This is a genomic window from Bradyrhizobium sp. CCBAU 11361 (genome assembly GCF_028128935.1).
GTDB lineage: Bacteria > Pseudomonadota > Alphaproteobacteria > Rhizobiales > Xanthobacteraceae > Bradyrhizobium > Bradyrhizobium niftali.
This window is the reverse complement of the sequence record NZ_LBJZ01000013.1, coordinates 1-81,576: the sequence shown is the minus strand read 5'-3', so window position 1 is coordinate 81,576 and position 81,576 is coordinate 1. Positions and strand designations below refer to the sequence as shown.

Annotated in this window: 67 protein-coding genes; 33 read left to right on the top strand and 34 right to left on the bottom strand. The window is 65.4% G+C overall.

Annotated features, from left to right (window positions below):
• Positions 1-1,671: methyl-accepting chemotaxis protein (locus tag XI08_RS05470; protein WP_271573669.1), on the bottom strand; the 1,671-nt coding region annotated here is incomplete at its 3' end.
• A 258-nt stretch (positions 1,672-1,929) separates the two neighbouring features.
• Here XI08_RS05470 and XI08_RS05465 point away from each other — a divergent pair.
• A complete protein-coding gene (locus tag XI08_RS05465; protein WP_271573668.1) occupies positions 1,930-3,096 on the top strand; it encodes an FIST N-terminal domain-containing protein in 1,167 nt (388 codons plus the stop codon).
• Between the two features lie 5 nt (positions 3,097-3,101).
• Positions 3,102-4,451, top strand: coding sequence for a hybrid sensor histidine kinase/response regulator (locus XI08_RS05460; protein WP_271573683.1), 1,350 nt, complete (start codon positions 3,102-3,104; stop codon positions 4,449-4,451).
• A 190-nt stretch (positions 4,452-4,641) separates the two neighbouring features.
• On the opposite strand, the gene XI08_RS05455 is transcribed toward XI08_RS05460, so the two are convergent.
• The 6 genes from XI08_RS05455 to XI08_RS05430 form a co-directional block, all read right to left on the bottom strand.
• Entirely contained in the window at positions 4,642-5,337 is a 696-nt protein-coding gene (locus tag XI08_RS05455) for a response regulator (protein WP_271573667.1), read from the bottom strand.
• On the bottom strand, positions 5,337-5,477 hold the full coding sequence (locus XI08_RS05450; RefSeq protein ID WP_271573666.1) for a hypothetical protein: 141 nt from the start codon (positions 5,475-5,477) through the stop codon (positions 5,337-5,339). The genes XI08_RS05455 and XI08_RS05450 overlap by 1 nt, the downstream gene beginning before the upstream one ends.
• Positions 5,474-6,160 (bottom strand): response regulator transcription factor, encoded by a 687-nt coding sequence (locus XI08_RS05445; protein WP_027546743.1) that lies wholly within the window; start codon positions 6,158-6,160, stop codon positions 5,474-5,476. The genes XI08_RS05450 and XI08_RS05445 overlap by 4 nt, the downstream gene beginning before the upstream one ends.
• A 138-nt stretch (positions 6,161-6,298) precedes the next feature.
• A complete protein-coding gene (locus tag XI08_RS05440) occupies positions 6,299-7,474 on the bottom strand; it encodes a c-type cytochrome (protein ID WP_271573665.1) in 1,176 nt (391 codons plus the stop codon).
• 137 nt (positions 7,475-7,611) lie between these two features.
• On the bottom strand, positions 7,612-9,327 hold the full coding sequence (locus XI08_RS05435; RefSeq protein ID WP_271573664.1) for a PQQ-dependent methanol/ethanol family dehydrogenase: 1,716 nt from the start codon (positions 9,325-9,327) through the stop codon (positions 7,612-7,614).
• Positions 9,328-9,767: 440 nt separating this feature from the next.
• Complete coding sequence (locus XI08_RS05430; protein WP_271573663.1) at positions 9,768-10,211, bottom strand: SRPBCC family protein; 444 nt, start codon at positions 10,209-10,211, stop codon at positions 9,768-9,770.
• A 517-nt stretch (positions 10,212-10,728) separates the two neighbouring features.
• On the opposite strand from XI08_RS05430, the gene XI08_RS05425 reads away from it, so the two are divergent.
• The 4 genes from XI08_RS05425 (at position 10,729) to XI08_RS05410 (ending at position 15,889) form a co-directional block, all read left to right on the top strand.
• Complete coding sequence (locus XI08_RS05425; protein WP_271573662.1) at positions 10,729-11,214, top strand: (2Fe-2S)-binding protein; 486 nt, start codon at positions 10,729-10,731, stop codon at positions 11,212-11,214.
• Positions 11,215-11,297: 83 nt separating this feature from the next.
• The gene (locus XI08_RS05420; RefSeq protein ID WP_271573661.1) at positions 11,298-13,640 is read left to right on the top strand and encodes a xanthine dehydrogenase family protein molybdopterin-binding subunit; all 2,343 of its coding nucleotides are present in this window, start codon (positions 11,298-11,300) and stop codon (positions 13,638-13,640) included.
• 134 nt (positions 13,641-13,774) lie between these two features.
• Positions 13,775-14,575 (top strand): FAD binding domain-containing protein, encoded by an 801-nt coding sequence (locus XI08_RS05415; protein WP_271573660.1) that lies wholly within the window; start codon positions 13,775-13,777, stop codon positions 14,573-14,575.
• Between the two features lie 207 nt (positions 14,576-14,782).
• Positions 14,783-15,889 (top strand): CaiB/BaiF CoA transferase family protein, encoded by a 1,107-nt coding sequence (locus XI08_RS05410; protein WP_271573659.1) that lies wholly within the window; start codon positions 14,783-14,785, stop codon positions 15,887-15,889.
• Between the two features lie 189 nt (positions 15,890-16,078).
• Here XI08_RS05410 and hppD read toward each other — a convergent pair whose 3' ends face one another.
• Positions 16,079-17,197 carry a 4-hydroxyphenylpyruvate dioxygenase gene (gene hppD, locus XI08_RS05405; protein WP_271573658.1) on the bottom strand — a complete coding sequence of 373 codons (1,119 nt, stop codon included), beginning with the start codon at positions 17,195-17,197 and terminating at the stop codon, positions 16,079-16,081.
• A 121-nt stretch (positions 17,198-17,318) separates the two neighbouring features.
• Here hppD and XI08_RS05400 point away from each other — a divergent pair, with 121 nt between their 5' ends.
• Together XI08_RS05400 and XI08_RS05395 are read left to right on the top strand one after the other, a co-directional pair.
• Entirely contained in the window at positions 17,319-17,798 is a 480-nt protein-coding gene (locus tag XI08_RS05400) for an Lrp/AsnC family transcriptional regulator (protein WP_025576029.1), read from the top strand.
• A gap of 71 nt (positions 17,799-17,869) precedes the next feature.
• Positions 17,870-18,181 carry a DUF1272 domain-containing protein gene (locus XI08_RS05395; protein ID WP_271573657.1) on the top strand — a complete coding sequence of 104 codons (312 nt, stop codon included), beginning with the start codon at positions 17,870-17,872 and terminating at the stop codon, positions 18,179-18,181.
• A gap of 121 nt (positions 18,182-18,302) precedes the next feature.
• On the opposite strand, the gene fahA is transcribed toward XI08_RS05395, so the two are convergent.
• From fahA to XI08_RS05370, 5 genes are all read right to left on the bottom strand, one after another.
• Complete coding sequence (fahA, locus tag XI08_RS05390) at positions 18,303-19,574, bottom strand: fumarylacetoacetase (RefSeq protein ID WP_271573656.1); 1,272 nt, start codon at positions 19,572-19,574, stop codon at positions 18,303-18,305.
• A gap of 109 nt (positions 19,575-19,683) precedes the next feature.
• Positions 19,684-21,030: a homogentisate 1,2-dioxygenase gene (hmgA, locus tag XI08_RS05385; RefSeq protein WP_271573655.1), complete on the bottom strand. Its 1,347-nt coding sequence runs from the start codon at positions 21,028-21,030 to the stop codon at positions 19,684-19,686.
• Positions 21,031-21,032: 2 nt separating this feature from the next.
• Entirely contained in the window at positions 21,033-21,989 is a 957-nt protein-coding gene (locus XI08_RS05380; RefSeq protein WP_271573654.1) for an MBL fold metallo-hydrolase, read from the bottom strand.
• Positions 21,990-22,013: 24 nt separating this feature from the next.
• Entirely contained in the window at positions 22,014-22,238 is a 225-nt protein-coding gene (locus tag XI08_RS05375; RefSeq protein WP_271573653.1) for a DUF2783 domain-containing protein, read from the bottom strand.
• 22 nt (positions 22,239-22,260) lie between these two features.
• The gene (locus tag XI08_RS05370) at positions 22,261-23,919 is read right to left on the bottom strand and encodes an FAD-dependent oxidoreductase (protein WP_271573652.1); all 1,659 of its coding nucleotides are present in this window, start codon (positions 23,917-23,919) and stop codon (positions 22,261-22,263) included.
• A 110-nt stretch (positions 23,920-24,029) separates the two neighbouring features.
• Here XI08_RS05370 and XI08_RS05365 point away from each other — a divergent pair, with 110 nt between their 5' ends.
• Entirely contained in the window at positions 24,030-24,572 is a 543-nt protein-coding gene (locus XI08_RS05365; RefSeq protein ID WP_271573651.1) for a MarR family winged helix-turn-helix transcriptional regulator, read from the top strand.
• A 109-nt stretch (positions 24,573-24,681) separates the two neighbouring features.
• Here XI08_RS05365 and XI08_RS05360 read toward each other — a convergent pair whose 3' ends face one another.
• On the bottom strand, positions 24,682-25,488 hold the full coding sequence (locus XI08_RS05360) for an N-acyl homoserine lactonase family protein (protein WP_271573650.1): 807 nt from the start codon (positions 25,486-25,488) through the stop codon (positions 24,682-24,684).
• Between the two features lie 422 nt (positions 25,489-25,910).
• On the opposite strand from XI08_RS05360, the gene XI08_RS05355 reads away from it, so the two are divergent.
• The 4 genes from XI08_RS05355 (at position 25,911) to XI08_RS05340 (ending at position 32,497) form a co-directional block, all read left to right on the top strand.
• Complete coding sequence (locus tag XI08_RS05355; RefSeq protein ID WP_271573649.1) at positions 25,911-27,446, top strand: caspase family protein; 1,536 nt, start codon at positions 25,911-25,913, stop codon at positions 27,444-27,446.
• 148 nt (positions 27,447-27,594) lie between these two features.
• Complete coding sequence (locus XI08_RS05350; RefSeq protein ID WP_167771563.1) at positions 27,595-28,266, top strand: OmpA family protein; 672 nt, start codon at positions 27,595-27,597, stop codon at positions 28,264-28,266.
• A 158-nt stretch (positions 28,267-28,424) separates the two neighbouring features.
• Complete coding sequence (locus tag XI08_RS05345) at positions 28,425-29,354, top strand: efflux RND transporter periplasmic adaptor subunit (protein WP_135178950.1); 930 nt, start codon at positions 28,425-28,427, stop codon at positions 29,352-29,354.
• A complete protein-coding gene (locus tag XI08_RS05340) occupies positions 29,354-32,497 on the top strand; it encodes an efflux RND transporter permease subunit (RefSeq protein ID WP_271573648.1) in 3,144 nt (1,047 codons plus the stop codon). Before XI08_RS05345 ends, XI08_RS05340 begins: the two co-directional genes overlap by 1 nt.
• 15 nt (positions 32,498-32,512) lie before the next feature.
• Here the strand turns inward: XI08_RS05340 and XI08_RS05335 are convergent, their stop codons facing one another.
• Positions 32,513-33,187, bottom strand: a complete 675-nt coding sequence (locus XI08_RS05335) for a Crp/Fnr family transcriptional regulator (protein WP_271573647.1) — start codon at positions 33,185-33,187, stop codon at positions 32,513-32,515.
• Between the two features lie 236 nt (positions 33,188-33,423).
• Here XI08_RS05335 and XI08_RS05330 point away from each other — a divergent pair, with 236 nt between their 5' ends.
• The 3 genes from XI08_RS05330 to XI08_RS05320 all read left to right on the top strand — a co-directional run bounded on the left by XI08_RS05330 (position 33,424) and on the right by XI08_RS05320 (position 39,422).
• Positions 33,424-35,511 (top strand): AsmA family protein, encoded by a 2,088-nt coding sequence (locus tag XI08_RS05330; RefSeq protein ID WP_271573646.1) that lies wholly within the window; start codon positions 33,424-33,426, stop codon positions 35,509-35,511.
• Positions 35,512-35,758: 247 nt separating this feature from the next.
• Entirely contained in the window at positions 35,759-38,206 is a 2,448-nt protein-coding gene (locus XI08_RS05325) for an adenylate/guanylate cyclase domain-containing protein (RefSeq protein ID WP_271573645.1), read from the top strand.
• Positions 38,207-38,555: 349 nt separating this feature from the next.
• The gene (locus XI08_RS05320; protein WP_271573644.1) at positions 38,556-39,422 is read left to right on the top strand and encodes a hypothetical protein; all 867 of its coding nucleotides are present in this window, start codon (positions 38,556-38,558) and stop codon (positions 39,420-39,422) included.
• Here XI08_RS05320 and XI08_RS05315 read toward each other — a convergent pair whose 3' ends face one another.
• Complete coding sequence (locus XI08_RS05315; protein ID WP_271573643.1) at positions 39,423-40,694, bottom strand: Spy/CpxP family protein refolding chaperone; 1,272 nt, start codon at positions 40,692-40,694, stop codon at positions 39,423-39,425.
• A gap of 242 nt (positions 40,695-40,936) precedes the next feature.
• Entirely contained in the window at positions 40,937-41,968 is a 1,032-nt protein-coding gene (locus tag XI08_RS05310; protein ID WP_271573642.1) for a LysM peptidoglycan-binding domain-containing protein, read from the bottom strand.
• 165 nt (positions 41,969-42,133) lie between these two features.
• On the opposite strand from XI08_RS05310, the gene XI08_RS05305 reads away from it, so the two are divergent.
• From XI08_RS05305 to XI08_RS05285, 5 genes are all read left to right on the top strand, one after another.
• Positions 42,134-42,829: a hypothetical protein gene (locus XI08_RS05305; RefSeq protein ID WP_271573641.1), complete on the top strand. Its 696-nt coding sequence runs from the start codon at positions 42,134-42,136 to the stop codon at positions 42,827-42,829.
• 158 nt (positions 42,830-42,987) lie between these two features.
• The gene (locus XI08_RS05300; protein ID WP_271573640.1) at positions 42,988-45,651 is read left to right on the top strand and encodes a bifunctional diguanylate cyclase/phosphodiesterase; all 2,664 of its coding nucleotides are present in this window, start codon (positions 42,988-42,990) and stop codon (positions 45,649-45,651) included.
• A 274-nt stretch (positions 45,652-45,925) separates the two neighbouring features.
• Positions 45,926-46,201 carry a 30S ribosomal protein S21 gene (gene rpsU, locus XI08_RS05295; protein WP_027546772.1) on the top strand — a complete coding sequence of 92 codons (276 nt, stop codon included), beginning with the start codon at positions 45,926-45,928 and terminating at the stop codon, positions 46,199-46,201.
• Between the two features lie 103 nt (positions 46,202-46,304).
• Complete coding sequence (locus tag XI08_RS05290) at positions 46,305-46,565, top strand: hypothetical protein (protein WP_049823721.1); 261 nt, start codon at positions 46,305-46,307, stop codon at positions 46,563-46,565.
• Positions 46,566-46,722: 157 nt separating this feature from the next.
• A complete protein-coding gene (locus XI08_RS05285; protein WP_271573639.1) occupies positions 46,723-48,417 on the top strand; it encodes a GMC family oxidoreductase in 1,695 nt (564 codons plus the stop codon).
• Between the two features lie 77 nt (positions 48,418-48,494).
• On the opposite strand, the gene XI08_RS05280 is transcribed toward XI08_RS05285, so the two are convergent.
• Positions 48,495-50,594, bottom strand: coding sequence for a methyl-accepting chemotaxis protein (locus tag XI08_RS05280; RefSeq protein WP_271573638.1), 2,100 nt, complete (start codon positions 50,592-50,594; stop codon positions 48,495-48,497).
• Positions 50,595-50,737: 143 nt separating this feature from the next.
• Complete coding sequence (locus XI08_RS05275; protein WP_256374887.1) at positions 50,738-50,860, bottom strand: hypothetical protein; 123 nt, start codon at positions 50,858-50,860, stop codon at positions 50,738-50,740.
• Positions 50,861-51,165: 305 nt separating this feature from the next.
• Here XI08_RS05275 and XI08_RS05270 point away from each other — a divergent pair, with 305 nt between their 5' ends.
• The 4 genes from XI08_RS05270 to XI08_RS05255 all read left to right on the top strand — a co-directional run bounded on the left by XI08_RS05270 (position 51,166) and on the right by XI08_RS05255 (position 53,917).
• Positions 51,166-51,303: a hypothetical protein gene (locus XI08_RS05270; protein WP_156149861.1), complete on the top strand. Its 138-nt coding sequence runs from the start codon at positions 51,166-51,168 to the stop codon at positions 51,301-51,303.
• Positions 51,304-51,436: 133 nt separating this feature from the next.
• Positions 51,437-52,561, top strand: coding sequence for a lactonase family protein (locus XI08_RS05265; RefSeq protein ID WP_271573637.1), 1,125 nt, complete (start codon positions 51,437-51,439; stop codon positions 52,559-52,561).
• Positions 52,562-52,630: 69 nt separating this feature from the next.
• The gene (locus XI08_RS05260) at positions 52,631-52,801 is read left to right on the top strand and encodes a hypothetical protein (protein WP_165448133.1); all 171 of its coding nucleotides are present in this window, start codon (positions 52,631-52,633) and stop codon (positions 52,799-52,801) included.
• 225 nt (positions 52,802-53,026) lie between these two features.
• Entirely contained in the window at positions 53,027-53,917 is an 891-nt protein-coding gene (locus tag XI08_RS05255) for an efflux RND transporter periplasmic adaptor subunit (protein ID WP_027546776.1), read from the top strand.
• 306 nt (positions 53,918-54,223) lie between these two features.
• Here XI08_RS05255 and XI08_RS05250 read toward each other — a convergent pair whose 3' ends face one another.
• Positions 54,224-55,072, bottom strand: coding sequence for a caspase family protein (locus tag XI08_RS05250; RefSeq protein WP_027546777.1), 849 nt, complete (start codon positions 55,070-55,072; stop codon positions 54,224-54,226).
• Positions 55,073-55,498: 426 nt separating this feature from the next.
• Between XI08_RS05250 and XI08_RS05245 the strand changes: the two genes are divergently transcribed.
• The 3 genes from XI08_RS05245 (at position 55,499) to XI08_RS05235 (ending at position 59,480) form a co-directional block, all read left to right on the top strand.
• A complete protein-coding gene (locus XI08_RS05245; protein ID WP_271573636.1) occupies positions 55,499-57,229 on the top strand; it encodes a hypothetical protein in 1,731 nt (576 codons plus the stop codon).
• 235 nt (positions 57,230-57,464) lie between these two features.
• A complete protein-coding gene (locus XI08_RS05240) occupies positions 57,465-58,190 on the top strand; it encodes a thermonuclease family protein (protein WP_271573635.1) in 726 nt (241 codons plus the stop codon).
• A 102-nt stretch (positions 58,191-58,292) separates the two neighbouring features.
• Positions 58,293-59,480 carry a pyridoxal-phosphate-dependent aminotransferase family protein gene (locus XI08_RS05235; protein ID WP_271573634.1) on the top strand — a complete coding sequence of 396 codons (1,188 nt, stop codon included), beginning with the start codon at positions 58,293-58,295 and terminating at the stop codon, positions 59,478-59,480.
• A gap of 175 nt (positions 59,481-59,655) precedes the next feature.
• Here XI08_RS05235 and XI08_RS05230 read toward each other — a convergent pair whose 3' ends face one another.
• Positions 59,656-60,765: a hypothetical protein gene (locus tag XI08_RS05230; RefSeq protein WP_271573633.1), complete on the bottom strand. Its 1,110-nt coding sequence runs from the start codon at positions 60,763-60,765 to the stop codon at positions 59,656-59,658.
• Positions 60,765-62,201 (bottom strand): MBOAT family O-acyltransferase, encoded by a 1,437-nt coding sequence (locus XI08_RS05225; RefSeq protein ID WP_271573632.1) that lies wholly within the window; start codon positions 62,199-62,201, stop codon positions 60,765-60,767. The genes XI08_RS05230 and XI08_RS05225 overlap by 1 nt, the downstream gene beginning before the upstream one ends.
• A 311-nt stretch (positions 62,202-62,512) precedes the next feature.
• On the opposite strand from XI08_RS05225, the gene XI08_RS05220 reads away from it, so the two are divergent.
• Positions 62,513-64,618 (top strand): S9 family peptidase, encoded by a 2,106-nt coding sequence (locus XI08_RS05220; RefSeq protein WP_271573631.1) that lies wholly within the window; start codon positions 62,513-62,515, stop codon positions 64,616-64,618.
• A gap of 207 nt (positions 64,619-64,825) precedes the next feature.
• Here the strand turns inward: XI08_RS05220 and XI08_RS05215 are convergent, their stop codons facing one another.
• The 5 genes from XI08_RS05215 to XI08_RS05195 all read right to left on the bottom strand — a co-directional run bounded on the left by XI08_RS05215 (position 64,826) and on the right by XI08_RS05195 (position 70,000).
• Positions 64,826-65,545, bottom strand: a complete 720-nt coding sequence (locus XI08_RS05215) for a ribonuclease activity regulator RraA (protein WP_271573630.1) — start codon at positions 65,543-65,545, stop codon at positions 64,826-64,828.
• A 97-nt stretch (positions 65,546-65,642) separates the two neighbouring features.
• Positions 65,643-67,379 (bottom strand): L-arabinonate dehydratase, encoded by a 1,737-nt coding sequence (gene araD, locus XI08_RS05210; protein WP_271573629.1) that lies wholly within the window; start codon positions 67,377-67,379, stop codon positions 65,643-65,645.
• Positions 67,376-68,239, bottom strand: coding sequence for an ABC transporter permease (locus XI08_RS05205; RefSeq protein WP_271573628.1), 864 nt, complete (start codon positions 68,237-68,239; stop codon positions 67,376-67,378). The genes araD and XI08_RS05205 overlap by 4 nt, the downstream gene beginning before the upstream one ends.
• 13 nt (positions 68,240-68,252) lie before the next feature.
• Positions 68,253-69,014, bottom strand: a complete 762-nt coding sequence (locus XI08_RS05200; RefSeq protein WP_271573627.1) for an ABC transporter ATP-binding protein — start codon at positions 69,012-69,014, stop codon at positions 68,253-68,255.
• Positions 69,014-70,000 carry an ABC transporter substrate-binding protein gene (locus XI08_RS05195; protein ID WP_271573682.1) on the bottom strand — a complete coding sequence of 329 codons (987 nt, stop codon included), beginning with the start codon at positions 69,998-70,000 and terminating at the stop codon, positions 69,014-69,016. Before XI08_RS05195 ends, XI08_RS05200 begins: the two co-directional genes overlap by 1 nt.
• A gap of 127 nt (positions 70,001-70,127) precedes the next feature.
• Between XI08_RS05195 and XI08_RS05190 the strand changes: the two genes are divergently transcribed.
• Complete coding sequence (locus XI08_RS05190) at positions 70,128-70,832, top strand: GntR family transcriptional regulator (RefSeq protein ID WP_271573626.1); 705 nt, start codon at positions 70,128-70,130, stop codon at positions 70,830-70,832.
• On the opposite strand, the gene XI08_RS05185 is transcribed toward XI08_RS05190, so the two are convergent.
• Positions 70,833-73,004, bottom strand: coding sequence for a HAMP domain-containing methyl-accepting chemotaxis protein (locus XI08_RS05185; protein WP_271573625.1), 2,172 nt, complete (start codon positions 73,002-73,004; stop codon positions 70,833-70,835).
• 354 nt (positions 73,005-73,358) lie between these two features.
• Here XI08_RS05185 and XI08_RS05180 point away from each other — a divergent pair, with 354 nt between their 5' ends.
• Both XI08_RS05180 and XI08_RS05175 read left to right on the top strand, forming a co-directional pair.
• Positions 73,359-73,778, top strand: coding sequence for a response regulator (locus tag XI08_RS05180; protein ID WP_027546791.1), 420 nt, complete (start codon positions 73,359-73,361; stop codon positions 73,776-73,778).
• On the top strand, positions 73,756-77,352 hold the full coding sequence (locus XI08_RS05175) for a PAS domain S-box protein (RefSeq protein WP_271573624.1): 3,597 nt from the start codon (positions 73,756-73,758) through the stop codon (positions 77,350-77,352). The genes XI08_RS05180 and XI08_RS05175 overlap by 23 nt, the downstream gene beginning before the upstream one ends.
• Before the next feature lie 142 nt (positions 77,353-77,494).
• Here XI08_RS05175 and XI08_RS05170 read toward each other — a convergent pair whose 3' ends face one another.
• Complete coding sequence (locus XI08_RS05170) at positions 77,495-78,130, bottom strand: response regulator transcription factor (RefSeq protein WP_027546793.1); 636 nt, start codon at positions 78,128-78,130, stop codon at positions 77,495-77,497.
• 166 nt (positions 78,131-78,296) lie between these two features.
• Here XI08_RS05170 and XI08_RS05165 point away from each other — a divergent pair, with 166 nt between their 5' ends.
• Positions 78,297-78,590, top strand: a complete 294-nt coding sequence (locus XI08_RS05165; protein ID WP_271573623.1) for a hypothetical protein — start codon at positions 78,297-78,299, stop codon at positions 78,588-78,590.
• Between the two features lie 52 nt (positions 78,591-78,642).
• Here the strand turns inward: XI08_RS05165 and XI08_RS05160 are convergent, their stop codons facing one another.
• From XI08_RS05160 to XI08_RS05140, 5 genes are all read right to left on the bottom strand, one after another.
• Positions 78,643-79,146, bottom strand: a complete 504-nt coding sequence (locus tag XI08_RS05160) for a response regulator (protein ID WP_271573622.1) — start codon at positions 79,144-79,146, stop codon at positions 78,643-78,645.
• Between the two features lie 141 nt (positions 79,147-79,287).
• Positions 79,288-79,605, bottom strand: a complete 318-nt coding sequence (locus XI08_RS05155) for a hypothetical protein (RefSeq protein ID WP_011083221.1) — start codon at positions 79,603-79,605, stop codon at positions 79,288-79,290.
• Positions 79,606-79,607: 2 nt separating this feature from the next.
• On the bottom strand, positions 79,608-80,486 hold the full coding sequence (locus XI08_RS05150) for a CheR family methyltransferase (protein ID WP_027546796.1): 879 nt from the start codon (positions 80,484-80,486) through the stop codon (positions 79,608-79,610).
• A gap of 61 nt (positions 80,487-80,547) precedes the next feature.
• Positions 80,548-80,934, bottom strand: a complete 387-nt coding sequence (locus XI08_RS05145) for a response regulator (protein ID WP_027546797.1) — start codon at positions 80,932-80,934, stop codon at positions 80,548-80,550.
• A gap of 31 nt (positions 80,935-80,965) precedes the next feature.
• Complete coding sequence (locus XI08_RS05140; RefSeq protein WP_027546798.1) at positions 80,966-81,439, bottom strand: chemotaxis protein CheW; 474 nt, start codon at positions 81,437-81,439, stop codon at positions 80,966-80,968.
• Between the last annotated feature and the right edge of the window lie 137 nt (positions 81,440-81,576).

Genomic DNA, 81,576 nt, shown 5'->3' with positions numbered 1-81,576 from the left:
CGCCAACGACTTCACTTCGCTGGCAACCACGGCAAAGCCGCGGCCGGCTTCACCAGCGCGGGCGGCCTCGATGGTGGCGTTGAGCGCCAGCAGGTTGGTCTGCTCGGCGATCGCGGTGATGAGCTTGACCACTTCGCCGATCTGCTGGGCGGCATGCGAGAGCTTGCCGATGCGGCTGTCGGTCTCCTTGGCCTGCACCACGGCGGCCTCGGCGATACGGCTGGAATCGCGCACCTGGCGTCCGATCTCCTCGACCGAGGCCGAGAGCTCTTCCGTCGCGGTTGCAACCGACTGCATGTTGCTGGAGGCCTGCTCGGAGACACCGGCGACCTGGCTCGACAGGCTCTGGGTGGTCTCGGCGGTGCGGGTCAGCGTGGACGCTGCCGATTCGAGCTGCACGGCCGAGGCGGAGACGTTGGAGACGATGGCGCCGACCGCGCTCTCGAAGTCGTCGGCAAAACGGATCAGCTCGGAGCGGCGGGCGGTCGCCAGTTCCTTGTTCTGGGCTTCGCTCGCGGCAGCATCGCGCTCGGCCTTGGCGACGGCCTGAACCTTGAACTCCTCGACTGCGCCGGCCATCTCGCCGATCTCGTCCTTGCGGCCGAGGCCCGGCAGCACCACGTCGAAATTGCCCGAGGCCAGCTCGCGCATCGCCTTGCACATCGCGATCATCGGGCGCGAGATGCCGGTGCCGAGCAGGAAGGCGAGAACCGCGCCGAGCAGCGTGCCGCCAACGGCGAGCATGAGGACCAGTTGCTCGGTCTGCCCGATGGTCGCTTCCGATTCGGAATCCAGCCGCTGCTGTTCGGCGACGAGGTCCGCCTTCATGGCGGTGGCTCCTTGCAGGATTGCGCCGGCCGAGCCGCTCATCTCGGTCACGAGATCATCGACCATCTTGGCGTTGGCGATCAGCTTCTCCAGCGCGTCGCGATAGGCCGCAAGCAGCGCCTTCGCATCCTTCAGGCCGGCGACGACCTTGTCGTCCATGGAATAGATCGCGCCCAGCGAGTTCTCGACGAACTTCAGTCGCGCCAGCGCGCTTGTCGCCACCGCCTGATCGGAGTTGAGGATGAAATTGCTCGCGGCGGCACTCGCGGTCTGGAACTGGGCGTTGACCTGCTTGGTGCCGAACTCGATCGCCTGGGCCTCCGCGTCGGAGGCGTTGTTGCCGATGTCGTCGAGCTTGTACTTCAGGAGGTTGGCATTGCGCTGAAGCTGGTTCTGGACCAGGAGCGCGCTGTCGCGCTTGGCTTGCAGGATCTTTGCAAACGTCGCCGAGAAGTTGGAGAACTCCTTGGCGAGCTTGTTGAGACTCTCCTGCCGCGCCGGCCGCTTGGCGCCCTTGATCGCCTGGTCGATCGCGTTCTTGAGGCCGGCCTCGGCATCCAGCGCCGCCTTGGCATCATCCTCTTTGCCTGTGACGACGAAGTACCGGGCGGACGAACGATAGGCGAGCAGCTCGCGGTCGATGTTGCGGGCGAGGTCGGCCTCGGAAACGCTGGTGCGGTAGGACCCGACCCCGGACGACACCCGCTCGAAGCCGAAATAGGCGAAAGCCATGCTGCCGGCGGAGATCACCAGCACAGCGGCAAAGCCCAGGATGATTTTGGCGCGGAACCTGAGGGTCGGAAATATGGTGCGCTTAGACGGCGACGCGATACGCCCGGACATTCCCACCCCCACCCTATGTTCTTGCAACGATCACGCGGCCCGGAAGCAGCCCTTTCCGAACGCGTGCGGAAAATTAAGGCAGAAACGTCAAGGGGTGGTAAATCCGTCCGGCCTGCACCCCGGGTGGAGAGAGTCTCCGCCCCCACGGGCGCGTCCAGCCTTGCCGGGCCGAGGGGCGCGTGTTGCGGCTAACCGGAAAACGCCTTATTCTCTGAAGACTTGGCGTAAGACCAGGCTGGTCCTCGAGGGAGAAACGGAGTGGGGCAAACCGATTTTCGGTTTGGCGGTGCGTCTGGCGTTGCCGTTGCCAAATCGAAGGCTGCGAGCGTCGATGAAGCCGTGGCCGAGCTCGCCGCCCAGCTCCCATCCGACGAGCTGGCGCTGATCCTGGTCTTCCTCTCGCCCAGCTACGACCCCCATCAGTTCATCGCCGAGATCACCCGGCAATTCGACGAGACTCAGGTCTGCGGTTGCACGACCGCGGGCGAGCTCGCGCCCGACGGCTGGGACGAGAACAGCGTCGTGGCGCTGGCGTTCAGCCGTGCCGACTTCTCGGCCGCGGTGCGGCCCATTCTCAACCTCGACGGCTTCCGCGTCGAGGACGGCCGCAGGATCGGCGGCGAGCTCCGGCACGAGCTGTTGCGGGTCACCCCGCAGGTCGATCGCGGCAATCCCTTTGGCCTGGTGTTGATCGACGGCCTGTGCCGCCGCGAAGAGGCGGTGATGTCGGCGATCTATGCCTCGCTCGACGACATTCCTGTCGTCGGCGGGTCCGCGGGCGACGGGATGCGCTTCGAGAAGACCTGGGTGTTCTGCGACGGCAAGGCGCACACCAATGCCGCCCTCCTGATCCTGTTGAACACCTCGCTGCCGTTCCGGGTATTCAAGTGCGACAATTTCGAGCCGAGTCCGCAGAAGATGGTGGTCACCGAAGCCGACATCGAAAATCGAACGGTCAGGGAGCTGAACGCGGAGCCTGCGGCCCAGGAATATTCGCGCATGGTCGGGATCCTGGACGCCAAGCTCGATCCGTTCTCCTTCGCGTCCCACCCCGTGCTGGTGCGCGTCGGCGGCGCCTATTACGCGCGGTCGATCCAGCGCGTCGAACCGGACGGCTCCTTACATTTCTTCTGCGCCATCGACGAGGGCATGGTGCTGACGGCGGCGACGTCGCGCAGCCTGGTCGGCTCGACCTGCGACACCTTCACCGAGATCCGCGACCAGATCGGAGAGGTCTCGCTCTATATCGGCTTCGAGTGCCTGCTTCGCCGGCTCGACGCCGAGCAGCATCAGCTCGCCCGCGACATGTCCGACCTGTACCGGCAGAACCGGGTCGTCGGCTTTCATACCTATGGCGAGCAGTTCGGCTCCATGCATGTGAACCAGACCTTCACCGGCGTTGCGATCGGAAGGCGCCCGTCGTGACGGACATGTGGCAGGGCCCCGATGCGGTCGACCAGCTGCGTCGCGAGGCGGCGAAGCTGAAGAAGATCAATGCCGCGCTGATGTCGCGCGTCGAACGCTCGATGGACCAGCAGCTCAACGCCTTTTCATTGTTCGAAACCGCCATTGCGCTCGACCACAAGGTTCGCGACCGGACTCACCAGTTGCGCGAGGCGCTGCATTCGGTCGAGCGCGCCAACGAGGGGCTCTACCGCGCCAAGCAGCAGGCCGAAGCCGCAAGCTCGCTGAAATCATCGGTGCTGATCTCGGTCACCCACGACCTGTTGCAGCCGCTGAACGCGGCGCGCCTGACGCTGTCGGCGCTGACCGAGATGATGGAATCGCAGGAGGCGGGCCTGCTCATCGACCAGGCCGACCGCTCGCTGCTGATGCTGGAGGACCTGCTGCGGTCGCTGCTGGAGATCGCAAAGCTCGACGCCGGCGCGCTCAAGCCCGACGTGCGCGCGATTGCGCTGGCGCCCCTGTTCCAACAGCTCCGCAACGAATTCGAGCCGGTCGCGGCGCGGCAGGGTCTTTCCCTGCGCATCCGCACCTCGCCGCGCGCGGTGAGGTCGGATGCGATGATGCTGCGGCGGATCCTCCAGAACCTGCTTGCCAATGCCATCCGCTATACCCGCAGCGGCGGCGTCGTCATGGGATGCCGGCTGAAGGGCGACCACATCTGCATCCAGGTCTCCGACACCGGGCCTGGAATTGCACAGGCGCAGCAGCAGGCAATCTTCCGCGAATTCCAGCGCGGCGAGGCAACCGCGACCGACCAGGCCGGCTTCGGGCTCGGCCTCTCCATCGTCCGCCGTTTCGCAACCGTGCTCGGGCACGAGGTGCGGCTGTCGTCGCAGGTCGGCAGGGGATCGACCTTCACCCTGGAGCTGGAGCCGGCCGACCTCGCGGAGGTCAGCTACGAGGTGCACGAGATCAAGCTCGCCGAGCGGCACTATAGCGGGCTCGAAGGCGCCAAGATCCTGCTGATCGAGAACGACCCGAACGGCTCGGAGGCGATGGCCGCGCTGCTGGAGGGATGGGGCTGCGACGTCGCGACCACGCGCTCGGCCGCGGATGCGCTGCTGCGCCTCAGCGAGCTCGGCGGCGCACCCGATGCCGTGATCGCCGATCTCCACCTCGATCACGGCGAGAGCGGCCTGTCGGCCATCGCCGACGTCCGCCGGCACCTGAAGCTCGACACGCCGGCCATGATCATCACGGCCGACTACTCCGAAAAGGCCGCGAAGGAAGCGAGCCTCCACGGCCTCGAAGTGCTGAAGAAGCCGATCAAGCCCGCCGAGATGCGGGCGCTGCTGTCGTTCCTGCTGAGCTGACCTGCGCGGATGGTCTTCGCTTCGCCCCGCTTGCGGCGGGGCGAGCGCGCATGGCTTCCAATCAAAATGGCGAAAACAACCCCATGCACAGTACCGGTAGCGTATTACATTTCATCAAGACCATGACTTACAAGCGAAATCAGAAAACGGAGTGTCCTCAATCCGAAGGACAAAGCAGGAGAAAATCGCCTCACTGCTGGTCCGGCCTGGCCCGCTCGCGCCTGGCCGCGGTGTCTCCGGCTGCCAGCGTCGCGAAATCGATTCTGGACATTTCGACGATCGCCTTGGTGCGGCTGAGCACGTTGAGCTTGCGCAGGATGTCGGAGACGTGGACCTTCACCGTGGTCTCCGAAATCTTCAGCTCATAGGCGATCTGCTTGTTTTGCAGGCCGCGCTTGAGCATTTCGAGCACGCGCAATTGCTGCGGCGTCAGCTCGTGCAGGCGCTTCAGGAGATCCTGCGCGGGGTCGGACGCACGCAGCGGGCGGACCAGTCCGCGATAGGCGGCGGGAACACAGACCGAGCCGCGCAGCACCTCGCCGATCGACTGTGCCAGATCCTGCTTGGACGACGATTTAAGGATGTAGCCGGACACGCCGAGCGACATTGCGCCGGACATGATCTGCCGATCCTGATACCCGGAGACGATGACGACGGGAATTTTGGGAAACGCCTTGCGGATGCGGATGATGCCCGAAAGACCCGTCGTGCCCGGCATCGACAGATCGAGCAGGATCAGGTCGAACTCGGCGGCCGCCGCGACCTGTTCCAGCGCGCCGTCGATCGACGTCGCCTGAACAATATCGGCCGCAGGCGCCACCATCCGGAGCGCGCTTTCGAGCGCCTCGCGAAACAGCGGATGATCTTCGACGATCAGAAATCGCATCAGGTACGAGCCATTCTGAAGACCTTGCTGAAGACCGTGCCCAGGATGCCGCCGGGGCCGGCGTCGAATTGCACGCGTTGAGAATGACTCAGCAGAGACACGCCGGCTTGATCCAGGTCAAGAATGACACCGCGCGTCATTGCGACCTGCCGCGATCGATCCGCGCATGAGGCCGGCTGCGCGGATCGGGCAGCTCCATCTTGCCGATCTCGATGATCGCCTTGTTGCGGCTGAACAGGCCGAGCTTGCGCAGGATCTCGGTGATATGCGCCTTCACCGTGGATTCGGCGAGCTGAAGCTCCTGGGCGATCTGCCGGTTCGGATAGCCGCGACGCAGGAGGTCGAGCACGCGCAGCTGCTGCGGCGTGAGGTCGCGCAGCTTGACCTCGAGCCCGTTGCCGGCATCGGCCCGCCGCCGCTTCGGCGTCGCCACGAAATCCTTTGGCACCGACACCGATCCGCTCAGCACGCCCTCGATCGATTGTGCCAGCTCGCGCTTCGACGTCGACTTGGGCAGATAGCCTGCGGCGCCCAGCGCCAGCGCCTCGCGGACGACATGCTGGTCCTCCTCGCTCGACACGATGGCGACGGGCAGGCGCGGATAGGCCTCGCGCAAGCGCAGAAAGCCGGAGAAGCCGGTCGCATCCGGCAGCGAGAGGTCGAGCAGCGCGAGGTCGATGCCCTGCCCGGCCGACAGGATATGCAGGGCATCCCCGATCGACATCGCTTCGAAGATCTGCGCCTCCGGCAAGGCCAGCCGCACCGCATTGCCGAGCGCCTCGCGAAACAGCGGATGATCGTCGATGATCAGGAAGCTGGTCATGGCGCCTTCCCAACACTGCAACGCACGCGCATCGACCACGACAGCGGAAGCGGCACATTCATGCGATAGCCGTCCGGCGCCGGGATGATGCCGGACGGACGCTACCACATCCTCCCGATCGCGTTCGGTCAAGATCGTTCAGTCGTTCGATTCGGACTGGACCGTCAGCAGGAAAGAGAAGATGTGGTCGAACTGGTCGTCGGTGAAGACCTCTTTCCAGGCCGGCATGCCCTTGGTCGGCCGTCCCTCATGCACGGTCGTCCAGTACTTCTCGCGCATCTCGTCGCCGTAGCGGTGACGCAGCAGCCGCAGGTCGATCTTCCGCTCGCTCTGGACCGCGTCGGGACCGTGGCAGTGCGCACAGGTTCCGTTGAAGATCTCCTTGCCGGAGCCGACGGCCTCGGTGCCCGGCGCGGCCGCGTCGCCCTTGGTCTCGGTCGCCACCACACTGGCGGTCTGCGTCGCACCGGGTCCGGTCCCGGTCGTCGTTCCCGCCGGCATCGCCCGGGTCGCCCCGAAGCGCGCCGGCTGGCCGGTCGGCAGGCCATATTTCACCGCGAGCGCGCCGATCGTGCTCTGAAGCTGCGGCAGGACGGCATCGACGCGGTCACGCAGCTCGGTGGACGTCTTCGCAAAGCCGATCGCCGCATCCCATGACAGGCCTTCGCCCTCGGTGAGCTGGATCTGATAGCGATCGCCGTAGCTGGTCTTGTTCAGCCAGCCGGCGACAGGGCCCCAGATGAAGGCGACGTCGGCCTTGCCCTGATCGAGCGCCTGCATGCCTTGCTCGGGCGACAGCACCGTCACCTTCTGGATGTCGTCGCGGCTGGCGAGCAGGTTTTGCGGCGTGCTCGCGAACTGCACCGCGACGCGCTTGCCCTTGAGGCCGTCGACGCCATCGAGCGCCTGCCCCTTGGCGGCCACGAGGGCATAGCCCTGCTTCGCGAACGCGTTGGAGAAGATCACCGCCGGTCCCATGAAATCCTCGGACCGCGGCAACCCGATCATGGCGTCGCATTGCTTGCCGAGCAGCGTGACGCGCACGGTGCGCTTGCCGAAATAGGATTTGTACCAGTCGTAGGCGACCGGCCGGCCGAGCGCCTGCGCCAGGGCCTGCCCGATCTCCACATAGAAGCCCGGCTGCGACGGACTATCGCTCGAGAACGGAAGATTGGTCGGATCGGCGCAGAGACGGAGCGGCTGGGCTTCGTCTGCGTGCAGCGAGGCCGGAATGATCAGCGCGGCGGCAGATGCGAGCAGGCCTGCGATGGCGCGATTTCGGCTCGCACCGATGCCAGAATGATTCGGACGCATCCTCGTCTCCCATAGCTTTGTTGGGCCAGAATTCTGTCGAGCCAGGCGCTGCGGCACCAGGCATCGGCCGATGCCGCAGCCAAGGTTTGGAAAAAGCGCGCGCGTATCCGTCACCTCGAGGATACGCGCGCGAGTGGTCACTGGACGGAGAACACGAAGAGCGAACCGCCCTCGGGAGCTGCGGCCGTCATCTTCTTCCCTACCTCGCCCAGGAACGCAGGCAGCGCAGCCGTGCGGCCGACGACGATGGCGACATATTGCTTGCCGTCGACCTGGTAGGTCACCGGACCTGCGCCGATGCCGGAGCCGAGATTCTTGCTCCACAACACCTTGCCGGACCTCGCATCGATGGCACGGAAATCGCCATGAATGTTGCCGGCAAACACGAGGCCACCGCCGGTGGTCAGCGTACCGCCGTTGAACGGCAGGTCTTCCTTGATCGACCAGACCTTCTTCTGCGCGACCGGATCCCAGGCCACGAGCTCGCCGAGGAAGCCGCCGGGGCCTTCCTTGGTCGGGAATTCGGCGCCGAGATAGAACACACCGCGCTTATAGGCGACATCGGAGACCGACCAGTCCATGCAGACATTGTTGGACGGGATGTAGACGAGGCCGGTCTGCGGGTTGAACGACATCGGCTGCCAGTTCTTGCCGCCGATCAGGTTCGGGCAGATGTCTTTGGCGGGATGGTTCGGCCCGGGACGCTTGTCGGGATCCTCGACCGCGCGCATCGTGGCGATGTCCCACTTCTTGGCCCAGTTGGAGAACACGTATTTCTCCGCCGAAAGCACCTTGCCGGTCTCGCGGTTGGCCACGAAGAAGTACCCGTTGCGATCCGCCTTCATCAGCGCCGGAACGGTGCTGCCGCCGATCTTCAGATCCGCGAGCACGGCTTCGTTGACGCCGTCATAGTCCCAGGCATCGGCCGGTGTGGTCTGGATGTGCCACTTGATCTTGCCGGTGTTGGGATCGAACGCCACCGTCGAGGCGGTGTAGAGGTTGGTCAGCTTGCCGAAATTGCCGTCGCCGGTCGAGCGCACCGCCGTGTTCCACGGGCCGGGATTGCTGGTGCCCCAATAGACCGTGTCGCTCTTCGGATCGTAGGAGCCGACCAGCCAGGCCGCGCCGCCGCCATGCTGGGCGGAGTCGCCCTTCCAGGTGTCGCCGCCGGGCTCGTCCGGCGAGGGAACGGTGTAGGTCTGCCACAGCTGCTTGCCGGTGTTGATGTCGAAGGCCTGGAGCGAACCGCGCACACCGTACTCGCCGCCGCCGAAACCGGTGATGACCTTGTCGCGCACGACGAGCGGCGGCGAGGTGATGACCGAACCCTGCTTGTAATCGACCACCTTCGTCGTCCACAGCGCCTTGCCGGTCGCGGCATCGAGCGCCGTCAGCTTGCCGTCGAGGCGGCCGACGAAGATCTTGCCGTCGGCATAGGAGACGCCGCGATTGTTCACGTCGCAGCAGGCGTATTGCAGCACGTCCTCGGGAATATCGGGCTCGTAGGTCCACTTGCGCACGCCGGTGGCGGCATCGAGCGCGTAGACGTATTTCGGGCCCCAGGAGCTCGAAACATAGAGCGTGTTGCCGACGACGATCGGCGAGGACTCGTTCGAACGGAGCGAGGCCAGCGAGAACGAATAGGCGAGCGTCAGCTTGCCGGCGTTCTCGGTGTTGATCTGCTTCAGCGGGCTGAAGCGCGTGTTGCCGTAGTCGTGGCCGGCAACGGCCCACTGGTTCGAATCGGATTGCGCCTTGAGCAGGGAGTCGTTGGCGCGAACGCCTGACATGGCGGTAGCCAGCATCGCAACCATCGAGATGCCAGCCAAGAAGCCCTTCGTTCCAAAGGTCATGTATTCCCTCCGTGATGTTGTTGTGCACGCCATGTTAGGCGCCTGAGCGCGCTGCGCTCGTGATGCGCAGTTCGTCTGCGAGCCATCGTTCGAAATTACAGCATCGCCTTTTCGCGCTTAGTATAGGCGGAAGGTAGTAGTGCAAATCATTGGCGGCTTTCGCCGCTCATCTCCTTGTCCGGGCTTGCGTCTTGCCCTTATTTTGCAGCTCGAAATGCGCCATCGGATTTGGGCAGCATCGCGCCGCAATCCGATTCGTCCGGTCCACTCAGCGCAGTAGGGTGGGCAAAGCGACTTGTCCGCCGCAGCTCGAAGAGCGAAGGCGGAAGCGTGCCCACCTCTTCTCTCGCAATCGTGGATTGGTAAGTGGTGGGCACGGCGCAACAGCGCCTTTGCCCACCCTACAAGTTCGCGTCAGGACGCCGAGGACGACGCGCTGGTCACGATGATGGCGCTACCACCGCCGCAAAGTTTTCGAAGAAGTTCGCGGCAAGTTTCCGCGACGTCGAGTCGATCAACCGCGCGCCGAGCTGTGCGAGCTTGCCGCCGATCTGCGCGTCGGCCTCGTAGTGCAGGACGGTGACGTCAGGCGATTCTTCCTCCAGCCTGACCTTCGCACCGCCCTTGGCAAAGCCTGCGACGCCGCCGGCGCCTTCGCCGACGATGCGGTAGCCGTTGGGCGCATCGATATCGGTCAGCGTCACCTTGCCGCTGAAGGTCGCCTTCACCGGGCCGACCTTCAGCACCACGGTCGCAATCATCTCCGCCGGCGATGCCATCTCGAGCGATTGGCAGCCGGGAATGCAGCGCCTGAGAACATCGGGATCGTTGAGCGCAGCCCACACCTTGGCTTTCGACGCCGGGATACGCTGACTGTCGTTCATCTGCATCGCTTCCACCCTTTTGACCGTTGCTTGTACGGCTCGACTAGGGCGGCGCCCGGCTGCGATCAATCGCCAGGAAGTACTAGGTCGTCCCGGCCGACGCGGCTTGCCGCCGGCACCGGGCCAGCCCAGCTTCGCTGCATTGCCGCGAACAAAATCAATGACTTAGCTTGCCTACGTCTACTACCAAGATCGCGATTACAACGGCGTGAGCGCGTGCTCCTATTCGTCGCAACGAACAAGACATCAAAGGGAGAAAACGACGCGCGGGGAGCGCCGACGTCCAGGGCCAGCGCTTCGCGCTGGCGGTCGAACCCAGGCCGCCATCGACGAAGCGGAGATCGCAAGGTCGCGCCACGCACTGGCGGCGGCTCGGAACATCGCGGCCGAATCGCGCACCTGCGACAAACGTCACGATGACCTTTCCATGACGCACGTCCCCCAAAATCCCAGTTGCAAAGTTCCGTTCGCGCTGTCTCTAATTAGAATAACTACAAACATTCGGGAGGACTTCACCGTGTCTACAGTCAAACTGACAGTGAACGGCAAGGCCGTTGCTGTCGACGTCGAGGATCGCACGCTGCTGGTCCATCTCCTGCGCGATCACCTCAACCTCACCGGCACCCATGTCGGCTGCGACACCAGCCAGTGCGGCGCTTGCGTCGTGCACATGGACGGCCGCGCAGTGAAATCCTGCACCATGCTGGCGGGACAAGCCGACGGCGCCAGCATCACCACCATCGAAGGCATCGCCAAGGGCGACGAGCTGCACCCGATGCAGGCCGCCTTCCGCGACAATCACGGCCTGCAGTGCGGCTATTGCACGCCGGGCATGATCATGTCGGCGATCGACATCGTGCAACGCCACGGTAGCCAGCTCGACGAGGCCACCGTCCGCCAGGAGCTCGAAGGCAATATCTGCCGCTGCACCGGCTACCACAACATCGTCAAGGCGGTGCTGGATGCGGCCGGACGCATGAAGGTTGCGCAGGCGGCCGAGTAAGGCCGCCCGCCTCGAACGAAGACCACCACTGCGGCTTTCGATGGAAAGCGCAGTCAAAATAATTCCGGTCGGGAGGACCAGACATGGGTGTTGAAGGTATCGGCGCGCGAGTCGTGCGCAAGGAAGACAAGCGTTTCATTACCGGCAAGGGCCGCTACGTCGACGACATCAAATTGGTGGGCATGACCCATGCCCATTTCATCAGAAGCCCGCACGCGCACGCCAAGGTGAAGAAGATCGACTCGTCCGCTGCGCTGAAGATGCCGGGCGTGGTCGCGGTGCTCACCGGACAGCAGCTGGTCGACGACAAGGTCGGCAACCTGATCTGCGGCTGGGCCATCACCTCCAAGGACGGCAGCCCGATGAAGATGGGCGCATGGCCGGCGATGGCGCCGGAGACGGTGCGCTTCGTCGGACAGGCCGTCGCGGTCGTGATCGCCGACAGCAAGAATCTGGCGCGCGACGCGGCGGAAGCTGTCGTCGTCGATTACGAGGAACTCCCCGCCGTCGCCGACGTCCACGCCGCGATCAAGGCCGGCGCGCCGCAGCTTCACCCTGAAGCGCCCGGCAACCAGGTCTATGACTGGGTGATCGGCGACGAGGGCGCCACGGATGCGGCTTTCGCCAAGGCCGCCAATGTCGTGAAGCTCGACGTCACCAACAACCGCCTCGCGCCGAACGCGATGGAGCCGCGCGCGGCGATCGCCGATTATGATGCCGCGGAAGAGCATTTCACGCTCTATACGACGTCGCAGAACCCGCACGTCGCCCGCCTCGTGCTGTCGGCGTTCTACAACATCGCCCCCGAGCACAAGCTGCGGGTGATCGCGCCCGACGTCGGCGGCGGCTTCGGCTCCAAGATCTTCATCTATCCCGAGGAGATGGTGGCGCTGTGGGCCTCGAAGAAGGTCGGCCGTCCCGTGAAATGGACCGGCGACCGCACCGAGGCCTTCCTCACCGATGCGCATGGCCGCGACCATGTCACCCATGCCGAAATGGCGTTCGACGCCAGCAACAAGATCACCGGCCTCAAGGTGAAGACCTACGCCAATTTCGGCGCCTACATGTCGCTGTTCTCCTCGTCGGTGCCGACCTATCTCTACGCGACGCTGTTGTCGGGCCAGTACAACATCCCGGCAATCCATGCCGAGGTGATCGGGGTCTACACCAACACCACGCCGGTCGACGCCTATCGCGGCGCGGGCCGCCCCGAGGCGAGCTATCTGATCGAGCGGCTGATGGAGACGGCCGCGCGGCAGCTGAAGGTCGATCCGGCCGCACTGCGCCGGACCAACTTCATCACCCAGTTCCCGCACCAGACGCCCGTGATCATGGCCTACGACACCGGCGACTTTAACGCCTCGCTCGACGCGGCGATGAAGGCGATCGACTATGCCGGCTTCGCTGCGCGCAAGGCCAAGGCCAAGGCGGACGGCAAGCTGCGCGGCATCGGCGTGTCCTGCTACATCGAGGCCTGCGGCATCGCGCCGTCGAAGGCCGTCGGCAGCCTGGGTGCCGGCGTCGGTCTTTGGGAATCCGCCGAGGTCCGCGTCAACCCGGTCGGCACGATCGAGATCCTCACGGGCTCGCACAGCCACGGCCAGGGTCACGAGACGACGTTCTGCCAACTCGTCGCGGAGCGCCTGGGGGTTCCGATCAGCCAGGTCTCGATCGTCCATGGCGACACCGACAAGGTGCAGTTCGGCATGGGCACTTACGGCTCGCGCTCGGCGGCCGTCGGCCTCACCGCGATCCTGAAGGCCATGGAGAAGATGGAGTCCAAGGCCAGGAAGATCGCCGCCCATGCGCTGGAAGCGTCGGAAGCCGACATCGTCATCGAGAACGGCGAGTTCAAGGTGACCGGCACCGACAAGGCGATCGCCTTCCCGATGGTCGCGCTCGCGGCCTACACCGCGCACAACCTGCCTGACGGGATGGAGCCGGGCCTGAAGGAAAGCGCCTTCTATGACCCGACCAACTTCACCTTCCCGGCCGGCACGTATATCTGCGAGCTCGAGGTCGATGCCGGCACCGGCAAGACGAGTTTCGTCAACTTCGTCGCCGCCGACGATTTCGGCCGGCTGATCAACCCGATGATCGTCGAGGGACAGGTCCATGGCGGCCTCGCCCAGGGCATCGGGCAGGCCCTGCTCGAGCACGCGATCTACGATGCCAATGGCCAGCCGGTCACGGCCTCGTTCATGGACTACGCCATGCCGCGCGCCGACGACCTGCCCTCGTTCAACCTCTCCCACACCACGACCCTGTGCCCGGGCAATCCGCTCGGCATCAAGGGCTGCGGTGAGGCCGGCGCGATCGGCGCCTCTGCGGCCGTGATCAATGCGATCACGGATGCGATCGGCAAGAACAACCTGGAAATGCCCGCAACCCCCGACCGGGTGTGGCGCACGATCCACGCGGCTTGACCACCATCGTCATTCCGGGGCGACGCGAAGCGTCGAACCCGGAATCTGGAGCTACGAATTCAACCTCGAGATTCCGGGTCTGCACCTTCGGCGCATCCCGGAATGACAGAGAAAAGATTTCAGGAGCATCAAAGATGTACCAGACAACCTATCATCGCGCTTCCTCGGTCGACGAAGCCGTCAGCCTGTTCGGCAAGAGCAGCGAGGCAAAATTCCTCGCCGGTGGCCAAACGCTGCTGCCGGTCATGAAGCAGCGCCTCGCCAGTCCCTCGGACGTGATCGACCTCGGCAAGATCAAGGACATGATCGGGGTCGAGGCCTCCGGCGACACGCTGACCATCAAGGCCGCCACGCCGCATTACGACGTCGCGACCAGCGACACCGTGAAGAAGGCGATTCCGGCGCTCGCCTATCTCGCGTCGCTGATCGGCGACCCCGCCGTGCGCTACCGCGGCACGATCGGCGGCTCGCTCGCCAACAACGACCCCGCCGCGGATTATCCGGCCGCGACGCTGGCGCTCGGCGCCACCGTGAAGACCAACAAGCGGTCGATCTCGGCGGAGGATTTCTTCAAGGGCCTGTTTACGACGGCGCTCGAGGACGGCGAGATCATCACCGCCGTGTCGTTCCCGGTTCCGGCGAAAGCGGGCTACGCGAAATTCCCGCATCCGGCCTCGCGCTTTGCGCTGACCGGCGTGTTCGTCGCGCAGACGAAGTCGGGCGAGATCCGCGTCGCCGCGACCGGTGCCTCGCAGAGCGGCGTGGTGCGGGTGCCCGCGATCGAGGCCGCGCTGAAGGCGAACTGGTCGCCGTCGGCGATCGACGGCGTGACGATTTCGGCGAGCGGACTTCTGTCCGATATCCACGGCACGTCAGAGTACCGCGCCAACCTCATCAAGGTGATGGCGCAGCGCGCGGTGGCGGCGTCCGGCTGACGATGCCGCTCTAGCGACTGAACACAAATTTTCCGCGGCGCGCAGAAATGCGCGCCGCTTTTATTATGCGCCCATGCATGAAAACCGCTTGCCTCGCTGGCGGGAAGGCGAGAAAAGTTAATCAGCCAATTAACTCGCCCCCAAGAGCAACGTCAGAGGCGTTTGCCGGATCATCGGCATTTGCCCGCGACCCGAGGAAACAACAACGTGCTCGACAAATCAGCCCCCACCTCGTCCGTCCGCTCCTCCGGTCCGCTCTCCGGCTTCCGCATCGTCGAATTCGCCGGCATCGGGCCCGGCCCGTTCGCCTGCATGATGCTGGCCGACATGGGTGCCGACGTCGTCACGCTCGACCGTGTCGGCGCCAGGAAGAGCATGAAGTCGGTGGCCGGGCGCGGCCGCAAGGTGATCGAGCTCGACCTCAAGGACAAGGCGGCGATCGCGGAGGTGCTCGACCTGCTTGCCAGCGCCGATGCGCTGGTCGAAGGTTTTCGTCCCGGCGTGATGGAGCGACTCGGGCTCGGCCCTGACATTGTGCTCGCGCGCAACCCAAAGCTCGTCTACGGCCGCATGACCGGCTGGGGCCAGGAAGGCCCGCTCGCCAACGCCGCCGGCCACGACATCAACTACATCTCCATCACCGGCGCGCTCGCCGCGATCGGCACCAAGGAAGCACCGGTGCCGCCGCTCAATCTGGTCGGCGATTTCGGCGGCGGCGCGCTCTATCTCGTCGTCGGCGTGCTCGCGGCGCTCCTCGAAGCCTCGAGGTCCGGCAAGGGCCAGGTGGTCGACGCGGCGATGTGCGACGGCGCGGCGTCGCTGATGTCGTTCTTCTTCGACATGACCACGATCGGCCGCTGGACCGAAGGGCGCAACCAGAACTTCCTCGACGGCGGCGCGCATTTCTACGGTGTCTACGAATGCGCCTGCGGCCATTTCGTCTCGATCGGTTCGATCGAGCCGCAATTCTACGCGCTGCTGCGCCAGCACGCGGGCCTCTCCGACGCCGATTTCGACGCGCAGATGGACCGCAAGGCCTGGCCGGCGCTGAAGGAAAAGCTGAAAGCCGTGTTCAAGAGCAAGACGCGCGAGGACTGGTGCAAGATCATGGAAGGCACCGACATCTGCTTCGCGCCGGTGCTGACCATGTCGGAGGCGACGCAGCATCCGCACATGGTCGCCCGGCAGGTGTTCGTCGAACGCCACGGCGTGAAACAGCCCGCGCCGGCGCCGCGATTCTCACGCACACCATCCGCGGTGCGCGAGCCGGAGGGCGCGGAGATTGGTGCGGTGACGAAGGCGTGGCAGAGGTAGAGTCTCCGCCGCCGCACCGCACTCCGCCGTCGTCCCGGCGAAGGCCGGGACCCATAACCACAGGATGTGGTTTTGCGAAGACTAGGAGTTACCAGCCGCGCGCCACAACTTCTCCCTGGGGTTATGGGTCCCGGCCTTCGCCGGGACGACACCTGTTGTGACGCTGCAGTCTGGCTAGAAGTGCGAGCCCTACGCCGCGTCATCCACCTTCAGCACGCCGCGCCGGATCTGGTCCTCCTCGATCGATTCGAACAGGGCCTTGAAGTTGCCCTCGCCAAAACCGTCGTCGCCCTTGCGCTGGATGAACTCGAAGAAGATCGGGCCGATCGCGTTGGCGGAGAAGATCTGGAGCAGCACCTTGGTCTGGCCGCCGTCGACGACGCCTTCGCCGTCGATCAGGATGCCGTTCTTCTGAAGCCGCGCGACGTCCTCACCATGCTTCGGCAGGCGCGCGTCGATCCGCTCGAAATAGGTGTTTGGCGGCGACGGCATGAAGGGCAGGCCGGCTTCGCGCAGGCCTTCGATGGTGGGGTGGATGTCGCGGCAGCCGCAGGCGATGTGCTGGATGCCCTCGCCGCGATAGATATTCAGATATTCCTCGATCTGGCCGGAATCGCCGGCGTCCTCGTTGATCGGAATCCGGATCTTCCCGTCGGGGCTGGTCAGCGCGCGCGAGAACAGGCCGGAGGCGCGGCCCTCGATATCGAAGAAGCGGATCTGGCGAAAGTTGAACAGCTTTTGGTAGAAGCCCGTCCACACATCCATGCGGCCGCGATGGACGTTGTGGGTGAGGTGGTCGAGATAGAACAGGCCGGCACCAGCCGGCTTGGGATCGCGCGCGCCAAGCCATTCGAACTCGGCGTCGTAGGCCGAGCCCTTGGCGCCGTAGCGGTCGACGAAATAGAGCAGGCTGCCGCCGATGCCCTTGATCGCGGGCACGTCGAGCGTCTTCTGCGCCGATGACACATCCGCGGGCTCGGCGCCGAGCGCGATCGCGCGGTCATAGGCCGCCTTCGCGTCGACGACGCGAAACGCCATCGACGGGGCACAGGGACCGTGCGCGGCGACGAAATCATAGCCGTGGGTGCCGGGCTCCTCGTTGACGAGATAGTTGATGTCGCCCTGGCGATAGACCGTGATTGCCTTGGTCTTGTGGCGCGCGACGGGCGCGTAGCCCATCAGCTTGAACAGCGCGTGCAGCTCGCCCGGATTGGGATGTGCATATTCGACGAACTCGAACCCGTCGGTGCCCATCGGATTGTCGGCGGTGATGGTGGCCGGCGGTGCATCGTGCGGAAACGGACCCATGCTGCTCTCCCAAATGGCTGCTGGGAGGAACTATCCTTCATGGGACGCGCAAGAGGCGTGCAAACGGGACGCCTTTTGGCTATCATATGCATGATCTGTGCATCAAATGGATAAAACGCGCATGATTTCGGTGGACGCTTTCGACCTCAAGATCCTCGGCGCGCTCCAGGACGACGGCCGCCTCACCAACCAGGAGCTCGCCGATCTCGCCGGTCTCTCGGCCTCGCAATGCTCGCGCCGGCGGATGCGGCTGGAGGAGGAGAAGGTGATATCGGGCTATCACGCCGATCTTTCCAGCGAGGCACTCGGCTTCGGGGTGATCGCCTTCATCCAGGTGGGGCTCGCGACCCACTCGCCGGACAATTCCAAGCGGTTCCGCGCGCTGGTCAACCGCATCGACGAGATCCAGGAGGCCTATTCGCTGACGGGCGATGCCGATTACGTGCTGAAAGCCGTGCTGCGCGATTTGAAAGGCCTCTCCAACCTCGTCAACGACGTGTTGATGCCGCACCAGAGCGTGGCGCATGTCCGCTCCTCGATCGTGCTCGACCGGCTGAAGGAGAGCACGCGGCTGCCGCTGAGGGAGCTGAAGCCTGGCTGAAATCGAGGGAACTACGGCATTCGCGCGTCACGCACCGTCTGCGATGATCCAGCCGATCCGGAGATTCGACCATGGCCCTCCAGCTTCGACCGAACTGCGAATATTGCGACCGCGACCTGCCGCCCGATGCAACGGATGCGCGGATCTGCTCCTATGAATGCACGTTCTGTGCGGACTGCGTCGAGACCAAGCTCTCCAACGTCTGCCCGAACTGCGGCGGCGGCTTTGCCCCGCGCCCGATCAGGCCGACGCAGGAATGGCGGCCAGGCGTATGCGTGACGAAGCACGCGCCGTCGGACAAGCGGGTGCATTTGAAGTACAGCGCGGAGGATGTCGCGGCGCATTGCGCGCGGATCCGCGACGTGCCGCCGGAGAGGCGGTGAGCTGCTTCCACATCGTCATTGCGAGCGCAGCGAAGCAATCCAGACTATCTCCGCGGAGACAGTCTGGATTGCTTCGTCGCTTCGCTCCTCGCAATGACGGAGTTTGTGGCGACGACGGAGTTCACTCCGCCGCCAGAATCGTCCCCTCGACCGCGCCAAAGCCGACGCGATAGCCGTTGCCCTGGCACCAGCCGCGCATGACGAGGCTGTCGCCGTCCTCCAGGAACGAGCGCTTGATGCCGCCGGGCAATTCGACCGGCTCGGTGCCGTTCCAGCTGATCTCGAGCAGGCTGCCGCGCTGGTTCTTCTCCGGGCCGGAGATGGTGCCGCTGCCGAGGAGATCGCCGACGTTCATGGCGCAGCCCGAGGAGGCGTGGTGCATGAGCTGCTGCACCGACGACCAGTACATGTACTTGAAATTGGTGCGGCTGATGCCCGTGGGCGCGTTCGCGCCGCCGGGCCGCAACGAAACATCGAGCTCGATGCTGTAATTCTGCGGCTTGGCCTGCTTGAGATAGTCGAGCGGCGCCGGCTCCTGCTCCGGCCCCTTCAGGCGGAACGGCTCCAGCGCCTCGCGCGTCACCACCCACGGGCTGATCGAGGTCGCAAACGCTTTTGCCAGGAACGGACCGAGCGGCACGTACTCCCATTGCTGGATGTCGCGCGCGCTCCAGTCGTTGAGCAGGACGAAACCGAAGATCATCTCTTCGGCCTGGCTCTCAGTAAGCATGCCGCCCATGGCTGAGGGCTGGCCGACCACGACACCCATCTCCAGCTCGAAATCGAGCCGCTTGCATGGCCCAAAGCTCGGCACGTCGACATTCGGCGGCTTCAACTGCCCGCGCGGGCGCTTCACGCTGGTGCCGGAGACCACGACGGTGGAGGCGCGGCCGTTATAGGCGATCGGCATATGCAGCCAGTTCGGCTGGAGCGCGTTGTCCTTGCCGCGGAACATAACGCCGACATTGGTGGCGTGCTCCCTGGAGGAATAGAAATCGGTATAGCCGGAGACCGCGAACGGCATGTGCAGCCTGGCATCGCGCATCGGCACCAGGGCCTGCTTGCGCAGCTCCTCATTGTCGCGCAGCTCCGGATGATCCGCGCGCAAGAGTTCGCTGATCCGCGCCCGCGTCTTCGCCCAGACCTTCGGCCCCAGCGCCATGAACGGATTGAGCGAGGGCCCGGAGAACACGCCGAGCGCGCCAACATCGAGACGCGAGTCCTGCTCGATCTCCCAGAGATCGAGCACGTAATTGCCGATCGCGACGCCGACCCGCGGCGTCGGGTTGGCCGCGGTCGAGAACACGCCATAGGGCAGGTTCTGGATCGGGAAGTCGGAGGCGGGATCGACGTCGATGAAGGAGCGGAGGCTGGGGTCGTTGGGGTGGGGCACAGGAGTCTCCAATCAGATAGTCGTCATGCCCGGGCTTGACCCGGGCATCCATCATTTCGAAGAGGGATGGATCGCCGGGTCAAGCCCGGCGATGACGAGCAACAAAACGTCACGGCTTGTTCGGATCGAACCGCTTCTCCAGGCCCTTCCAGCAATCCGCGTAATCGTCCTGAAGCGTCGACGAATTCGCAGCATGCGCGGTGACGCGCTGTGGGTAGCGGGTCTCGAACATGAAGGCCATCGTGCCGGTCAGCTTCACCGGCTTCAATTCGCCATTGCTGGCATGCTCGAACGCGTCGCGGTCGGGGCCGTGCGGCAGCATGCAATTGTGCAGGCTGATGCCGCCGGGGACGAAGCCTTGCGGCTTGGCGTCGTAGACGCCGTAGATCAGGCCCATGAACTCGCTCATGATGTTCATGTGGTACCAGGGCGGCCGGAAGGTGTTGTCGGCGACCATCCAGCGCTCCGGGAAGATCACGAAATCGATGTTCGCGGTGCCCGCGGTCTCCGACGGCGAGGTGAGCACCGTGAAGATCGAGGGATCGGGATGGTCGAAGCCGATCGCGCCGACGGGAGAGAAGGTGCGCAGATCGTATTTGTACGGCGCGTAATTGCCGTGCCAGGCGACGACGTCGATCGGCGAATGGGCGAGCTGCGTCTTGAACAGCGCGCCGCCCCATTTCACGTAGAGCTCGGTCGGCGTGTCCTTGTCCTCGTAATTCGCCACCGGGGTGAGGAAGTCGCGCGCATTGGCGAGGCAATTGGCGCCGATCGGGCCGCGCTCCGGCAGCGTGAAGGCGCCGCCGTAATTCTCGCAGAGATAACCGCGCGCCGGCCCGTTCGGAATCTCGACGCGGAACTTGACACCGCGCGGAATCACCACGATCTCGCCGGGCTCGGCGTCGATGCGGCCGAATTCGGTGACGAGCCGCAGATTGCCCTGCTGGAGCACGAACATCAGCTCGCCGTCGGCATTGTAGAAATGCTGGTCCACCATCGACCTGGTGATGAGGTAGACATGCGCGGCCATGCCGGCCTGCGTGTTGACGTCACCGGCGGTCGTCATGGTCTGCACGCCCTGGAGGAAGGTCATGTCCTCCTTCGGGATCGGCGCCGGGTCCCAGCGCAGCTGCGCGATCGGCAAATCATTCTCGTGGCAGGGCGCCGAGCGCCACAGGCCGGCGTCGGCCTTCTCGAAACGGCCGGAGTGCTTCACCGAGGGGCGGATGCGATAGAGCCAGGAGCGCTCATTGGTGCCGCGCGGCGCGGTGAAGGGCGAGCCCGAGAGCTGCTCGGCATAAAGCCCGTAAGCGCAGCGCTGCGGCGAGTTGCGCCCGATCGGCAGCGCGCCCGGCAGCGCCTCGGTCTCAAAACTGTTGCCGAAGCCGGACATGTAGCCCGGCGTGACCTGGGCCGAGCTGCGGATGATCTGATCGGGCGAGGTATTGATGTTCATGATTATCCTCCTCCTTGCAGGGCGGCCCACATCTCCTGGTCGCGCTTGTCGGTCCAGATCACGGGATCGTCGATCCCCGACGCTTCGTCATAGGCGCGCGACACGTTGAACGGCAGGCAGTGCTCGTAGATGGAGAAGCTGTGGAATTTCGGATCCATCACCTCGCGCGTCGCCGCCATCGATTCCTTCAGCGTGCGACCCTTCGCGACCGAGATTTCGGCTGCGCCATAGAGCGAGGTGACGAAGTCGCGCGTCATCGCGATGGCTTCGCGCACGGTGGCGGTCCCCTTCAGCGCGTCACCGCGGCCCGGCGCGATCGCCCTGGGATTGAAGTTGCGGATCTCGTTCAGCGTCAGCGGCCATTCGCGCAAATGCGCGTCGCCGCAATAGCAGGCCGAGTGATACTCGATGAGGTCGCCGGAGAACATCACTTCCGCATCCGGCACCCAGGCGACGATGTCGCCCGAGGTGTGGCCGGCCCCTAACTGCATCAGGCGAACCTCGCGCTTGCCGAGATAGATCGACATCTCGCCCTCGAAGGTGAGCGTTGGCCAGGTCAGGCCGGGAATGCTCTGCGCATCCTGGAACAGGCGCGGGAAGCGGCCGTATTCGGAATCCCAATCCTGCTTGCCGCGTTCCTCGATGAGGCGATAGGTCTCCTGCGAGGCAACGATGCCCTGCGCCTTGTAGGCAGAGGCCCCCAGCACGCGCACGGCGTGATAGTGCGACAGCACGACATATTTGATCGGCTTGTCGGTGACGGTGCGGACCCGCTCGATGACCTTGTTGGCCATCGCCGGCGTGGCCTGCGCGTCGAACACGAGGCAGCCGTCGTCGCCGACAATGATGGCGGTGTTGGGATCGCCCTCGGCGGTGAAGGCGTAGAGATCGGTGCCGATCTCCGAGAAGGTGATCTTCTTCTCGGCGAGATCGCCGGTGGATGCGAAGTTCTTCGCCATCAAATTCATCCTCAGGTCTTTGGGTTATTGTTGTTGCTGTTGTTGCTGCGCGCCGTCGATCATGCGGCGCTTCGCGAGCCCGATCGCCTCCCGCAGCACGTCGATGTCACCGATATGGTTGGCGAGGATCAGCACCAGCGCCGCGTCGAAATCGGCACTCTGCTCGTCAGTGAAGCCGCGATGCGCTTCGACGATGGCGCGAAAGGCATCGTCAGGCCGCGCGAAGTTGGAGCTGGTTGAAAGCGGCATGCGAATCCTCAATTCAAGCCTTTCAATTCAATCCTTGGGCCCGCGACAACGCGGCCGCGATCGCCGCGCGCGTCGGATGGCGGAAGCGCGCGGCAACGTAGCCATCGGGCCTGAGCAGATAGGCAGCACCCGCCTCGGCGTCGTAGCGCTTTGCGACGAGGCCCAAGGGATCGGCAAGCCCGCCCTCGCCGCCGATGCGGATATCCTTCACGCCCTCGGGCGCGCCGACCTGCGCGCCATTGCTGAACGACAGCAAGGTGAAGTCCGTTCCACCCTTGCGGAATGCATCCGTCAGATAGGCCTGCTCGCCCGCACTCGACGAGACGGGCGCATCGGGCATGGAGCAACCGGGCGACGGTCCGCCGTGCCACGCATCCGCATCGGGCGACGACAGCGACGTATCATAGCTGCACGGCACCGAGAGCCGGCCGCCGTTGACCATGCGCTTGCCGAACTCGGTCTCCTTGGCGAGCGACAGCACCGCCTTGCGCAGCCGCGCCTCCTGGTGCGAGTTCGGCGCCATGAAATCGGTCGAACGGGTCGATTCTCGGATGTTCTCGTCGGCCGCCAGGCTGCGCTCGACATGGTAGCTCTCCAGCAGGCTCGCGGGCGATTTGCCGCGCAGCACGCGATCGAGCTTCCAGGACAGGTTTTCCGCGTCCTCGAGTCCCGAATTGGCGCCGCGCGCACCGAAGGGCGAGACCTGATGCGCGGAGTCGCCGGCAAAGACCACACGGCCATGGATGAAGCGGTCCATCCGCCGGCACTGGAATTTGTAGAGCGAGATCCATTCGAATTCGAACTTGTCGTGGCCCAGCATGCGCGCAATCCGCGGCCGCACGTTTTCCGGCTTCTTCTCGACAACGGGATCGGCGTAGCGATTGAGCTGGAGGTCGATGCGCCAGACGTCGTCGGGCTGCCGGTGCAGCAGCGCCGAGCGGCCGGCATGAAACGGCGGATCGAACCAGAACCAGCGCTCGGTCGGGAATTCCGCCGTCATCTTGACGTCGGCGATCAGGAACTGGTCCTCGAAGACCTGGCCGGCGAACTCGGCGCCAACCATCTGCCGGAGCGACGACCGCGCGCCGTCGCAGGCGACGACATATTGCGCGTGCAGGCGGTAGGCGCCCTCCGGCGTCTCGATCGTCAGCGCGACGGAATCGTTGCGCTGCTCGAGCGCCGTCACCTTGTTGCGCCAGCGCAGGTCGACCTCAGGCAAATCGCTGATGCGATCGACCAGATAGGCCTCGGCATAATATTGCTGCAGATTGATGAAGGCCGGCCGCTTGTGACCGTCTTCCGGCAGCAGGTTGAACTGGTAGAGCTGGGATTCGCCGTGGAAAATGCGGCCGACGCTCCACACCACGCCCTTCTCGACCATGCGGTCGCCGACGCCGAGCCGGTCCCAATATTCCAGCGAGCGTTTCGAGAAGCAGATCGCGCGCGAGCCTTCGCCGATGCGGTCGGCATCATCCAGAAGGACGACGCTCTGGCCACGCTGCGCGAGATCGATCGCGAGCGACAGCCCGACCGGGCCCGCGCCGACAATCACGACCGGATGCTCGGCCGTGCCATGGCCGGGACGATCCTGATCGGGGTGGCGGCGATAGCCGAATTGGGTCTTCGCTTGAAAGGTCTTGGCTTGAACGGTCTTGGCCTGATGCGTATCGACCTGCGCCATGCGCTAACCTCGGCTCTGGTCAGGAGAGGGCTGATCTGCTAGATAGTCTCACGTGCAACTATTTTGGACCGGAGCCGGCCGGCCGTCAACTGGAATTCGGAGCACAAGCCTTGGCGAGAACATCCAGCGATGCGGTGCTGAAGAGACAAGAGACGGGCGAGGCGTCGCCGCGGCCAAAAACACGGCTCGACCTGTTCAAGTTCGTGCCGTTCCGCCTCAACCGGCTTGCGGCGGAGGTGAGTTCCGCGCTCGCGGTCGAGTATCAGGAGCGTCACGGCCTCGACATTCCCGCCTGGCGCGTGATCGCGACGCTCGGCTTCCGCAACGATGCCTGTAGTGCGCAATACATCTCGCAATGCACCCGCACGCACAAATCCACCATCAGCCGCGCGGTGACCATGCTGTTGCACGAGGCGCTGATCGAGCGGGTCGAGAACGAAGCCGACCGCCGCGAATTCCGTCTGCAACTGACGAAGAAAGGCCGCGCACTCTACGAAGAGCTGTTCCCGCAATTGCTGCGGCGGGAGGACGAGATCCTCGCCTGCCTTTCGGCGCAGGAGCGCAAGCAGCTCTCGGCGCTGCTCGGCAAGATCGAACAGAGCCTCGACCTGATCCAAACCAGCGAAGAGGCCGACGCCAAGCAGGCGTATTAGTCTCGCCTGTCATTCCGGGGCGCCGCGAAAGCGGCGAACCCGGAATCTCGCGCCGCAACTTCTGGATTCCGGGTTCGCGCTACGCGCGCCCCGGAATGACGCTACCGCGTCATTTCACAAACGACTTTGACGGCGGCAGATGCAGCGCCCAGGCATCGACCTTGTCGCTGGCACGCGGATAGATCTCCGTCACGATCGGATCGTGGCCGGGAATGAACCTGTCGGGATGGCCGGCGAGACGCTCGATCGTCTCCCAGCCAACCGCCATGTCACCGACATTGTAGACGATCGGGAACGGGCTGCGGCGCTGGAGATTGGCGTAGTAATGCGCGGCGTCGGAGGCCAGCACCACCGGCCCGCGCGCGGTCTCGACCTTGACCACCTGCAAGCCGTCGGAATGGCCGCCGACACGGTGCACGGTGACGCCGGGCGCGATCTCGCCATCACCGGAATAGAAGGTGACACGCTCGCCATAGACATGGCGCACCATCTGCGTGACGTGTTCGACCGAGAATGGATGTCGCAGCAGTCCGTTGCACATGCAGCGGCCGGTCGCGTAGGCCATCTCGCGCTCCTGGAGATGGAAGCGCGCGTTCGGGAAGCGGTCGAGATTGCCCGCGTGGTCGTAATGCAGATGCGTCACGATGATGTCGCGAATACTCGACGCCGCGACACCGAAGCGCTCCAGCGCATCGACCGGATTGAGCGTCAGCTTGCGCGCCCGCGCACTCGCCTCCTCGGCATTGAAGCCGGTGTCGACCAGGATGTCGCGCCCGCCGCCGCGGATCAGCCAGACGAAATAGTCGAGGTCCTGCGCCGCACTGTCATGCGGATCCGGCGCCAGGAAGTTCATGTTGGGGGTGCGCGGCGACATCGTCGCATAGCGCAGTGCGTAGATTTCGTAGGCGTTTCCCATGGTTCTGCTTTTGGTTTTCTTTTTTGTGAGTGGACCTTCGGGGAGGCACGAGCGCACCAAGCCATTGTCCGCCGGAAAGGTCAAACGCCACGCGTGATGCGTGGAGGCCCGCTCCAATGTGAGACCAATCACATTTTCGGCGCCAAGACTCCCGTAAACATGACTCCCCTAACATGGGTCCCCAATCATGGGTGCCCTGACATGGCCGCTGTAATGCCCAACCAGATCGCCTCGAGCCCAACCATGATGGCCGGTTCATTCCCCGCGTGGCGCACCCACGCGTTGCGGTCAATCGTCGCGATAATGCCGAATCTCCAAGCGGTTGACGCCCCCTCTCCGCGGTTTGATAATGCACATTGCGTAAGTTAAGGTCGCCACGGCGCAAGCTGGAACGGCGCCTTTTTGGCTGGACCGCGCTGATTATGAAAATTCGCTTCCTTTTCCTTCTTCCCTTGCTCGTTTCGCTCGTCCCGACCGCGCCGTCGCTTGCGGCCGGCGACCGACATGCGCTGGTCATCGGCAACGCCAAATATCCGGATGCAGACGCCCCGCTGAAGGAGCCGCTCAACGACGCCCGTGACATCGCCGACGAGCTCAAGCGCGACGGCTTTTCGGTCGAAATCGGCGAGAACCTGACCGGCGACGGCATGCGCCGCGCCTTCGACAAGCTCTACGGCAAGATCAAGCCTGGCTCGGTGGCGCTGATATTCTTCAGCGGTTTCGGCATCCAGTCGGCGCGCCAGAGCTACATGCTGCCGGTCGACGCGCAAATCTGGACCGAATCCGACGTGCGCCGCGACGGTTTCAGCCTGGAAGCCGTCCTCGGCGAGCTCAACACCCGCGGCGCCGGCGTCAAGATCGCGCTGGTCGATGCCTCCAGGCGCAACCCGTTCGAGCGCCGGTTCCGCAGCTTCTCGGCCGGCCTGACCCCGGTCATCGCGCCGAACGGCACGCTGGTGATGTATTCGGCGGCGCTGGCCTCGGTGGTCTCGGATGCCGGCGGCGAGCACAGCCTGTTCGTCCAGGAACTGCTGAAGGAAATCCGCGTCCCCGACCTGATGGCCGAGGAGACGCTGAACCGCACCAAGATGGGCGTCACCCGCGCCTCGCGCGGTGAGCAGGTGCCGTGGATATCCTCTTCATTGGCCGAAGATTTCTCGTTCATTCCGGGAGCCGGCGGATCGCGTCCGACAACGCCGCCGGCCGCGCCCCCCGCTCCGCCGCCCGTCGTCGCCAATAACCCGCCGCCGGCACCACCCGCGCCGCCATCACTGCCTCCGCCGCCGAAGCCGGCCGACACGGCAGCCGCACCGGCTCCCGCTCCCGCGCCCGCACCCGTACCGGCCCCATCGCCGAAGCCGCAGGTCGAGGCCGCCTTGCCCCCGCCGCCACCGCCGGTGAAACCGGCCGATCCCGCTCCTGCGCCGAATGCGGACGCCGGGCCTAGCGCGGCCGCGCTGGCGGAGGACCCCACCATCAAGGGCCTGACGGCCAAGATCGCGGCCAATCCTGATGACGTGAACGCGCTGTACCGGCGCGGCCAGGTCTATGCCAGCAAGGGCGCCTACAACCTCGCCATCAAGGATTTCGACGACACGCTCCGGATCAACTCGAAGGACGTCGAGGCGCTGAACAACCGCTGCTGGACCCGCACCGTGGTCGGCGATCTCCAGGCCGCGCTGAAGGATTGCAACGAAGCGCTGCGGCTGCGGCCGAACTTCGTCGATGCGCTGGACAGCCGGGGGCTGGTCAATCTGAAATCGGGGGCGGTGAAGAACGCCATCGCCGATTTCGATGCGGCCCTGAGGATCAATCCGCGCCTCACCTCCTCGCTGTACGGACGGGGCCTCGCCAAGCAGCGTAACGGCTCCGCCCAGGAAGGGGCGCTGGACATCGCCAATGCCAAGGCGATGGATCCGAACATCGTTCAGGAATTCGCAAGCTACGGAGTCCGCTAGTATTTTTTTGAGTTGAGGCGGCGGACGCCTCGAACCCTCGGCCGCCCAAAACAGACTAAAGGGACGGATGCCGCAGGCGGCCTTTCCCGGGGGGCCTATTGCAGGAAATTTGGAACCACGCAGGTCAGCTGCGCAGGAGGGACTGGCAATGAGATTGGCTGCAAAAGGACTTACCGCAATCCTGTCCATCATGGCCATTGGCGCCGCGCTGTCGCTGCCGGCCTCACCCGCATTCGCCGCCGACGACGGCAACAGCAAGAACGTCACCGAGGACGAGATCGTCCGCGCACTGGCGCCGCCGCAGAAGAAGCCGCTGACCCGCGGCCTCTCGATCGCGCCGCAGGCCGACCCCGCGCCGAGCGCGTCGGAGACCAAGCTGATCCAGTCCGTGCGCGGCCGCTCGACGCGCTCGCTGTCGTCGACCGAGCGCGAGGAAATCGCATCGGTCGCCAAGGACAAGCCGAACATCGATCTCGAGATCACCTTCGACTACAACTCCGCCAATATCAGCACCAAGTCGCTGGCTTCGGTGCAGGCGCTCGGTCGCGCGCTAACCAGCCCCGACCTCAAGGGATCGACCTTCGTGGTCGCCGGCCACACCGACGCCGCCGGTGGCGAGGCCTACAACCAGGACCTGTCGGAGCGCCGCGCAGATGCGATCAAGCGCTACCTCGTCGAGAAGTACAGCATATCCTCGACCGACCTCGTCACCGTCGGCTACGGCAAGAGCAAGCTGAAGGACCCGAGCCAGCCGATGGCCGAGGTCAACCGCCGCGTGCAGGTCGTCAACATGGAAAACAAGACCACCGCATCGAAGTAAGCACGACGCAATTCTTTGAAATGACCGTTCTTGATGTGGTGTAAAGTCTCGCTTCCAAAGCGCGTCCCGCAGCCTTGCGGGACGCCGCTTTGTTTCAGGGAAACGCTCTCAGCAGGCCTCGTGCGGATGGCCGTGAGCCAGGCCAGGACAATCCGGCGATGAACGTCTCCGACTATCTCAAGCCTGCCGGAACCGTGGCGTTCATCGTCGCGCTCGGCATCGGCTATTATCTGTTCGAGCATCGGCATCGCCCCGAGGCCAAGGAAACGCCGGGCGAGGCGCTCGTCATCGTGACGAAGTCGACCAATGCCTGCTTCTCCGACCTCGTTCGCGTGACCGGCTTCTTCGTGCCGCGCCGCGAGGCCGTGGTCGTCGCCGACCAGGAAGGTTCCAGGGTCACCGACCTCTTCGTCACCGAAGGGACCATGGTCACCGACAACCAGGAGCTGGCGCGCCTGACGGCACCGCCGCAGATCCCGGGCCAGCCGCAGCGACCCGGCCCGCAAGGCCCGATCTCGCTGAAGGCGCCGGCGCCGGGCCTCGTCACGGAAGTTCGCACCATCGTCGGCGCGCCCGCCTCGCCGCAGGCCGGCCCGATGTTCCGCATCGCCGTCAACAACGAGATCGAGCTCGACGCCCAGGTTCCGGCCGTGCACATGCCCAAGCTCAGCGCCGGCGCGACCGTGCGCATCAGCCGCGACGACGCGCCCGATTTGATCGGCCGGGTGCGGCTGGTTGCGCCCGAAATCGACCGCACCACCCAGCTCGGCCGCGTCCGCATCAGCGTCACCAACAATCCCTCGCTGAAGGTCGGCGTGTTCGCGCGCGCCTCGATCGACGCCAAGCGAAGCTGCGGCGTCGCGGTGCCCAAGACCGCGATCGACCATCTCACCGTGCAGGTCGTCAAGGGCAACACGATCGAGACGCGCAAGGTGCGGGTCGGGCTGTCGTCCGACACCGCGACGGAAATCCTGGAAGGGCTCGACGTCGGCGAAATCGTCGTGGCCGACGCCGGCTCTTCACTGCATGACGGCGACCAGATCAAGACCATGTTCGCCGATGAACTCGATCGCACGCGGGTACGCTGATGGCTCTCAATATCTCGGCATGGTCGATCCGGAATCCGCTGCCGTCGGTCGTCTTTTCGATCATCCTCCTGATCCTCGGCTGGACCTCCTTCGCCAAGCTCGCGGTGACGCGGCTGCCCTCGGCCGACATTCCCGTGATCTCGGTCGCGGTGTCGCAGTTCGGTGCGGCGCCCGCCGAGCTCGAATCCCAGGTCACCAAGACCATTGAAGACGCGGTCTCCGGCGTCGAGGGCGTCAGGCACATCACCTCCTCGATCACCGACGGCCTGTCGCTGACCACCATCCAGTTCGCACTGGAGACCAACACCGACCGCGCGCTCAACGACGTCAAGGACGCGGTGACGCGCGTTCGCTCCAACCTGCCGCAGAACGTCACCGAACCGCTGATCCAGCGCGTCGACGTGATCGGCCTGCCGATCGTCACCTATGCCGCGATCTCGCCCGGCAAGACGCCGGAGCAGCTCTCCTATTTCGTCGACGACGTGGTCAAGCGTGCGCTCCAGGGCGTGCGCGGCGTCGCCCAGGTCGAGCGCATCGGCGGTGTCGAGCGCGAGATCCTGGTCTCGCTCGATCCCGACCGCTTGCAGGCGATGGGCCTGACCGCCGTCAATGTCAACCAGAGCCTGCGCGGCACCAATGTCGACGTCGCCGGCGGCCGCGCCGAGATCGGCAAGAACGACCAGGCGATCCGCACCCTAGCCGGCGCCAAGACGCTGAGCGACCTCGCCGGCACCATGGTCCCGCTGTTCGGCGGCGGCGAGGTGCGGCTCGACGATCTCGGCACCGTCACCGACACCATCGCCGACCGCCGCACCTTCGCCCGCTTCAACGGCGAGCCGGTGGTCGCGCTCGGCATCAAGCGCTCCAAGGGCGCCAGCGACGTGAAGGTCGCCGACGCCGTGCAGAAGCGCATCGACGCGCTCAAGGCCGCCTATCCCGACGTCGACCTCAAGCTGATCGACACCTCGGTCGAATACACCAACGGCAATTACGAAGCGGCGATCTCGACCCTGTTCGAAGGCGCCATTCTCGCCGTCGTCATCGTGCTGCTGTTCCTGCGCGATCTGCGCGCCACCATCATCGCCGCGATCTCGCTGCCGCTGTCGATCTTCCCGGCATTCTGGGCGATGGACCTCCTCGGCTTCTCGCTCAACCTCGTCAGCTTCCTCGCCATCACGCTGTCGACAGGTATTCTCGTCGACGACGCCATCGTCGAGATCGAGAACATCGTGCGGCACATGAACATGGGCAAATCGCCCTATCGTGCCGCGCTGGAAGCCGCCGACGAGATCGGCCTCGCCGTGATCGCGATCTCGCTTACCATCATCGCGATCTTCGCCCCCGCGAGCTTCATGTCGGGCATCGCCGGACAGTTCTTCAAGCAGTTCGGCATCACCGTCTCGGTGCAGGTGTTCTTCTCGCTGCTCGCGGCGCGCTTCGTCACGCCGGTGCTGGCCGCCTACTTCCTCAAACACGGCCATCACGAGGAGCCGCCACCGGGCCGCGTGCTACGGTCCTATCACCGGATCGTGGCCTGGTCGGTGAAGCACTATTTCATCACGGTGCTGATCGGCTTCGGCATCTTCGCCGCCTCGATCTGGAGCATCACGCTGCTGCCGCAGGGCTTCCTGCCGGCGCAGGACAGCGCGCGCTCGCTGCTTGCCCTCGAGCTGCCGCCGGGCACCCAGCTCGCCTACACCGAAAAGGTCACCGAGGACATCGTCGCGCGGCTGCGCAAGCGGCCCGAGGTGAAGAGCATCTTCGTCGACGGCGGGCGCGTACCACCCGGCACCCAGGAAGTCCGGCGCGCCGCCCTGATCATCAACTACACGCCCAAGGGCGATCGCGACATCACCCAGCGCGAGCTGGAATTCTCGATCAGCCAGGAGCTGGAGAACATTCCCGACATCCGCTTCTGGTTCCTCGACGAAAACGGCCTGCGCGCGATCTCGCTGGTCGTAACCGGCGTCGACGCCAACATCGTCAACAACGTCGCCAGCGAGCTCGCGACGCAGATGAAGCGGATCCCGACCATCTCCAACGTGATCTCGGAAACCACGCTGGAGCGACCCGAGCTGCGCATCGAGCCGCGCGCCGATCTCGCCGCGCGCCTCGGTGTCTCCACAGAAAGCCTGTCGCAGACCATCCGCGTCGCCACCATCGGCGACGTCGGGCCTGCGCTCGCCAAGTTCGACGTCGGCGACCGCCTGGTGCCGATCCGGGTGCAGCTCGAGGACGCCGCGCGCGGCAACCTGAAGACGCTCGAGCAGTTGCGCGTGCCGCTCGGTGAGCGCGGCGAGAAGGGCGGCGTGCCGCTCTCGGTCATCGCCGACGTCAAGCTCGACCAGGGTCCGACCAGCATCAACCGCTACGACCGGGACCGCCAGGCCACCGTTGCCGCCGACCTCGTCGGCTCCGCGGCGCTCGGCGATGCCACCAAGAAGATCAACGAGCTGCCGGTGATGAAGAGCCTGCCGAAGGGCGTGAAGGTCTCACCCTCCGGCGACGCCGAAAGCCTGAACGAGCTGTCCGACGGCTTCGCCACCGCGATCACCGCGGGCCTGATGATGGTCTATGCCGTGCTGGTGCTGCTGTTCGGCACCTTCCTCCAGCCGATCACCATCCTGTTCTCGCTGCCGCTCTCGATCGGCGGCGCCATCGCGGCCCTGCTCGTCACCGGTAAGCAGCTCACCACGCCGGTGTGGATCGGCATCCTGATGCTGATGGGCATCGTCACCAAGAACGCGATCATGCTGGTGGAGTTCGCCATCGAGGCGATCCGCGACGGCAAGCCGCGCGAGGAAGCCATGATCGACGCCGGCATGAAGCGTGCCCGCCCGATCGTGATGACCACGATCGCAATGGCCGCCGGCATGATGCCGAGCGCGCTCGCGGTCGGCGCCGGCGGCGAATTCCGCTCGCCGATGGCGCTCGCGGTGATTGGCGGCCTGATCTTCTCGACCATCCTGTCGCTGGTGTTCGTGCCTGCGATGTTCATGGTGATGGACGATCTCGGCGCCCTGATCTGGCGCTTCGGCAAGCGGCTGATCGTGCACAGCGAGGACGCGGAGGTCCCCGGTCATCACGAAGTCTCGCCGGCGCAGCCGGCACCGAAGAACATCGTGCACCCGGCGGCGGAGTAGGGTTCGCGAGAGCCCCTACTCGTTCCGCGCGATCGCCGTCAGCTTGGTCATGTTCCTCAGCAGGATACGGCCGCGCTGAAGATCCAGGATCGCGTCCTTGCGCCAGGCCTGAAGCTGGCGGTTGACGCTTTCGCGGGCGGCGCCGACGAAGACGCCGAGCTGCTCCTGCGAGATATGCACCTCCGAGCCGAAATCGGCGGCGAGTGCGCAGAGCCGCCGCGCCAGCCGCACCGGCAGCGGCTGCAACATGGACTCTTCCATGCGCTCGCTCTGCCAGCGGATGCGCTGGCACAGCAGCGCGATGATCTTGATCGCGACCTTCGGCTCGCGCTCGAGGAAGGAAAGGAAGTCTTCCCGCCGCAGCACGAACAATTCGCTGGCTTCGCCCGCGGTCGCGTCCGCGGTGCGGTTCTGGCCGTCCAGCACCGCGACCTCGCCGAACAGGTCGCCCGGCCCCATGAAATTCAGCGTCAGCCGGCTGCCGTCGGAGGCGCCGGTCTCGATGCGGACCTGGCCGCGGCGCACACCGAACAGCGCGTCCCCGGCATCGCCCTTCTGGAACAGCACCTCGCCGTTCGCCAGATGCTGGGTGTGGCAGAGATTGGACAGCCGCTGGAGCTCGTCTGCGCCGAGATCGGCGAACATCGGGTTCATCTTCAGGATGACCGCAAATTCGGCCTGCTTGCTCATTTCAACTTCCTTGTGAATTTACCTGCCAATTTCGCCGGCAAATCGGCTGGAACCATCAACCTCCAGAATCGCGTAAAACCGCGCCGGAGAAGTGTGTCATAAGTCACATAACTTTGCAGCACCCCCTGACTATTTTTGACCGCTTGGAGCGGCTTCCCGTCCCGGGATAAACTCACGCGCATAGGACGGGTGAGCGGCCGGGTTCGGCACCGTGCGTCCGTCGTTGGAAAGTCGACATGAGAGCAGTGAAATTCGCCGGCGCCGCGGTCGCCGCTATCATCATCGTGATCGCGGTTCTCCTCGTGGTCGGGATCCCATCGGGCTTCCTGACCTCGACGATTGCGTCGCGGGTCGAGAGCGCGACAGGCTATCGCCTGTCGATCGATGGCACCACCAGGATCAGCCTGTGGCCGACGCTGAACGTCACCTTGAACGATCTCACGCTTCAGGATCCGAAGGACCGCAGCGGCATCACGCGCCTCACGGTCGACAGCGTGCAGGCCGACATGTCGCTCGCGAGCGTCTGGTCGGGCCGCCCGAAGATCAGCGAGCTCGTCGTCACCCGTCCCGTGCTCTACCAACCGCTGCTGCGTGAGCGCCTGCCCAACCCCGGTGCCTCGTCGAAGCCGCTCGCGCTCGACACGGATGGCGCGACCATCGACCGCGTCAAGATCACCGACGGCGAGGTCGCATTCGCGCGCGTGCGCGATCGCGTCGAGGGCCGCATCAGCGCCATCAACGCCGACGCGATCGTTGATCGCGACCGCAAGGTCAACATCACCGGCACCGCGCGCGTCGGCGAGCACCCGACCAGGTTCGACATCAAGGCGACGACGCCCGCGCCGCCAGCCGACCGGCCGACGATCCCGGTGGATTTCGCCATCGACATGCCTGATGTGCTGAAGTCCCGGCTCGCGGGTCACGCCGAGATGCGGCTGAGCGGCGATGTCGTGATGATCAACGGCGTGAACGGCACGCTCGGCGACGGCACGCTCGGCGACGGCACGTTCAACGGCTGGGCTTCGGTCGACATCGCGAGCAAGCCGCTGGTCAAGGTCGATCTCGACTTCCAGCGGCTCGCGATTCCGCTGGCGAAATCGCCGGACGGCGCATCCGGGCAGCCCTGGAGCAATGCGCCGATCGACGTGTCCGGCCTCAATTATGTCGATGCGCAAATCAGGATCTCCGCGAACGATGCCGTGATCGGCGATGCGCATCTTGCGCCGCTGGCGCTCGATGCAAAGCTCGCCGGCGGTGTGCTGAAGGCCGGCACCGCCAATCTCGGCGCCTATGGCGGCCAGGTCTCCGGCGAGGTGATCCTGGATGCGACCAGCGGCGCGCCGAGCTTTGCCATGCATTCCGACCTCGTCGGCGTGCGCGCGCTGCCGCTGCTCCAGGGCCTTGCCGAATTCGACCGCATCGACGGCAAGCTGCAAGCCAAGCTCGCATTGCGCAGCGCCGGCACCAGCCAGCGCGCCTTGATGGCGAACATGCAGGGCACGGCCTTCGTCAATTTCCAGGACGGCGCCATCCGCGGCATCAACGTCGCGCAGGTGATCCGCTCGCTGACATCGGGCACGCTGTCCGGCTGGCAAGAGAACCAGAACTCCAGCCAGGACCAGAGCACGGATTTGTCGCAGCTCTCCGCCTCCTTCCGGATCGACAAGGGACAGGCGGTAACGACCGATCTCAATCTGATCGGGCCGCTGGTGCGCGTGACCGGCGCGGGCACGATCGCGCTCGACACCAAGATGATGGGCTTTCGCGTCGAGCCGAAGCTGGTGATGACCACCGAAGGCCAGGGCCGCGCCTCCGAGCCGGTCGGCTTCGGCATCCCGGTGATGATCCAGGGCAGCTGGTCGCAGCCGCGGATCTACCCTGACATGGCCGGCGTGCTCGACAATCCGGACGCCGCCTATGCCAAGCTGCGCGAGATGGGCAAGGGCCTGTTCGGGCCTGATGGCGCCAGGCTCGGCAATATCCTGGGCAGCCTCGGTCTCGGCGGCACGACCGCGCCGGGTGGCGGCAACGCAGCCGGCAACGCCAATCCGCAAACCCAGCAGCCGGGGCAGAACAATCTGCTCGGCGGCCCGCTGGGCGAGGCGATCGGCAATCTGATCCAGCAGGGGCTTTCCAGTGGAGCTGCAACCGGCACTGGCGCTGGCACTGCTACCGGCACCGGCCGCAGCCGCGGCCTGCCCGCAACGCCGTCCACACCGGCACCGCAGGCCTCGCCCGCGCCGGCGTCCCCCGACGCGCCGCCGGTGGCGCAGCAGGACAGCCAGCCGATGAATGACGTGCTGCGGCAGCTCTTTAATCGATGATTGGCGGGCCAACGGACTGGACTTCACGCCGATCCCTTACCTCGGCTTCGCCATTGCCTGCTTCCTCCGAACGGAGGAGGCTGCGGCAATTCACCACCCTTTCGGCCCGCCCCGGCGTCCGCAGCGGGTAACCACGCTGGCCGGTCGACCGGTCCCCGCACGTCCCTTGGCCCAAATTGTGATAGAAGGGCGGCTGGGCCCGGACGGGCCGTAGCGCCGGCGTCGATGGCGGCGCGAGAGGATCCGGATGGCGGGAGCGAACGACAAGACACGGTTTCTGCGCGAGGGCCTGTTCGCCAAATACGTCGTCTCCCTCGTCGGCCTCGTCGTGTTCGTCCTCGCGGTCAACGGCGCGATGGAGACCTGGATCTCCTATCGCGCCACCAAGACGCAGCTGGCCGACGGGCTGGAGGACAAGGCCCAGGCCGTTGCCCGGCGCATGGAACAGTCGATCTCCGAGCTCGAGCGCCAGATCAGCTGGGTGACCCGCGCGAGCCAGGACACCCTCGAGAAGCGCCGCGCCGACTACGCCCAGCTCCTGCACCAGGTCGCGGTCGTCAACCAGCTGTTCCAGCTCAACGGCGACGGCCGCGAGGTGCTGCGCGTCTCGCGCCAGTCGACCACGACCGGCGGCAACGCCGATCTCTCCCGCGACATGCGCTTCACCGACACCGTCGCCCGCGGCGTCAGCTACGCGCCGGCCTGGTTCTCCGACCGGACCCCGTTCATGTCGATCTCAGTGGCGCATTCCGGCTTCAACGCCGGCGTCACGGTGGCCGAGATCGATCTCAGCTTCCTCTCCGAATTGCTGTCCGACGCCCAGGTCGGCAAGGCGGCCTTTGCCTATGTGGTCGATCCGCGCGGCCGCGTGCTGGCAACGTCCGCGAAAGGCCCCGACGTCGGCAAGGACCTGTCGAAGCTGCCGCAGGTGGCTGCCGCGATTTCGCCCGGCCGCGAGCCCGACACCTCCGGCACCGACTTCAACGGCCATTCGGTGCTGTCAGCCGCGAGCACCGTGCCGAAGCTCGGCTGGAGCGTGATGTTCGAGCAGCCGACCACGCAGGCCCTGACGCCGATCCGCGACCAGCTGGTGCGCATCGCGCTCTTGATCGGCATGGGCCTGATGGTCGCGATCCTCGCCGGCACGCTGCTCGCGCGCCGCATGATCATTCCGATCACGGCGCTGCGCGACGGTGCGCACAAGCTCGGCGAAGGCGATTTCAGCCATCGCATCGACGTGCACACCTCCGACGAGCTGGAAGACCTCGCCGGCCAGTTCAACCGCATGGCCGTTCAGATCCAGGAGACCTATTCGAACCTGGAGACCAAGGTCGAAGAGCGCACCCGCGATCTCGCGCAGTCGATCAACGAGCTCAAGGTGCTGGAAGAGGTCGGCCGCGCGGTCGCCTCATCGCTCGATCTCAACGCGGTGCTGCCGACGATCGCCGCGCACGCGATCGAGATCACCCATGCCGACGCGGTGCTGATCTACGGCTTCGATGCCGAGACGCGCCGCTTCAACCTAGTCGAATCCAACGGCATCGACAAATCGGCCGACGGCGCCCACGTCACGATCGACGAAGGCGAGAACATCCTGAGCGATGCCGCGGCGAGCTGTGAGCCGATCGCGCTTGCCGATCTCGACCACGCGGCCGAGCAGCCGCTGCGCGACGTCGCGATCGATGCCGGCTTCCGCTCGGTGCTGGTGGTGCCGCTGGTGGACCAGCAGGGCACGCTCGGCTCGCTGGTGGTGCTGCGCCGCGCCGGTGGCGAGTTCGCCGGCAGCATCATCGGCCTGATGCGCACCTTCGCCAACCAGGCGGTGCTGGCGATGCGCAATGCGCGCCTGTTCACCGAGGTCGATCACAAGAGCCACGCGCTGGAGGCGGCGCACGAGACCGTTCGCGCCCAGGCGGACAAGCTGCGCGTGCAGACCGAGCAGCTCAAGGACTGGAACAAGTCGCTGGAGGAGCGCGTCAAGACCCAGCTCGGCGAGATCGAGCGCATCCGCAAGCTCGAGCGGTTCCTGGCACCGCAGGTCGCGCAGTTGATCGCCTCCTCCGACAGCCCCGAGGGGCTGCTCACCAGCCAGCGCCGCGAGGTAACGGTCGTGTTCTGCGACCTGCGCGGCTTCACGGCGTTCACGGAAGCGACCGAACCGGAAGAGGCGATGAACGTGCTGCGCGAATATCACGCGGCGCTCGGCAAGCTGATCTTCAAATACGAGGGCACGCTCGACAAATATTCCGGCGACGGCGTGATGATCCTGTTCAACGCGCCGATCCAGTTCGACGACCACACGAAACGCGCGGTGAAGATGGCGGTGGAAATGCGCGAAACGATCGGCCCGCTGACCGAGCGCTGGCGCAACCGCGGCCACAGCCTCGGCTTCGGCATCGGCATCGCGCTCGGCTATGCCACGCTCGGCCAGGTCGGCTTCGAGCAGCGGCTGGAATATGCCGCGATCGGCAGCGTCACCAACCTCGCCTCCCGCCTCTGCGGCGAGGCCAAGGCTGGCCAGATCGTGGTCAGCCGCCGCGTCTACGGCATCGTCGAGCCCTGGGTCGAGGCGCGCGCGCTCGATGATCTCCAGCTCAAGGGCTTCAATCACCCCGTGCTGGCGATGGAGATTCTGAGCTGGCGCGAGGAAGTGGAGAACGTGGTGGACGCCGCGGCGGCGCGAAGGCGGGGGTAGCGTAGGCGTACGCCTATTTCTTTTCTCCGCCGTCATGCCCCGGCTTGACCGGGGCATCCAGTACGCCGCGGCCTATCGATTCAATCACGACCGTCTCTGGAATACTGGATCGCCCGATTAAATCGGGCGATGACAGTCACCTGAAACAAGAAAGTGCGAAAACAACCCCATGCACAGTAGGCGGGGTCTGCGGGATCAATGACTTACGCGGGTGTCGGCGTGGTTTGACTCGTCGGGCAAGACACCGGCAGAATGGCATCATCCCTCACACCCCTCCACGAACCACATCACCCCTCCCCGCGACTAACCATCGCCTCGACGGCGAGGCCGGCTTCGGATGGAGACGATCGTGACGCTTGCCTTGCCTTCGCGCGCGTATGATTTGCAGATGCTGGACCGTCCCGCCGATCGTGCACGCGACCACGGCTGGGTCTATGGACTGCCGCCGGGCATCAGCAGCGAGCAATGGCCGCTCGATCCCGTCACCGGTTTTCCGCTGATGCACGGCTTCACGCTTCTGCTGCCGGAGGACTATCGCGTGCATGGCGCGGACATCGTCGCGGTGTCGTTCTTTGCGACGCCGTCCGATCACAATGACGGCGGCGCGGTTGACGATCCTGATATCCGCGATGCCGTGCTGGCGAGGCCGGTGCATCCGCGGCTCTCGCGCATGACCGACATCCTCGATTACGAATATGCCGCGCTGCTGCTGACCAAGGCCGAATATGACGGTGCGTTCGCGACGCCGCCGGCACCGCTTGCGCTTGCGACGGCGGAGCGGCCGCGCTGGCTCGATGTCGGCGGCGCCAGCGCTTTCTTCGAGTCCGCCCCGCCTTTCGCGCAGAAGATGTTCGCCGGCCCTCCGCGGGCCGATCTGGCGGAGAACCTCGCGATCGCCTTGGTGCCGCGCGCGACCGATCCCAACGCCGGCAAGGCCCCACAGGACCCGCACTTCCCGCGCAACCCGCCGAGCGATTATCGGTCCTACTACTACTTTGTCGGCGGCGCCCCGAGCTCCGAGAATTACCGCCTGCACGATTGGGCCAAGGACCACGCTCACAACCATCTCGGCGGCACCATGCGGCCCTGCCAGGCGGTGCCGGAGATGAGCCCGTTCTACATCGAGTTCGAGGAATATTTCGGCGGCTACAATTTCGGCACCGGCAACGCGCAGCTCGACTTCAGGGACATGAAGTTCGACTGGGCGTGCGGTTGATCACGCCCCGCGCTTCGGTCCGATCGCCTCGAAGCCGGCCTTCTGCTCGTCGCTCAAGTCAGCCTCGAAATCGTCGAGCGCATCAGTGACGGCGTTCACCGCTTGCAGCATCGCCGCCAGCCGTGCCTTCACGGCCGCGAGGCGGGCCAGCGGTGTCGCGGCGGCCTCCGCAGGGCAGGCGCTCAGCGTCTCCATGGTGCGCAGCGTGGTGTCCTGGAGCACGTCGAGGCGGGCGCGGGCGGTGTCGTCCAGACGAAGCGTGGTGGCCATATCGGCGACAGGCCATTGCTGCTGCACGAGCTGCTCATACTGGCGCTGCGCCTTTTCGTCGTAGCGGGGATCGTAGTCCGGTCGGCAAGCGGCGGCGGCCTGCGCGTCCTTGGGCTGGCGAGACGCCAGCGCAGCGCGACGATCATTGGCGAGGGCATTGAGCCTGGCTTTCTGGTCGTCGTTGAGGAGACCTGCGAACTTCGCGAGCGGCGCTTCGATCGCATCCGTCGCCTTGATCATGGCCCCGATGCGCTCGCGCATCAGGCCGAGACGCTCCGATGCGGCCGCCAGCGCCTGTGCCGGACAGGCGGCGCGGATGGTGTCGCGCGCTCCATTCCAGGCGGCGGCAAGATCGTCGAGCGCTGCGCGCTGCAACTCGCTCGGTGCTACCACCGCGGCGATGCGATCAACGGGCAGGCCGCCGGTGTCGCTGGCGTCGCAAATGTCCTCGATCGAGGGGACCTTTCGCGCGCGCCTGCCTTGCGACGCGGTGTAGGCGGCGAGCTCGGTGGCCGCATAGGGCGAGAAGATCGCGGCATAGATGTCGCCATAGCCGTAGAGCGAGAGACTGGTCGTATCGCCGAAGACGACCGCATTGGCGAGATCGTCATGTGCGAACGGCCAGAACACCGGACCGGCCCAGCCATAGCTGCCGTCGGGGTGGCGCCACCAGCCCTGCGGGCTGCGGCCGCCGTGCCAGCCCGACAGCGCCGCTTGCGCCGTGAGAGCCGCACGCAGGATGGCGGGATTGGGCGGTTGCCGGCTCTCGGCACCACGGGGATCCTGGGAGCGCAATGCGGCGGAGCGGTATCGGCCGCCCCGCACCGCCATGCGGGCATGGCGCAGGCGCGACATGCCGATGACGTGGCCGACGGCGAACCGCGCGACACCGAGCGGCCCGCCGCGCAATCCGAACTGCGCTTCGGCTTTGTTCGGCAGCAGCACGGCCAGAATGACAAGGCCGGCGCCCGCCAGCGCGAGGCGCATCCGTGATCCCGACATGACCGCTGACCTGACCACCTTGGCCCCTCCTCCAGCGCCAAGCGAACCACCTCGCATCACATGACGCGCGGGGGAACCAAAGGTTCCGCGAGTGCGAGGGTCAAAGCGTCGCGGCGATGAGAATCCTGACTGTCCATGCCGTCGCTGAGACAGTCCCTCACCCCCTCGTAAGGAGGGACGGGGAGAGGAAGGATCGCAATCATGGCTGCAGGAAATGCAATCGCGTCGGCGAAGTGCCGCGCTCACTGCGCCTTTTGCGGCAGCACAAAAGTCTGGCCGGGATAGATCAGATTCGGGTTGTGGATCTTGTCGCGGTTGGCCTTGAAGATCACCGCGTAGCGGGCGCCGTCGCCGTAGGCGAGCCGGCTGAGCGCCCACAGGCTGTCGCCGCGGGAGATCACCCGGCTGCCGCCGGCCTCTGCCGGTGTGCCGCTGAGGGCATCGCCCGGCGAAGCCGACGCGACCGTCGTGGCGGCAGGCGCTCGCGCCATGCCCCTTGGTTTCGGTGCGCCCATCACCCTGGGCCGCGCCGCGGGCCTGTCCGATGCCGACGGCAAGGATGCCACGACATCCGATTTCTCGTCCGGCGTCTCGGCCCGCTTCGTTTCCTGCCTGGTCGTGGGCGGTGCAACACGCGCCGGCGGCGGCGCCGCCTCCGCGATCGTCACCGGCATGGTGCGGCCGGACTGCGTGACGGTGCCATCCGGCGCCTTGGCGCGCAGTGTCAGCTCGTAGCTGCCGGCGGGCAGCTGCGGCGGCGTCATGACGAACTGGCCCGACGCATCGGCCACGACCGAATGAAGCGGCTGGCCGTCGCGCAGCAGCTCGACCTTTGCGCCCGGTGTGGCCCGGCCCGCGATCACCGCCGCCTCGCCATGGTCGTCGACGCGGGCGACATCGAAGCGAGGACCGGCGTCGGTCGCGGCCGCCGGCGGCTTGACCGGCGCAAGATCGGCCAGCGCCGTCACCTGCTTTTGCGTCTCGTCCAATGGACCAGCCGGCTTCGGCGCAGGGGACGCCGACGGCGCGCCGGCGGCGAGCTTCAGTTCTTCGGGCTTCGTCCCTGCCTTGGTGTCGGCTTTAGGTTCCGCCTTGGTTTCAGCTTTGGCTTCGACCTTGGCCCCAGGCTTGACCTCAGGCTTGGCCGCGACGGCGATCTCGGTGTTCGCCCCGCCCGGCAGCAGGCGGCGCAGCTCAGTGGGGCCGATCACCAGCACGGTGCCGCCCACCGCGAGCAGGCAGAACGCAATGAAGGCCTTGGAAGCGGTGATCATCAGACAATGAACCCTGGGTCGCAAATCAACCGAGGCCGGCAAATTGCGCCGATTTGGCTGCGGCAGCAAGACGTTCGAAGGGATTAGCGCACATGAACCGGCGCGGCCCCGTCGGCGTCAAATGATCGAGGCCGCATCGCGGCATATTTTTTGAGGATTTTTTCCGTGAACGCATTTTCCCGCCCGGCCCGATGGCTGGCACTTGCCCTGACACTCGTCGCCTCGCCCGCGCTCGCCGCATCCGGCCCGCCGCCGGACTACATCCTCACCAACAATGCCGGCCTCGCCTTCACCTCGCCCGATGGCGCCACCAAGATCGAGCAGTACATGAAGGACGGCGGGGATTGGGACGTCAAATGGCAGGCCTGGGTTCGCCGCGGCGAGCAGATGACGGAGCTGAAGCCCGAGCAGGGCTACGGGGCCGGCTTCCGCTTCACCAGCGACTCGCAATGGCTGGTGCGGATGCAGAAGACCGGCTCGGGCGAGCAGGACCTCTATCTCTACCATGTCGAGAAGGGCGCCTTCGTGAGCGCGACGAAGAAGCCGCTCAGCAATCTCGCCTGGGCCTATTTCTACGGCCGGCCGGAGACGAAGAGGTTCACCAAGCTCGACTTCCACATCTCGGCCAATCTCATGGAGGGTACGGAAGAGGCCTATCGCTCGCTCGGCATGGACTGGCCCAACAACCGCTACCTCGTGATCTCGCTCTCGGGCGAATATGACAATCATCCCAAGAACGTCGCCATGAAGGGGCTGGGCGGCTGGCGATGCCGCTATGATCTCGAGACCGGAAAGTTCGACGTGCCGGCGATGTTCGCCAAGGCCAATGCGGAAGCCTTGAAGTGGGAAATCCGCCGGTGATCCACCGGAATCGCGTCAGCGTAAACCCAGCCTACGGAGCTCTCGGCGATCGAGGGAACCCAACCCTCTGATTCCGTTCCGATTCATGTTTCCCTAACCCTTACTGGTAACGGGCTCTTGTCGGTTTTGCTGCATCTTGCATCCCACGGGAGGGCTGGATGGGCACATCAATCCGATGGACCACGCGCATGCGCGCGTTGCTCCGCCGTTGGCAGGGAGCGCCGCTGACGTGGCTGATCGCCGGCGGCTTCGTGCTGATGGTCGCGATGGCCATCGGCACCGCGCTTACCGTCGATCGTTTCCGGCAAAATGCGATCGAGAGCGGCCGCGACAGCCTGGAAAACTCCGTGCGCATGCTCGCCCGGCATTTCGACCGCGAGTTCGAGGACTTTGCGGTGCTCCAGAAGAGCGTCATCGCCGAGCTCGAGAGCCATGGCATCGCATCCGCCGATATCTTCCGCAGCGAGATGGGTACGCTGGCCATGCACGAGGTGCTGCGCGCAAAGGCGAGCGGCTGGTCCGACGTCGCCGGCGCCAATTTATTCGATTCCAAGGGCGTGCTGATCAACTCGTCGCGGCGCTGGCCGGTCGCCGATATTTCGGTCGCCGACCGCGGCTATTTCAATCGCCTCAAGAACGATCCGGCCTCGCAGGAAGAGATCGAAGTCGTGCCCGGCCGGTTCGGCAATGGATCTGCGATCGTGTTCGCGCGGCGCGTCTCCGGTCCCCACGGCGAATTCCTCGGCCTGGTGTCGCGGGCCATTTCGCCGGAGCAGCTTGAATCCTTCTTCGCCTCGGCCGGGCTCGGCGAGGAATCCTCGATCGCGATGCACCACCAGAACGGCCAGCTGCTCGCGCGCGTTCCGCATGTCGACGCGATGATCGGACAGAATTTTCGCAACGGCACGCGCGAGCAGATGGCGGTGTTCGAGCGCACCTTCGTCACGACGCAGCTCGCCAGCCCGATCGACGGCAAGGACCGCATCGTCGCCGCGCGCCTCCTGACCGGCGTGCCCCTGGTCGTGGTCGCAACCAAATCGCTGGATGCGACGCTGGCGACCTGGCACACGCAGACAAAATTCTTCGTCACCATCGCCGTGCTGTCGATCGGCCTGCTCGTGCTCACGCTGTTCCTGATCTTCCGCCAGATGACGCGCAGGCTCGCCGCGGAGAAGCAGCAGCTCGACACCGCGATGAACACGATGACGCAAGGCCTTCTGATGTTCGACCAGGACGAGCGGCTGATCGTCTGCAACCGGCGCTACATCGAGATGTACGGACTGTCGGCCGACGTGGTGAAGCCCGGCGCCTATTTCCGCGACGTGATCCAGCATCGCCATGACACCGGATCGTTCCATGGTGACGTCGCGTCCTACTGCGACGACATTCTAAGCAATGCCGGGCGAACCCAGAGCGCCATCGTCGAGACCGCGGACGGCCGCCTGATCGAGGTCAAGAACCAGCCCGGTGCCGCCGGCGGCTGGCTCGCGACCCATGACGACGTCACCGAGCGCATCCGCGCCGACGAACGCATCGCGCATATGGCGCATTACGACGCGCTGACCGACCTGCCCAACCGCGTGCTGATGCGCGGCCATCTGGAACGCCGCGTGGCGGAGCTCAGCCAGGGCAAGCCGTTCGCGATCCTCTATATCGACGTCGACGAGTTCAAGGGCGTCAACGATTCGCTCGGACACGAGGTCGGCGACGAGCTGCTGCGCCAGGTCGCGAACCGCCTGCGCGCCTGCGTCAGCGGCAACGACCTCGTCGCGCGGCTGGGCGGCGACGAATTCGCCATCGTCAAGGCCGGGACCAGCGACCAGGCCGAGCTGACGGCGCTGGCGGAAACGATCCTCAACGCATTGCGTGCGCCCGTGAACTGCAAGGGCCAGGAGGTTCCGACCGATGCCAGCATCGGCATCGCGATCGCGCCCGACCATGGCGACAATCTCGACGATCTGCTCAAGCGCGCCGATCTGGCGATGTATGCCGCCAAATCCGAGGGACGCCGCACCTTCCGCGTCTTCACGCCCGAATACGACGCGAAGGCGCGGCTGCGCCGGCAGCTGGAGCTCGATCTGCGGCAGGCGCTGACGCGCGGCGAGTTCGAGGTGCACTATCAGCCGCTGGTCGATCTCGCGGCCAACGTCGTCACCGGCTGCGAGGCGCTGCTGCGATGGCACCATCCGGAGCGCGGCATGGTCTCGCCCGCCGACTTCATCCCGGTCGCGGAAGACACCGGGCTGATCGGCGAGATCGGCGAATGGGTGCTCAAGCAGGCCTGCACCGAGGCGGCCTCCTGGCCCGGCGATATCCACATCGCCGTCAACGTCTCGCCGGTGCAGTTCCGTTCCAAGACGCTGGCGCTCAAGGTCGCCGCCGCGCTTGCCGAGTCAGGCCTGGCGCCCGGACGGCTCGAGCTCGAAGTCACCGAAACCGTGCTCATTCGCGACGACGAGGAGGCACTGACGATTCTTCAGCAGCTGCGCGAGCTCGGCGTGCGCATCGCGCTCGACGATTTCGGCACCGGCTATTCGTCGCTGAGCTATCTGCACCGCTTCCCCTTCGACAAGATCAAGATCGACCGCAGCTTCATCAGCGACATCGGCGAGCCCGAGGACTCTTCGCCGATCGTGCAGGCCGTGGTGCACATGGCCGCCGCGCGCCGGATGGCGACGACGGCCGAAGGCGTCGAGACCGAGGCGCAGCGCGAGGTGCTGCGGCAGCTCGGATGCAGCCAGATGCAGGGCTGGCTGTTCAGCCCGGCCGTCCCGGCCGCAAAGCTGAAGCAATTGCTGTCGGAACAGGCGGCGGCGGCTTAGGGCATACCCGCCCCCGCCCCGTATCAGCCCCGCCGTTGCCAGCCCGGAGCGGCTTCAGATGGCGAATTGACGCGCAGGGAAGCCTTATCGATTGACATGGCGGCCCGGGAGTGTTCACGTCGCCCCCGAACTCTATCGCGGCGACAAGCAGCTCGCGTGTTCGAAGCCGGCGCGAAGATCGCCGTTACCGTCATCCTCACGATCGCAACGAAGCTCCTGCGCAATAGGCTGCGTGCAGGACTGCCGCATTTCGCAGCCCGACAAGGAGACACAATTGCAGGTACTCGTTCGCGACAACAATGTCGACCAGGCGCTTCGTGTCCTGAAGAAGAAGATGCAGCGCGAGGGCGTGTTTCGGGAAATGAAGCAGCGGCGTTCCTACGAGAAGCCGTCGGAGCGAAAGACGCGCGAAAAAGCCGAGGCCATTCGCCGCGCCCGCAAGCTCGCGCGCAAGCAGGCGATCAGGGAAGGCCTGCTGCCGGCGCCCCCGAAAAAGAAGCTTCCGGAGCGCAAGCCGCCGCTGCCGCAGACGGCCAGGCCCGCGGGCTGAAACGGCGGCACGACGGCGCCGTGAGGCCGACCGGGCAATGAGAACAAGCCGGCATCGTTCCTGCGCATCTTGCATCCGGGAAGATGGTCCATATCTCATCGGCATGATGACGCTCACACTCGTCCAGGACCAGGCTATCCAGGCGCTCATGGCAGGCATCGTCGGCGCCGAGACGTTCGATCGGGTCTTCGCGGGCATCCGCTTCGACAAGATCGAGGGTACGATGCTCTACGCCTTCGCCGGGAACGAGGAGATGGCGTCCGACATCGAGGACAGCTACTCGTCCTACATCGCCGCGGTCGCATCGCAGGTGCTGGACAAGCAGGTCGACGTCGTCATCGTGATGCCGAAAGTGCTGCAATAGGGTTCATCGACCGAGACGGCGCAAACCCGCCGTCCGGCTCGCCCCGCGGCATCTCCACCCTCCTGACCTCATGGCGCCACCAACAAGAGCCGTGGCGTGACCTCGAAATAAATCCGCGCTAACCTGTTCGGCACAAGAACAAGAGGAAGCGCCAATCGTGTACGACTACATTATCGTGGGCGGCGGCTCGGCGGGGTCCGTGCTGGCCCACCGGCTCTCCGCGAAGAGTGCCAACAAGGTCCTGCTCTGCGAAGCCGGACAGGACACACCACCCGGCAACGAGCCGGCCGAGATCAGGGACAGCTATCCGGGCACGGCCTATTTCGATAAGCGCTTCCACTGGACCGAGCTCAAGGTCACGACCCAGATCGTCAGCCACAACAATCCGACCGAAGGCCGTCCTCCCTTACGCAAATACGAGCAGGCGCGCGTGCTCGGCGGCGGCTCGTCCATCAACGGCCAGATGGCCAACCGCGGCGCACCGACCGACTACGACGAGTGGGATGCGCGGGGTGCCGAGGGGTGGAGGTGGAACGACGTGCTGCCGTTCTTCAAGAAGGTCGAACGCGACCTCGATTTCGACGGCCCGTTCCACGGCAAGGATGGCCGGATCCCGGTGCGCCGGATTCCGCGGGAGCATTGGACGCGGCATTCGCAGGCCTTCGCCGATGCCTTCCAGCAGGCCGGCCATCAATTCGTAGCCGACCAGAACGGCGAGTTCGTCGACGGCTATTTCGCGGTGACGCACTCCAACCAGGCCGAGCAACGCGTCTCTGCCGCGATGGGCTATCTCGACCGCGACACCCGCAAGCGCCCCAACCTCACGATCTCCACCGACACGCAAGTTCGGGAGCTGCTGTTCGACGGCACGCAATGCGTCGGCGTGAAGGCCAAGATCAACGGCCGTGAGCAGGAATTCCGCGGACGCGAGATCATTCTCTCCAGCGGCGCCATCCATTCGCCGGCGCATCTCCTGCGCGCCGGCATCGGCCCGGTCGGTCACCTCAAGGATTTGGGCATTCCGGTCCTGATGGGACTTGAAGGCGTCGGCCAGCGCCTGATGGATCATCCCTCGATTTCGCTGTCGTCCTTTGTCCGCCGCGGCGCGCGCATGAACGAGCATACCAGGCGCCACATGCAGCTCGGCCTGCGCTATTCGTCCGGACTGTCAGGGGTGCCGAAGGGCGACATGTTCGTCGTCCTGCTCAACAAGTCGGCCTGGCATGCGGTCGGCGCGCAGATCGGCTCGCTGCTGACGTTCGTCAACAAGACCTATTCCGAGACCGGACAGATCAAGCTTGCCTCGCGCGACCCTTCCGCAGAGCCGATCGTCGAGTTCAACCTGCTGTCCGACCGGCGCGACCTCGATCGCCTGATGAGCGGCTTCCGCAAGATGGCGGCGGTGCAAATGAGCGAAGCCGTGAGGAAGGTGACGGACAAGCCGTTTCCGGCCGCCTATACCGACCGCGTCCGCAAGATCGGCGTGGTCAACAACACCAACAGGATTCTGACCACGATCGCCGCAGCCCTGATGGACGGGCCGGCGGCGCTGCGCCACTACATGATCGACAATTTCGTGGTCGAAGGCTTCAGCTTCGATGACGTGATGAACGACGACGAGGCGCTGGAAGCCTTCGTGCGCAAGGCGACCATCGGCGTGTGGCACGCCTCGTGCTCATGCCGCATGGGCCGGGCCGACGATCCGATGGCGGTGGTCGACAACCAGGGCCGCGTCAGGGGCATCCAGGGCCTGCGGGTCGTCGACGCCTCGATCTTCCCGGTGGTGCCATGCGCCAACACCAACTTTCCGGTCCTGATGTCGGCGGAGAAGATCGCTGCGACGATGCAGTGATTTCGTCAAGCTTCGTAGGGTGGGTTACGCTAGCGGACTGCGCTGCGCGCAGCCGCAGGCTAACGCACCCTACAGATCTACGCCGCCCTGAGATCGCCGACGAAGCCGTCGACGTCGCGCTTGAGATCGTCCGAGAGGCGCGCCAGCATCTTGGCGGAATCCAGCACCTCGCCGGCGGCGGCGCCGGTCTGGCCGGCGGCTTGCGAGACCCCGGAGATGTGGCGCGAGACCTCGTTGGTGCCTTGCGAGGCCTGCTGCACGTTGCGCGCGATCTCGCGGGTCGCGGCGCCCTGCTGCTCGACGGCCGCCGCGATCGCCGCCGCAATCTCGTTGACCCGCTGGATGGTGGAGCCGATCGATCGGATCGCGGTCACCGAGGACTGGGTTGCGCCCTGGATCGCGGCGACCTGGCCGGTGATCTCCTCGGTCGCCTTCGCGGTCTGCGTAGCGAGGTTCTTCACTTCGGATGCGACCACCGCAAAGCCGCGGCCGGCGTCGCCGGCGCGTGCGGCCTCGATAGTGGCATTGAGCGCGAGCAGATTGGTCTGCTCGGCAATGCCGGTGATCAGCGCGACGACGTCGCCGATGCGCTGCGCGGCATCGGCCAGCGCCTGCACCTCGGCATTGGTGCGGTCGGCTTCGGCCGAAGCGGCACCGGCAATGCTGGAGGATTCGGCGACCTGACGGCTGATCTCGCTGATCGAGGCCGAGAGCTGCTCGGTGGCGGCGGCAACCGTCTGCACATTGGAGGAGGCATCGCCCGAGAGGCTCGCGACCGAGGCCGCCTTAGACGAGCCCTGCTCGGCGGTTGACGACATCGACTGCGCGGTGGCGTTCAGCTCGCCGGAGGCCGAGGCCAGCGTGTGCAGCGATTCCGTCACGGTCTTCTCGAACTGTTCGATCAGTCGTTCGACGGCGAGCTGCCGCCGTTCCTTCTTTGCCTGCTCGGCGGCCTGTTCCTCGGCGAGGCGATCGCCGGTGATCATGTTCTCCCGGAACACGGACACCGCGCGCGACATTTCCCCGATCTCGTCGCCGCGCTCGATGCCGGCGAGCTCGATCGCATAGTCGCGCTCGGCAAGGGAGCGCATCGCCCGCGTCAGCTTGCGGATCGGCGCGCTGACGCGGCGATTGACGAGGATGAAGCCGAACACCGTGATGGCGAGCGCGACCAGCATCATCCCGCCATTGAGCGCCAGGCTCCATTTCGCCGATGTCATCTGCTGCTCGGCGCGGGCGACCATTTCCGCGAGCGCGACCTGGCCGGCCTCGACGCTGTAGCCGAGAATGGCGGTGTTGAGCTTCGACAGGTCCTCGATCTTGATGTCGATGGTCTGGTTGTTGCTGAGCGCCTTGATGAAGCCCTGCTGGCGCTCGGTCATGGCGGCGGCATCGCCCTGCTTCGAGCGCGCGATCACGTCAGTGAGCCTTGCGGGAGCGTCGGGGCGGCCGGCGACATCCAGCACCTGGCTCCAGGCCTGCTTGGCGCGGCCGGTATCCTCGGCGGCGCCGACCATGTCGGCGGCGCTCCAGGGCTTGCCGCTCGCGGCCGCGGCTTCCAGACGGATGGCGACGAAGCCGCCGAAATTGCGCGCGGCCCAGGCCGACTGTTTTACGCCCAGGAGATGATCGACCACGGGATCCGTGAGCTTGAGCGCGTTCTCGAGCTCGGCCGTCAGCGCCAGAATGGCATCGAGATAATCCTGCGCCGCTTTGCGGAATTCGTCGCCGACCTTTGCGTCACGCTCCGCCTTCGCCTGGTGGATGGCCGTTTCCGCCTTGGGTCGCAGCGGCATGAGCGCGTCATGGACCGCGACGAGCTTGCTCATGGCACCGGCAAGGCGGGAATCCGCCACGCCATCGAGACGCTCGAGCACGCTTTTGTAGGCGACTTCCGACAACTGCCGGTTGGTGGCGATGCGGTTATCGGCATTGGCATTGGCGGGAGCTTCCGCAACCAGTGCCGACAGGAAGGTGCCGCGTTCGAGGCGGAAGCCGAGCAGGGTCGCAAACAGCTGCTGGTCGGTGCTGGCGAAACGTTCGACCTTCTGCGCGGCGCCGTTGCGCTCGATCGCCGCAAAAAGTCCGGTTGCGAGCTGCCCGATCAGAAACAGGCCAAGGACGCCGATGATGGCGCCGAGAACCGAGCGGATGGAGGGATTGCCGAACAATGCCATGGTGAGCGCCGCATCTCCGAAAAAGATGCAGAAAAATACCGGTCCAGCCCTAAGATTTGGTTCACCAAACCTGTGAGCGCCCACGGCGCGCGCGACAGGCTCCGTTGAACTACGGAGATGAGGGGCTCAGGCGGAGTGAAAGCTCATTTCGCCTGCCGTGCCGCCCGGATCTCGACGAACTCGGCGTCGGGATGCGTGACGATGGTGGTGAACATGATGCCGCTGATGATCAGCGACCAGGCGGTGTCCCAATAAATCCAAAACACGTGCCAGCCTCCGTTTTGGCGTCCTCCGCCCGCGAGATCAGGGGTAACGGCGGGAGGGGGGCTGCCGTTCCTAGCGATCAGGTGGCCGGGCCTGCGGCCTGAGATTGAGCAGATGAAACGCAGCGCCGTTCAAGTTTGTCGGAGAGACCTTGCGATCGGTTTAACCGGTGTGGCGCTTTGCCACGACATCTTCATCCCGCGGGCCCTTCCATCCCCTTGGGCTGTGAACGAGTTCATAGAGTCGTCGCCGTTTGCAGTGCACGATGGCCGCGCGCCCCCAACTTTCGACGGACGGATTTGGCCTGATGCGCAAACGACTCGTCGCCTGGACCATCCTGACCTCGGCCTTGCTCGCGGTCGTCGTGTGGACCGTGCTCGGACCGCCCGACCATCCGGCCGGCCCGAATCTGCACTTCCGCAACCTGACGGCCGCGGTGCGGTAGCCGCCTTCGGCGCAACGCAACCGATGCAATTTCGGCATCGATCGATCTCATTTGGAATTTGGTGCGGCGAGGCGCCTGCCGCTATCCTCTGCGACAAAACGACAAGGCCGCACCGGCCCCGAGGAGAACGCCCATGCCGAGACCGACAGGCTGCATCGCATCCATAACGCCCCGCGCTGCGATCGCCACCACCCTCGCCTTCCTTGCCCTCATTTCAGGAGTTCGCGCCGGCATGGCCGAGACCTTCGCCTATGTCGGCAATGCCGACAGCAACGACATCAGCGTGTTCAAGCTGTCCGAAAGCGGCGAGATGACACCGGTGCAGACCGCCGCCTTCAAGGGCGTCGAGAAGCCGGGCTCCTCGACGCCGCTCGCGATCACACCCGACCACCGCGTGCTGATTGCCGGCGTCCGCTCGCAGCCGTTCCAGGCGGTGAGTTTTGCGATCGACCCCAAGACGGGCCAGCTCAGCCCTATCGGCAACGGTCCGCTCGCCGACAGCATGGCGTACATCGCAACCGACCGCGGCGGCAAGGTCCTGTTCAGCGCCTCTTACGGCGGCAACAAGGTCGCGCTGAATCCGCTTTCCGCGAACGGCGTCGTGGGCGAGCCGAAACAGGTGATCCCGACCGGGCTGAACGCGCACGCCTTCCTGCCCTCGCCCGACAACCGCTTCGTGTTCGCGACCAATCTCGGCTCCGACCAGGTGCTGAGCTTCGCGTTCGACGCCACGGCGGGCACGCTGACGCCGAGCGATCCACCAGCCTACAAGGTGCCGGAAAAATCGGGGCCGCGGCACTTCGTGTTCCACCCGGGCGGCAAGTTCGTCTACCTCATCCACGAGCTGAACGGCGATGTCGCTGCTTTCACCTATGAGGCCAAGAGCGGCGCATGGAACGAGATCCAGCGCACCACCGCACTGCCGGAGGGATTTAATGGGAAACCCTGGGCCGCCGACATCCACATCACCCCGGACGGGCGCTTCCTCTACGCCTCCGAGCGCACGACCAATACGCTCACCGCCTACAAGGTCGATCCGACCAGCGGCAAGCTGACCACGGTCGGCAGCGTGCCGACCGAGAAGCAGCCGCGCGGCTTCAATATCGATCCGTCCAGCCGCTACCTCGCCGCGGTCGGCGAGCTGTCCGACGGCATGACGGTCTATGCCATTGACCAGAGCAGCGGCGCACTCAGCAAGCTGAAATCCTACCCCACCGGCAAGAAGCCGAACTGGGTGGAGTTCCTGAGCCTGCCGTGAGGGGACCGCGGCCGACCTAAGTAATCATCCGTAATTCCAAAGTCCGGGCCTTGGCATCATATGACGGGGATGGACCGTCATATTGTCTTCAAGTGCCCCCAGACCGGCATGAACGTGCAGCATCGGCTTGGCGACGAGCCGGCCGACCGCACGCACGTTTCCGTGCCCTGCCCGGCCTGTACGCGGCTGCATCTGATCGACCGTTCCTCCGGCAAGCTGCTCGGAGATCGCCGAAGCTGACCGGCAGCTCGCAGACGAACCGCTGCATCCGATCTCGAACCGCAAGCTGTGCGGCCACGGCGGCCGGTCGGACGACGAGCGAACCTGTTCCCCAATCCCGCGACTAATCAAAGACTTGCCGCGGCAGCCCGGGCGGCGCGGCATCCCGCTTTGGGACAACGCTGCGGTAGTCCGGGCCGCTGCCATCTGCTATCGATTGGAGGCATAGCCCCCGTGGAATTTCCGATGCGCCCTTTGCCCCGTGCCGTTGTTCGAAGCCTGTTTCCCGCCGCCATCGCCGGAGTGCTCGTCTTCGGCCAATATCCGGCCGGAGCCGCCGATGACGACGCGCCCAAGGGGCCGGCCGTCACGGTGCTGAAAGTCGCAAAATCCTGCTTCTCCGACATCGTCGAGGCCACCGGCACGATCATCGCGCGCGAGGAAACGTCCGTGCGGCCCGAGCGTCCCGGCCTGAAGGTGACGGAAGTGCTGGCGGAGGCCGGCGAGACCACCACCGCCGGCCAGGTGCTGGCGCGCCTCGCGCTGCCCGAGGGCGGCACACTTCAGGTCACCGCGCCAGTGGCGGGCGTGATCGCCACCTCGACCGCGCAGATCGGCAACCTCGCCTCGGCCAAGGGCGAGGCGCTGTTCACGATCGTGGCGCGCAGCGAATACGATCTCGTCGGCCTCGTGGCGACGACCGACGTGCGCAAGCTCGCAGTCGGTCAGCAGGCGACCGTGCGGATCGCCGGCGCCGGCGACATCGACGGCAAGGTGCGCCGCATCGGGCCGACCATCGAGCCGAACATCCAGCAGGGCATGGTCTATATCGGCATCTCCTCGCAGAAGCGGCTGCTGCTGAACGCAAGCGGCCGCGCACTGATCAAGACCGGGCAGAGCTGCAACGTCGCGGTGCCGCTGACCTCCGTGCAATATTCGTCCGCCGGCACCGTGGTGCAGGTGATCCGCCGCAACCGCGTCGAGACCAAGCGCGTCGAGATCGGTCTGATGTCGGGCGGCAATATCGAGGTCCGCGACGGCCTCAACGAAGGCGATGTCGTCGTCGCCCGCGCCGGCGCCCTCCTGCGCGAAGGCGATCCGGTGCGCCCGGTGATGGCCGCGGAAGCGGCGAAGTAGGTCTCGCCTCAACCGTCATTGCGAGGAGCCCGCGACAAAATTGCGAAGCAATTTTGCGCTGGTGCGACGAAGCAATCCAGAATCTTTCCGCGGAAAGATTCTGGATTGCTTCGCGGAGCCTGTCATCGGGCCGCGCTTCGCGCGGACCCGTTGGCTCGCAATGACGATGTGGGGGCAGATGTGCGTTACACACGCATATCGTAGGGTGGATTAGCCGAAGGCGTAATCCACCTCTTTGCTTTCCGCTCTGAGAGAGAAGTGGTGGATTACGCTTCGCTAATCCACCCTACAGTCGCCGGGAAAAACCTAGCCGCCGGCTTCGCCGAAATGGACGTCTTCGAGCAGCGAGGAGGAGACGGTCGGGACCTGGTCGCCTTCGGAGGCGCGGGAGATGGCGACCCGGGTCTTGTTGAAGGCGCTTTCGGCGCTGCCCTGCGTCGTGAGGTTGCCGAGAAGCTCGCTGACCAGCACGCTGTGCTCGCCCTTGCCGTCGTCGACGACCTTGCCGGGCGAAGCGGAGGAGAGGATCAGCGCATTGTCGGGCGTGCCGATCGGCGCGAGGCCGTGGCTGTAGGAGCGGAAGCGGCGCTCATAGGGGTTACGGCGCGAGGCGTCGACGACGACGAGCTTGGCCTTGGCGCCCTGCTCCTTCATCATGTCGAGCACGCCGTCGATGGAGACGCCCTGGCGGCGGACGTCGCTTTCCTTCCAGATCACGGCGTCGACCGGCAGCATGTAGCTCTGGCGGCCGGCCTGTACGCCGAAGCCGCCGAAGAACAGCATGACGACGGTGTCGCGCTTGATCCGGGACTTCAGGCGGTTGACGGCGCGGACCATGTCATCCTTGGTCGCGTCTTCCACCATGTCGACGTCAAAGCCGTTCTTGCGCAGGGTCGAGGACAGCGCGCGGGCGTCGTTGATCGACTGCGTCAGCGGCGCGCTGGCGTCGGGATAATGTCCATTGCCGATGACGAGCGCGAGCCGGGAGGTCTGGCCGATCGAGCCGGTGACCTGGTCGGTCGTAACAGCCTTGGCGGCATCGAGCGCGCGCATGTTGAGGGCAGCATGGGCGCCGATCACGAGCGAGACCGTGCCGATGAGGGCTGCGGCCACCGCAATCGTGCGTCGGGAAATGTCGAGCTGCCTTACATTCATCTCGCTTCATTCCTGTCAGTGCCAAAGATCAGCCAAGCGCGCGCACACAGGTTGAGTAGCGCGATAGCGTCTTTAGGTTTGAGGGATTGGCCGGGGGAGTGCCCCCGAATTGCGCGCAATTTGCGGCGCCGCACCAAACAAACCTTTAACGGGATATAGTGTGTCCGGCAATAGATTGCCCAAAATTTGAGCTAAGTCGCTGAAGATGTTAGTTAATTCCATGACCTGGATTTCTCCTGGTTTTGCGTTCCCGTAGCCCTTCCGGGGCCTGATCATGCAGCCCTCGTGCCGGTTTTTCCGTGACCGCTATCACATTTGTATTTCCTGCGAATCCGGGTAGCTTTTTCAAAGACTTGCAGGGGGTGGTGCGCGGATGGGAACCGCACCGGCCGGCCCCCGACCAGGGGCCCCGCGACCAGGTATTTCATGAGCTTTCATTATTTTGCCGGCGCCGCCTGCCGGGCGCTGACGGCGCGGAAGGACGGCCCCTCGCTTTACGACGTCTGCGATCCCGTGCTGGCGGGTGCAACCAGCGGCGATCCGCATCTGGCCAAATTCTACAAGACCGCGCTCGGCAATCCCGCATTGCGGATACTGCTCCGCCGCGCCGGGCTGCCCGAGTTGCGCGACGAGGCGAAGCTGACCCGGCTTCGCACGGCGCTGGCGGGGGCGCGCGACGAAGCCGAGCCGGACTGGGCGGCAATAGGCCAGCCCGTGGCCGATCTCGTCGACAGCATCACGCTCGACCATCCCAGGCCGCCGCCGGCGCTGTTCGTCGCCGCCATGCCGCAAGCTTCACAGATCGACGGCGTGATCCGCGACTGTGCGCAGCACCTGCTCGGCTCGTACCGCAAGAACGGCTTCCTGCCAACCTATGCCGCCTTCAACCTGATCGGCGACCCTGATTTCCGCGGACGCGAGCTGACCATGGCGCTCACGGGGTTGAACGCGCGCGGCTACAAGAACTCCTCGCTGCTGTTCAACCTCGCCCGTGTCTTCATCGCGCGATCGAAGGCAGCCGCCGTGATCAATCCGCCCTGGACCGGCATTGCCGAGCCGATGTGGGAGCCGATGCAGATCCGCCACCGCTCGGCCTATTACGATGCCTTCTTCATCGAGGCGCTGCTGAGCTTCGTCGAAACCGGGCTCGCTTCGCCGGCCGACAAGACGGCAGCAGAGCGCGCGATCGCCGACATGGTCGATTTCTGCGTCAACATCAGCCGCGAGGAGGTCGAGGGCACCGACGGCGCGCGCTTCAACGTCATCACCGCGCTCGCGCCTGCGCCCCATCCGCGCTTTTCGCGCTTCTTCGCCCAGATCAAGCAGGATCTCGGCTTCGGCATCTACGTGCCGGATTGCGACACCACGGCCTGCTCGATCTCCGCGGCGACGCAGGCCGGCTGCACCGATCCGATCATCGACCAGCCGCTGCTGGATTTCTACAGCGGTTACCAGGTGCTCGCCGGCGTCAACGAGCCGCGCGTGACCGTGCCGCTCAACGACAACATCGACTACGAGGGCGGGGTCGCGACCTGGATCGACAATCTCAAGGGCGAGCGTCCCTACGGCAACGATCTCGATCCGACGCTCAATCTCGACATTCTCGAGGTCAGCTTCCGCAATTTGGCGCGCTGGAAGATCCTGGAGACGCCGGCGCGGCTGGCGACCGTGCATCGCATCATCGGCTTCCAGAAGCGGCTGGCATCAAGCGGCGCCTTCGCCAATCCGCGCTCGCACATCTATTACCTGCCGGAACTCTACAGCGCCTATTTCGGCCGCTGCTATGCCGCCTTCCTGGCGCTGCCGCTGGCGGCGCAGGCGGCGATCGATCCGGACGGCGACTTCGATTTCATCCGCCACCGCGTGCTCTCCTACGTCAAGGGCGAGCTGATGGCCGCGGAGATGAACGTGTTCGACGCGGCGCTGGCGCTGATCGCCCTCGGTCATCTCGGCGCCGACCCGCGCGCCTTCGCGCCGGCACTCAACGTCATCGTCGCGAGCCTCGGCGAAGGCGGCCGCCGCGGCCCGTTCCGCGCCTATGAATGGAACAAGATGAAGACGCCGACGCGGATCCTGGTCGGTGGCCCTGAGGTGACGTCGGCGTTCGTGCTGATGGGGCTGGCGGTGGCGAAGCGGGCGATGGCTGGGCGGGGGTAGGCTTCGTAGGGTGGGTTAGCGAAGCGTAACCCACCACTTCTGTCGCTGTAGAGACCAAAGAGGTGGGTTACGCCGAGCGACTGCGCTTCGCGCAGCGCGGGGCTAACCCACCCTACGTCCGTCATTCAATGACAGGAAGTTGAAAGCCCATCCGTTAGGCATATGCTGGCCGGATGGCCAAAAGCCGACCACAATTGCGGGGTCTATCGCGATTTTCCTGAACACGCGGACCGGCATGTTGCGAAAATTCCTGATTGCGCTGTCTTTGCTCGCCTTGCCGTCGCTGGCGCAGGCCGCCGACATCACCGGCACGGCGAAGGTCCACGACGGCGATTCCGTCGTGATCGGCAACACGAGGATCCGGCTCGGCGGCATCGACGCGCCGTCGTCCGACCAGCTCTGCCTCAACACCAATACCGAGCGCTGGACCTGCGGGATCGCGGCGCGCGACGAGCTCGCCAAATACACCGAGGGCAAGAACTGGGTCTGTCATACCCGCGCGATCGACCGGCGCGGCCGCACCGTGGCGCGCTGCGAGGTCGGCGGCGAGGACATCCAGAAATGGCTGGTGCGCAGCGGCTGGGCGCTGTCCTACACCCGCGTTTCGCACGATTACGACGCCGACGAGGCTGCCGCGCGTGAGGCCAAAGCCGGCATGTGGCAAGGCGCCTTCATTGCGCCCTGGGACTGGCGCGTGCGCAACAAGAAGACGACGATATTGGGTGCCACCAAGCCGCCCGACGGGGCGCATTCGGTGCTGCTTGCCTCGGCCTCGGGGCCGGTCGCGCCCTCGCCCGACTGCACCATCAAGGGCAACGTCAACAGCGCCGGCGAATGCATCTATCACCCGCCGACCAGCCGCTGGTACACCCAGATCAAGATGAAGATCAGCAAGGGCACCCGCTGGTTCTGCTCGGTGGAGGAGGCGGAAGCCGCCGGTTGTCGGGAGACCAAAAGATAACCCAGCCCTGCATTTTGCGTGCTTTTCTTGCATCGCAGCAGCGCGTAAAAGTATGATTCAGCGACCCACCAGCCTGTTCTCAAGCAACAAGGACCAACAGCAATGACCGTTCGCGCGGGCCGGGAGTTTCTGGCCATCCCCGGGCCCACCAACATGCCCGACGAGGTGCTGCGGGCGATGCATCGTCCGGCGATCGACATCTACTCCCAAGAGATGCTCGATCTGACCGAGAGCCTGCTCGGTGACATCTCGAAGCTGTTTGCGACCAAGGGCAAGTCCTACATCTACATCGCCAACGGGCACGGCGCCTGGGAAGCGGCGCTGAGCAACGTGCTGTCGCGTGGCGACAAGGTGCTGGTGCTGGAGAGCGGACGTTTCGCAATCGGCTGGGGCAATGCAGCCGCGCTGATGGGTGCCGAGGTCGAGGTGCTCAAGGGCGACTGGCGCCGCGCGGTGCGGCCGCACGAGGTCGAGGAGCGCCTGCGCCGCGACAAGGAGCACACCATCAAGGCCGTCGTCGTCGTCCAGGTCGACACCGCCTCGGGCGTGCAGAACGACATCGAGGCGATCGGCAAGGCGATCAAGGCGAGCGGACACCCCGCGCTGTACATGGTCGACACCGTCGCCTCGCTCGGCTGCATGCCGTACGAGATGGACAAATGGGGCGTCGACGTCACGATGTCCGGCTCGCAGAAGGGCCTGATGACGCCGCCCGGCCTCGGCTTCGTCGCCGCCAACGCGCGCGCGCTCGAAGTGCACAAGAAGGCGAACATGTCGACGCCCTATTGGAGCTGGAGCGAGCGCGAGGGCACCGAGAACTACCGCAAATATGCCGGCACCGCGCCGGTGCATCTGTTGTTCGCGCTGCGCAAGGCGATCGACCTGCTGCACGAGGAAGGGCTTGAAAACGCCTTCCGCCGCCACAGCCTGCTCGGCGAAGCCGCGCGGCGTGCGGTCTCAGCCTGGTCGGAAGGCCAGGTGCTCGGCTTCAACGTCGCCGAGGCCAGCGAGCGCTCCAACACCGTGACCACGGTGACCATGAACAACGGCCACGATCCCGCAGTGCTGCAAAGCTATTGCAAGGAGAAGTGCGGCGTCGTGCTCGGCACCGGCATCGGCGATCTCTCGGGACAAGCCTTCCGCATCGCCCATATGGGCCATGTCAACGCGCCGATGCTGCTCGGCACGCTCGGGGTGATCGAGATCGGCCTCAACGCGCTGAAGATCCCGCACGGCAAGGGCGGGCTGGAGGCAGCGGTTTCGTATCTCGGCGAAGAGGTGGCGGCGTAGGCGCAAGCTTGCGCCTAACCCTCCGCTGTCGTCCCGGCGAAAGCCGGGACCCATACCGCGTGATCTATCGATTGGGCACGGTCGCAGTACCGGCCTTTTCACTGCGAGTCTTCGCCAAACCACTTCCTGTGGTTATGGGTCCCGGCCTTCGCCGGGACGACAGCGGAGTGTTTGGCTACGGCTGTCGCACCCGATACGCCTCGACCTGCGCCTTCAGCTCCTCCAGCGACGCGGTCGGCTTGTTGGGATCGACCCGGTATTCCCCGCTCGCCAGCCACTTCAGCACCATTGCATCGATGACCGGCGAATGGTGGATGACGTCGCCGTAATTGTTGAGGTCGTGGGTCACCGCCTTGATCGCGCGGAAATCGTGGAGGCGCACGTTGGGAAGCTGCGTCAGGCGCTGCGCGACGAGGGCCGTGAGATCGGTGACGATCTTCAGCGTCGCCGGTGAGGCATCGCGCATCGCGACGAATTGCAGGATCGAATAAGGCGGGAAGTAAATGTCGAAGGTCACGTCCGGATGGCGCGTGATCAGGCCGACGGCGTCGCGCTCGAAATGCCGGACCATGGCGCCATAGCCGTAGCCCTCGCCGAGAAAGCTGCTGCGCACGGGATCGGTGATGTAGGCGAAGGCGGCGCGCGTCCTCTCCGCGCTGTAGGCGCGCGCGACGTCGAAATCCCGTGGCAGCGCGTAGATGTCGTCGACGTCGAACAGCGCGAACTTGACGGGGAGAAGCGGTGCCGCACGGGTCAGCGGCTCCCGCAGCGGCGGAATCGACCGCAGCAGCGCGAACAGGGATTCCTTCGCCATGGCGGCGTTGAACAGATAGGCCGCGATCCCCTTGGCCGTCCTCCGGTAGAGATCGACGGACAGATAGGGATCGGCCTCGATGCCGGCCGCATCGACAAAGCTAAAATCGTCCATCGCCCAGATCACGCGCCGGGCGCCGCGATCGATCGCCTGCTCCAGCACGAAGCCCTGCTGGCGCGAGTTGGACCCGGTCATCGCCAGCTTGAGCGAACGGACGCCGAGCGCGCGGTCGATGTCGCTCTGGCGGAAATGGATCGCGAGCGAGGTGCCGATGAAGGCGGTATCGAACGACTGGCTGCGGATCAGCCCGGCATTCTGCATGCGCGTGTCGTCGGAATAGAAGGGCGCGATGAGGCGCGACGGGCGGAACAGCTGCAGGGGATCGACGGCAAAAGTCAGCGCCGCGGCGCCCAGCACGCACGCGACGCTCGCAAGGAGAAGACGCCTCACGCTGGTGAACGATCCCCGCATCAGAACCTGAAATAGATGAATTCGCTGTGGCTCTGGATGCCCAGGATCCCGAACGCGAGCACGAGCGATGCCCCATAGAGGACCAGCGGCCGCATGCGCCCTGCCCGCAAACTCTCGCCGACCCTGCGGTTGCCGTGATCGTAGCCCATGATTGCTTGCGTGCTCGGCGCCAGCCACACCAGTGCCGCATAGATCGTGACCTGCACCAGCGCCGCGATCTCCTCGCGGCCGAGGACGATGTTCAAGGGATCAGCCATGGCACTGGTGATCCGCAAGGCCCAATCGACCCGCTCGGCGCGAAAGAACACCCAGGCGACGACGACGGCCAGGAAGGTCAGCACGGCCCCAAGGATGCGGACCGGGCGCGCGAGAGGCGACGGGATGGCCGGCACCAGCGCGTTGAAGGCGTGATTGATGCAGAGATAGGCGCCGTGCAGCGCGCCCCACACCACGAACGTCCAGGCCGCGCCGTGCCAGAGCCCGCCGAGCAGCATCGTGATCATCAAATTGACGTAGCGCAGCGCACGGCCGCGGCGATTGCCGCCGAGCGGGATGTAGAGATAGTCGCGCAAAAATTGCGACAGCGTCATGTGCCAGCGGCGCCAGAACTCGACGATGCTGGTGGCCTTGTACGGCGAGTTGAAGTTGACGGGCAGGAAGATGCCGAACATCAGGGATATCCCGATCGCCATGTCGGAATAGCCGGAGAAGTCGAAATAGAGCTGGAACGTGTAGGCGAGCGCACCGAGCCAGGCCTGGTCGAAGCTCGGCGAACGGGCGTCGAAGGCGAGCGCAACCAGGGGCTGGATGCCGTCGGCGAGACAGGTCTTCTTGAACAGGCCGATGGCGAAGATGATGATTCCGCACAGGATCAGATGCGCGTGCGGATGCTTGGACTCCTCCTGCTCGAATTGCGGGATCATGTCCTTGTGGTGGAGGATCGGCCCCGCGATCAGATGCGGAAAATAGGTCACGAACAGCGCGTAGTGCGGCAGCGCGTAGGCCGCGACCTGGCCGCGAAAGGCATCGACCAGGAACGCAATCTGGGTGAAGGTGTAGAAGGAGACGCCGACTGGCAGCAGGATGTGGACCGCGACATGCGTGCCGAGCAGCGCATTGAGATTGTCGGCGGCAAAGCCCGCATATTTGAAAATGCCGAGCACGAGAAGGTCGCCGGCGACACCAAAAACAAGCGCCGCCCGGCGCTGCATTGGCGCGAGCTCCGCCGCGATCAGGAGGTAGCCGATGCCGTAGTTGAAGGCGATCGACGCCAGCAACAGCGCGACAAACTGCCAACTGCCGATGGCGTAGAAGGCGAGCGAGGCGGCCGCCAGCCAGATCACCGGGGTCAGATTGCTGCGCCGCCCGAGCCAGAAGTACCCGGCCAGCACGGCCGGCAGGAACAGCAGGATGAACGGGTAGGAATTGAACAGCATCAGGCTGGACCGGCGGCGGGGACATGGCCACTAAAGGACCTGGCCACTAAAGGACTTTGCTACTAAAGGACTTGGCCCCTAAAGCATACAAGGGGCCGATCAACAACCCGGCGACTTGGCGCAGTCCTTGGCGCAGCCGCGCTGGCAATTCATGCGCTCGTCGCCATATGATGCGCGACACGCCGCCGTCTACGGCCGTCATTGCCGGGCTTGCCCCGGCAATCCATCGCTCAAGAATTCGTCTTTGATGGATGCGCGGGTCAAGCCCGCGCATGACGAGATGGGTTCCGGTGAGACGCAATGAGGATCGAGTGACACAAGCCAAGACACCTTCCCAGCCCCCCGTCGCCCCGCGCCGGCCGCACAGCTTCACCCGGCACGGGATCACCGTGACCGACGACTATGCCTGGCTGAAGGACGAGAAATGGCAGGAGGTGCTGCGCGACCCCAAGGTGCTCGATCCCGACATCCGCAAATATCTGGATGAAGAGAACGGCTACACCGAGAGCTTGCTCGGCCATACCGCCGCGCTGCAGAAGACGCTGGTGCGCGAGATGCGCGGCCGGATCAAGGAGGACGATTCCAGCGTGCCGTCGCCGGACGGGGCGTTCGCCTATTTCCGCAGGTTTCGCGAGGGCGGGCAGCACGAGCTGTTCGGCCGCATGCCGCGCGAGGGCGGCGATGGCCATATCGTGCTCGACGGCGATGCGCTCGCCAAGGACCACAAATATTTCAAGTTCGGCGGCAGCCGGCATTCGCCCGATCACAAGCTGCAAGCCTGGAGCGCGGACACCAAGGGCTCCGAATATTTTTCGATCCGCGTGCGCGACTGGGCGACGGGGAAGGACTTTGACGACCTCGTCGAGGAGACCGACGGCGGTATCGTCTGGAGCAAGGACGCGAAAAGCTTCTTCTATGTGAAGCTCGACGACAATCACCGCCCGATGCAGGTGTGGCGGCACCGGCTGGGGACGAAACAGGCCGACGACACCCTCGTCTATGAGGAGCAGGATTCCGGCTGGTTCACCCATCTGCACGAGAGCACCAGCGGCCGCTTCTGCGTGATCGCGGGCGGCGATCACGAGACCTCCGAGCAGCGGCTGATCGATCTCGAAAGCCCCGATACGCCGCCGCGCCTCGTCGCGGCGCGCGAGGAAGGCGTGCAATATTCGCTCGCCGACCGCGGCGATCAGCTCTTCATCCTCACCAATGCCGATGACGCCATCGACTTCAAGATCGTCACCGCGCCGCTCGCCTCGCCCGAGCGCAAGAACTGGCGCGACCTGATTCCGTATCGTCCGGGCATCTACATCATCGACCTCGATCTCTATGCCGGCCATCTGGTGCGGCTGGAGCGCGCCAATGCGCTGCCGGCGATCGTGATCCGCGATCTCGCGACGGACGAGGAGCACGCCATCGCCTTCGACGAAGCGGCCTATTCGCTCGATACGATGGGTTCCTACGAGTTCGAGACGACGAATTTACGGTTCGCCTATTCGTCGATGACGACGCCGTCGGAGGTCTATGATTACGACATGGCCAAGCGCACGCGGACCTTGCGCAAGCGCCAGGAGATCCCGTCCGGCCACAATGCGGCCGACTACGTCACCACGCGCATCATGGCGAAGGCGCAGGACGGCGCCGAGGTGCCGGTCTCGATCCTCTATCGCCGCGGGCTGAAGCTCGACGGATCGGCACCGCTCCTGCTCTACGGCTACGGCTCCTATGGCATGGCGATGCCGGCCTCGTTCAGCGCCAACCGCCTGTCGCTGGTCGATCGCGGTTTCGTCTACGCCATCGCCCATATCCGCGGCGGCGCCGACAAGGGCTGGGGCTGGTATCTCGACGGCAAGCGCGAGAAGAAGACGAATTCGTTCGACGATTTCGCCGCCAGCGCCCGTGCCCTGATCGACGCCAGGTACACGAGCGCAAAGCGCATCGTCGGCCATGGCGGCTCGGCCGGCGGCATGCTGATGGGCGCGGTGGCGAACCGCGCCGGCGAGCTGTTCGCCGGCATCGTCGCCGAAGTGCCGTTCGTGGACGTGCTCAACACCATGCTCGACGACACGCTGCCGCTGACGCCGCCGGAATGGCCGGAATGGGGCAACCCGATCGAGAGCGAAAAGGATTTTCGCACCATCCTGTCCTACTCGCCCTACGACAATGTCGCGGCGAAGGATTATCCGGCGATCCTGGCCATGGGCGGATTGACCGATCCGCGCGTCACCTATTGGGAGCCCGCCAAATGGATCGCGCGCCTGCGCGCCACCATGCGCGGCGGCGGCCCGGTGCTGCTGCGCACCAACATGGGCGCCGGCCACGGCGGTGCCTCTGGGCGCTTCGACCGTCTCGACGAAGTCGCGATCGTCTATGCGTTCGCGCTGTGGGCGGCGGGGATGGCGGAGGCCGGGGTGTAGCCACACCCACCGCTGTCGTCCCTGCGAACGCAGGGACCTATACCGCGTGATCTATCGATGGAACGCAGGTAGCAGTACCGCGGGAGGATTTCTTAACTGCGAGTCTTCGCCAAACCACTCCCTGTGGTTATGGGTCCCGGCCCCCCCGTGCGCAATTGCGCACTAGGCCGGGACGACACTGGTGTTGTGGCGATACCAACAGTCTAACTACCGTCCGTTCTTCTTCCGCCATTCCGCGAAGTCGGTGAGCGTCTGCGGATCGGTGGCGGGATAGAGGCCGAAGATGCCGCGGCCCTTGCCGACTTCCTCGGTGACGAAGTCCTCGAACGCCGTCATCTCGAACGTCTCGTTGGCGATCTCGTCGGCCAGATGCGCGGGGATGACGATGACGCCGTCGGCATCGCCGAGGATGACGTCGCCCGGGAACACCGGCGCGTCGCCGCAGCCGATCGGCACGTTGATCTCGATCGCCTGATGCAGCGTGAGGTTCGTCGGCGCTGAGGGACGATGGTGGTAGGCGGGGATGCCGAGCTTGGCGATCTCGGCGGAATCGCGAAAGCCGCCGTCGGTGACGACGCCGGCGACGCCGCGCTTCATCAGCCGCGTCACCAGGATCGCGCCGGCCGATGCCGCGCGCGCGTCCTTGCGGCTGTCCATCACCAGCACGGCGCCCGGAGGGCAATCCTCGACCGCCTTGCGCTGCGGATGCGAACGATCCCTGAACACGTCGATGGTGTTGAGATCCTCGCGCGCCGGCATGTAGCGCAGCGTGAAGGCCTCGCCGACCATGGTCGGCTGATCGACCCCGAGAGGATGCACATCCTGGATCATCTGGATGCGCAGGCCGCGCTTGAACAAGGCGGTGGCAACGGTGGCGGTTGAGACGGATTTGAGCTTGTTGCGGGTGGCTTCGGAAAGTTTGGTCATAGGTGCATCCTCATCTGTCATTCCGGGGCGATGCGAAGCATCGAACCCGGAATCTCGAGGTTCCGGGTTCGCTTCGCGCCCCGGAACGACGGTGAAGTTAATAGATCGACGGCTCGCCGATCGGCGCGCCGAAATCGGTCTCGAGGAAGTCGAAGTCGCAGCCGTCATTGGCCTGCTTGATGTGCTTGGTGAACATCCAGCCATAGCCGCGCTCGAAGCGGCGCTCGGGCGCCTTCCAGGCGGCGCGGCGCTTTGCGAGCTCGGCCTCCGATACATCGAGATTGATGGTTCGGGCGGCGACATCGAGCGTGATGCGGTCGCCGTTCTGCACCAGGGCCAGCGGACCGCCGATGTAGGACTCCGGTGAGACGTGCAGGATGCAGGCGCCGTAGCTGGTGCCGCTCATGCGCGCGTCCGAGATACGCACCATGTCGCGCACGCCCTGCTTCACGAGCTTGGTCGGGATCGGCAGCATGCCCCATTCCGGCATGCCCGGCCCGCCCTGCGGTCCGGCATTGCGCAGGATCAGGATGTGGTCCTCGGTGACGTCCAGATTGGGATCGTCAACCGCCTTCTTCATCGCGGGATAGTCGTCGAACACCAGCGCGGGTCCGGTGTGCTTGAGGAAGCGCGGCGCGCAGGCGGAGGGTTTTATGACGCAGCCGTCGGGCGCGAGATTGCCCTTGAGCACGGCGAGCGCGCCTTCCTTGTAGATGGGGTTGTCGACCGAGCGGATCACGTCGTCATTGTGCACCTCGGCATGGGCGATGTTCTCGCCCAAAGACTTTCCGGTGACGGTGATGCAGTCGAGATGCAGATGCGGCTTGATCTGGCCCATCAGCGCCGGCAGGCCGCCGGCATAGAAGAAGTCCTCCATCAGATAGGCGTCGCCGCTCGGCCGTACGTTGGCGATGACAGGCACCTTGCGGCTCGCGATCTCGAAATCGTCGAGCCCAATGTCCTGGCCGGCACGGCGGGCCTGCGCGATCAGATGGATGATCGCGTTGGTCGAGCAGCCCATCGCCATCGCGACCGCGATCGCGTTCTCGAAGGCCTTTCGGGTCTGGATCGTCTTGGGCGTCAGATCCTCCCACACCATCTCGACGATGCGGCGGCCGCATTCGCTGGCCATGCGGATGTGGTTGGCATCGGCTGCCGGAATCGAGGAGGCGCCCGGCAGCGTCATGCCGATGGCTTCGGCGATCGCGGTCATGGTCGAGGCGGTGCCCATGGTCATGCAGGTGCCGTAGCTGCGGGCGATGCCGGCTTCGATGTCGAGCCAGTCCTTGTCGGAGATTTGCCCGGCGCGGCGCTCGTCCCAGTATTTCCAGCCGTCCGAGCCGGAGCCGAGCGTCTTGCCCTTCCAGTTGCCGCGCAGCATGGGACCTGCCGGCAGATAGATCGCCGGAATGTTCATCGAGGTGGCCCCTAACAGCAGCGCCGGCGTGGTCTTGTCGCAGCCGCCCATCAGCACCACGCCGTCAACGGGATGGCTGCGCAGCAGCTCCTCGGCATCCATCGCGAGCAGATTGCGGTAGAGCATCGTGGTCGGTTTCAGCAGCGATTCCGACAATGACAGCGCCGGCAGCTCCAGCGGCAGGCCGCCGGCCATCAGGATGCCGCGCTTGACGTCGTCGACGCGCGACTTGAAGTGCATGTGGCAGGGCTGCGCGTCCGACCAGGTGTTGAGGATCGCGATGATCGGGCGGTCCTTCCACTCCTCCGGGGCGTAGCCCATCTGCATGGTGCGGGAGCGGTGGCCGAACGAGCGCAGGTCGTCGGGCGCGAACCAGCGCGCGCTGCGGAGCTGGTCGGGTGTTTTCTTCTTGGTCATGATTGGGTGCCCCATTTCTGGACCGTGTTCCGCTCGATGGCGCGGAAGATCAGGTTCTCGACAAAGAGCCCGATGATAATCACCGTCAAGAGGCCTGCGAAGACGGCGGGTATGTCGAGGAGGTTGCGGTTCTCGAAGATGAACCAGCCGAGCCCGCCCTGGCCCGAGGACACGCCGAACACCAGCTCCGCCGCGATCAGCGTGCGCCAGGCGAAAGCCCAGCCGATCTTGAGGCCGGTGAGGATCGAGCCGAAGGCGGCGGGGATCAGGATCTTTGCGACATAGGACAGCCCGCGCAGGCCGTAATTGCGGCCGACCATGCGCAGCGTGTTGGAGACGCTCTTGAAGCCGGAATGGGTGTTGAGCGCCACCGGCCACAGCACCGAGTGAATCAGCACGAAGACGAGGCTGCCATTGCCGAGCCCGAACCAGATCAGCGCCAGCGGCAGCAGTGCGATCGCCGGCAGCGGATTGAACATCGCCGTGACCGTTTCCAGGAAATCGGTACCGATGCGGGTCGAGATCGCAAGCACGGTGAAGATCGCGGCGAGCACGATGCCGGCCGAATAACCCATGAACAGGACTTTCAGCGACGCCCAGGCGCGCAGCGGGATGGTGCCATCCTTCACGCGCTCGAACATCGTGACGATCGTGTCGTGCAGCGTCGGAAACAGCAGGGGATTGTCGAGGGCGACGCCATAGGCTTCCCAGACGGCCGCCAGGAACAGGATGATGACGGTCTTGCGGACGAAGCCGTCGTTCCACAACGTTTCAGGCACGCTCAGCTTGCGCTCGACCTCGCCTGCGCCGGCAGCGGTAGCAACCGACGTGTCACGCAGCAATATTCTCGCTTCGCCCATGTTGGAGGCTCCCTCAATGCGCCGTGGCTTCGGCAGCGAACAGGAGATCGTGGATCTCCTTCTCCAGCCGGCCGGCGCTGCCGTCCGCGCCCGAGACCTTGTCGACGTCGACCACCTCGGCCTTGACGCGGCCGGGATGCGGCGACAGCAAGAGGATACGGTTGCCGATGCGGATTGCTTCCGCGATCGAATGGGTCACGAACAGCACGGTGAACCTGGTCTCGCTCCAGAGCTGGAGCAGCTCGTCCTGGCAGGTCCGGCGCGTCAGCGCGTCCAGCGCCGCGAACGGCTCGTCCATCAGCAGGATGTCCGGCTCCATCGCCATGCCGCGCGCGATCGCGACGCGCTGCTTCATGCCGCCGGACAACGTGTGCGGATAGGCATCGACGACGCGGGTGAGGCCGACCTTCTCGATATAGGCCCGCGCGCGTGCCTCGGCGTCCTTGCGCGGCAGCTTTCGCGCGGTGAGCAGCGGGAACATCACGTTGGCAAGCACGGTCTTCCACGGCAGCAGCTGGTCGAACTCCTGGAAGATCATCATCCGGTCGGCGCCGGGACCGTGGATCTCGCGGCCGTTGATGCTCATGCGGCCTTCGCTCGGGCTCATGTAGCCGCCGACGGCCTTGAGCAGGGTCGACTTGCCGCAGCCGGACGGCCCGAGCAGCACGAAGCGGTCGGACCTGTCGACGGTGAAGCTCACCCTCTCGGTGGCGGTGACGACGGCGCTGGAGGTCTTGTAGCGCAGCGTCACGCCGCTGACATCGAGCAGCGCCATCAGTTGCCCTTCAGGTCGTGCGCGACGGGGAGATAATAGTCGGTCCAGGCCTTGGGCTGCATCTTCAGCGTGCCGGTCTTGTAGAGATGGGCGGCGAACTTCATCGTGCCCTGCGGCTCGAGATTCCATTCCATCATGCCGGGCTCCTTCAGGAGATCGAGCAGCTCCTCCACCGAGGTCTTGTCGCCGGTGATCTCCTTGTAGATCTCGACGGCCTGTTTGGTGTCGCTGCGGATCAGGTCCTGCGCTTCCTTGGTGGCGTCGCGCACCGCCTGGACGATCTTGGGATTGGCGTCGGCAAATTTGGTCGTGGTGAAGAATTGCGCCTGGCTGAGCGGGCCGCCCATCACATCGGGCGACGACAGCACGACATGCGCGCCCGGCACGTTCTTCAGCTCCAGGAACGTGAAGGGCGGGATCGAGAAGTGGGTGTGCACCTCGTGCTTGGAATTGGCGAGCGCCGCATAGGCGTCGGGATGGCCGAGCTGCACGGTGTTGGCGTCGAGCTTGGACCATTGATCGGCGCCGAAGGCCTCGGCCGCCGCGATCTGAAGCACGATTGCCTGGGTCGAGACCTTGACGGTCGGCACCGCGATCTTGTCGCCGGGGCCGAAATCCCTGATCGACTTGATGTTGGCGTCGCGGCTGATCAGCGTCATCGGCTGCGCCGAGGTCGCGACGATGCCCTTCACGCCGCCGCGGGTGCGGTCCCACAGCAGCAGGAGATTGCCGGTGCCGGTGTTGAGAATGTCCACGCCGCCCGCGAGCAGCGCATCGGTCTGCGCGCCGCCGCCGGAGAAGGTCACCCATTTGGTGGTGACGCCTGATACCCCGAGCGAAGCAGCATGCTTCTCGATCAGCTTCTGCTTCTCCATGATGTGGCTCGGCATGTAGAAAATGCCGGGCTGGCGCGACAGCGAGATCTCGGACTTCTGCTGCGCATGCGCCGCGGATACCGGCAGGACGGTTGCGGCGATCAGGGCCATGGCGGCGCAGCAGCGCTGGAATTGCGTCATCATTGTTGTTCGTTTCCTCTGGCCGCCATTGACGGGAGACCTTGCTAATGCACTAATGCATTAGTGCATCAAAGGCAAGTCCGCCGGAATCGCAGTCATGGAATCAGCCCATCCCGCGCTCCGCACGGCCGCCCGGCTCGATCGCGGCCGCCAGGCCGCGCCGCAGGTGTTCGAGCGGCTGCGCAACGCCATTCTCGCGCTCGAACTGCCGCCGGGCTCGCCGCTGTCGCGTACCGATCTCGCCGCGCAATTCGGTGTCAGCTCGACGCCGATCCGGGACGCGCTGATGCGGCTGGAGGAGGAAGGGCTCGTCGACGTGTTTCCGCAGCACGCGACCGTGGTCAGCCGGGTCGACGTCGGCCGCGCCGAGCAGGCCCATTTCCTGCGCCAGGCGCTCGAGCTCGAAATCGTCCGGATGCTCGCGGAGCAACATGACCATGCCCTGGTCATCCGCCTCGACCACGCGATCGCGCTCCAGCAGCAATTCGCCAAGGCCGGGGACTTCGAGAGCTTCATCGCCGGCGACAATGATTTTCATGCACAGCTTTATGCAGCCGCCGGCAAGCAAGAGCTGTGGGCGCTGGTGCGCAGCCGCAGCGGACATATCGACCGCCTGCGCCGGCTGCACCTGCCCTCGCCCGGCAAGGCCCAGAACATCGTGCGCCACCACAGACTGATCACCCGCGCGATCGAGGCGGCAGACGCCGATGCCGCGCAACAGCATCTGCGCAAGCATCTGTCGGGCACGCTCAGCGAGCTCGACAAGATCCGGAGCCACCACCCCGAATACCTGACGGACTAGTCAGGCGGCGGTGCGCCGCTCCGGCCCGCGATAATCGGCATCGTCGCTCCTGCGGCGGTCCATCGGACCGCTGCGCAGCTTGACGAAGAAGGCCTGCACCTCGGCGGCGAGGCGTTCGGCCGCCCCCGAAACGTGGTTCGCGGCCCCCATCACGTCGTCGGCCGAGCGGTTGGTTTCCGCGATGGCGCCGGAGACGGTCCCGATGCTGGTGGCCAGCGTCTGCGTTCCCGACGCCGCCATCTGGACGTTCTGCGAGATCTCCCGCGTCGCCGCGCCCTGCTCCTCCACGGCGCTGGCGATCGCCGCGGTCACCTCGTCGATCCGGCGCATGGCGGTTGCGACCTCCTTGACGGAGGCGACCGCGCTGCCGGTCGAATTCTGGATCGCGGCAATGTGCTGGGTGATGTCCTGCGTCGCATTACGGGTCTGGTCGGCCAGCGCCTTGACCTCGGAGGCCACCACCGCAAAGCCGCGGCCGGCCTCACCGGCGCGCGCCGCCTCGATGGTGGCGTTGAGCGCCAGGAGGTTGGTCTGGGCCGCGATCGCCTGGATCAGGTCGACCACCGAGCTGATGCTCTGGGCCGCGTGCGCGAGACCTTCGATCTCGGCCTCGGAGCGCGCGGTCACCTCGCCCGCGGACCGCACGGTCTTGTTCGACAGTTCGATCTGCCGGCCGATCTCGACGATGGAGCTCGCAAGCTGCTCGGCCGCTGCGGCGACGGTCTGGACGTTGACCGCCGTCTGCTCGGACGCGCTCGCCGCGGAAGCGGCCTGGCTCGTCGCATGGTGCGCGATGCCGCCGAGGCTCTCCGCGGTCTGTCGCATGGTCCCCGCATTCTCGTCGACCAGCGCGAGCAGGTCGCGCGAGGTCGCACGAAATTCCTCGACCGCGCGCTCCGTGTTGCGGTTGGCCGCCTCGCGGGCCTCCGCTTCGCGCGCGAGCTCCGCCGCCGCCTGCTGCTGGGCGATTACGTTGTCGCGGAATTTGGCCACCGCCTGCGAGACTACCCCGATCTCGTCGCCGCGCTCGGCCGTCCTGAATTCGACACTGGTATCGCCGCCGGACAGGCGCGCGGAATCGCCGACCAGTTCGACGATCGGACGGGTGATGGAGCGCGCGACCAGGATCGCAATCGCCGTTCCGAGCGCCAGCCCCGCGGCGAGCAGGATCCATTGCAGCAGGAGCAGTCTCTCGACCTCGTCGGCCACGCTGCGGGCGTCCTCGGCAAGCTTGGACTGCTGGTCACTCTTGAGGCCGCCCGCGCGCTTGCCCTCGGCGTCCTTCCTGCCGTCGAGAAGATCGAGGATCCGGGCCGCGCGCGGAGCGGCCTCGGTGGACAGGATGAAGACCGGCATGTTCCATTGCGGCGTCTGGCGGATCGCGAAGATCTTCTGCGGCAACGGCGTGAAGGCCTCGTTCGCCCTCGCGATGGCCCGGTAGGCGGTCGCCTGCCTTTCGGTGAGCAGATCCGCCTGGGTCCCGACGGATGCGAGCGCGGCCCTGAAGGTCGCAAGCGGCTTTTCGAACTTGTCACGGTCGGCCGCCTCGCCCGAGGCGACGTAGAGCCGCAATTGCGATCCCGCCGCGGCCAGATTGCCGCGCACGTCGGCGAAGGTCTTGAGCAGGCGCTTGCGCTGCGGCGTCGCCTCCAGTGCCTCCTCCTCGTCGATCATCGCGGTGATCTCGGCGAACATGGTCGCGATCAGCGGCGCGGCCTCCTTTGCCAGGAGCTCGCTCGCAGGATAGGCCGACGGGGTGAAGGCGGTGAGCTCAGCCTTGTCCTGGGCCTGGCGGAATTCTGCGATCAGTGCCTTGGCTTCGCTCCAGGTGGTCTTGTTCTGCGGACTGGAGAAACCCTCCGCCATGCGGTCGACCGCAGCGGCGGTGCGATCGAGATCGGCCCAGACCGCCGCCCGGTCACGCTTGCCCTGCGCATCGCCGGTCAGCAGATAGCCGCGCAGCACCGAGAGCGTGGAGTAGAGATTGCCGACGAGCTCCGTGCTTGCGACGGCGACCGGCGCTCGCTGATCCACGACCGTCTTGATGCGCGACGAGATATCCGAGACGGCCGCGACGGTGTAAATTACAGTCGCGGCGAGCAGAACGCAGATCAGCGCAAAGCCGCCGAGCAGCCGGGTCCGAATTCCGGTGTTCGCAATCGATTTAAACATGAAAGATCTCGTGCTGATGGTCGGTTGATCGGCCGGCGTGGGGCAGAGGCCAGAATGTGGACAATGAAATGCGCAAAATGCGGGTACCGAAACTGAGGGGGATTGTGGTCACTCGCCTTTAACTCATGGTGAAATCCGGGCTCCGTACAACTACGGCGATACCACGGGCTCATATGCACGCAAGCGTGCGTACAAACTGCAATGGCATCGCCCCCCTTTTGCGCGGCGGCCGGGTCAATCGCACCCAAAACGCAAGCCGCTTGCGGGGCGGACAGAATCCGCGCAACAATTTCGTTTTTGATGCTTTGATTTGCGGTCACTGGAACGTCCCAGCCGAGCCGGAGGAATTCAGACGTGGCCAACATCCTGATCGTGGATGACGACCCGGCCGTGCAGATCACGATCCGGCTGCTTCTGGAGAGGGCCGGTCATCACGTCACCGTCGCCGGTGACGGCCACAAGGGACTTGCGCTGTTCGAGGCCAGTCAGTTCGACCTCCTGTTTCTCGACATCTTCATGCCCGGCATGGACGGGCTGGAGGCGATGCGCCACATCCGGGCGCAGCAGCCGGCGATTCCGATCATCGTCATTTCCGGCCGATCGATCTCGCCGGACGCCTATGCGGAGCCGGATTTCCTGAAGATGGCGACCAAGCTCGGCGCAGTGGCAAGCCTTCAGAAGCCGTTCCGGGCAGACGCGCTGCTCGCCGCGGTCAACGGCTGCCTCGACGCGGGCAAGCCGGAGGAGCCCGATGTCAGAACCGGCCGCCGATGACGACGGCGCTTCCTCTGCTCCAGGCCAGGACAGGCGCGGTCATCCGGAAACCCCTGCGATTATCTCCATGACACTTGCAACGCGGCTGGCCATTGCGATGATCCTGCTGGTGGCGGCTACCGTGACCGCAGTCGGTTGGCTGGGCTATCGCAACACAACACAAGCCGTCATTCCGCGGGTCCTGGAGCGGGTCGAAGCCCAGTCACGCCTGCTGGCCACCAATCTTGAATCCTACGTTGCCGGAGTTCGCGGCGATCTGCTCGGCTATCGCTCCGCCGCGGGAATCAACGGTCTGATCCGGGCTCACCTCGGCGGAGGAATCGACGCACTCGACGGCGTTTCAGAGCAGACCTGGCGCGAGCGCATCGCGGCGCGGCTCGCGGCCGAGATCGAGGCCAAACCCAGCTACGGGCAGTTTCGAATCATCGGCCTTGACGACGACCAGCGCGAACTGGTCCGCGTCGATCGCTCCGGCCCGAACGGAGCAGTACGGATCGTCCCTGACAGCGAACTGGAGCGCAAGAGCGAACGAACCTACTTTCAGGAAACGATACGACTGGCGCAGGGCGAGATTTATGTGTCGCCCATCGAACTCGCGACCCGCCAGGGGGGAACCACGGCCTTGCACACGCCGACCCTGCGGGCCGCGACGCCGCTGTTCACGCCGGACGGCAAGCCGTTCGGCATCATCATCGCCAATATCGACATGCGTCCGGCACTCGACCGCATTCGCTCGACGACGAGCTCGGGGGGCGAGATCTACGTCGTGAATGCGCGCGGCGACTATCTGGTTCATCCCGATCAGACGCGAGAATTCGGCTCATTGCGCGGCCACCCCACCAACTGGCGCAATGATTTCCCATTCTTCTCAGCCCTGGCAGGCTCGCCGGGAGTATCCACGCAGCTCACGACCGATGCATCCGGCCGGCCGAGCGGCGCGGCGATCGCGCCTGCGGTGCTTGCGAGCAAGGAATGGGTCGCAATCATCGTGACCATTCCCCCGGCCGTCTTTGGCCGCGTGCCGGCCGCCATTCAAAAAACGTCCTTGCTCGTCGGCCTGCTGTCCGTCCTCGCCGCGGCTTTGCTCGCGGTGCTGGTGGCACGCTCCCTGACTCGCCCGATCGGGCGCCTGACCGCGGCCGTGGAAGCCATCGGCAGCGGACGGCCAGCGGACATTCCCGTCGATGCAAGCGGCGAGACGGGTGTGCTGGCGCGGGCCTTTGCCCATATGGTCGAGGAGATGAAGGCAAAGACGTCGGCACTGGAGTACGAGATCGAGGAGCGGCGTCGCACCGAGGCCGTCCGCGATCAGCTCGCCGTCCGCGAGAGCCTGTTCAGCGCGGCGGTCCAATCCTCCGACGATTCGATCGTCCTGCAAACGCTCGACGGCACCATCATCGGCTGGAACGCGGCAGCCGAACGCCTCTACGGCTATTCGGCCGAGGAAGCGATCGGACAGCCGACGTCGATTCTCCTTCCGCCTGATCGCCGCGAAGAGGTCAAGGACTATCTTCGGCGGATTGCGAGGGGTGAGCGGATCGAACATTTCGAAACCGCGCGCCTGCGCAAGGATGGCAGCCCGGTCGAAATCTCGGTGAGCCTCTCGCCGATCAGGGGCCCCTCCGGCGAGATCATCGGCGCCTCGGGCTCGGCGCGCAGCCTCACCGAGGCGCGACGGACCGAGCGGGCGCTAAAGCAGCAGCTCGAGGAGCGGCGGCAGCTTTTCGACGCCTCGCAGGACCTGATCATAATCATGGACTCGCAGGGCCGCATCGTGCAGATCAGCCCGAGCTGCGAGGCCGTTCTCGGCCACCCGCCCGACGACATGATCGGCCGCAGCGGCGTCGATTTCATCCACCCGGACCATCTCGATCAATCGCGCGAGGAAATGCGTGCGCTCAGGCGCGGCGGGCATCCGAAACTCGCCGACACCCGCTGCCTCCACAGGGACGGACACGAGATCTGGCTGTCCTGGCTCGGCAACTGGTCCGATCAGGCCAAGCGCTACTTCTTCGTCGGGCGCGACATGACCGAGGCAAGGCTCGCCGCGGAGTCCTTGCGCGAAAGCGAGCAGCTGGCCCGCAACATCGTCGAGACCGCGCTCGACGCCTTCGTCCAGACCGACGACCGCAGCATCATCCTGAACTGGAGCTCGCGGGCCGAAGAGCTGTTCGGCTGGCGCCGCGACGAGGCGCTGGGCAGGAATGCGGTCGATCTGATCGTCGCACAGAGTGAGCGCCGGCGGGTCACGGTCGGCCTCGCGCACTTCCTGGAGTCCGCGGATGGCCGGAGGCTCAACCGCCGCCGCGAGCTCATGGTTCGCCGTCGCGACGGCAAGGAATTCAAGGCCGAGCTGAGCGTCACGGCGCTGAAGCGCCGCGAGGGCATTCTGTTCAACGTTTTCTACCGCGACCTCACCGACAAGATCGCGTCCGAGGAGCGCATCCGACATGCCGAGAAGATGGAGGCGGTCGGCCAGCTCACCGGCGGCGTGGCGCACGACTTCAACAACATCCTCACCGTGATCACCGGGACGATCGAAATCCTCAGCGACGCAGTGGCCAAGGAGCCCGAGCTTGCGGCGATCACCCGGATGATCGACGAGGCCGCCGGACGCGGCGCCGAGCTGACCCAGCACCTGCTCGCGTTCGCGCGCAAGCAGCCGCTCCAGCCGCGCGAGATCGACATCAACTCGCTGATCGTCGACACCGCAAAGCTGCTGCGGCCGACGCTGGGCGAGCAGATCCAGATCGAATCCGTGTTCGAGGAGGAGAGCTGCGTTGCGATCGTCGATCCCAACCAGCTCACCACGGCGATCCTCAACCTCGCGCTCAACGCCCGCGACGCCATGCCCGGCGGCGGCAAGCTGATCGTGGAGACGGGCACCGCCTATCTCGACGAGGTCTATGCCAGCGTCAACGACGTCCGGCCCGGACACTATGTGCTGATCGCCGTGAGCGACACCGGAACCGGCATTCCATCCAACATGCTCGCCAGGGTGTTCGATCCCTTCTTCACCTCGAAGGGACCGGGCAAGGGCACCGGACTCGGGCTTTCGATGGTCTACGGCTTCATCAAGCAGTCCGCAGGCCACATCAAGATCTACAGCGAGGAAGGCCACGGCACCACGATCAAGATGTACCTGCCGCCCGGCAAGACGGCGACGGCGGTCGGCGACGGCGTGATCCCCGCGACGATCGAGGGCGGACACGAGACGATCCTGGTGGTCGAGGACGACCGGCTGGTGCGCGACTACGTGCTGGCGCAACTGCATGCGCTGGGCTACGTCACCTTGCAGGCTGCGAACGCCGCGGAAGCGCTCGCGATCGTTGCCGCCGGAGAGCCGTTCGACCTGCTGTTCACCGACGTCATCATGCCCGGCAAGATGAACGGACGGCAGCTCGCCGACGAGCTGATGAAGACGCGCCCCGATCTCAAAGTGGTCTACACGTCGGGCTATACCGAGAACGCGATCATCCATCACGGCCGGCTGGATTCGGGCGTTCTGCTGCTCGCAAAGCCCTACCGCAAATCGGATCTCGCGCGGATCATCCGCAGGGCGCTGCTGGCCTAACTCGCCGTGCTGTAGCCCGGATGAGCGAAGCGACATCCGGGACTCTGCGGCAGTGTTCCCGGGTGTCGCGGAGCCTGTCATCGGGCGGCGCTTCGCGCCGACCCGTTGGCTCACCCGGGCTACGAAAGCTCAACCGGAAGACTTACGACGCGCGCTGCGCCGCGGTCATCACGATCCGGATCAGGTCGGCCGCATTGCGCGCGCCGAGCTTCTTCATGATGTTGGCGCGGTGGTCCTCGATGGTGCGCGGGCTGATGCCGAGCGTGCGGCCGGCTTCCTTGTTGGATGCGCCGGCGGCGAACTGCTCGAGCACCTCGCGCTCACGCCGCGTCAACGGCTCGCGTCCGGGGAAATGCAGCGAGCCGAATTTCGGCGCTGCGTTCTCCGCCTGCCTGCGCGCATAGGCGCCGATCGCCTCGTCGAGCCGGCCGACGATCTCGCTGCCGCGGAACGGCTTCTCGATGAAGTCGAGCGCGCCGCTCTTGATGGCGCCCACCGCCATCGCGATGTCGCCCTGCCCGGAGATCATGAAGATCGGCGCCGGATAATCCTCACCCTGCAGCTCCTTCAGAATGTCGAGACCCGACTTTCCGGGAATGTTCACGTCGAGCAGGATCGCAGCCGGTGTGCGGTTTCGCGCGACGGAGAGCAGCGCTGCGCCGTCCGCAAAACAGATCACCTCATAGCCCGCCGCCTTCAACACCATCGACAAGGTGTCGCGAACGGCCGGGTCGTCGTCGACTACGAAGATTTCACCGCGAGAGGTTTGTTCGGCCATGTGCCATGTCCAATTGGCATTAGAGTCCATTCGGCATTGAGGACTCGCGTCCGCGCCAACCCTTATGGCGTTCGGCGCGGATTCGGCCCACCCGTATTTGTACGGGACATGGACTTAACGCACAAGTAGCGGCATGGCGCCTAATTGCGGGGGACGGAGAATATCCATGCTAAATTCGGCTGGCACGCCACTTCTCGTCACGACGCCCGAGGCCGAGAGCCGTCAGTTGATCGCGGCCGACCTTCGCTGCCTGATCGCGCAGATCGAGAGCAGCATGCGCCTGATCGACGCAGCCATGATCGACGCGGGCGACAGTGGCGATCAGGCGGGTTCCACCGGCATTTTGGTGCTCGACGACGTCACGCCGCGTTATGCCACGGCGAGCGCCGCCCTCAACCTCTGTCGGGCGGGCCTCTGCCGCGCCCTTCAATACCTGTCGGATTCCGGCGACCCGGTATAGGTTGCGATCGGCGCGGCGGCGGCCGCGCCCGATTGCATGGCAGCTCCGCGCGTCAGGTGCGGTGCCGTTCCACGATCGCGTCGCTGGCGACACCACCCCAGGTGTGGATCGCCGGCAGCCCCATCGCGGTCTTGCCGAGGTTGGCGAGGCTGATGCGCAGGGCCGCCAGATCGAGCGGCTTCGGCAGGCCCTGGAGCTGGATCCCGACGGAGCGGGCGAAGCTGCGGGCAGCGCTGCGGCGCTTGCCGTCCATGCCGCTGATGACGATCACGGCACCGGCGAACTTCGCCTTCGCCATCTCGCGCAACACGTCGATGCCGTCGCCATCCTCCAGCACGAGATCGAGCGTCACGCAGTCAAAGCGCGCGGCGCGGAGCTTCTCGATCGCTTCCACCACGGACGGCGCCACGGTGACTTCGTGGCCGGCCTGCTTGGCGGCGACCGTGATCAGGCTGCGCTGCGTGGCGTCGTCATCGACCACCAGGAGCTGGAGCGCACGCCGCTCGGCGACGTCGGGCAGGTTTGACGGGACGGGGGAGAGGGAACTTCTGGGCATTGCCGTATTCCTGAGATTGAGACGGGCAATGGATACACGGCGCGGGCTTCGGCCACGTAAAGCCGCCGCGGCAAATTCGTCCGGATGTTTCAGCAAATGTAAAGCAACGTGGCGGAAAGCGCCGGCGCCGCCGCGCGCCGGTCAGGCTGCCGCGTCGTGGCCGCCGGCCGCGCCGCGCTTCTTCCGGTTCTTGCCGCGCAGGAACTGGATGTCCATTTCGGCGCCGTTGACGCGCACCAGCTCGCAGCGGCGATAGGCAAGGCCGGTGGACGACAACAGCAGGAAGAACTCTTTCAGGTTCAGCCCCTGGATCGAGCCTTCAACCGTGAGGATGGCGTCGGTGTCGGAAATGGCGTTGAGCTTGCAGTCACGGCGCCAGGTGCCGTCGATGGCCATGATGCAGACATCATAGCCGCGACTGAACGTCACGCGCTCCGCGCCTTTTCCATCCTCGGCCATGCCTATCGTCCTGCCATCACCGCCATGCGCGGCGCCGCGCCGGCGAGGGCCGGCTTGGCTGCGGCGGCACGCGGATCGTTCGGCTTGTAGAGGCCGCGCCGGTCGGGAATCGGCCTGAACGTATCGGTCAGTCCGACCACGGTTTCGGCGGCCCCCAGCACGAGGAAGCCGTCGGGCTCGATCTGGCGCGCCAGCCGGTTGAAGATGTTGATCTTGGTCTCCTGGTCGAAATAGATCAGCACGTTGCGGCAGAAGATGACGTCGAACGTACCGAGCTGGGCGAAATCGTGCAGCAGGTTGAGCTGGCGGTGCTGGATCATCGCCCGCAATTCGGGATTGATCTGCCAGGTCTCGCCGGTCTGCTTGAAATATTTCACCAGCATCTGGATCGGCAGGCCGCGCTGCACCTCGAACTGGCTGTAGATGCCGGCCTTGGCCTTCTCCAGCACCTCCTGCGACAGATCGGTCGCGATGATCTCGACGCGCCAGCCGGTGAGGGCTGCACCCATCTCCTTCAGGCACATCGCCAGCGAATAGGGCTCCTGCCCGGTCGAACCGGCGGCGCACCAGATCCGCACGCTGCGGCGGCCGGCCCGCGCCTTGATGACCTCGGGCATGATGGTGTCGCGGAAATGATCGAACGGGACCTTGTCGCGGAAGAAGAAGGTCTCGTTGGTGGTCATGGCTTCGACCACGTCGGTGATGAGCACGCGGGAGCCGCCTTGCAGTTTCTGCACGAGCTCGGGGATGCCGGAGAGCCCGGCCTTGCGGGCGAGCGGCAAGAGACGGCTTTCGATCAGATATTGCTTGTCTGCGGACAGATCGAGACCGGAATTGTCCTTCAGGAACTTGCGCAGATACTCATACTCGGTCGGGGTCACAGATGGCCTCTCGAAAGCTGTACTGAAAACACTCTGGCCGAAACACTCGGGCCAGACACACTCAGACCATGGCTTGTCCGACCGGGATCAAGCCGACTTCAGCGAACTTGTCGGCGATAATGTCTTTGTCGAAGGGCTTCATGATGTACTCGTTGGCGCCGCCGCTGAGCGCCTGGGCGATGTGAGCCACGTTGTTCTCGGTGGTGCAGAACACCACCTTCGGCTGATCGCCGCCCGGCAGGCGGCGCATGTGGCCCATGAACTCGAAGCCGTCCATCACGGGCATGTTCCAGTCCAGCAGCACCGCGTCGGGCAGTTGCCGCTGGCAGATCTCCAGCGCCTTCGAGCCGTCCTCGGCTTCGGTGACCTGGAAATCCAGGCCTTCCAGGATGCGGCGCGCAATCTTGCGCACGACGCTGGAATCATCGACCACCAAACACGTTTTCATTTTGGTTCTCCGGCTTCGATGTTTCGTTGGCTCACGCAGCCATTTGGACCTTGGTTTCGAGCTCGAGGACGCGATCGACGTCGAGGACGACCATGAGCTGGCCGTCGAGACGGTGGACACCGCCGGCGAGCTTGGCCATGCGGGGGTCGAGGTTGACGGGGTTCTCTTCCTTGCCGTCCTCGGGTAGGCGCAGCACCTCGCCGATCTGGTCGATCAGCAGGCCATAGGATTCGCCGCGCAGGTCGACACCGACCGCCATCGGCACCTTGCCGTCCTCGGGCCTGGGCAGGCCGAGACGGGCGCGCATGTCGACCACGGTGACGATGCGGCCGCGCAGGTTGAGGACGCCCGCGATCTCGCGCGAGGACAGCGGCACGCGGGTGACGCGCTCGGGCATGAACACGTCCTGGACGCGGGAGATCGGCAGGCCGAACAGCTGGCCGCCGATCATCGCGGTGACGTATTCGACCATGGCGCCTTCGGTGGTCTGCATCTTGTTGGCCATAAGCGTATCTCCTGATCCCGCTGGTTACGCCGCGGCCCGGCTCAGCTCGGAGGCGCCGGCGGCGCCCGCGGTCTGTTCCTTCAGCGCCGCGATCAGACCGGGACGGTCGAACTTGGCGACATAGTCGTGGAAGCCGG

What these genes read in the sequence shown, in the direction of transcription:
- XI08_RS05230 (WP_271573633.1), bottom strand. Translation starts at nt 60,765, where the DNA reads ATGCGGGGATCGTTCACCAGCGTGAGGCGTCTTCTCCTTGCGAGCGTC.
- XI08_RS05375 (WP_271573653.1), bottom strand. Translation starts at nt 22,238, where the DNA reads ATGCCGCTTTCAACCAGCTCCAACTTCGCGCGGCCTGACGATGCCTTT.
- XI08_RS05355 (WP_271573649.1), top strand. Translation starts at nt 25,911, where the DNA reads ATGAAAATTCGCTTCCTTTTCCTTCTTCCCTTGCTCGTTTCGCTCGTC.
- XI08_RS05215 (WP_271573630.1), bottom strand. Translation starts at nt 65,545, where the DNA reads ATGACCAAACTTTCCGAAGCCACCCGCAACAAGCTCAAATCCGTCTCA.
- XI08_RS05440 (WP_271573665.1), bottom strand. Translation starts at nt 7,474, where the DNA reads ATGCGTCCGAATCATTCTGGCATCGGTGCGAGCCGAAATCGCGCCATC.
- XI08_RS05435 (WP_271573664.1), bottom strand. Translation starts at nt 9,327, where the DNA reads ATGACCTTTGGAACGAAGGGCTTCTTGGCTGGCATCTCGATGGTTGCG.
- XI08_RS05460 (WP_271573683.1), top strand. Translation starts at nt 3,102, where the DNA reads ATGTGGCAGGGCCCCGATGCGGTCGACCAGCTGCGTCGCGAGGCGGCG.
- XI08_RS05240 (WP_271573635.1), top strand. Translation starts at nt 57,465, where the DNA reads ATGTTGCGAAAATTCCTGATTGCGCTGTCTTTGCTCGCCTTGCCGTCG.
- XI08_RS05245 (WP_271573636.1), top strand. Translation starts at nt 55,499, where the DNA reads ATGAGCTTTCATTATTTTGCCGGCGCCGCCTGCCGGGCGCTGACGGCG.
- XI08_RS05370 (WP_271573652.1), bottom strand. Translation starts at nt 23,919, where the DNA reads ATGGCGCAGGTCGATACGCATCAGGCCAAGACCGTTCAAGCCAAGACC.
- XI08_RS05260 (WP_165448133.1), top strand. Translation starts at nt 52,631, where the DNA reads ATGGACCGTCATATTGTCTTCAAGTGCCCCCAGACCGGCATGAACGTG.
- XI08_RS05205 (WP_271573628.1), bottom strand. Translation starts at nt 68,239, where the DNA reads ATGGGCGAAGCGAGAATATTGCTGCGTGACACGTCGGTTGCTACCGCT.
- XI08_RS05170 (WP_027546793.1), bottom strand. Translation starts at nt 78,130, where the DNA reads ATGGCCGAACAAACCTCTCGCGGTGAAATCTTCGTAGTCGACGACGAC.
- XI08_RS05315 (WP_271573643.1), bottom strand. Translation starts at nt 40,694, where the DNA reads ATGTCGGGATCACGGATGCGCCTCGCGCTGGCGGGCGCCGGCCTTGTC.
- XI08_RS05445 (WP_027546743.1), bottom strand. Translation starts at nt 6,160, where the DNA reads ATGACCAGCTTCCTGATCATCGACGATCATCCGCTGTTTCGCGAGGCG.
- XI08_RS05380 (WP_271573654.1), bottom strand. Translation starts at nt 21,989, where the DNA reads ATGGCGAAGAACTTCGCATCCACCGGCGATCTCGCCGAGAAGAAGATC.
- XI08_RS05395 (WP_271573657.1), top strand. Translation starts at nt 17,870, where the DNA reads ATGGCCCTCCAGCTTCGACCGAACTGCGAATATTGCGACCGCGACCTG.
- XI08_RS05400 (WP_025576029.1), top strand. Translation starts at nt 17,319, where the DNA reads ATGATTTCGGTGGACGCTTTCGACCTCAAGATCCTCGGCGCGCTCCAG.
- XI08_RS05340 (WP_271573648.1), top strand. Translation starts at nt 29,354, where the DNA reads ATGGCTCTCAATATCTCGGCATGGTCGATCCGGAATCCGCTGCCGTCG.
- araD (WP_271573629.1), bottom strand. Translation starts at nt 67,379, where the DNA reads ATGACCAAGAAGAAAACACCCGACCAGCTCCGCAGCGCGCGCTGGTTC.
- XI08_RS05335 (WP_271573647.1), bottom strand. Translation starts at nt 33,187, where the DNA reads ATGAGCAAGCAGGCCGAATTTGCGGTCATCCTGAAGATGAACCCGATG.
- XI08_RS05450 (WP_271573666.1), bottom strand. Translation starts at nt 5,477, where the DNA reads ATGACGCGCGGTGTCATTCTTGACCTGGATCAAGCCGGCGTGTCTCTG.
- XI08_RS05195 (WP_271573682.1), bottom strand. Translation starts at nt 70,000, where the DNA reads ATGGCCCTGATCGCCGCAACCGTCCTGCCGGTATCCGCGGCGCATGCG.
- XI08_RS05235 (WP_271573634.1), top strand. Translation starts at nt 58,293, where the DNA reads ATGACCGTTCGCGCGGGCCGGGAGTTTCTGGCCATCCCCGGGCCCACC.
- XI08_RS05345 (WP_135178950.1), top strand. Translation starts at nt 28,425, where the DNA reads ATGAACGTCTCCGACTATCTCAAGCCTGCCGGAACCGTGGCGTTCATC.
- XI08_RS05280 (WP_271573638.1), bottom strand. Translation starts at nt 50,594, where the DNA reads ATGGCATTGTTCGGCAATCCCTCCATCCGCTCGGTTCTCGGCGCCATC.
- XI08_RS05360 (WP_271573650.1), bottom strand. Translation starts at nt 25,488, where the DNA reads ATGGGAAACGCCTACGAAATCTACGCACTGCGCTATGCGACGATGTCG.
- XI08_RS05140 (WP_027546798.1), bottom strand. Translation starts at nt 81,439, where the DNA reads ATGGCCAACAAGATGCAGACCACCGAAGGCGCCATGGTCGAATACGTC.
- XI08_RS05175 (WP_271573624.1), top strand. Translation starts at nt 73,756, where the DNA reads ATGTCAGAACCGGCCGCCGATGACGACGGCGCTTCCTCTGCTCCAGGC.
- XI08_RS05190 (WP_271573626.1), top strand. Translation starts at nt 70,128, where the DNA reads ATGGAATCAGCCCATCCCGCGCTCCGCACGGCCGCCCGGCTCGATCGC.
- XI08_RS05325 (WP_271573645.1), top strand. Translation starts at nt 35,759, where the DNA reads ATGGCGGGAGCGAACGACAAGACACGGTTTCTGCGCGAGGGCCTGTTC.
- hmgA (WP_271573655.1), bottom strand. Translation starts at nt 21,030, where the DNA reads ATGAACATCAATACCTCGCCCGATCAGATCATCCGCAGCTCGGCCCAG.
- XI08_RS05300 (WP_271573640.1), top strand. Translation starts at nt 42,988, where the DNA reads ATGGGCACATCAATCCGATGGACCACGCGCATGCGCGCGTTGCTCCGC.
- XI08_RS05265 (WP_271573637.1), top strand. Translation starts at nt 51,437, where the DNA reads ATGCCGAGACCGACAGGCTGCATCGCATCCATAACGCCCCGCGCTGCG.
- XI08_RS05160 (WP_271573622.1), bottom strand. Translation starts at nt 79,146, where the DNA reads ATGCCCAGAAGTTCCCTCTCCCCCGTCCCGTCAAACCTGCCCGACGTC.
- XI08_RS05165 (WP_271573623.1), top strand. Translation starts at nt 78,297, where the DNA reads ATGCTAAATTCGGCTGGCACGCCACTTCTCGTCACGACGCCCGAGGCC.
- XI08_RS05200 (WP_271573627.1), bottom strand. Translation starts at nt 69,014, where the DNA reads ATGGCGCTGCTCGATGTCAGCGGCGTGACGCTGCGCTACAAGACCTCC.
- hppD (WP_271573658.1), bottom strand. Translation starts at nt 17,197, where the DNA reads ATGGGTCCGTTTCCGCACGATGCACCGCCGGCCACCATCACCGCCGAC.
- XI08_RS05290 (WP_049823721.1), top strand. Translation starts at nt 46,305, where the DNA reads ATGATGACGCTCACACTCGTCCAGGACCAGGCTATCCAGGCGCTCATG.
- XI08_RS05430 (WP_271573663.1), bottom strand. Translation starts at nt 10,211, where the DNA reads ATGAACGACAGTCAGCGTATCCCGGCGTCGAAAGCCAAGGTGTGGGCT.
- XI08_RS05310 (WP_271573642.1), bottom strand. Translation starts at nt 41,968, where the DNA reads ATGATCACCGCTTCCAAGGCCTTCATTGCGTTCTGCCTGCTCGCGGTG.
- XI08_RS05250 (WP_027546777.1), bottom strand. Translation starts at nt 55,072, where the DNA reads ATGAATGTAAGGCAGCTCGACATTTCCCGACGCACGATTGCGGTGGCC.
- XI08_RS05225 (WP_271573632.1), bottom strand. Translation starts at nt 62,201, where the DNA reads ATGCTGTTCAATTCCTACCCGTTCATCCTGCTGTTCCTGCCGGCCGTG.
- XI08_RS05255 (WP_027546776.1), top strand. Translation starts at nt 53,027, where the DNA reads ATGCGCCCTTTGCCCCGTGCCGTTGTTCGAAGCCTGTTTCCCGCCGCC.
- XI08_RS05145 (WP_027546797.1), bottom strand. Translation starts at nt 80,934, where the DNA reads ATGAAAACGTGTTTGGTGGTCGATGATTCCAGCGTCGTGCGCAAGATT.
- XI08_RS05455 (WP_271573667.1), bottom strand. Translation starts at nt 5,337, where the DNA reads ATGCGATTTCTGATCGTCGAAGATCATCCGCTGTTTCGCGAGGCGCTC.
- XI08_RS05350 (WP_167771563.1), top strand. Translation starts at nt 27,595, where the DNA reads ATGAGATTGGCTGCAAAAGGACTTACCGCAATCCTGTCCATCATGGCC.
- XI08_RS05415 (WP_271573660.1), top strand. Translation starts at nt 13,775, where the DNA reads ATGTACCAGACAACCTATCATCGCGCTTCCTCGGTCGACGAAGCCGTC.
- XI08_RS05420 (WP_271573661.1), top strand. Translation starts at nt 11,298, where the DNA reads ATGGGTGTTGAAGGTATCGGCGCGCGAGTCGTGCGCAAGGAAGACAAG.
- XI08_RS05270 (WP_156149861.1), top strand. Translation starts at nt 51,166, where the DNA reads ATGCGCAAACGACTCGTCGCCTGGACCATCCTGACCTCGGCCTTGCTC.
- XI08_RS05155 (WP_011083221.1), bottom strand. Translation starts at nt 79,605, where the DNA reads ATGGCCGAGGATGGAAAAGGCGCGGAGCGCGTGACGTTCAGTCGCGGC.
- XI08_RS05330 (WP_271573646.1), top strand. Translation starts at nt 33,424, where the DNA reads ATGAGAGCAGTGAAATTCGCCGGCGCCGCGGTCGCCGCTATCATCATC.
- XI08_RS05185 (WP_271573625.1), bottom strand. Translation starts at nt 73,004, where the DNA reads ATGTTTAAATCGATTGCGAACACCGGAATTCGGACCCGGCTGCTCGGC.